The 115,343-nt window shown below is 36.7% G+C and carries 118 protein-coding genes, 1 other RNA gene, 1 pseudogene and 1 other annotated feature (2 of these 121 cut by a window edge); of the genes and pseudogenes, 110 read left to right on the forward strand and 10 right to left on the reverse strand.

Going from position 1 to position 115,343, the window contains the following annotated elements; all coding sequences use genetic code 11:
• Both aspS and JOC73_RS15075 read left to right on the forward strand, forming a co-directional pair.
• Positions 1-400, forward strand: the final stretch of a protein-coding gene (gene aspS, locus JOC73_RS02030; RefSeq protein WP_204400187.1) for an aspartate--tRNA ligase. 1,382 nt of this gene lie to the left of the window's left edge; only the last 400 of its 1,782 coding nucleotides appear in the window; the start codon falls outside the window, past its left edge; it ends in the stop codon at positions 398-400.
• A 214-nt stretch (positions 401-614) separates the two neighbouring features.
• Complete coding sequence (locus JOC73_RS15075; protein WP_279381018.1) at positions 615-713, forward strand: putative holin-like toxin; 99 nt, start codon at positions 615-617, stop codon at positions 711-713.
• A 137-nt stretch (positions 714-850) separates the two neighbouring features.
• Here JOC73_RS15075 and JOC73_RS02035 read toward each other — a convergent pair whose 3' ends face one another.
• Positions 851-1,645 (reverse strand): aminoglycoside adenylyltransferase domain-containing protein, encoded by a 795-nt coding sequence (locus tag JOC73_RS02035; protein ID WP_204400188.1) that lies wholly within the window; start codon positions 1,643-1,645, stop codon positions 851-853.
• Positions 1,646-1,855: 210 nt separating this feature from the next.
• Between JOC73_RS02035 and JOC73_RS02040 the strand changes: the two genes are divergently transcribed.
• The 4 genes from JOC73_RS02040 (at position 1,856) to JOC73_RS02055 (ending at position 3,898) form a co-directional block, all read left to right on the forward strand.
• Positions 1,856-2,164, forward strand: a complete 309-nt coding sequence (locus tag JOC73_RS02040) for a DUF2325 domain-containing protein (RefSeq protein WP_204400189.1) — start codon at positions 1,856-1,858, stop codon at positions 2,162-2,164.
• A 37-nt stretch (positions 2,165-2,201) separates the two neighbouring features.
• A non-coding RNA gene (gene ssrS, locus JOC73_RS02045) (6S RNA) lies at positions 2,202-2,380 on the forward strand.
• Positions 2,381-2,572: 192 nt separating this feature from the next.
• Positions 2,573-3,331: a tRNA threonylcarbamoyladenosine dehydratase gene (locus tag JOC73_RS02050; protein ID WP_204400190.1), complete on the forward strand. Its 759-nt coding sequence runs from the start codon at positions 2,573-2,575 to the stop codon at positions 3,329-3,331.
• 123 nt (positions 3,332-3,454) lie between these two features.
• Positions 3,455-3,898: a SoxR reducing system RseC family protein gene (locus JOC73_RS02055; RefSeq protein ID WP_204400191.1), complete on the forward strand. Its 444-nt coding sequence runs from the start codon at positions 3,455-3,457 to the stop codon at positions 3,896-3,898.
• A 67-nt stretch (positions 3,899-3,965) separates the two neighbouring features.
• Here JOC73_RS02055 and JOC73_RS02060 read toward each other — a convergent pair whose 3' ends face one another.
• Positions 3,966-4,421: a threonine/serine exporter family protein gene (locus tag JOC73_RS02060; protein ID WP_204400192.1), complete on the reverse strand. Its 456-nt coding sequence runs from the start codon at positions 4,419-4,421 to the stop codon at positions 3,966-3,968.
• Positions 4,418-5,209 carry a threonine/serine exporter family protein gene (locus tag JOC73_RS02065; RefSeq protein ID WP_204400193.1) on the reverse strand — a complete coding sequence of 264 codons (792 nt, stop codon included), beginning with the start codon at positions 5,207-5,209 and terminating at the stop codon, positions 4,418-4,420. The genes JOC73_RS02060 and JOC73_RS02065 overlap by 4 nt, the downstream gene beginning before the upstream one ends.
• A 428-nt stretch (positions 5,210-5,637) precedes the next feature.
• Between JOC73_RS02065 and JOC73_RS02070 the strand changes: the two genes are divergently transcribed.
• The 13 genes from JOC73_RS02070 (at position 5,638) to JOC73_RS02130 (ending at position 20,877) form a co-directional block, all read left to right on the forward strand.
• The gene (locus JOC73_RS02070) at positions 5,638-6,867 is read left to right on the forward strand and encodes a serine hydroxymethyltransferase (protein ID WP_204400194.1); all 1,230 of its coding nucleotides are present in this window, start codon (positions 5,638-5,640) and stop codon (positions 6,865-6,867) included.
• 232 nt (positions 6,868-7,099) lie between these two features.
• Complete coding sequence (locus tag JOC73_RS02075) at positions 7,100-7,969, forward strand: copper amine oxidase N-terminal domain-containing protein (protein ID WP_243427832.1); 870 nt, start codon at positions 7,100-7,102, stop codon at positions 7,967-7,969.
• 227 nt (positions 7,970-8,196) lie between these two features.
• A complete protein-coding gene (locus JOC73_RS02080) occupies positions 8,197-9,603 on the forward strand; it encodes a sigma-54 interaction domain-containing protein (protein ID WP_204400195.1) in 1,407 nt (468 codons plus the stop codon).
• 418 nt (positions 9,604-10,021) lie between these two features.
• Positions 10,022-11,068 carry a 2,4-diaminopentanoate dehydrogenase gene (gene ord, locus JOC73_RS02085; protein WP_204400196.1) on the forward strand — a complete coding sequence of 349 codons (1,047 nt, stop codon included), beginning with the start codon at positions 10,022-10,024 and terminating at the stop codon, positions 11,066-11,068.
• 20 nt (positions 11,069-11,088) lie between these two features.
• On the forward strand, positions 11,089-11,397 hold the full coding sequence (gene ortA / locus JOC73_RS02090; protein ID WP_204400197.1) for a 2-amino-4-oxopentanoate thiolase subunit OrtA: 309 nt from the start codon (positions 11,089-11,091) through the stop codon (positions 11,395-11,397).
• Positions 11,390-12,811, forward strand: coding sequence for a 2-amino-4-oxopentanoate thiolase subunit OrtB (ortB, locus tag JOC73_RS02095; protein ID WP_204400198.1), 1,422 nt, complete (start codon positions 11,390-11,392; stop codon positions 12,809-12,811). The genes ortA and ortB overlap by 8 nt, the downstream gene beginning before the upstream one ends.
• An 87-nt stretch (positions 12,812-12,898) precedes the next feature.
• Entirely contained in the window at positions 12,899-13,264 is a 366-nt protein-coding gene (locus JOC73_RS02100) for an ornithine aminomutase subunit alpha (RefSeq protein WP_204400199.1), read from the forward strand.
• On the forward strand, positions 13,264-15,474 hold the full coding sequence (oraE, locus tag JOC73_RS02105; protein WP_204400200.1) for a D-ornithine 4,5-aminomutase subunit OraE: 2,211 nt from the start codon (positions 13,264-13,266) through the stop codon (positions 15,472-15,474). Before JOC73_RS02100 ends, oraE begins: the two co-directional genes overlap by 1 nt.
• Positions 15,464-16,822: a GlmL-related ornithine degradation protein gene (locus tag JOC73_RS02110; protein WP_204400201.1), complete on the forward strand. Its 1,359-nt coding sequence runs from the start codon at positions 15,464-15,466 to the stop codon at positions 16,820-16,822. The genes oraE and JOC73_RS02110 overlap by 11 nt, the downstream gene beginning before the upstream one ends.
• Before the next feature lie 11 nt (positions 16,823-16,833).
• Positions 16,834-17,898 (forward strand): ornithine racemase Orr, encoded by a 1,065-nt coding sequence (gene orr / locus JOC73_RS02115; protein ID WP_204400202.1) that lies wholly within the window; start codon positions 16,834-16,836, stop codon positions 17,896-17,898.
• Between the two features lie 197 nt (positions 17,899-18,095).
• Positions 18,096-18,521, forward strand: coding sequence for a DinB family protein (locus JOC73_RS02120; protein ID WP_204400203.1), 426 nt, complete (start codon positions 18,096-18,098; stop codon positions 18,519-18,521).
• Between the two features lie 231 nt (positions 18,522-18,752).
• On the forward strand, positions 18,753-19,637 hold the full coding sequence (locus JOC73_RS02125; RefSeq protein WP_204400204.1) for an SPL family radical SAM protein: 885 nt from the start codon (positions 18,753-18,755) through the stop codon (positions 19,635-19,637).
• A gap of 106 nt (positions 19,638-19,743) precedes the next feature.
• A complete protein-coding gene (locus JOC73_RS02130; RefSeq protein ID WP_204400205.1) occupies positions 19,744-20,877 on the forward strand; it encodes a hypothetical protein in 1,134 nt (377 codons plus the stop codon).
• Between the two features lie 242 nt (positions 20,878-21,119).
• Here JOC73_RS02130 and JOC73_RS02135 read toward each other — a convergent pair whose 3' ends face one another.
• Both JOC73_RS02135 and JOC73_RS02140 read right to left on the reverse strand, forming a co-directional pair.
• The gene (locus JOC73_RS02135) at positions 21,120-21,608 is read right to left on the reverse strand and encodes a hypothetical protein (RefSeq protein WP_204400206.1); all 489 of its coding nucleotides are present in this window, start codon (positions 21,606-21,608) and stop codon (positions 21,120-21,122) included.
• Positions 21,580-22,644: a hypothetical protein gene (locus JOC73_RS02140; RefSeq protein ID WP_204400207.1), complete on the reverse strand. Its 1,065-nt coding sequence runs from the start codon at positions 22,642-22,644 to the stop codon at positions 21,580-21,582. Before JOC73_RS02140 ends, JOC73_RS02135 begins: the two co-directional genes overlap by 29 nt.
• A 149-nt stretch (positions 22,645-22,793) precedes the next feature.
• Here JOC73_RS02140 and JOC73_RS02145 point away from each other — a divergent pair, with 149 nt between their 5' ends.
• The 4 genes from JOC73_RS02145 to JOC73_RS02160 all read left to right on the forward strand — a co-directional run bounded on the left by JOC73_RS02145 (position 22,794) and on the right by JOC73_RS02160 (position 26,822).
• Positions 22,794-23,711, forward strand: coding sequence for a hypothetical protein (locus tag JOC73_RS02145; protein WP_204400208.1), 918 nt, complete (start codon positions 22,794-22,796; stop codon positions 23,709-23,711).
• 276 nt (positions 23,712-23,987) lie between these two features.
• Positions 23,988-25,031: a low-specificity L-threonine aldolase gene (gene ltaE / locus JOC73_RS02150; protein WP_204400209.1), complete on the forward strand. Its 1,044-nt coding sequence runs from the start codon at positions 23,988-23,990 to the stop codon at positions 25,029-25,031.
• A 10-nt stretch (positions 25,032-25,041) separates the two neighbouring features.
• Complete coding sequence (locus JOC73_RS02155) at positions 25,042-26,358, forward strand: replication-associated recombination protein A (RefSeq protein WP_204400210.1); 1,317 nt, start codon at positions 25,042-25,044, stop codon at positions 26,356-26,358.
• A gap of 191 nt (positions 26,359-26,549) precedes the next feature.
• Positions 26,550-26,822, forward strand: a complete 273-nt coding sequence (locus tag JOC73_RS02160; RefSeq protein ID WP_204400211.1) for a DUF3343 domain-containing protein — start codon at positions 26,550-26,552, stop codon at positions 26,820-26,822.
• On the opposite strand, the gene JOC73_RS02165 is transcribed toward JOC73_RS02160, so the two are convergent.
• On the reverse strand, positions 26,815-28,509 hold the full coding sequence (locus JOC73_RS02165) for a hypothetical protein (RefSeq protein ID WP_204400212.1): 1,695 nt from the start codon (positions 28,507-28,509) through the stop codon (positions 26,815-26,817). The two genes, JOC73_RS02160 and JOC73_RS02165, sit on opposite strands and share 8 nt — an antisense overlap.
• A 130-nt stretch (positions 28,510-28,639) precedes the next feature.
• On the opposite strand from JOC73_RS02165, the gene JOC73_RS02170 reads away from it, so the two are divergent.
• Positions 28,640-29,308, forward strand: a complete 669-nt coding sequence (locus JOC73_RS02170) for a hypothetical protein (protein ID WP_204400213.1) — start codon at positions 28,640-28,642, stop codon at positions 29,306-29,308.
• 125 nt (positions 29,309-29,433) lie between these two features.
• Entirely contained in the window at positions 29,434-30,099 is a 666-nt protein-coding gene (locus JOC73_RS02175) for a hypothetical protein (protein ID WP_204400214.1), read from the forward strand.
• Between the two features lie 78 nt (positions 30,100-30,177).
• On the opposite strand, the gene JOC73_RS02180 is transcribed toward JOC73_RS02175, so the two are convergent.
• Positions 30,178-30,726 carry a CAP domain-containing protein gene (locus tag JOC73_RS02180; RefSeq protein WP_243427833.1) on the reverse strand — a complete coding sequence of 183 codons (549 nt, stop codon included), beginning with the start codon at positions 30,724-30,726 and terminating at the stop codon, positions 30,178-30,180.
• Positions 30,727-31,074: 348 nt separating this feature from the next.
• Between JOC73_RS02180 and JOC73_RS02185 the strand changes: the two genes are divergently transcribed.
• The 11 genes and pseudogenes from JOC73_RS02185 (at position 31,075) to JOC73_RS02250 (ending at position 40,282) form a co-directional block, all read left to right on the forward strand.
• Positions 31,075-32,046 (forward strand): glycosyltransferase, encoded by a 972-nt coding sequence (locus JOC73_RS02185; RefSeq protein WP_204400216.1) that lies wholly within the window; start codon positions 31,075-31,077, stop codon positions 32,044-32,046.
• An 11-nt stretch (positions 32,047-32,057) separates the two neighbouring features.
• Positions 32,058-33,044, forward strand: coding sequence for a glycosyltransferase family 4 protein (locus tag JOC73_RS15360; RefSeq protein ID WP_204400217.1), 987 nt, complete (start codon positions 32,058-32,060; stop codon positions 33,042-33,044).
• A 200-nt stretch (positions 33,045-33,244) separates the two neighbouring features.
• Positions 33,245-34,185: pseudogene (locus tag JOC73_RS15085) on the forward strand (sugar phosphate nucleotidyltransferase).
• 67 nt (positions 34,186-34,252) lie between these two features.
• Complete coding sequence (locus tag JOC73_RS02215; protein WP_204400220.1) at positions 34,253-34,390, forward strand: hypothetical protein; 138 nt, start codon at positions 34,253-34,255, stop codon at positions 34,388-34,390.
• 264 nt (positions 34,391-34,654) lie between these two features.
• Positions 34,655-35,470: a dTDP-4-dehydrorhamnose reductase gene (rfbD, locus tag JOC73_RS02220; RefSeq protein ID WP_204400221.1), complete on the forward strand. Its 816-nt coding sequence runs from the start codon at positions 34,655-34,657 to the stop codon at positions 35,468-35,470.
• Between the two features lie 461 nt (positions 35,471-35,931).
• Positions 35,932-36,381, forward strand: coding sequence for an RrF2 family transcriptional regulator (locus tag JOC73_RS02225; protein WP_204400222.1), 450 nt, complete (start codon positions 35,932-35,934; stop codon positions 36,379-36,381).
• Positions 36,382-36,420: 39 nt separating this feature from the next.
• Positions 36,421-37,599, forward strand: a complete 1,179-nt coding sequence (nifS, locus tag JOC73_RS02230; protein WP_204400223.1) for a cysteine desulfurase NifS — start codon at positions 36,421-36,423, stop codon at positions 37,597-37,599.
• Position 37,600: 1 nt separating this feature from the next.
• The gene (nifU, locus tag JOC73_RS02235) at positions 37,601-38,050 is read left to right on the forward strand and encodes a Fe-S cluster assembly scaffold protein NifU (protein WP_204400224.1); all 450 of its coding nucleotides are present in this window, start codon (positions 37,601-37,603) and stop codon (positions 38,048-38,050) included.
• A 165-nt stretch (positions 38,051-38,215) separates the two neighbouring features.
• Complete coding sequence (locus tag JOC73_RS02240) at positions 38,216-38,776, forward strand: PRC-barrel domain-containing protein (protein WP_204400225.1); 561 nt, start codon at positions 38,216-38,218, stop codon at positions 38,774-38,776.
• 36 nt (positions 38,777-38,812) lie between these two features.
• Positions 38,813-38,983 (forward strand): hypothetical protein, encoded by a 171-nt coding sequence (locus JOC73_RS02245; protein ID WP_204400226.1) that lies wholly within the window; start codon positions 38,813-38,815, stop codon positions 38,981-38,983.
• Positions 38,984-39,043: 60 nt separating this feature from the next.
• Entirely contained in the window at positions 39,044-40,282 is a 1,239-nt protein-coding gene (locus tag JOC73_RS02250; RefSeq protein WP_207755034.1) for an AI-2E family transporter, read from the forward strand.
• A gap of 109 nt (positions 40,283-40,391) precedes the next feature.
• On the opposite strand, the gene JOC73_RS02255 is transcribed toward JOC73_RS02250, so the two are convergent.
• Entirely contained in the window at positions 40,392-40,694 is a 303-nt protein-coding gene (locus JOC73_RS02255; protein ID WP_204400227.1) for a hypothetical protein, read from the reverse strand.
• Between the two features lie 395 nt (positions 40,695-41,089).
• Here JOC73_RS02255 and JOC73_RS02260 point away from each other — a divergent pair, with 395 nt between their 5' ends.
• The 12 genes from JOC73_RS02260 (at position 41,090) to JOC73_RS02315 (ending at position 54,157) form a co-directional block, all read left to right on the forward strand.
• Positions 41,090-41,827, forward strand: coding sequence for a DUF975 family protein (locus JOC73_RS02260; protein WP_204400228.1), 738 nt, complete (start codon positions 41,090-41,092; stop codon positions 41,825-41,827).
• A 162-nt stretch (positions 41,828-41,989) separates the two neighbouring features.
• A complete protein-coding gene (locus JOC73_RS02265) occupies positions 41,990-43,348 on the forward strand; it encodes a DUF2927 domain-containing protein (RefSeq protein ID WP_204400229.1) in 1,359 nt (452 codons plus the stop codon).
• Positions 43,349-43,744: 396 nt separating this feature from the next.
• Positions 43,745-44,116, forward strand: coding sequence for a hypothetical protein (locus tag JOC73_RS02270; protein WP_204400230.1), 372 nt, complete (start codon positions 43,745-43,747; stop codon positions 44,114-44,116).
• A 37-nt stretch (positions 44,117-44,153) separates the two neighbouring features.
• Positions 44,154-44,804 carry an ATP-binding cassette domain-containing protein gene (locus JOC73_RS02275; protein WP_204400231.1) on the forward strand — a complete coding sequence of 217 codons (651 nt, stop codon included), beginning with the start codon at positions 44,154-44,156 and terminating at the stop codon, positions 44,802-44,804.
• Positions 44,805-44,849: 45 nt separating this feature from the next.
• Entirely contained in the window at positions 44,850-46,013 is a 1,164-nt protein-coding gene (locus JOC73_RS02280) for an FtsX-like permease family protein (RefSeq protein WP_204400232.1), read from the forward strand.
• A gap of 128 nt (positions 46,014-46,141) precedes the next feature.
• Positions 46,142-46,522 carry a hypothetical protein gene (locus JOC73_RS02285; RefSeq protein WP_204400233.1) on the forward strand — a complete coding sequence of 127 codons (381 nt, stop codon included), beginning with the start codon at positions 46,142-46,144 and terminating at the stop codon, positions 46,520-46,522.
• Between the two features lie 196 nt (positions 46,523-46,718).
• Positions 46,719-46,929 (forward strand) — a binding site (T-box leader).
• 162 nt (positions 46,930-47,091) lie between these two features.
• Positions 47,092-49,731, forward strand: coding sequence for an alanine--tRNA ligase (alaS, locus tag JOC73_RS02290; protein WP_204400234.1), 2,640 nt, complete (start codon positions 47,092-47,094; stop codon positions 49,729-49,731).
• 135 nt (positions 49,732-49,866) lie between these two features.
• The gene (locus JOC73_RS02295; protein WP_279381019.1) at positions 49,867-50,121 is read left to right on the forward strand and encodes an IreB family regulatory phosphoprotein; all 255 of its coding nucleotides are present in this window, start codon (positions 49,867-49,869) and stop codon (positions 50,119-50,121) included.
• Positions 50,122-50,137: 16 nt separating this feature from the next.
• The gene (locus tag JOC73_RS02300) at positions 50,138-52,345 is read left to right on the forward strand and encodes a hypothetical protein (RefSeq protein WP_204400235.1); all 2,208 of its coding nucleotides are present in this window, start codon (positions 50,138-50,140) and stop codon (positions 52,343-52,345) included.
• Positions 52,346-52,421: 76 nt separating this feature from the next.
• Positions 52,422-53,381 carry an aldo/keto reductase gene (locus JOC73_RS02305; protein ID WP_330613062.1) on the forward strand — a complete coding sequence of 320 codons (960 nt, stop codon included), beginning with the start codon at positions 52,422-52,424 and terminating at the stop codon, positions 53,379-53,381.
• Positions 53,382-53,392: 11 nt separating this feature from the next.
• Positions 53,393-53,812: a Holliday junction resolvase RuvX gene (ruvX, locus tag JOC73_RS02310; protein WP_204400237.1), complete on the forward strand. Its 420-nt coding sequence runs from the start codon at positions 53,393-53,395 to the stop codon at positions 53,810-53,812.
• A gap of 81 nt (positions 53,813-53,893) precedes the next feature.
• On the forward strand, positions 53,894-54,157 hold the full coding sequence (locus JOC73_RS02315; protein ID WP_204400238.1) for a DUF1292 domain-containing protein: 264 nt from the start codon (positions 53,894-53,896) through the stop codon (positions 54,155-54,157).
• A gap of 6 nt (positions 54,158-54,163) precedes the next feature.
• Here JOC73_RS02315 and JOC73_RS02320 read toward each other — a convergent pair whose 3' ends face one another.
• Entirely contained in the window at positions 54,164-54,604 is a 441-nt protein-coding gene (locus tag JOC73_RS02320; RefSeq protein ID WP_204400239.1) for a hypothetical protein, read from the reverse strand.
• Positions 54,605-54,682: 78 nt separating this feature from the next.
• Here JOC73_RS02320 and sfsA point away from each other — a divergent pair, with 78 nt between their 5' ends.
• The 59 genes from sfsA to spo0A all read left to right on the forward strand — a co-directional run bounded on the left by sfsA (position 54,683) and on the right by spo0A (position 112,107).
• Positions 54,683-55,384, forward strand: a complete 702-nt coding sequence (gene sfsA / locus JOC73_RS02325; RefSeq protein WP_204400240.1) for a DNA/RNA nuclease SfsA — start codon at positions 54,683-54,685, stop codon at positions 55,382-55,384.
• Between the two features lie 82 nt (positions 55,385-55,466).
• Positions 55,467-55,901, forward strand: coding sequence for a Fur family transcriptional regulator (locus tag JOC73_RS02330; protein WP_204400241.1), 435 nt, complete (start codon positions 55,467-55,469; stop codon positions 55,899-55,901).
• A 262-nt stretch (positions 55,902-56,163) separates the two neighbouring features.
• Positions 56,164-57,828 carry a ribonuclease J gene (locus tag JOC73_RS02335; RefSeq protein WP_204400242.1) on the forward strand — a complete coding sequence of 555 codons (1,665 nt, stop codon included), beginning with the start codon at positions 56,164-56,166 and terminating at the stop codon, positions 57,826-57,828.
• Positions 57,829-58,109: 281 nt separating this feature from the next.
• Positions 58,110-58,412: a LysO family transporter gene (locus tag JOC73_RS02340; protein ID WP_204400243.1), complete on the forward strand. Its 303-nt coding sequence runs from the start codon at positions 58,110-58,112 to the stop codon at positions 58,410-58,412.
• Positions 58,402-58,995 carry a lysine exporter LysO family protein gene (locus JOC73_RS02345; RefSeq protein WP_204400244.1) on the forward strand — a complete coding sequence of 198 codons (594 nt, stop codon included), beginning with the start codon at positions 58,402-58,404 and terminating at the stop codon, positions 58,993-58,995. Before JOC73_RS02340 ends, JOC73_RS02345 begins: the two co-directional genes overlap by 11 nt.
• A gap of 139 nt (positions 58,996-59,134) precedes the next feature.
• Positions 59,135-59,473, forward strand: a complete 339-nt coding sequence (locus tag JOC73_RS02350) for a YlbF family regulator (protein ID WP_204400245.1) — start codon at positions 59,135-59,137, stop codon at positions 59,471-59,473.
• Between the two features lie 239 nt (positions 59,474-59,712).
• Positions 59,713-60,366, forward strand: a complete 654-nt coding sequence (locus tag JOC73_RS02355) for an O-methyltransferase (protein ID WP_204400246.1) — start codon at positions 59,713-59,715, stop codon at positions 60,364-60,366.
• A 2-nt stretch (positions 60,367-60,368) separates the two neighbouring features.
• Positions 60,369-61,595, forward strand: coding sequence for a peptidase U32 family protein (locus JOC73_RS02360; RefSeq protein WP_204400247.1), 1,227 nt, complete (start codon positions 60,369-60,371; stop codon positions 61,593-61,595).
• Positions 61,596-61,657: 62 nt separating this feature from the next.
• Positions 61,658-63,382 carry a peptidoglycan D,D-transpeptidase FtsI family protein gene (locus JOC73_RS02365; RefSeq protein WP_204400248.1) on the forward strand — a complete coding sequence of 575 codons (1,725 nt, stop codon included), beginning with the start codon at positions 61,658-61,660 and terminating at the stop codon, positions 63,380-63,382.
• Positions 63,383-63,798: 416 nt separating this feature from the next.
• Entirely contained in the window at positions 63,799-64,506 is a 708-nt protein-coding gene (sigK, locus tag JOC73_RS02370; protein WP_204400249.1) for an RNA polymerase sporulation sigma factor SigK, read from the forward strand.
• Between the two features lie 119 nt (positions 64,507-64,625).
• A complete protein-coding gene (locus JOC73_RS02375; RefSeq protein WP_204400250.1) occupies positions 64,626-64,871 on the forward strand; it encodes a hypothetical protein in 246 nt (81 codons plus the stop codon).
• 738 nt (positions 64,872-65,609) lie between these two features.
• Positions 65,610-67,082 (forward strand): MASE3 domain-containing protein, encoded by a 1,473-nt coding sequence (locus JOC73_RS15365; protein WP_330613078.1) that lies wholly within the window; start codon positions 65,610-65,612, stop codon positions 67,080-67,082.
• A 393-nt stretch (positions 67,083-67,475) separates the two neighbouring features.
• Positions 67,476-69,032 (forward strand): ABC-F family ATP-binding cassette domain-containing protein, encoded by a 1,557-nt coding sequence (locus tag JOC73_RS02385; protein ID WP_204400252.1) that lies wholly within the window; start codon positions 67,476-67,478, stop codon positions 69,030-69,032.
• Positions 69,033-69,477: 445 nt separating this feature from the next.
• Entirely contained in the window at positions 69,478-70,797 is a 1,320-nt protein-coding gene (locus tag JOC73_RS02390; protein ID WP_204400253.1) for a tetratricopeptide repeat protein, read from the forward strand.
• A 528-nt stretch (positions 70,798-71,325) separates the two neighbouring features.
• The gene (locus JOC73_RS02395; protein ID WP_204400254.1) at positions 71,326-73,251 is read left to right on the forward strand and encodes a S8 family serine peptidase; all 1,926 of its coding nucleotides are present in this window, start codon (positions 71,326-71,328) and stop codon (positions 73,249-73,251) included.
• Positions 73,252-73,502: 251 nt separating this feature from the next.
• A complete protein-coding gene (locus tag JOC73_RS02400) occupies positions 73,503-73,940 on the forward strand; it encodes a GNAT family N-acetyltransferase (protein ID WP_204400255.1) in 438 nt (145 codons plus the stop codon).
• Positions 73,941-74,019: 79 nt separating this feature from the next.
• Positions 74,020-74,562, forward strand: a complete 543-nt coding sequence (locus JOC73_RS02405) for a GNAT family N-acetyltransferase (RefSeq protein ID WP_204400256.1) — start codon at positions 74,020-74,022, stop codon at positions 74,560-74,562.
• Between the two features lie 339 nt (positions 74,563-74,901).
• Positions 74,902-75,327, forward strand: coding sequence for a hypothetical protein (locus JOC73_RS02410; RefSeq protein WP_204400257.1), 426 nt, complete (start codon positions 74,902-74,904; stop codon positions 75,325-75,327).
• A 102-nt stretch (positions 75,328-75,429) separates the two neighbouring features.
• On the forward strand, positions 75,430-75,933 hold the full coding sequence (locus tag JOC73_RS02415; protein WP_204400258.1) for a YqeG family HAD IIIA-type phosphatase: 504 nt from the start codon (positions 75,430-75,432) through the stop codon (positions 75,931-75,933).
• Positions 75,934-76,304: 371 nt separating this feature from the next.
• Positions 76,305-77,984 carry a GspE/PulE family protein gene (locus JOC73_RS02420; RefSeq protein ID WP_204400259.1) on the forward strand — a complete coding sequence of 560 codons (1,680 nt, stop codon included), beginning with the start codon at positions 76,305-76,307 and terminating at the stop codon, positions 77,982-77,984.
• Between the two features lie 10 nt (positions 77,985-77,994).
• Entirely contained in the window at positions 77,995-79,044 is a 1,050-nt protein-coding gene (locus tag JOC73_RS02425) for a type IV pilus twitching motility protein PilT (protein ID WP_204400260.1), read from the forward strand.
• 46 nt (positions 79,045-79,090) lie between these two features.
• Complete coding sequence (locus JOC73_RS02430; RefSeq protein WP_204400261.1) at positions 79,091-80,296, forward strand: type II secretion system F family protein; 1,206 nt, start codon at positions 79,091-79,093, stop codon at positions 80,294-80,296.
• Between the two features lie 82 nt (positions 80,297-80,378).
• On the forward strand, positions 80,379-80,702 hold the full coding sequence (locus JOC73_RS15245; RefSeq protein ID WP_279381020.1) for a competence type IV pilus major pilin ComGC: 324 nt from the start codon (positions 80,379-80,381) through the stop codon (positions 80,700-80,702).
• Between the two features lie 237 nt (positions 80,703-80,939).
• Positions 80,940-82,268, forward strand: coding sequence for a hypothetical protein (locus JOC73_RS02440; protein WP_204400262.1), 1,329 nt, complete (start codon positions 80,940-80,942; stop codon positions 82,266-82,268).
• A gap of 3 nt (positions 82,269-82,271) precedes the next feature.
• The gene (locus JOC73_RS02445) at positions 82,272-82,736 is read left to right on the forward strand and encodes a type IV pilus modification PilV family protein (RefSeq protein ID WP_204400263.1); all 465 of its coding nucleotides are present in this window, start codon (positions 82,272-82,274) and stop codon (positions 82,734-82,736) included.
• 2 nt (positions 82,737-82,738) lie between these two features.
• Entirely contained in the window at positions 82,739-83,248 is a 510-nt protein-coding gene (locus tag JOC73_RS02450) for a PilW family protein (RefSeq protein ID WP_204400264.1), read from the forward strand.
• Positions 83,249-83,267: 19 nt separating this feature from the next.
• Positions 83,268-84,035, forward strand: coding sequence for a prepilin peptidase (locus JOC73_RS02455; RefSeq protein ID WP_204400265.1), 768 nt, complete (start codon positions 83,268-83,270; stop codon positions 84,033-84,035).
• Between the two features lie 103 nt (positions 84,036-84,138).
• Entirely contained in the window at positions 84,139-85,179 is a 1,041-nt protein-coding gene (gene pilM / locus JOC73_RS02460) for a type IV pilus assembly protein PilM (RefSeq protein WP_204400266.1), read from the forward strand.
• A 15-nt stretch (positions 85,180-85,194) separates the two neighbouring features.
• Positions 85,195-85,746, forward strand: a complete 552-nt coding sequence (locus JOC73_RS02465) for a PilN domain-containing protein (RefSeq protein WP_204400267.1) — start codon at positions 85,195-85,197, stop codon at positions 85,744-85,746.
• Entirely contained in the window at positions 85,743-87,056 is a 1,314-nt protein-coding gene (locus tag JOC73_RS02470; protein WP_204400268.1) for a hypothetical protein, read from the forward strand. The genes JOC73_RS02465 and JOC73_RS02470 overlap by 4 nt, the downstream gene beginning before the upstream one ends.
• A gap of 123 nt (positions 87,057-87,179) precedes the next feature.
• Positions 87,180-88,943, forward strand: coding sequence for an S-layer homology domain-containing protein (locus JOC73_RS02480; protein ID WP_204400270.1), 1,764 nt, complete (start codon positions 87,180-87,182; stop codon positions 88,941-88,943).
• An 84-nt stretch (positions 88,944-89,027) separates the two neighbouring features.
• Positions 89,028-89,291 (forward strand): late competence development ComFB family protein, encoded by a 264-nt coding sequence (locus JOC73_RS02485; RefSeq protein WP_204400271.1) that lies wholly within the window; start codon positions 89,028-89,030, stop codon positions 89,289-89,291.
• Positions 89,292-89,381: 90 nt separating this feature from the next.
• A complete protein-coding gene (gene aroQ / locus JOC73_RS02490) occupies positions 89,382-89,813 on the forward strand; it encodes a type II 3-dehydroquinate dehydratase (RefSeq protein ID WP_204400417.1) in 432 nt (143 codons plus the stop codon).
• A gap of 23 nt (positions 89,814-89,836) precedes the next feature.
• Positions 89,837-90,904, forward strand: coding sequence for a M24 family metallopeptidase (locus tag JOC73_RS02495; RefSeq protein ID WP_204400272.1), 1,068 nt, complete (start codon positions 89,837-89,839; stop codon positions 90,902-90,904).
• A 28-nt stretch (positions 90,905-90,932) separates the two neighbouring features.
• Positions 90,933-91,490: an elongation factor P gene (gene efp / locus JOC73_RS02500; RefSeq protein WP_204400273.1), complete on the forward strand. Its 558-nt coding sequence runs from the start codon at positions 90,933-90,935 to the stop codon at positions 91,488-91,490.
• Positions 91,491-91,549: 59 nt separating this feature from the next.
• Entirely contained in the window at positions 91,550-92,014 is a 465-nt protein-coding gene (locus JOC73_RS02505) for a CD1247 N-terminal domain-containing protein (RefSeq protein WP_204400274.1), read from the forward strand.
• Between the two features lie 124 nt (positions 92,015-92,138).
• Positions 92,139-93,182, forward strand: a complete 1,044-nt coding sequence (gene spoIIIAA, locus JOC73_RS02510) for a stage III sporulation protein AA (RefSeq protein ID WP_204400275.1) — start codon at positions 92,139-92,141, stop codon at positions 93,180-93,182.
• The gene (gene spoIIIAB, locus JOC73_RS02515; RefSeq protein WP_204400276.1) at positions 93,172-93,693 is read left to right on the forward strand and encodes a stage III sporulation protein SpoIIIAB; all 522 of its coding nucleotides are present in this window, start codon (positions 93,172-93,174) and stop codon (positions 93,691-93,693) included. The genes spoIIIAA and spoIIIAB overlap by 11 nt, the downstream gene beginning before the upstream one ends.
• 17 nt (positions 93,694-93,710) lie before the next feature.
• On the forward strand, positions 93,711-93,911 hold the full coding sequence (gene spoIIIAC / locus JOC73_RS02520; protein ID WP_330613065.1) for a stage III sporulation protein AC: 201 nt from the start codon (positions 93,711-93,713) through the stop codon (positions 93,909-93,911).
• Between the two features lie 15 nt (positions 93,912-93,926).
• On the forward strand, positions 93,927-94,313 hold the full coding sequence (gene spoIIIAD, locus JOC73_RS02525) for a stage III sporulation protein AD (protein WP_204400277.1): 387 nt from the start codon (positions 93,927-93,929) through the stop codon (positions 94,311-94,313).
• Between the two features lie 11 nt (positions 94,314-94,324).
• Positions 94,325-95,497 carry a stage III sporulation protein AE gene (gene spoIIIAE / locus JOC73_RS02530; RefSeq protein WP_204400278.1) on the forward strand — a complete coding sequence of 391 codons (1,173 nt, stop codon included), beginning with the start codon at positions 94,325-94,327 and terminating at the stop codon, positions 95,495-95,497.
• Between the two features lie 9 nt (positions 95,498-95,506).
• Entirely contained in the window at positions 95,507-96,157 is a 651-nt protein-coding gene (gene spoIIIAF, locus JOC73_RS02535) for a stage III sporulation protein AF (protein ID WP_243427844.1), read from the forward strand.
• 19 nt (positions 96,158-96,176) lie between these two features.
• A complete protein-coding gene (gene spoIIIAG / locus JOC73_RS02540; RefSeq protein ID WP_204400280.1) occupies positions 96,177-96,761 on the forward strand; it encodes a stage III sporulation protein AG in 585 nt (194 codons plus the stop codon).
• 78 nt (positions 96,762-96,839) lie between these two features.
• Positions 96,840-97,607, forward strand: coding sequence for a SpoIIIAH-like family protein (locus tag JOC73_RS02545; RefSeq protein ID WP_204400281.1), 768 nt, complete (start codon positions 96,840-96,842; stop codon positions 97,605-97,607).
• Positions 97,608-97,677: 70 nt separating this feature from the next.
• Complete coding sequence (locus JOC73_RS02550; protein WP_204400282.1) at positions 97,678-98,067, forward strand: Asp23/Gls24 family envelope stress response protein; 390 nt, start codon at positions 97,678-97,680, stop codon at positions 98,065-98,067.
• Positions 98,068-98,212: 145 nt separating this feature from the next.
• Complete coding sequence (gene nusB, locus JOC73_RS02555) at positions 98,213-98,635, forward strand: transcription antitermination factor NusB (RefSeq protein ID WP_204400283.1); 423 nt, start codon at positions 98,213-98,215, stop codon at positions 98,633-98,635.
• On the forward strand, positions 98,628-99,614 hold the full coding sequence (locus JOC73_RS02560; protein ID WP_207755036.1) for a Kae1-like domain-containing protein: 987 nt from the start codon (positions 98,628-98,630) through the stop codon (positions 99,612-99,614). The genes nusB and JOC73_RS02560 overlap by 8 nt, the downstream gene beginning before the upstream one ends.
• Positions 99,595-100,446, forward strand: coding sequence for a bifunctional methylenetetrahydrofolate dehydrogenase/methenyltetrahydrofolate cyclohydrolase FolD (folD, locus tag JOC73_RS02565; RefSeq protein WP_204400284.1), 852 nt, complete (start codon positions 99,595-99,597; stop codon positions 100,444-100,446). The genes JOC73_RS02560 and folD overlap by 20 nt, the downstream gene beginning before the upstream one ends.
• Entirely contained in the window at positions 100,437-101,669 is a 1,233-nt protein-coding gene (gene xseA, locus JOC73_RS02570; RefSeq protein ID WP_204400285.1) for an exodeoxyribonuclease VII large subunit, read from the forward strand. Before folD ends, xseA begins: the two co-directional genes overlap by 10 nt.
• Positions 101,650-101,877 (forward strand): exodeoxyribonuclease VII small subunit, encoded by a 228-nt coding sequence (gene xseB / locus JOC73_RS02575; RefSeq protein WP_204400286.1) that lies wholly within the window; start codon positions 101,650-101,652, stop codon positions 101,875-101,877. The genes xseA and xseB overlap by 20 nt, the downstream gene beginning before the upstream one ends.
• Before the next feature lie 2 nt (positions 101,878-101,879).
• Positions 101,880-102,767, forward strand: a complete 888-nt coding sequence (locus JOC73_RS02580) for a polyprenyl synthetase family protein (protein ID WP_204400287.1) — start codon at positions 101,880-101,882, stop codon at positions 102,765-102,767.
• A gap of 19 nt (positions 102,768-102,786) precedes the next feature.
• On the forward strand, positions 102,787-103,245 hold the full coding sequence (locus tag JOC73_RS02585; RefSeq protein WP_204400288.1) for a divergent PAP2 family protein: 459 nt from the start codon (positions 102,787-102,789) through the stop codon (positions 103,243-103,245).
• 855 nt (positions 103,246-104,100) lie between these two features.
• Positions 104,101-104,601: a hypothetical protein gene (locus JOC73_RS02590; protein WP_243427835.1), complete on the forward strand. Its 501-nt coding sequence runs from the start codon at positions 104,101-104,103 to the stop codon at positions 104,599-104,601.
• 18 nt (positions 104,602-104,619) lie between these two features.
• Complete coding sequence (gene dxs, locus JOC73_RS02595; RefSeq protein WP_204400289.1) at positions 104,620-106,521, forward strand: 1-deoxy-D-xylulose-5-phosphate synthase; 1,902 nt, start codon at positions 104,620-104,622, stop codon at positions 106,519-106,521.
• A gap of 23 nt (positions 106,522-106,544) precedes the next feature.
• Positions 106,545-107,351, forward strand: coding sequence for a TlyA family RNA methyltransferase (locus JOC73_RS02600; RefSeq protein WP_204400290.1), 807 nt, complete (start codon positions 106,545-106,547; stop codon positions 107,349-107,351).
• Between the two features lie 179 nt (positions 107,352-107,530).
• On the forward strand, positions 107,531-107,980 hold the full coding sequence (locus JOC73_RS02605) for an arginine repressor (RefSeq protein WP_204400291.1): 450 nt from the start codon (positions 107,531-107,533) through the stop codon (positions 107,978-107,980).
• Positions 107,981-107,992: 12 nt separating this feature from the next.
• A complete protein-coding gene (gene recN, locus JOC73_RS02610) occupies positions 107,993-109,702 on the forward strand; it encodes a DNA repair protein RecN (RefSeq protein ID WP_204400292.1) in 1,710 nt (569 codons plus the stop codon).
• A 147-nt stretch (positions 109,703-109,849) separates the two neighbouring features.
• A complete protein-coding gene (spoIVB, locus tag JOC73_RS02615) occupies positions 109,850-111,163 on the forward strand; it encodes a SpoIVB peptidase (protein ID WP_204400293.1) in 1,314 nt (437 codons plus the stop codon).
• Positions 111,164-111,267: 104 nt separating this feature from the next.
• Positions 111,268-112,107: a sporulation transcription factor Spo0A gene (gene spo0A / locus JOC73_RS02620; protein WP_207755038.1), complete on the forward strand. Its 840-nt coding sequence runs from the start codon at positions 111,268-111,270 to the stop codon at positions 112,105-112,107.
• Positions 112,108-112,279: 172 nt separating this feature from the next.
• On the opposite strand, the gene JOC73_RS02625 is transcribed toward spo0A, so the two are convergent.
• Positions 112,280-113,104 carry a RecX family transcriptional regulator gene (locus JOC73_RS02625; protein WP_204400295.1) on the reverse strand — a complete coding sequence of 275 codons (825 nt, stop codon included), beginning with the start codon at positions 113,102-113,104 and terminating at the stop codon, positions 112,280-112,282.
• Positions 113,105-113,239: 135 nt separating this feature from the next.
• On the opposite strand from JOC73_RS02625, the gene steA reads away from it, so the two are divergent.
• The 3 genes in view from steA to JOC73_RS02640 are tightly spaced (at most 36 nt apart) and all read left to right on the forward strand, a layout consistent with a single transcriptional unit that may run on beyond the window.
• On the forward strand, positions 113,240-114,361 hold the full coding sequence (steA, locus tag JOC73_RS02630) for a putative cytokinetic ring protein SteA (protein WP_204400296.1): 1,122 nt from the start codon (positions 113,240-113,242) through the stop codon (positions 114,359-114,361).
• A 14-nt stretch (positions 114,362-114,375) separates the two neighbouring features.
• Positions 114,376-115,242 (forward strand): copper transporter, encoded by an 867-nt coding sequence (locus JOC73_RS02635; protein ID WP_204400297.1) that lies wholly within the window; start codon positions 114,376-114,378, stop codon positions 115,240-115,242.
• Between the two features lie 36 nt (positions 115,243-115,278).
• Positions 115,279-115,343: the 5' portion of a glycosyltransferase family 2 protein gene (locus JOC73_RS02640; protein ID WP_204400298.1), read on the forward strand. The gene runs 622 nt beyond the window's last position; the window shows 65 of its 687 coding nt (coding positions 1-65); it begins with the start codon at positions 115,279-115,281; the stop codon falls past the right edge of the window.

Here is a 115,343-nt window from a genome sequence, read left to right on the forward strand (position 1 = left end):
AGATATTCCATTATTAGAGACAGAGCCCCACAAGGTAAGGGCAAGAGCCTACGATATGGTAATCAACGGATATGAAGTTGGTGGAGGTAGTATCAGAATCCATACTTCTGATATTCAAGAAAAGATGTTCAAGGCCCTTGGATTCTCAAAGGAAGAAGCATATGAGCAATTTGGTTTCTTATTAAATGCATTTAAATACGGTACACCTCCCCATGGTGGAATTGCCTTTGGTTTGGACCGTCTGATTATGCTTTTAACGAAGGAAGATAACATCCGAGAGGTAATTGCCTTCCCTAAAACTCAAAACGCTTCAGACCCATTAACAAATGCCCCAGCAGTGGCAGAGGAAAAGGCTTTAGAGGAATTAAGTATTAAGACTGCGGTTGTTGAGAAGGAGTAGTTTTTAAAAGTAAATAAATCTATCAATAATAAAAAGCACCCTAGGGTGCTTTTTTAGATGCTTAGAAATATCTATCACAATGAAATGCACTTAATGTGATAAAAAATGAATTATATTTATAATAGATACTCATTGTGATATACTTAATGTAGGTAATCGTAAGCAGGGTGTTGGTTGCCACCTCACTTTCACAAAAGAAAGGAGGTGGTGCGATATGAGTACATACGAAGCAATATCGTTAATGATAATGTTTGGAATGTTATTAATATCGCTGATCTCCTATACTGATAGGAATAACAGACCAAAAAAGTAATTCACCCTGCCAGCCCGCAGAGTGAATAAAGCTTAATCAGCATCTGTGGCAACCGCACCTTGCGGTACGATTACCTTTTTTTATATTATAACATAAAAAAGAAAAAATAATCCAGTGGGGATGAAAAATATTTATGGTTATTTTCTCGCTTCCTCCAACAACCCATTCCCATAATCTATCATATAGGTTAAGAACTCCACAGTCTTATCCCTTCTTTCACAAACATCCCCAATAACACTCAGGGGCTTTAAATCCCTTATAGCCAAAGCTTCCTTCATGATATCCCCATATTGAGGCAAATCCTTCAACACAAACTTACAGGCATCGGATTTCGATGTAAGCCTACTTTCCTTAAGGGTATAAACAATCCTTGATAAAGTCATAACTGCAAATTCCACCTCGATGTCTTCTTTAAAGTTTTCCGGATTATTTAATTTAGGAGCCCAATAATGATTCAAATTAAATGACATTGTATGGAGGACGCCATCCCAATTAATATGGGACAACTCTTTTCTTAAAGATGGAGAATCTACTGCCATATCATACTCCTTGAGACCCCACCATGTAACATAGTTAATATCAAAATACCCTTCCCGATGAAAATCAGAATGAGCTACATATGGGTAGGGCTTCATGTCACGATTGGTTTTACCAAGATCAGCAAATTGGATGTACATGCAATCTATTCGATCCCCATATTTGTATTCCATCTTCATTTTCTCATGTAATTCAGCCATTAGGTTTACTTCATTATCCGTCAATGGAGCGTTGATCACCACCATAAAATCCATATCGCTATATTTAGGTTCAAACTTACCCATGGCCACTGAGTTATATAGATACAGCCCATAAAATTTGTCCATTAGTAATGTTTCTAATTCACTTCGAAAATACGTTACTAATTCTCTAATCTCCTCATGTATACCAATCATTATAATCCTCCTCGCATAATAACTTATTTAAGCATTAATAAATAAAGCATACCATAATTTAACATAATTTAAAACAAAAACTAAATATTTAGAAAATTAAATACAATAAAAAATTTTTCGTAGAAAATAATTTCGACGTATTGACAAAGGATTAAATTCATAATATACTAATGATAATCATTATCAACAATTGATGCGGAGGGGAATAAAATGAATGCTTTACTAGTAGGAGCGGATAAATTAGGGAACATCCCAAGTACCTTGGAGAACCACGGTATTAGTAACTACATACACTGGACAGGTAGAAAAAAAGGTATGAGAAAACTGGATATCCCAGAAAAAATTGATATGATCATTGTATTTTACGACTTTATTGAGCATAATATTACTGAGATCATCAAGCAAAAGGCCAAGCAAAATAATATACCATGTGTATTTTCCAAGAGGGCCTGTAGTGATTTAAGTAAAAGACTGGAAAATTGTAAAGACTGTAAAATTTGCTTGATGACTAAAAACTAATATTTGAAATTTTCTAAAATATGTGGTATGATATTATTAAATCCTGCTGTGTGCGAGGAAACGATCTAGTTTTGAGGCAACATATTTACATTGGGAATCTGGAGTTTATTGGTGTAGAGAAAGCCCCCTCAGAGGGGACTCTTGAAAGCAATGACAGGGCACCCACCTGCTAGCGCAGGTTTCAAAACAATCGTAAAACGGCACAGCGGGAAAAAATAATATAATTGGATGATTAATAGCTTCTGACAGTAGGAGCTTTTTTTATTGCATTTTTGCAAGTTGAAAAATATCCTATAATAAAAAAACATTGTTTTTGGAAAGCTTTAGATAAGTGGTCATCAAAAGAATTGACATCATGATATATTTTAGATACTATTAAGTTCAGCGTAGAAAAAAAGGAGGATCAGAATGGCACTACATTCTTTTTCAAGGACAGAGTTACTTATAGGAACAGAAGGATTAAACAAACTAAAAGACAGTAAGGTGGCCATATTTGGTATTGGTGGGGTAGGAACATTTACTGTCGAAGCTTTAGCAAGGACAGGAATTGGTAAGTTTGTATTGGTGGATGATGATGATATTTGCTTAACTAATATTAATAGACAGCTTCACGCTACCCGTAGTACGGTAGGGAAATCTAAGGTAGAAACCATGAAGGGTCGTATTCTAGATATCAATCCAAAGGCAGAGGTAATTACCTACCAAGAACTTTATAATAGTGAAAGTGCCGAAAGATTATTAGCTACAGATTATGATTATGTAGTGGATGCCATTGATATGGTTTCGGCTAAATTAGATCTTATTGAGAGATGCAAAAAAATGGGTCTCCCTATTATTAGTAGCATGGGGGCTGGGAATAAATTAAATCCTACCCGTTTTGAGGTAACGGATATCTCTAAAACTTCTATTTGTCCATTGGCAAAGGTAATGCGAAAAGAGTTAAGAAAACGGGGAATTAAGGGAGTGAAGGTGGTCTACTCAAAAGAGGAGCCAATTACCCCATTAACAATAAATAGTGATTGTAAAACCGATTGTATTTGTACTAATAAGGCAAGAACCTGTACAGTGAAGCACCAGATACCTGGAAGTATTGCATTTGTACCATCGACTGTAGGTTTAATTATTGCCTCTGTTGTAGTGAGGGATTTATTGGGTAATAAATATTAAAGAGCTTAATTTGCAAAAAGCAATTTGGGAATGATAGGATTGAAATGGTATTAAATAGAAAGTTTAATGATAACTATATATGATAGCATTTATGATACAATATGTTTGAAGGGAGGATGAAAAATGAAGCAAATGGGTGTTGTAATATCCACAGAAGGGAACACTGCAAGGGTTTCTATTGAAAGACATTCCAGCTGCGGAAATTGTTCAGCTTGTAAGATGGGACAGGAGGATGCTAAAGTAGAAATTAACGCCGTAAATGGCGTTAAAGCAAAAGTGGGTCAATGGGTAACTGTAGACATGGAGGATCAAGATGTTTTAGCAGCGGCTTTTATGGCATATGTAGTACCTTTGTTTGCTCTATTAGCAGGAATTTTTATTGGTAACTCGATTTTCTCAGCACTTGGAGTGGAGAAATTTATAGATATCTATGCAGCACTATTTGGTTTTGCCACTATGGCGATGGCTTTTTTAAGACTAAGAATGAAAGAGAAGAATCTAAAGAGCAATAAAAGATTCCTTTCTCAAATCATAGAAATTGTAGATGTTGAAAAAATGTGTCATTAATATAAATCCCAGCAATACTTCGAATTGATTCGGAGGCTTGCTGGGATTTTTTTTTACGTGGTCAATACTAAATTTTGAGTCTGGATCTTCTTCTGAAAACCCGTTTTCTATAGGAATTGACAGAAAGGGCAATGGTAAGGGCACCAGCGATGGCTATGGCAATCATTACAGACTGGCTCCCATGCAATAAAGCTCCGTCATAGTCGTTTTCCAAGAGGGACAACATTGTATTGTACAAGCCAAAACCCGGCACGAGGGGAACAATACCTGGGATGATATAAACAGTGATTGGATTTTTATTAAGGATTGCAAACACTTCCCCCACAAGCCCAATACACAAAGAACCCATAAAAGTAGATAAAACCACCGAACCTGAGACTTGATTAACGACTATGTAAACAGCCCAACCAAAAGCACCTGCAAGGCCTGATCTTAGGAGGGCAGCCTTGGGGGTATTAAAAATGAATGCAAATCCTATGGTACTGATAAATGCATAGCCTAAATGCTTCAATAGATAAATCAATATAATCTCCCCCCCGTTATGTAAATCCAGGTTTTCAAAACAAATCCTACACCAAAGGCTATGGAGGTGGCAATTAATAGAGCCTCAGCTCCTCTAGCTAAACCTGAAACCAAATCACCAGAAATAGAATCCCGAACAGCATTGGTAATGGCAACTCCAGGTACCATTACCATGATGGCACCAATGATGACGGTATCAACATGAATGTTAGGGTGGGCATAGGAAAAAAGAATAGATAAAAAAGCAGCTATAAATCCTCCTGTCATATTGGTTAAAAATAGATTGAAGCCATTACTTGCAATCCTTTTAATTGAAAAGGTTAAGATAATACTAGTCAAAAGGGCCGCTGAAAAATCTAAATAATTTCCCCCAAACAGTAGGGTGGCGAAGGCACTGGCAATTCCTCCAAAGAGGGCCTGCATTAACAAGGAATAGGGAGCCAGCTGATCTATATCTTTTAACTGAGTCATTCCCTCTTCTACAGACAAATCTCCCTCAACAAATCTTCTGGAAAAAGCATTGACCTCTGCTACTTTATTGAGATTAATACTTCTACCTTGTATTCTTTTTACGTAAGTTATCATTTCGTTGATATCTTCTCCTTCTTGATCTACAGAGATAAAAATACCAGTAGGAGTAACATAAGCTTCAACAAAAGGAAAATTTCTTGATTTGCAGATTCTGATAATCGTATCTTCAACCCGATAGGTTTCAGCGCCATTTTTTAACATGATCTCCCCTGCAAAAAGTGCCATTACTAAGAGCTTTTTTTGATTCACTTCATTCATTGCACCACCACCTCCTGAATATATGTCTCCTTAATACTATATCAAATGTTTTCAATGAATATAAGGGCTAGTAAAAATAAGTTAGTAAAATTTACTTATATAGTAGCAATCTGGATATATACATTGTAGATATCCTAGATTATTGCCAAATTTAACATAAAACCCCCTTTGGAAATCTTAATAAAGTATACTAATTCAATCAAATCAAGAGTATGGCTTCTTCTGCCAATATTTATATTACATAATTTTGTATTATAAAAAAATAGCTTTTAGGGATACTAAAGTTGGGTAAAAACAAAGCAAGGGAAGAAGATATGAAAACATTGTAATAATTTCATATTTGTTGTGGTTAGAACTTGTAAAACTATTTTTAAAAATCTATAATTAAATTGTTAAGAATTTGGACGAGGTGAAGGGAGAAAAGACCAATGAACTTTGAACAATTAAAAAAAGCGGACCCAGAGATTTATTCAGTAATTGAAAAGGAGACGGCAAGACAAAGGAGAAATATCGAATTGATTGCATCAGAAAACTTTGTCTCTGTGGCAGTAATGGAGGCAATGGGTAGTCAATTGACTAATAAATATGCTGAAGGATATCCTGAAAAAAGGTATTATGGTGGCTGTGAAGAAGTAGATGTGGCAGAAAATATTGCTAGGGACAGATTAAAGAAATTATTTAATGCTGAGCATGCCAACGTACAACCCCATTCGGGTTCCAATGCTAATTTAGGTGTATATTTTGCTATATTGGAGCCAGGAGATACTGTTCTAGGAATGAATTTATCCCACGGGGGTCATTTGACCCACGGAAGTCCAGTAAACCTATCAGGAACATATTATAACTTCTCAGAATATGGTGTAGACCCAGACACTCAGCAAATTGATTATGATGAGGTTAAAAGAATCGCCCATGAGGTGAAGCCAAAGCTTATCGTTGCTGGTGCCAGTGCCTATCCTCGTAGTATAGACTTTAAAAAATTTAGAGAAATTGCAGATGAAGTAGGAGCTTACTTAATGGTTGATATGGCCCATATTGCAGGGTTAGTCGCAGCAGGTTTACATCCTAATCCTTGTGAATATGCCGACTTTGTAACTACCACAACCCATAAAACATTAAGGGGACCAAGGGGTGGAGCAATACTATGTAAAGAAAAGTTTGCAAAACAAATTGATAAAGCCATTTTTCCAGGAATCCAAGGTGGACCGCTAATGCATGTCATTGCAGCGAAGGCTGTAGCCTTTAAAGAAGCGCTTTCTCCTGAGTTTAAAGGATATCAGCAACAGATTATAAAGAATGCTAAGAGATTAGGTGAAGAACTAACTAAGAGGGGTTTCAACCTTGTTTCTGGTGGAACTGACAATCATCTATTGTTGTTAGACTTAAGAAATAAAAACATTACTGGTAAAGATGCAGAAAAATTATTGGATGAAGTCGGTATCACAGTAAATAAGAATACCATTCCATTTGATCCTGAAAGTCCATTTGTAACCAGTGGTATTAGAATAGGAACGCCAGCAGTGACAACTAGAGGAATGAAGGAAGAAGATATGGCTACTATAGCCGAAATAATGGGAATAATCATTGATAACCCAAATAAAATCAATGAAGCCAGTGAAAAAGTGAGTCAACTTTGCCAAAAATATAAGTTATATTAATCTATAAGGCCCAGTGCATCCCCATAATGCTATTAATTATGGGAGCTGGGTTTTCTTATTGGATGATTTGATGCATAATAAATTTGTATAATTAACAAACTTTGGAAATTTTATGAATAATTTATGTTTTTTAGAGGGAAAATCAATTCTAATGTCGAACTAATTTAATTGTATATTTTTAGAAATTATCTAATATATTTTCTAGGTAGTATATTTGAGGAGGAATGAAGGGATGAAAAGACAGTATAGAAGGTTACTATGTGTTTTATTAATAGGAATGATGTTTTTTGCCATTGCACCTAAAATGGAAACATACGCTGCTGAAGATATTAAAGTTACCATCAATGGAGATCTACTTATAATGGATCAGCCACCAATCACTGAGAATGGCAGAATTTTGGTTCCTTTAAGAGCAATATTTGAGGGGTTAGGAGCTACTGTACAGTGGGATTCTAAAACTCAATCAATAACAGGCATTAAGGGTAACACAATGATAACACTGATGATTGGTAGTACATCTGCAAATGTAGGCAACAAAAGAGTAGTATTGGATGTTCCAGCTCAAATTGTTAATGGAAGAACCCTTGTACCAGTGAGATTCGTTGCTGAGAGTTTAGGGGCAGTGGTGAATTGGGATGGAACTAAGAAGACTGTAGCAATTACAGCACAGGTGATGACACCAGAGCTGGCTAAAGCAACTGCTGAAGAATACATAACACAATTTATATTAGTTGACACTCTTTTAGAAGAAAGTATTAAAACATATGGAGCCGCATTGCTTACACTCGAAGAGGGGATTGATATTCTTAGTACAATTCAAGAGTTAAATCAAAAGCATAAGATAGTTTATGACGAATTTGATGGAACAGGTGGGACTAATTCTTTCACTCAATCTAAATTTTTTATGACCAGTGTTTTATTTAATTATGGATTGGTATTGGATAAAACTGAAAATCTGGTTAAAGCATTTAATGAAGGAAATAATACTCAAGTAGAAAAGCTAAAAGGAGAAATAGATTTATTCTTAGGCAGAATGGAAACTGACTGGGAAAACGCTATAGATTTCTTTAATAAAGAAAGAGAAGCTTTCAAAAAACAGTAATTAACAATAGGCTAATATTACAAATCTTGATTCAGTAGATAAAATCTTAGGGTTGTTGTAAGTTATTAAAGATATATTTTATGGCATGAAACCTAATTTTAAGGGTCATGCCTTTTTATTTTAAAATAGTTTTTGTGTTGAATCATTGATTATATTAACTCGTCTTTAACCCACCCATAAAAACTGTTATACTTAAACTAATGGAACTAATGTTGGAGGAAAATCTTATGACATCTAAAAAAATGTTAACAATCATACTGCAAAAAATTTTGCAGTCCATAGATGAAGGTATACATGTAGTGGATAACGAGGGCCACACAATCCTATATAACAATAGTATGGCAGAGCTGGAGGGAATGGAAATAGAGGATGTAATGGGAAAAACCCTATTAGATGTCTTTCCCAGTCTAAACCACGACACCAGTACTTTACTAAAGGTACTGGATACCCAAGAGGCCATCGTCAATCAGAGTCAAACATATTTGAATAACAAGGGAAATAAAATTACAACTATTAATACCACAATCCCCCTATATTTTCGTGATAAAAAAATTGGGGCATTGGAGATAGCAAAGAATATTACAAAAATTAAGAACTTATCGGAGGAGATTGTTAGACTTCAACAACAGTTAAATACTCCTGTGGTCTCCGATAAAAAAGAAAAGAGGAACTATACATTTGACTCCTTAAAGGGAAAGGGAGATACTTTTGTTAAAGCTATAAACACTGCTAGAAAAGCTGCGGCAACCTCATCTAGTGTGCTTCTCTTTGGAGAAACAGGTACTGGCAAGGAGTTATTTGCCCAAAGTATTCACTATCACAGTCAAAGGAAGGATAAGCCCTTTATTGCTCAAAATTGCGCAGCCCTCCCTGAGAGCCTATTGGAGGGAATCTTGTTTGGAACCACAAAGGGAAGCTTTACAGGGGCGATCGACCGACCAGGGCTCTTTGAACAAGCTAACCAAGGGACTCTTTTGTTGGATGAAATTAACTCTATGGGAATGCAATTACAGGCAAAGCTACTACGGGTATTGCAGGAAGGATATGTGAGAAGGATTGGGGGCTTGAAGGATATTCCTGTGGATGTTAGAATCATTGCCACCACAAACGAAGATCCTATGGAGGCTATTGAAAACGCCAAAATAAGAAAGGATTTGTATTATCGTCTAAGTGTAGTTAATATCACCGTCCCAAGTCTAAGGGATAGAAAAGAAGATATTTTACCCTTAACGGAACATTTTATTAATTACTTCAACGGAAAGCTAGGCAAAGAAGTATGGATGATTTCTTCTGAAATGAGGGAGCATTTCATGCACTATCACTGGCCAGGCAATGTGAGGGAGTTAGAAAATGTCATTGAAGGGGCAATGAATATGATACAGGATGAACATATATTAAAGGATGAGCATTTTCCGGAATACCTGCTAAGAAATGAAAGAAAGCATTGTGAATCCCTTGTGAGTCACTTAATTCAAGAGAAAACAGGGTTGAAGGAAGTCTTGGAAGAGATTGAAAAAGAGTATATTACTAGAACGATGGAGAAACATAATGGGAATATCTCAAGAGCCGCAGAAGAATTAAGTTTAAAAAGACAGACATTACAGCATAAGTTGAAAAAATTAAACATCAATTAAAGGTACGGGCCATGGCTTATACTTCTTATTGTCATTAAGTAAAGGGCTTTGAAGTCGAAAGAAAAACATAAAATGCCAATATATTTGCTCTAATGCAAAGATATTGGCATTTTTAAGTTGGAAAACTAAGGTGTTAAAAACTCAGGGTAATATCGTCGTTAACCATAAAAATAATAATTAATCAAAATATTGAATAACTATACGTTTTTATTTCATAAAGGATTGAATTATGTTTCCTAATAAAGGCGACTATGGTCACAATGTAGTCCCCACAAGAAGTGAGTAAAAATCAAATAAAATAGAATATTCAATGAATAAATCAAATAGCCGAAATAAAAAATATTCTTTAAGACGTTTGGCAAGGTTTTTGCAATAAAGAATAGTGTGAAAAATCATACTATAAACGGAGGGGTTTTATATGGAAAACATTAGAGTAGTCATTTGGGGCTTTGGTGCTATGGGAAGTGGTATGGCAAAGATGCTACTTCAAAAAAAGGGTGTAGAAATCGTAGGAGTATGTGACAGACATGAAACAAGAGTTGGAAAAGATATGTATGAGGTATTAGGAGTAGAACGTGGAGATAGAAAGCCCGTAATAATCAATTCAAATATTGAAGAAGTATTAACAGAAGGAAGTTGTGATGTTTGTTTAACTGCAACAGATTCATTTACAAAGGCAGCTTTTCCAAGACTAAAATACTGTTTAGAGCAAAAAGTTAATGTTGTTTCAACTGCTGAAGAAATGGCTTATCCACAGGCCCAAAATCCTGAATTAGCAGCAGAACTTGATAGAATAGCAAAAGAGAATGGGGTAACAATTTTAGGTACAGGCATTAATCCTGGATTAATCATGGATCTACTGGTTGTTTGTTTAACAGGTTGTATGACTGATGTAGAGCATATTCAAGCAAAAAGAGTTAATAGCTTATCACCATTCGGACACACAGTTATGGAAGAACAAGGTGTTGGAATGAAAGTAGATGAGTTTAATAGACGTTGTGAAGAAGGCACAATGGCAGGTCATGTTGGATTTGCTGAGTCTATACAAATGATCGCAGATGCTATTGGATGGAGGGTAGATAAGTTTGAACAACAAATGAAGCCTATCGTTACTACTGTAGATCGAAAGTCACCCCATGGATTTGCTGCTGCTGGAGATGTTGCTGGTGTAAATATGACAGGGCAGGGATATGTTGACGGTGAAGTTAAGATTGATATGATTCACCCACAACAAATCGAGCCAGAAATGGAAGGAACATTTACAGGAGATTATATCAATATAAAAGGAACTCCAGAGGTAAATATGTCCATTTCGCCTGAGGTAGAAGGTGGACTTGGTACGATAGCAATGTGTGTAAACATGATTCCTCATGTAATCAATGCTAAAGCAGGATTAAAGACTATGTTAGATTTACCAGTACCAAGAGCAATTATGGGGGACATGAGGGATTTAATAGAGAAATAATAAAAAGGTAGGTTATTAAAATGCAAATAGAAAAGGGTTCATGGGTAAGGATACACGATATTGTATTGAGTCCCCAAGACCGATCTCCGAATCTGCCAGAGGATACTAAAAAGGTACCTTTGGAAATGTGGGTAAAGGGATTTCTATTGGAGGATGGAAACATCGGTGAAAGAGTGGAAATAGAAACCATCACTGGTAGAAGAGTGGCGGGGACCCTATTAGAAGCTAACCCCCACTATGATCATGACTTTGGAAAGTTTGTTCCAGAGATACTAGAAATCGGGCTTCAATTAAAGAAAGTCCTATGGGCAGGTGAGAACCATGACTAAAGAAATGACTTATGAAGCATTGATGGCCCGTCGTGGGGAAATCATGAAGCAGGCAGTAGGCATTGATTATAGTGTCTTTGAATATGGCAAGATTGCATTTGATTATGAAAGAATGATGAGGGAGACTGGTTATTCTCTTCAAGAAATGCAAGTGATTCAAGGGGAGTCAGGAGTAGGGAATACCCCCCTACTGGAGCTAAAAAACCTGACTGCTTTAGCTAGAAAAATAGCACCAGAAGGCAAGGGAGCAAGAATTTTTGTTAAAGACGAAGCCTCAAATCCCTCTGGAAGCTTCAAGGCTAGAAGAGCTGCCAATGCTGTATATCATGCAAAAAAATTAGGCTACAAGGGTGTCATTGCTGCCACCAGTGGAAACTATGGTGCAGCGGTTGCCAGTCAAGCAGCTATGCATGGGTTAAAGTGTATCATCATTCAAGAATGTTATGATAGTACCCATAAAGGTCAACCAGAAATCATTGAAAAGGCAAGAAAATGTGAAGCCTACGGAGCCGAGGTTGTTCAATTAACTGTAGGTCCAGAGCTGTTCTATACCTTTTTAAAGACATTAGAAGAAACCGGCTACTTCAATGCTTCCCTATATACTCCCTTTGGCATTGCAGGGGTAGAAACCCTAGGCTATGAATTAGCGATGCAGTTTAGGGAAAGAGTAGGCAAAGACCCTGATGTAGTGGTATGTACCAACGCAGGTGGGGGTAACCTAACGGGGACGGCTAGAGGATTAATCAAGGCTGGAGCAAATGAAGTGAAGATTGTTGGAGCAAGTGTAAACCTTAAGGGACTACATATGGCCAGTGATGTTGATTTTAATAAAAAGTCCTTCACTACAGGGCATACAGGCTTTGGTATTCCATTTTCAACTTGGCCAGATCGTTCAGACGTTCCTCGTTCAGCTGCAAGACCATTAAGATACATAGACCGCTATGTATTGGTAAATCAAGGGGAAGTGTTTTATATGACAGAAGCCCTAGCACAGTTGGAGGGACTTGAAAGAGGTCCTGCTGGTAATACCTCCCTAGCGGCTGCCTTCTACATAGCCCAAGAAATGGAGCAAGATCAAATTATCGTCGTACAGGAAACAGAATACACAGGTGCAGGAAAGCACATTCAACCTCAATTATCCTTTGCTAAGGAAAATGGTATCGAATTGAAGTTCGGAAATCCTGAGGATGAAATTCAAGGAGAGAACATCATTCTACCTTCCCATCCGTCCTTGTTAAGAGCCAGGGACATTGATGTGAATAAGCTGAAGGCTTCATATATTAAAAATTGTGTCAACCAAAATCAACTTGAAGAATTGTCAGAAGAAGATCTGGCGTTCTTAATGAAGGATTGTAATGCGCCAAAGGACTTTGTATTAAATGTCCTAGAGGAGTTAAAGGTAAGAATTAGCTAAAACCACAATTAAGAATGAAGAAACAGAGGAAGTAATGAATAATGAATAATGAATAATGAATAATGAATAATCACATGGGGGTGCCAAATGAAAAGAGCAGATGATTTTCAAGAGAGAAGACAACATCTCAAAGATTTAACAGATGAGCAATTGGAAGCAAAGTTTTGGCAATTGGCTGAGCAAATCGTAGAGCCTATGGTGGACATGGCAAAGAAGCATACTTCACCATCCATCGAGCGTTCAGTATTACTACGTATGGGATTCTCTAGTATGGAGGCTAGAGCCATCGTTGAGGGCGTGATGGACAGGGGATTAATGGGTAAAGGTGCAGGCAATGTTGTATATAAATTAGCGATCAAAAAAGGAATGACCACCCGTGAAGCTGGTCTTCAACTGGCAGAAGGAAACCTTTGGGACGAAGCAATGGAGACTTTTCAAGGGGGTGCTAAGTAATGGAATTAAAACCAAATGAGAAATTAGACATTAAAAATCTACTTGAAGGCTTAGAAAACTATACGCCAAAGAGAAGAGGTTGGACTTGGAGAAAGAAGGAAGAAAACCAACAAATAGGGCCCTTCACCTTCAATGATTGCTCAACTCCATTAAAGAATAGTGTTCCACTACCATCGGCAAAATATTTTAATGATATCGACCCACAGCCAGCATCTGTTATCACAACAGAGGTTGCTTCTGGAAGATTTGAAGACGATATCCGTAGAATGAGAATGGCTGCTTGGCACGGAGCTGACCACATCATGGTTATCCGTACAGCAGGACAAAGTCACTTCGACGGATTAATCGAAGGTACTCCTCAAGGTATTGGTGGTATTCCAATTACAAGAAAGCAAGTTAGAGCTCAAAGAAAAGCTTTAGACTTAATCGAAGAAGAAGTAGGAAGACCAATCAATTACCATTCATATATCTCTGGAGTTGCAGGTCCAGAAATCGCAGTTATGTTTGCTGAGGAAGGGGTAAATGGAGCCCATCAAGACCCTCAGTACAACGTATTATACAGAAATATCAACATGATCCGTTCCTTCGTAGATGCGGCTGAGGCTAAAAAGGCGATGGTTTGGGCAGACATTGCACAAATCGACGGAGCCCACAATGCCAATGCTACAGCTAGAGAAGCTTGGAAGGTAATGCCAGAATTAATGGTACAACATGCCCTAAACTCTACTTATTCTGTTAAAGTTGGAATGAAGAAGGAAAATATCTGTCTTTCTACAGTACCTCCAACAGCACCACCAGCTCCTTGTATGGCTTTAGACTTACCTTATGCAGTTGCATTAAGAGATGTATTTAAAGAGTACAGAATGAGAGCTCAAATGAATACAAAGTATATGGAGTCCTCTACTAGAGAAGCGACTGTTACCCACGTATTAAATCTATTAATTTCAAAATTAACAAGAGCAGACATTCAATCCACCATCACTCCTGATGAGGGAAGAAACGTGCCATGGCATATCTACAACATGGAAGCCATTGATACTGCTAAGCAAGCCCTTGTGGGTATGGATAGCTTAATGGAAATGATTCAGTTAAAGGATGAAGGTGCTTTAAGAGATAAGGCCCGTGAATTAAAGGAAAGAGCAGTATTGTTCATGGAGGAAGTTCTTGAGGTTGGCGGATACTTTAATGCTGTTGAAGAAGGATTCTTCGTAGACTCTGGATACTACCCAGAAAGAAATGGTGACGGAATCGCAAGAAAGATGGACCAAGGGATCGGAGTAGGAACTGTATTCGAAAGAGATGAAGATTACATGGCTCCTGTTACAGCCCACTTTGGATACAACAACGTTGCTCAATATGATGAATCAGCAGTAAATGAACCTGCTAAATTAATCGGTGGTTCAACTTTAGAAAATCCAGAAAAAATCATCTACATTGATGAGTTAGATGAAACTGATAACGTAAATGTAAGAATGGAAGAAACTAAAGAACTGAGAGAAACTTCTCTAATGAAGCCAGAGGTTGAGTGGATGGGAGACGGTTATGTCATGCTTAACCTATTCTTACCAGCTTCTAAAAGGGTTGCTGAGTTCGCAGCAATTGAATTAGGGAAGAAAATGGGCTTAGAGGATGTGGAAGTAATCCACAAGGAAATCATGCATCCATCGGAAGGTACTAGAATTGAGTTAAAGGGTAGAGTTGCCTTTACTATCGATACAGCTGCTCTAGTGATTCCTCCAGAGCCAGAAGTAATGACAGAAGACGAAGTAAGAGCAGAAATCGAAAAGCAACCAATGAAGATTGTTGCTGGTACTGTGGGGGAAGATGAGCACTCTGTAGGTCTAAGGGAAATCATCGACATCAAGCATGGTGGGATCGAGAAGTACGGAATCGAGTGTCACTATCTTGGAACTTCAGTCCAATTAGAAAAATTAGTAGATGCTGCCATTGAGTTAAATGCAGATGCAATCTTAGCTTCTACAATCATCAGCCATGATGATATCCACTACAAAAACATGAAGAAGATTCATGAACTTTGTATCGAAAAGGGTGTTCGTGACAAGTTGATGATCGCTTGTGGAGGTACTCAAGTAACTCCAGAAATCGCTGTTCAGCAGGGAGTAGACGCTGGATTTGGTAGAGGAACGAAGGGAATCCACGTAGCTACTTTCTTGGTTAAGAGAAGAAGTGAAATGCAAAATGAAAATTAATGTTCTAGTGGCGGAAATAGGCAGTACAACAACTGTTGTCAATGCCTTTAATGAAATCCATAGCCCTTGTCCCAAATTCATCGGACAGGGGCAATCCCCCACCACTGTTTTAGAGGGGGATGTAAACATTGGTTTGAGGGGAGCAGTAGAAGACCTAAGAAAAAACCTTGGTTTGGATACACTGGAATACGATGAAATGCTTGCCACCAGTAGTGCTGCTGGGGGACTGAAAATGACTGTTCATGGTCTAGTCTATGATATGACCGTAAGAGCAGCCAAAGAGGCGGCCCTAGGAGCAGGAGCAATCATTCATCAAGTAACTGCTGGAAAATTAAAAAGAACAGATATAAAGAAAATCAAAGAAGTAAACCCCAATATCATTTTAATTGCTGGGGGGGTTGACTATGGGGAGCGGGATACTGCCATCTACAATGCAGAGAAAATTGCAGAATTAGGCTTAAATGTCCCCATCATCTATGCAGGAAATATTGAAAATCAAGAGGAAATCAAGGAGATTTTCAGTGAAACAGATAGCAAGCTTTATCTTGTGGAAAACGTCTATCCTAAGATAGATCAATTGAATATTGAACCTACTCGAAGGGTTATTCAAGATGTTTTTGAGGAGCACATTATCCATGCACCAGGAATGCAACAGGTGAGGGATATGATCAACGGGCCAATTATCCCAACGCCAGGGGCAGTAATGGAGGCATCAAAAGTACTGAAGGCAGAGATTGGGGACTTGATCACTTTTGATGTTGGAGGAGCTACGACAGACCTTCACTCGGTGACGGAGGGTAGTGAGGAAATCAATCGGATTCTTTTAAGTCCAGAACCTACGGCAAAGAGAACTGTTGAGGGGGATCTTGGCGTATTTGTCAACATGGGGAACATCATTGAACGAATAGGCAAGGAGAAACTACAAGCAGAGTTATCCTTGAATATTGATCAAATGATGGAGGAATATCGAGCGATTCCAAAAACGTCAGACCAAATAAAGTTTGTTGAAAGGTTGACCCAAGAGGCGGTATTTAATGCCCTTGAAAGACACGCAGGGAAAATCCGACATCTTTATGGACCAGGGGGAAAACAAACTGTAGCGGAGGGTAAAGACCTTTCCAATGTGAAATACATCATTGGAACAGGTGGAGCTTTAACTAGACTCCCAGAAGGAAAAGAAATTTTGAAGCGTATTTTAACTAATAGTCGCCAAAATGTTCTTTATCCAACAATGGAGGCTACTATTTTAACAGACAGCAATTATATCATGGCTTCTCTAGGGGTTCTGGCAAAAAGATATCCTGAGGCAGCGGTGGCTTTAATGAAGGAAAGTCTTGGGATGAAATAGGAGTGTTGAAAATGAATCCAAAAATGAATATCTATCTAGATAAGCTAAAGCACAATACTGAGGTACTGGTGGAACAATGCAAAAAGGCAGGAATTGACGTAGCTGCCGTGACGAAAGTCTTTTGTGGGATACCAGAAGTTACCGAAGCCATTGTTGCTGGTGGAGTGAAATATATAGCTGATTCCCGTACGGAGAATTTGGCGAAGGTGAAACATCTACCACTAGAAAAAATATTGCTTAGATTACCTATGATTAGTCGAGCAAAGGAAACAGTAGAATTCGCCGATATCAGCTTGAATTCAGAGCTAGAGACGATTGTAGCCCTAAACATTGCTGCTGAAGAACTTGGCAAAATCCATAAGGTCATCTTAATGGTGGACTTAGGGGATTTAAGGGAAGGAATCTTCGATGCTCAGGAGCTAAGCTCTGTAATAGAAGAAATCAAGGGACTAAAAAATATCAAAGTTTGTGGTATTGGAACGAACTTAACCTGCTATGGTGGAATCATTCCTAATGATGAAAACCTAGGTAAACTAGTGGAGACGGCAAAGAGCTTTGAAATGGCACTGGGATACCCATTGGAGATCATCAGTGGAGGAAACTCCAGTAGCATTTACCTACTTGAGAAGGATGGTGTACCAAAGGGGATCAACCATTTAAGACTAGGTGAATCTATTGTGTTGGGTTATGAGACTGCCTATGGTGAGAGGATTCCAAATACCTATGATGATGCCTTTCTATTGGTGGCTGAGGTGATCGAGATTAAAGAAAAGCCTTCCATACCTATTGGAAACATAGGTAGAGATGCCTTTGGTAATGTTCCGGAGTTTGTTGATAAGGGAATGCAAAGAAGAGCTATTTTAGCAGTGGGTAAGCAGGATATCGGTACCCATACAGTAATCCCAGTTGATAGTGAAATCGAGATTTTAGGTGGTAGTAGTGATCACTTGATCCTTGATGTGACCAACTGTCATAGGGAATACAAAGTAGGGGATGAGATTACTTTTAACTTGACTTATGGTTCCTTGTTGGCCTTGTCTACTAGTGGGTATATTTATAAGAATTTTGTGGAGTAAAAAGAGTTTTTTGGGTGTTAATGGCAGACTTCGTAGGTGACTATAGGGTCTGCCATTTTATTATAATGAATATGAGTAAGTAGTATTGTTAAAAAACTTCTATTAGGACAAGAAGGTCAATAAATGATATAATATTGTCAAAAGTTTTGTCATTTTTATAAATTATAGAATGTTTAGAGTATAAAGGAGAAAAATTTATGGAAAGTATAAAAAATCATTTACATAAAGCTTTTAATCTTACCCGTGACTTAGTGAGGGATTTACCTACAGATGCTTTGAAATTAAAGCTGAAGGATCTGCCTTCAAACACCATTGGTGAACAACTTTGGTGCATCATTGGAGCTAGAGAAAGTTATCTAAAGGCAATTATGAATGAAGGTTGGGTGGGTTTTAATTGTTCCCTTAAAGATACGTCATCAAAGGATGAAATTTTACTATGTCTTGATCAAACTGGTGGTGAAAGTTTGGATTATCTGAATAGCCACCGACTGAATGAGGTACAGGTGGACCTTTTATTAGCTTTGCTAGAACATGAAATTCAACATCATGGTCAATTAATTCGTTATGTGTATGGAAATAAACTTAGTTTTCCGAAAAGCTGGAAGCAAAGATATACTGTTTAATGGTATGTTTTGAAATGAAAAAATAACATATAAGTAGTTTAATCTAATCCCAACCAGTAGCCCAATGATTGCACCATTAACTGTAGTGGCATTATTCGCTTCAACCTTATGATACAATCAGGAGATCTTGCCAATACATTTACTTATCTAGAGGAGTTATTTGAAACAGAATAGTTAAAGTCTCTTGAATAAATGAAGAGATTGAATTACATATACAAAGGTGGGTGAAATATGGAGTTTATAGAAGCAAAGCAACTTTTATCTGCGTGGTCCGATGGAAAGAGCTGGTTCGGCACTAATTATAACTTAAATATCTACAAGGGCTGTAGTCACGGATGCATCTACTGCGATTCAAGAAGTCAGTGCTATCAAGTGGATGACTTTGATCGGGTTCGGGGAAAAGAAAATGCCCTAGAGATACTGGAAAGAGAACTGATGTCAAAGCGAAAAAAAGGAGTTGTAGGAACGGGAGCCATGAGCGATCCATACAACCCATTAGAGAAGAAATATCAGCTAACAAAGGGAAGTCTGAAACTATTAGGGAAGTATAGTTTTGGAGCTAGCTTGACTACAAAATCAGACTTAGTAGTACGGGATATTGAACTACTACAGCAGATAAGTCAATATGCTCCTGCCGCAGTCCATATGACCATCACCACCTTTGATGATGATTTATGCAAGAAAGTAGAGCAACGGGTCAGTGTCTCATCTGAACGGTTTAAGGCTTTAAAAACCCTATCTGAAGCTGGAATTTTTACAGGGGTACGCCTATGGCCTATTCTCCCCTTTATAAATGATACAGAGGAGAATATCAAGTCTATTGTAAGAGCCAGTGCTGAGGCTGGGGTAAAGTATGTTGCACCCTGTTGGGGAGTTACCCTCCGACAAAATCAACAGCTCTATTTTTATCAACAACTAGACAAGTTATTTCCTGGGGTTAAAGAGGAATATATCAAAACCTATGGAAATAGTTATGAATGTAAATCATTACGGGTAAACGAGTTGAAAAAAGTCTTTGTGTCATCATGTAAAGCTAATGGGATTTTGTACAAGATGCCTGATATAGTGTCTGCGATGAATAGGCCATATGAGGTGGAGCAGTTGTCGTTTTTGTAAATCAACATCGTGAACTTGTTATAAGAAGGGTTAGAGTAAATATACTACAAATGTCAGTACTAAAACCCTCCCTCTCTCAATATGATGTAGGGAAGGAGGGGTAAGTATGGGAAAAAAGATTGAAATTGAACTAAATAATCAGTTGTTTGAAAAAATCAACCAGTTGGCAGAGGCAAAGTCTATGAAGCTGGAGGATTATTTAATATCGTTAATTAAAGGTAATGAAGGGTTGCAAAATCAGAAATTAAAGGATTACCAAGGATATGTGATAAAGGAGCTGGAGGCTTTACTTGATAAGGTAAAGGGTAGAGATGGTAATGGTAATAGTCAACAGCAAAAGAGTAAGGTCTTGATCTATTCATACAAGACCTATCGTAATGAATTGCAAAAGGAAATTAAAGATATTGTGGAATTCTATAAAAGAAAAGGTTGGTTTAATGAGGACTTCTTTTATCTAATTCAAGACCGAAGGGGAATCGTTGGCTATATGGGCCTCAATCCCCAGAGAGAGGAATTACCCTATGGGGGCTATATGTTCTTATATAGTCTTCATGTAGCCAAATCCCACCAAGGGCAACAAAATTTTAAATACATATCAGGGTTTATCCATGCAGTAGCTAAAAAAGAAAAATATTACAGTGTCGATATTTCCAGTGTATCCACAAATATTGAAGAAAAAGATTTATTGAGCGTGGGTTTCAAGAAATTTGATACCGCCACCCTACTGAGGGGGAAAGTTGAATTGGTAGACAATGAAAAGATAGAAGACGAAAAGATAGTCAATGAACTTGTTGATAAAAGAAAACAATATGAAGTATTCAAGCTGGAAACAAAGAAAATCAAGTTATCAGATGTAATAGAAAAAGGCTATTTATCCAGTGGTCGGATGCTACCCCTTGGTTTTTTATTTGCTGAATGGCAAAAGAAGGAGCAAAAGCTAGAGATTAGACAATTAAAGATTAAGGTACAGCAGAAGGAGATTGAATTGATCCTTGTGGAAGAAGGAGTGGAGCAAGGTCAAGATGAGATATTTCAATATACCCTATTGGTGGAGCCCAATATCCTCTTTGATGAAGAAATCCTTCGGCATCTATATATCGAAATCATTGGTGATCTAGTCAATCAAAAATCAGGGAAGAAGATACAACTAATGGTTCCAGAAGGCTTAGCTGAGGATATAAAATTCATAGAAAAAGAAGGTAAGAAGAAGGTCCTATGGTATAGGATGATGGTAATTTAGAAGCGTGGACATGTAAAAAATAATCAAATATAAATGGGATAACAATTAATAAGAAACAGTATAAGTTTAGAGAGAAGGTTAGGACTTTAGATGATTTTATGGCAGAAAAATAACCCCTAGTTTTAGCGAAAAATCGTTAGAACTGGGGTTTTTTATTGTCGTTTTTTAAATTGCAAATCCTTATATGCAGCTGAGTTAGATTTCAAATCTTAGCTATAGGGGTATCAGTTTGCTGTAAATCCCTAAAGGATCGCCAAAATCAACAGTATTAAATAAAGCATCTGTACATGATCCTTCTGTTGCTTCAACTGTTGTTTAAGTTCTTCATTTTCATTTGAGAGCCGCGAAAGATTGATATTGAGGGACGTTACTTGATCAAGATCATCTCGGTAGGCTTCATAGCTGTTTAGTTGGTCCTTTAGGGCAGTGATTTTATTATTGGATTCATGTAATCGCATTTGTAATGCAGAGACCTGGTCTTCTGAATAATTCAACTGTTCTTTTAAGTGCTCAATTTGGTTATTCAGTATTATTTTTTCTTCTAAAGTAAAGACTTCCCGTCTGGGGTGCAGCACCTCTTTTTGCTTTCTAGTATCTTTCGCAGGTAAGTCTTCGACCGAAGTTTCTAGTTCCATTTCAACTTCTTCGACAGGCATAGCATTTACTAAATCTCTATCAAGTCTCTCATCCTTAGGTATAAAATTAAGATTCACTGGCTGATATTTCATCATAATTATCACCTCCAAAACCTAAAAACTGAATACTGGGATAATGGGTACCATACAAGAATTCACATTGAATATTAAATTGACTCTTTGATTGATTGCTACCGTACCGATAACGCTTAAAATTGTTAATTTTAGAATCGTCCACTATTGATGGAGGCATCCAGTTACTTCCCATGTCGTTACTTTTAGAAACAGCTAAGTGACCGTATTCCACCCACATACAATAGAGTTGCTGATTCATGAGGATCAATTGAGGAAAAGAGCAATTAAGTCTTTTCGAAAGGGAAGAAATTTTTTGATCCTTCAAGTCTACATTTTTAAGATCTGTCTTTAAATACTGTACCATGAGTCCATCCTGTTCTTTATATTGGCACCAAGTGATATGTAGATTGCCCTCTTGATCCATCAAGGCATCCATATACAGCTTTTGGTCAGTGGTGTTTGTCAGCTGTTGTGGCTTACTCCATTGGTCATTATGGGGGTAGTATTCGATTAAGCATATTTCATCGTTGTTATTGATAATAGATATGTAGAGAAGCAGAATACGTTTCTTATAGGTGAGGACCTTGTAGGGAGTAACAAAGCGGTTGAATCTAAGGGTACAGATATTATTTTTAACCCATGTCATGGCTTTTTCATCATAGGTATAATGGAATAGAGTACAACGATCCCTCTGGGTTGATTGCTGTAAATCGTAGAAAACATGAATGTTTGAGCCTAAAATACACGCCTTAGGATAAAAAATTCTCTCACTCTTCGATAGACTTGTTAGCTGTATACTCTTCCATTCATTATTTTTTCTATAGTGATAATAAAAATCTCCGTCGTAATGATAGCTCACAATATGGAATCGATCGCTACCATCAAGAACAATATCCAGACTACTGCAACGTTTTGGAAAAACATCATCTTTGCTTACCCACTGATGCTTGGTATTGGAAGAAATGCATTGGATTTCCTCCTTTTCATCCAGAAAGAAATTAAAGGTTTTGCCCTTTGAATCTTGAAAAATAAATTCATTCTTACCATTTAAAGGCATATCATCACATCCTAGTAGATTTTAGTAAAATATATGCAATTTATAAATAAAAATTACTGATAACTAGCACCGATTGGGGAGTAATTACATATTTTACAGTAAGTGAAGGTTATTATTAGTCTCACAATCAATAAAAAGGAGTTGAGTTTATGAATAAACAACCAGTTGATGTAGCACCACAGGCCATTGATGACAGATGCTGTATAGCTAATACTGGATGCTTCTTTGATGGGTGCTTAGATAAAATAGTTGGAGAATGTATATTTGTTGATAAGGTATATGATTCAGTAACCTTCAACTTATCAGGAATACAACCAGCATCTCAAGTACCTTTTGGAACACTACCAGTAGCTAAATGTGGACCAAAGTCAAGAATTATCAGAGTACTAGACATAAGAAGTAAGAAATATTTTAACCCTTGTAACATAAACGACTGCAAAAACCTTACGGTTACACCTAAGACCAATCTGTCTGGAGCACAATTTGTAACAGATGAAAGAGGAAACCCTGTAGTTGTTCCAGGACCTGCTGGATTATTACAATATTTGATTTACACAGATACTTCTGAGTGTGACGAAGTATGCTTAGGGACACCAATATTTGGATCTCAAGAAATTGTAGTTAGTGGATCTATCGTTGTAGAAATTGACGTTGAGTTCCTAGATGCAAGAGGAGATATCCAATTCGCAACATTAAGAGGAAGAGTACCAATTAACCAAGTTCTAACAAACTTCTTCGAATTATGTATGCCATCTGTATTTGATTCTGCCTTCTTACCACAGTTTACTGAGTTCTGTAACGTTGCTTTTACATCTAGATTAGCAACACAAAGTATATCTAGAGACATTACTTTCAACCCAGTAACTGGAGAAATTCAAGTAAATCTAATCGTAGCATTATGCTTAACCTGCGAAAAGAAAATCAAGGTTCCAGTTCAGCTTTGCGTATTAAGTACAGGATTCTGTCAGCAAGAGGCTAGAGAAAGACCTATCTGTGGAGATAATTTCCCACCATTATTCCCACCACAGGTAAATGAACCCTTTGTCAGCATGAGGGATCAAATATAATAGAATATCGGATCAATAGAAGAAAGACCGATGTGAAAGCATCGGTTTTTCTTTTAGACTAAGGATGGGCTTTACTTGGAAAAAATACTTAGATGATTTATAATTAGACATAGATGATTTTATAGAGCCAGTATATAAGAAAGAGAATATCATATTTAGAATCAATCAAATGAATACTCCAAAATGATTACATCTATTATAGAACTAAGCGTACAATTTGACTTAAGTGTAAAGACTAAAGTTTAATCTAAAAAGTAAATATAGGAGGCTAACACAATGGAAAATCAAAATCAAATCTATGACTTTAGAAGTGATACAGTAACAAAACCCACAGAGGCAATGCTAGAAGAAATCCTAAAGGCTAAAGTGGGGGATGATGTCTATGGAGATGATGAGACTGTCAACCAACTGGAGGTCATGACAGCAGATAAGCTTGGTAAAGAGGCAGCCCTATATGTTCCATCGGGAACAATGGGAAATCTAATCGCAGTAATGGCCCATACCAGCCCAGGACAAGAAGTCATCCTAGAAGAAAGCTGTCATATCTACCTATATGAAGTAGGCGGAATCGCAAGACTAGCAGGGGTACAGGCTAAGACTTTAAAGGGAGTCAATGGCATGATGAAGGTTGAGGAAATAGAAGCTGCTATCCGTCAAGAAAACATCCATTTTCCAGAGTCAGGTCTAATCTGCCTTGAAAACACCCACAACATGTCAGGGGGGATGGTATTACCTTTAGAAGAAATGAAAAAAGTGTACAAATTAGCCCAAATCAAGCAAATTCCTCTACATATAGATGGTGCAAGAATATTTAATGCAGCTAATTATCTAAAGGTGGATGTAAAAGAAATAGCTCAATACGCTGACTCAGTAATGTTCTGCCTATCAAAGGGCATGAGTGCTCCTATTGGTAGTATGCTGGTGGGAACAAAAGAGTTTATCGCAAAAGCTAGAAAGCTCCGTAAGATGCTGGGTGGGGGAATGAGACAGGTTGGAATTATTGCTGCTGCTGGTATTGTAGCTCTGAGGGATCATGGAGGGTGGTTGGACCTAGACCATCAAAATGCCAGTACATTAGCTGAGGGATTAAATGCTATAGAGGGAATTAAAGTAGATACGGAAAAGGTTCATACCAACATATTAATGGCAGACGTATCTGCCACAGGAATAAAGGTACCAGAGCTAGTAGAAAAAATGAAGGAAAAGGGATTGTTAGTAAACCCAAGAAATGAAAGTCTAATCCGCTTCGTTACCCATAGGGGAGTAAACAGTAATGATGTGGAAGCTGCAATAAAGATTGTAAAAGAAATCTTAGCATAAGGGTGATAATATGGATTTATTTGATTTGGCAAAGGAAAGTACCTTGGCCCAAAGAGCACCACTTGCTGATCGGATGCGTCCCCAACGATTGAAGGAAATCGTAGGACAAGAGCATATTTTAGGGGACAACAAGTTTTTGACCCGTTGTATCAAGGCAAAGCGAATCCCTTCTATTATATTGTTTGGACCTCCAGGAACAGGAAAAACCACCATAGCAAGGGTAATTTCTAAAGAGTTAGATATTAAATTCTTTCAATTAAATGCTGTTACCTCTGGAGTAAAGGAAATCCGAGAGGTGGTGGAGGAGGCCAATCAATTACTGGGAATGTATCAAAAGTCCAGTATATTATTTATAGACGAAATTCATCGCTTCTCCAAAAATCAACAGGATGCCCTGCTGCCCCATGTGGAAAATGGACTATTTATTCTAATCGGAGCCACGACAGAAAACCCATACTTTCAAGTAAATGGAGCCCTCCTGTCTAGAACAACAGTACTACAACTTAATCTGATGGAGAAGGAAGACCTTATAGAAGTTATGAAGAGGGCATTGGGGGATAAAAAACAAGGCCTTGGAAATTATGATGTTGAGATTAGTGAAGAAGCCCTTGAGCATATGGCTAATGTGGCAAATGGAGACGTAAGAAGGGCATTGAATGCATTAGAAATAGCGGTACTTAGCACGCCCCTAAATAGAGATTTAAAGGTTAAAATAGATTTAGAGGTGGCACAGGAGTCTATTCAAAAAAGGGCTATTCAGTATGATAAAAATGGTGACCAACATTATGATGTCACCTCAGCCTTTATCAAGAGTATTCGAGGAAGTGACCCCAATGCGGCCCTCCATTATCTAGCTAAAATGCTTTACGGTGGAGAGGACCCAGAGTTCATCAGTAGGAGGTTGATTATTTCAGCCTCCGAAGATATAGGAAACGCGGATCCTATGGCTCTACAGGTGGCTATGGCGGCCCATGATGCTGTTAGGGTGATTGGATTACCAGAAGGAAGGATTATTCTAGCGCAAGCCACTACATATTTGGCTACAGCTCCAAAAAGTAATGCCTCTTATATGGGAATAGGACAAGCCCTAAGGGATGTGGAAAAACACAAAACCACAGTACCCCTACATTTAAGGGATGCCCACTATGGAGGTGCTAAGAAGTTAGGTCATGGAAAGGGATATTTATATGCCCATGACTATGAAAACAATTATGTAGAGCAGCAGTATCTTCCCGATGAGTTGGAGGGGAAGCAGTACTATAATATTACTGAAAATGGTTATGAGAAGAAAATCAAAGAGCATATGGATTTTATTAAAGGAAGATAGAATGCAAATTACACATGTTTATAATATAAAAAGGATGACTTAAAGAGAAGTCATCCTTTTTATACTTAAATTTAATTGAAGTAGTTTTACATAGTCACAATAAAAAATCCCCTTCATATAGTAATATATACAATTTTTTATCAGTTTTTGTAAGAAGATTTATAAAAAACTTCTAAAGGGGGAAAGAATGAATGGAAAAAATTTATTATCTAGCTGTATTTGATTCGAAAAACCATGCCATTTATCTTAGTCAGTACCTCAAAAGAAAACAACTTGATGGATTTGAACTAGTTTCTACCCCCTGCAAAATAAAGTCAGGTTGTAGTTATTCCATCAAATTTACAAACTACGAACTTCACAAGGTCCTACTGGAGGAGGTCCAGGCCATCAATAAAACAATAGCAGGTTTTTATGAAGTAAATCGTTCCTATGGTAGACGTATCATTAAAAAGTTATCTATTTAAAAATACTTTTAAAACGATTGACTAAGCTTGATTGGAGGGAGGGAAATTTCATCACCTTATCCTCCATTTCAAGCAGTTGTTTTTTAAACTGAATCATCCGATCTTCAATAGCATAAATTTTCTTTTGAAACTGATCTAATTCTTTTTGGAGTTCAAATTCCTCTGCTTCAATAGAGGTCAATTGACTATTTAGGTTAATAAGGTTACTTTGGAACTGCTGAAATGTTTGTGAATTACTAAAATCTTTTGGAGGTTGAGATGCTTTATCTTGTAAGACTTTTTTTGACTCTTCTATTTTTTCAACCTCGATTACCATTCTATTGATGTAATTTTGAACCTCCTGTACCAAAGACTTAAGATTTTCATCCATTTGGATTCCTTGGGGTAATTCTACAATAGCATCTTGAACTGTGTCTTTTATAGAATCTTTATCTGATTCTTTAGTAGGTTCATTGGGTGTCTTTGAAATCGTGTCTCCAAATGGATTTTGTGGCTCATGAATAGCTTCGTTTGATATGACCCTGGGAATTTCATTAGATACTTCCTCCTTGATCTGTTTTGGAAGTTCTTTATCTTCATTTTTTCTCTTCAGTAGCTCTTCTTGATGATTGTTTAACTGAGATTGAGGCTGGGGTGGAGGAGTAGAAACTGCAAATAAATTAGTACCAATAATGGAAATGTAATCTCCTATTTCCCCGTATATCTTAGAGATAGAGGTATTGATTTTTTCTAAATCACTATTGGTTCCATACTTTATTAAAGTAAGTTCTTGACCATTGAAGCGTTGAGATTGAAAAGAGTTTATCCAATTTTCTCCAAAGTCCTCTGAGATGACTTCGTTAAAGCGATCATTTTGTCTATTTAGAACCTTTAGTACAGAGCCTTCGTGGATTAGTAGCGGTGAATAATTATTTGCATTTTTATCTGAAAGACTTTTTTGAGGGGACCATTTGGACTTTAAAGACGAAATTTTCATTTTGCGCTTATATTTTAAAGTGAAGTTATTGTCTTCAATGGTACACCATACTAGATGAAGATTATCCTGTTTGTCTATCAACATATGGGGATGGCTATGGTCTTCCTGTAGGCTGGAGATGATTTCACCATTATTCCATTTTTTATTAAAAATGCTATAAAAACTGTAGTAGAGCTGATTGTTTTTATGATGAAGCACTTTGTAGATCAAGTGGAGATTACCCACACTATCGATGTCTACCTGAAAGGGATTGGAATATTTCCCTGGGAGATAGGTGGTAACAGTTACCTTTTTCATACCCTTATTATTCCAGTACATATGTTCAATGGAGGTAATGGCAGGGTTTGTAAAGTTAGTCTTGTTGCATAGGATATGGGTATCCTTATTCTTAATCATTAAGACTAGATTTCGATAAACATTAGATTTTATGTCCACTTTTGAAATTTGCCGATGATTCCATTGACTATTGGAACGAATGTAGTAGGAAAGTACGCCTTCACTTGTAATGCAGATTAGATGAAGATAATCATTCCGGTCTATAGTCACCGAAAAGTCCAATACTGGTTGAGATACGACAACTTCTTCCTCTAGAAACCGGTTTTTGTCATCATAGGATTTAACAGCGATAGACCTGTCTTTTTTTAGGTGAAAGTAAAAAGCAAAGTTAGTCTTTGTCTTCATCAAATAATGCTGAGGAGAAGGTAATTGCATTGAATCACTTCCTTTTATTAAAATTTATTTTAAAAATTATTCACCAAAGTTAACTTACTCCATATTATGTTATTAATAGCATATTTATTATTGTTTTATTAAGCCAAGTATTAAATAAAGGGGGTAAATTATGGCGATGAATCTAAATCCAAACCCAGAGGACCAAATATCATTAGAAAAGGACCTTTACTGCCCAGATTTTAAAGCAGAATGTGTAATAGTCGACAAGGTATATTTCAGCTGTCAGCAAAGAGAATGCTTCGATGAAGTGTTTGCACCTCTTCCTTGTGGCGGAGAATATGAATTTGTAGACATTACGTTTAACCCAGGAGAAATTATCGAAGATACTCTAGTGATCACACCTATACCAAACAGACCAAATTTTAGTAGAGTTCGTTTTAGAGTGAGAATTACTTATACTTTACAGGTGCGAGATAAGTGTGATCCCAAAAATATTCTAAGCATAGCAGGAGAACTTCCTGAGATACAAAAGGATATCATTATGTTTATCCCAGAGGCTAGAGATGAGTTCACCTTCCAAATCGTTATTGAGACAGCATCTCAGCTTTTAACAGAACCAGTACAAGAAGATGGCTTCTTTGTCTTTGCAGTAGGAGTATTTATCATTGCTAAGATTGTAGGAAGAGTACAATTGTTAATACCAGCATTTGGATTCTGCCCGGAACCACCAGATTGTGAGGAGTTCTTCCCAGAAGACATTTGCATTGATTTTGACGAAGTACCATTCCCAGAGTTCTTCCCACCTCAGCTTGAGGATATTGACAGCAGCTTCTTATAGGAAGAACTAAAACAAAAAATAGGAAGCTACCATTTGGTAGCTTTCCTTTAGTAACACAATTATGATACAAACATATAGTAGTATTGTATAGAAGTGAATTTTTTAATAAGTAAGGGGGTAACGAAATGTCATTAAATCAAGAACTGAATCAAGGGGACAGAATTACTTTGCAAAAAGACCCATATTGCCCAGATTTTAAACCAGAGTGTATCATCGTTGACAAAGTGTATTTCAGTTGTCAGCAAAGAGAATGCTTTGAAAGAGTTTTCGTTCCAATTCCTTGTGGTGATGATTATGAATTTGTAGACATCACCTTTAATCCAGGAGAAATTGTTCCAAACACTTTAGTTATTACGCCTATTCCAAATCGTCCTAACTTTAGTAGAGTTCGTTTTAGATTAAGTATTACTTTTACATTAAAGATAAGAATAAAAGATAGCAAAAAAGTAATCTGCATTGAGGGTGAATTACCAGAAATTCAAAAAGACATCATCATGTTTATCCCAGAGGCTAGAGATGAGTTTACTTTCCAAATCGTATTGGAAACAGCATCTCAATTATTAAATGAACCAATTAAAGAAGATGGTTTCTTAGTATTTGCAGTAGGAGTATTCGTAATCGTTAAGGTAGTAGGAAGGGTACAGTTGTTGATACCAGCTTTTGGATTCTGCCCAGAACCACCAGAGTGTGAAGAATTCTTCCCTGAGGATATATGTATAGACTTTGATGGAGCACCATTCCCAGAGTTTTTCCCACCACAATTGGAAGACATTGAAAAAAACATGTTCTAGAACTAAAAAAAAGACCCACTAGGTATGAAAGCCTAGTGGGTCGATATTGTTTAGGGCGATTACTTACAACATATATTGTTACTTGCTGATGAACATCTGAGTGTAGTAACCGTTGTAAATACCAATTCCGATATGGGTAAGGTTAGGATTTAAGATGTTACGTCTATGTCCTTCTGAATTCATTAACCCTGTATGGGCTGATTGTAAACTATAACTTTTTGCAATATTTTCTGCCGCACCTCTGTAGCTGATACCAAACGAACGCATCATATCAAATGGTGATCCATAGGTTGGTGATGTGTGGGAGAAATAGTTGTTGTCATGCATGTCTTTAGACTTAACTCTAGCAACATAAGCTAGGTTTACATCCACTTCTAATGGCTTAACACCTGCTTTTGCTCTTTCTTCATTTACCATTTGGATCATTTGAATCTCAGTGGCGCTTAAAGTATGTTTTTCATTATTTGTATCAGTTGGTGGTTGAACCACTGGAGTTGGTGTTGGCTCAGGAGCTGGAGTTGGTGTTGGAGCGGGAGCCGGTGCTGGTGTTGGTGCTGGAGCAGGTGCTGGTGCCGGTGTTGGAGTCGGTTTTGGCTCTGGAGCTGGCGTCGGAGTTGGTGCTGGCATAACAGGAGCAGGGGTTGGAGCCGGAACCGGTGTTGACGGGTTACGATAACTATACCGATAGCTTGTTCTATTGAAAGAATAAGTGTTTGTTGGTGTATAATTTCTAGTTACATTATATACGAAACGAGTATTATTTGAACTTCTATAGAACGTATAAGCGTTAGCAGGCATAGACGTACCCACAAGCATTAATCCAACAAGAACAGGAACTAGTACTTTTTTTGATAGTCTGTTGATTAACATAATATCTCCTCCTTTGGGTTTGACTTAATAATACAGTAATATGTAAGCGTTTTCAACGCATAAAATATGGTAGTCGGGTGAAATAAAGGTAAAGGAGTTTATATAATGAAAAGAATTATATGTCTTTCTTCAGTGGATTTTGACTGGATGTTTCAGCGCCCTCAACAATTAATGATGGAGTTTGCCAGAAGGGGCTGGGAGGTAGTCTATTGTAATAAAACCCAGAGAAAAGATCAATTTATAGAAGATCGTGGAGGCGGTCTATACATTTGTCATGACCTTGAAGGATTATGTAAGGAAGGGGTCGGTGCCGATGTGGTATGGGTGGTGAATCCTCAATTTCATGGTTTCAAGGGACGATTTAAGGAAAGATTATTTATTTATGATTGCGTTGATGATTTTCCACATCTAATCCTACATCATCATCGGATGATGAAGGTGGCGGATTTGATCTTTGCAACTTCTACCCCCTTGTACAATAGCATTCGAAGATATAGAAGAGATGTTTGTTTAGTCCCAAATGGATGTGACTATCACTTTTTTAATAAACACAAGGAAAATGGTGTAAAGATAGACAAAGACCCAAATACCAAAATCATCGGTTATATTGGAGCCATCGCCCCTTGGGTAGATGTAGACTTAATAACCGCCACAGCAGAGGCTTTTCCAAAAGAAGAAATATTTTTAATAGGGGCTACCCTCAGCGGGATGAGCCTACCCAAAAGGAATAATATCAACTATCTGGGGCATGTAAGTTATGAAAAGATACCCAGTTATTTAAATCAAATGGATATAACAATGATTCCCTTTAAGAAAAACCAGATTACGAAGGCCACCAATCCCATCAAGCTATATGAATACTTGTCATTGGGAAAACCAGTGGTCAGTACATCATTACCAGAGTTAGTACCCTTTAAGAAATACGTCTACATAAATGATACGGGAAAAGAATTTATTAAATCTGTTGAGATGGCAATGGAGGAAAAAAATGAAATGCTGGTGGAGGAACGGAAAGAGGTGGCAAAACAAAACTCATGGATTGAGCGGGTTAATCGAATTATTCAGATCATTAACTAGGAGGTGGTGAAGTGAAGGTGCTTTTCTATACTCGAGGTGATTATCAAAAGAACATGGCAGGGGATACCATTCAATTTCTCAAGACAAAGGAATATCTTGAAAAACTGGGGGTGGAGATCAGCGTATCCCATAATCCCCATGAAGACCTAAGTCCCTATGATTTGATCCATCTATTTAATACGATACGGGTACAGGAGACCTATAGCTTCTTTAAAAATGCCTGTTATTATAATAAGAAAATATTTTTATCACCAATTTTCTGGAATTATATTGACTATATCCCCAAGAGGCAAAAGGGGGCTATGGAGGAAATCTATTGGGATGAATCGGATCGCCTAAGGAGGGAGATCTTTCAAGGTGTGGATGTGATTCTTCCAAGTTCTATAATGGAAATGAGAGAAATTGGAAATAGGTTTCACACAAACAAACATTACGAGATCATCCCCAATGGGGTAGACCCGTTATTTGCGAAGGGGAGGGCAGAGGACTTTATTAGTCAATATAAAATCAAAGACTTTCTTTTATGTGTGGGAAGGGTCTGTAAACATAAAAATCAACTGGCCCTTGCTCAGGTGGCAAAGGAGTTGGATATTCCATTTGTCATGGTGGGGCCTGTAAATCATTTAGACTATTATCATCGTTGTCTTAGGGTCAATCCAGATTTAATTTATATGCCAAATGTAGACCATCAGCAGTTGCCCTCCATTTATAAAGCTGCAAAAGTACATGCTCTAGTGAGCTGGTACGAGATACCGGGGTTGGTAAGCCTAGAGGCAGGTTTGGCAGGCTGCAACATCGTCACCACCCAAGAGGGTAGTACAAAGGAATATTTTAAAGACTATGCAGACTATGTAGATCCCCATAATATTCAGGATATTAAAGAAAAGGTTAGTCAAGGAATGATGAGGGAAAAAAATGATGCCTTGAAAAATTATATTTCACAACATTATTTATGGAATTATGTAGCGGAAAGAATATTTCAAGCATATCAACAATAAATATTAAATTAAACCAAATATATAGTAAGCCCTTCAAGCTGAACCATACCTTCTATGACTTCTATAAAAATATTATCAAAATCGGAAGTCCTGCATATCTTATAGCAGATTAATAGAAGGAGGGGAAGAAATGAAGGGTCTTATATTAAGTGGCGGCAGGAACGAGAATGATGCCATTGACGAGCAATTGTCCAAAGCAGTTGTTACCAATTTTAAATAAACCCATCCTCATCAATATAGTAGAAATGTTCCAGCAGGCTGGAATTTTGATATAGTCATAGTCGTTGGAGACACCTATGAGCAGGTGCAGAAATACCTAGGAAATGGTGAGAAATGGGGAGTTAATATTGTCTATCTACATCAAACCTCCCCCTTGGGTTTGGCTCATGCAGTTAAAATATCAAAAAAACAATTGGGAAATGAAGATTTCGTCATGGTTTTAGGGGATAATTTTTTCGCTGTAGACCTCAAGGACATGATTGATCATCATAAGAAAAATTCAAATAGAGTAACGGTTGCCCTAAAGGAAGTGGAGGACCCTCAATGATATGGCATTGCCTATCTTGAGGATGGGAAAGTAGTGAAAGTTGTAGAAAAACCTAAAAATCCCACCAGCAATCTTGCTATTCTGGGGCTTTATATATTTAACAACTAGGAAATCTTCAAAGCAATTAGTAAAATCAAACCATCATGGATAAATGAATTGGAAATCACTGATGCAATACAGGAGGTACTAATAGAAGGGTACCAGATAGGCTACTTTATGATGGAGGAACATTGGCTGGATGTAGGGACCCCAGAGGATTTACTTTATGCCAACAAAAAACAGCTAACTACTATAACACCCAGGATTGAAGGAGGAGTGGATGAAAAGACAATAGTCAAAGGAAATATCATAATCGAAAAGGGGGCTCGAGTCGTTAATAGTGTATTGGAAGGGCCTGTTTATATAGGAAAAGATACCATTATTCAAGACAGTATCATTAAAGAAAATACCTGTATTAGAAATGAGTGTCGCATCATCGGCAGTAAAATTATTGATAGTCTGATTATATCGGAGGTTAATATGTATCATCTTAAAGAGTTTTTAAGTAATTGTAATTTGGGGAACAACAGTGTTGTTAAGATTAAAAGTAAATAGATTTTAAAGGCTTAAAAATAGAAAGAATATTTTAAAAACTTACTATTCGTTTAAGGAGGGGCATATAATGAAGTTAATCGAAGGTGTAAAAATAAAGAATCTAAAATATCATTGTGATGTAAGAGGTCTCCTCACAGAGATTCTACGGAAGGACGAGGAACTATTAAATGGCTTAGGTGGCAGGAGCAGGAATGGATTTATGTAAAGGATTTATGCAGTGCAATAGAGACAGTTCTATTAGTGGGAAAAAAAGGAGAAATATTAAATGCAATTTATTCTATCCTCACTTGGGAGGAAGGTGGCTTAATCTCCAGTGTATAGGATCGGCTAGGTCATGATCTGCGATATGCAGTTAATCATAGTAAGATAACAAAGGAGTTAGGCTGGATGCCTAAACTTAGTTTTGATAGGGGCATAGGGGAAACGATAGCGTGGTATATTATCAACAAAAAATGGTGGGAGTGATAAAATGAAGATATGTATACTAGGTGGCACAGGACAATTAGGAAATGAGCTCAACAAAGTACTACAACATCAAGAGATTTATAGCTTTGGGAAAAAGGATTTTGATATTACTAACCTCGAGGAATCCTACAAAAGGTTACGGGTTATCGACCCAGAGGTGATTATCCATGCAGCAGCCTATACCAATGTAGACGGGTGTGAAAAAAAACAGGATGTTGCTCAGCAGGTAAATGTAGAGGGGACTGAAAATATAGCAAAAATATCAGAAAGAATCGGGAGTAGACTCATTTATATTAGTAGTGATTATGTTTTTGATGGGGAAAAAGAGACTCCCTATGATGAGGGAGATCAACCTAACCCTATAAATGTCTATGGAAAGACTAAATATGCTGGAGAACTAGAAGTGATGAAAAATACGGATAAACATTTCATTGTACGTACGGCTTGGTTGTATGGACATAAGGGAAAGAATTTTATTCAGACAGTGTTAAATTTAGCCACCAGTAAGACTCTATTAAATGTAGTGGATGATCAAAGGGGTTGTCCCACCTATGCATTGGACCTAGCGGCTGCCCTTGGTGAACTGACGAAGTTAGATGACTACGGCATATATCATTTGGTCAATGAGGGGAATTGCACCTGGTATGAGTTGGCAGACACCATTTGTAGATGCAAAAAACTCAGTGCAAAGGTAAATCCCATCAAGACAACAGAATTGAATCAGAAGGCACCCCGTCCAAAGAATTCTAGCTTATCAAATAATTCAAGTATCAAAATGAGGGATTGGCAGGAGGCAGTTGAATCATTCTTAAAAAGTTAATCCATCAGTGTAACAACAAATAGTCAGCACCTTTACATATTTATGTGTACATTCGGTGGCTGGCTTTTTTGATTCTTGAATTTATATGTTTCTTCGGAAAGTTGAGTTTGCTTTTATATTAATCAATAGTTGAGGGAAAAAAAAGCGATTGTTTATAGATATAATTTTATTCCTACATAAATGGTAGGTTTTAAATCAAAGAATTTAGGGTATTATTTAAAAAGACAGACGTAAAAGATCTAACAAAAAATAAATTGAAAGCTATCAAATAATTGAAATCTACTGTGAAGAATCTTTAGAATGTCTAATATTTTTGAAAATTAAAACAATTATAGGGATAGAAATACTGAATACTAAGAAAAAAATTTTTCCAATTGTAATGTTGACAACAATACTAGGGTATAATATACTAAATAAGAATTCCAATCAAATCACTTGGGATTAAAGGAGGGCTGAGAAAAGTGAAACTTTCTACAAAAGGAAGATACGGGTTAAAGGCTATGTACGACTTAGCCATTCATTTTGGAGATGGTCCTATTGCTTTGAAAAATATTGCAGAAAGACAAAGGATTTCAGACCACTACCTAGAGCAACTGGTGGCAAATTTACGGAAGGCTGGCTTGGTAAAGAGTGTTAGGGGAGCCCAGGGGGGGTACATGTTGGCCCAGGCCCCAGAGAAGATCACAGTAGGGGATATTATTCGTACTTTAGAAGGCCCCTTAGGTCCATCGGATTGTGTCCTAGAAGAGGATGCTACCTCCTGTGACAATGCGGAATGTTGTGTAACAAGAGTAGTCTGGGAGAAAATACGTATTAGTATTAGTGAAGTCATTGATTCCATCACCCTACAGGACATGGTGGATGATCATAATAAATTAAAAAATAAAGAGCATTATATGTTTTATATATAAAATCCTACTGATGAGGAACTTATTTAAGGAGAGGATCACATGAAGAAGAGAGTATACTTAGATTATTCAGCTACAACTCCTATGAAAAAGGAAGTTTTAGATGAAATGTTACCATTTTTTAATGTGCAATTTGGAAACCCATCCAGTATCCATTGCTTTGGACGGGAAAACAAGTCAGCTGTAGATAAAGCTAGATCAACAATAGCAAAGACTCTAAATGCAGGAGTAGATGAAATATTCTTCACAGGAGGCGGTTCTGAAGCTGATAACTGGGGGATCAAAGGTGTTGCGAATGCCCTAAAGGATAAAGGAAAGCATGTTATTACAACTAAAGTAGAACATCACGCAGTACTTCATACCTGTCAATACCTTGAAAAAGATGGATTTGATGTTACGTATCTAGATGTAGACCAATACGGCATGATCAAGATCGATGAGTTAAAGGCTGCCATTAGACCTGATACAATTTTAATAACCATCATGTTTGCCAACAATGAAATCGGAACAATCCAACCAATCAAAGAAATTGGTAAAATTGCAAAGGATTACAAGATTACCTTCCATACAGATGCTGTGCAGGCCTATGGAAATGTTAAAATAGATGTTAAAGATTTAGGGATTGATTTAATGTCCCTTTCTGCCCATAAAATCTATGGACCTAAAGGAATTGGATTACTATATATTAAAAAAGGCACGAAGATTCACCCAATTATCCATGGGGGAGCTCAAGAAAGAAGAAGAAGAGCAGGTACAGAAAATGTACCAGCTATAGTTGGTTTTGGTAAAGCAGCAGAATTAGCTTATGAAAACATTGATGAGCATGTTAATCAATTAGTTACTTTAAGGAATCGATTAATTAACGGATTACAGGAAAAAATCCCATACATCCATCTAAATGGCCATCCTACCAAAAGATTACCTGGAAATTGTAATATTTCCATTGAATTTATTGAAGGTGAAGCGTTATTATTAATGTTAGATATGGTGGGGATTGCTGGTTCTAGTGGATCTGCCTGCACATCTGGCTCCCTTGATCCATCCCATGTGTTGATGGCAATTGGATTAACCCATGAAGTAGCCCATGGCTCTCTAAGATTAACCATTGGTGATTACACAACAGAAGAAGATGTAGATTACGTGATTGAGCAACTACCACCTATCGTGGAGAGATTAAGACAAATGTCACCTTTATATGAGAAGGTAAAAGGAGGAAGATAAAATGTATAGTGAAAAAGTAATGGACCATTTCAGCAACCCAAGAAATGTTGGAGAAATAGAAAATGCTGATGCAGTGGGACAAGTAGGTAATGCTAAGTGTGGAGACATCATGAAGATGTATCTTAAAATAGAAGGAGATACGATTGTAGATGTTAAGTTTAAGACATTCGGTTGTGGTTCAGCTATTGCTACTTCCAGTATGGCAACTGAAATGATTAAGGGTAAAACCATAAAAGAAGCCTTAAATCTTACTAACAGAGCAGTGGCAGAGGCTTTAGATGGATTACCACCTGTTAAAATGCATTGTTCAGTATTGGCAGAGCAGGCAGTAAAGGCAGCAATCTATAACTATGCTAAAGAAAAAGGATTACACTTTGAAGAGTTAGAAGGTTTCAATCCTGACGAAGAACATGACCATCACGACCATGGGCATGATGAAGAAGATCATTAGAATTTAATCACCTAAGTTTAAATATATAATTTTTATGAATAAATTTCATTTTATAAGAGAAATTAAATATAGTTGAAAATACTAGAGATAAATGCAGGGATTCCCTGCATTTTTTTTTATTATTCTTCAAAAAATACTTATATCCACGGGAAAAGAGGGATATAAATGAAAAAAGGAAGTGAATTTATTGGTAGTCCCATAATTAAAGCAAATAATGAGTTGTTAGATTTCTATGTCCAAGAACCAATCTATTGTACTAGCAAATCAAGGGTATTGGGTCTTTTAGTCCAACAGCATTTGAAAAGCAAGGAAAAATTTGTAATTCAGTACAAGAAAATAAAGGACTTTAATAGTAATGGAATCGTAATTCAGCATGAAAGTGAGATTTTAAGCCCCCACCAAGTACCAGAAATAGAAGCAGCATTAAATAGAACCACTGCTATTATTGGTTTTGAAATCTATGGTGTCAGTGGCGACTTAGTTGGAGTTGTGAAGGATACTTTAATAGATTTGAAAAGTGGTAAAATCGTTGATTTAATCATCAGTGAGGGAGTTCTTACAGATTTGATGCAGGGCTACAGTATCTTTCCTTTGTCCAATAGTATTGATTTTAATCAAAACAATATTATTGTGGATTATAACCAATTTCAAAACGGAATATTATATCATCAGGGCGGTTTGAAAAAAATGCTTGGTATAGAACAACATAATAAACAAAAACTATAGATGATAACTATAAATGAATAAACAAGGAGTGATTGTATGAATAAGACAATGATGGGTTTAATCACTGGAAGTTTATTGGGAGCCACAGTCGGAATCTACGCGGTGTCTAATATGAGTCCTAGGGAAAGAAAAAAGACCTTAAGACGAACTAAAAAGATGTTGAAGGCTTCAATCCAAATGATGGGGATGGGGAATATTTTAGGGTAATTTAAAAGCAGCTAAAAAGCTGCTTTTAAAATCATTAATTTTACTGGTAAAGAAGGGGTGATGAAGGTGAATTCTCCAACAATGGAAGCAATATCCAGAAGCATACGACAGATAACTGAAGGTGATTTTTTTCAAGACTTTATGACTTTTATTACCCAAATATTAGTGCTGTTTTTGATTGTTTTTGCCATCTACTATCTAATACATATAGGCAACAATCATGTAGATCCTAAAAAACGCATTAATCTACAAAGAAAGCAAATACTGAACTTTATTTTATTGTTTATATTTCTTTCTTTTTTACTAGTTGTATTGAAGTTAAGATTTATCCTGTTTGAAATTTTAGCACCCTTTATGGGAGCCATTGTTCTAGCGTATGTTTTGAATCCTTTTGTTAAATTTTTAAACAAAAAAGGAATCAGCAGATTGTGGGGAGTGCTATTGATTTATCTAGCCTTCTCATTGGTGATTCTAGTGCTATCTCTAACGTTAATTCCAAAAATGACAACTGAAGTAAAGGGATTGATGGAGGTACTACCAGAGTATAGTAATGGTGCCTATGAGTATTTACATAGTACTTACTTAAAGTTTAATCAAAACCTAGAAAGTCTTCCACCAGAGTTTGATGGGGTGAGAAGTTTACTACAGAACAATATTGAGCGGATTCAAGAGTTGGTGGTGGGGTTAATTACAGTTGTTACTAATTCCCTGTTGGCAATCTTCTCACGGATTTTTAGTATTATATTAATTCCCATTCTATCTTTCTATTTCTTAAAGGACGCAGAGGAATTTAAGAAAGCCCTTATTCTCTTTATTCCCAGTAGTGTAAGGAAAAAATCATTGGAAATGGCGAAGGATTTTGATACGGTGCTGGGAGGATTTATACGGGGGCAAATGATTGTAGCCTCCTTTGTGGGGATTTTGACCACTATAGCTCTGTTGATTATGAGGGTGGACTTTGCAGTACTGGTGGGATTAATAGCAGGTGTAGCCAATGTCATCCCCTATTTTGGTCCAGTAATCGGTATTATACCAGGTGCTTTTTTTGCCCTGATGGATAGTCCGATCAAAGCAGTATATGTGGTGATTACCTTTGTAGTTATTCAACAGTTTGAAAGTGGTATCCTGTCTCCCAAGATTGTTGGAAAAAGTGTTGGGATTCATCCTGTATGGGTGATTTTTGCACTAGTGATTGGTGGGAAATTTTTTGGTTTGATAGGGCTTTTAATCGCTGTTCCTGCGGCGGGGATTATTAAGGTGATTGGAAAGCATCTGGTTGATTATATAGTGAGATTGTAGTTAAAAGATACTATCGGAAAAAGAGAGACATCAAAGTATTAATGACTGTATTTAAAAATCAAAGGAGCTTATAAATAGAAAAGACTGGTGAAAAGATTTTTACTTTTCATCAGTCTTTTCTATTGAAATATCTAATAAAATAGTAAAGTCCAAAGGGGATTTGTAGGGTTGATAATCCTAATATCGGCAAACCAAAGACAAGGAAATTCAGTATAGTGTGGACGAAGGTATTTCCATCAAAAAACTCAGCTAAACGGGGAAAGGCATAAATAGATCCAAGGAAAAGTATCAAACAAATTAAACCACGAAGCATAATCAACAAACCAGCTTTTCTATTATGATTACTCTTTTTACCGTGGAGGTCTACATCATATCCGCCTTTGTTGGTAAAGTGCTGTCCTATTGACCACATGATCATACCTCCCTTTTATTGAATACGCTTACTTAATCCCATTATATGTTAATGTGGCAAATACAGCAACTAATATACTAAAATAAATAACTCCAAAATATTACAAAAAAGGAGGGGTTAGGCTTAATGAGTAGAATCTTATCTTGGTATATGGAATTATATAGAAAATAGAAAAATAAAGAAGGTGAAATAATAAAGAAAGTTTTGTTAGGTCTAATCGTCGTTTGCCTATTACTCTATATCACCAATCCTACAAAAGGAGTAAAATTTTAACGGAGTTAACTTGGTTACACAGATAAAAATTTAACAACTTTCAATTAAATAATGATATAATACATGTAGAAGTAATTATATAAATAAAATTACTATTAAAAACTTCAACAGGGGGTTTGTTTATGTGGACGAGGGCGGAACTTAAATCAAGGGCATGGGAAGTTTTAAGAAGTGTTTACTGGAAGGCAGTATTGGTAAGTTTGATCATTGGAGTATCAAGTTTTCAGTTTGCAAATAAAAGTGATCATAATCAGAATAGTAGATGGAACAGAGGAGTTAATATTAGTCCTAGTGATATAAAGGAATGGTTCTTTCCGGCTCTAGCTATAATGATTGTTATTGGAATTATTATTGTAGCAAGTATCCTAATGAGAATTTTATTAGGGTATCACCTAGAGGTTGGTGGAAGAAGATTCTTCATCAAGGCAGCAGAGGAAAAAGAGGGGAGATTTGAGACTTTAGGGTATACTTTTAAGGGTGATAGATATGCTAACGTAACTAAAACAATGTTAATTAGAGGGGTGTCAATACTTCTCTGGACTTTGCTATTAATCTTTCCTGGAATCATCAAATACTATGCCTATAGGATGGTTCCATATATCTTAGCAGAGAATCCTCAGTTGTGTCATGAAAGAGCTTTGGAAATAAGTGACAACATGACTATGGGACAGAAATTTAATATGTTTGTATTAGATTTATCTTTTATAGGTTGGTATATATTAGGCGCGTTGACCTTTGGTATAGGCAGTATCTTCATCATGCCATATGTAAATGCTACTTTTGCAGAGTTGTATCTGACCTTAAAGGCACAGGCTATTGATTCGGGTCTATGTGGAGCTGATGAGTTAAAGGAATGTTAAGAATAAAGGGATGCTTGCGTTAATAGAGAAGGGGGTGACTCCTTCTTTTTCGTTTTAAGACTATTGTTTTTAAAGATTGGGATAATTGGGTAAAATAAATAAAATGGAGTTTTGTTTTTAGAGCTACTTCAATAAATCGAAAGATAAAAATGAGGTGAGGCATTGGAAATTAAATCGTTTAAATTCATTAGTATCGGGATCATTATTCTAATCATAAGTGTCGGGGTTGTAATCTACAATAGTTTTTTCACTGGCAGGATTGACCAACAGTTATTCTTCAACGAACCCAATTGGGATTTACCGATGGAGAAGGCAATAGATGAAGAAGGATTCCTTAAAAAAGAGGGGAAATCTAATGATTATTATATTTTGATAAAAGAGTTTGGTATGTTTCAACGGGATGGCAACTATGAATACCTATACAATAAAACGACTAAAAAACTAGAACAGCTACGTCTAAAGATAAAGTTTAAAAGAGTAAATCTGTTAGACAAAGCCTTTGCTGATATGGTACATGAGTTGGAAGAAAAGTATGGTACTTCAGATGTAAGGGTAGTCAGTAGGGATGATTCCAGTAAAATCAAAAACCTGGGATGGAAATTAGATAACCATACTTTAATCGTTGAAAATCATCCAGAAGAAAAATATATCAGAATCATTTTTGATAGAACACCGCCAGAAGCCCCCGTCATTATAGGAGTAGAGGAAAATAAGACCTATATATTAGAATCAGTTACAATCCAAGTAGATAACATAGATGCGTATACCAGCTATGAAGCCAGTATTGATGGTAAGCCGTATGTATTGGGAACTGAATATAAAGTGGAAGGAAAGCATGAAATAAAGGTAGTTGCTAGAAAGAATGGCATGACCAAAGAAACTAAAGTACCCTTTGAAATAGATCTGACCACCTATTCAAAAAAGGAAGTAGAATATTTTACTGAGATTGCATTGGGTTCAGAATTCGGTGGAGCAAGCAAGGTGGTTCGAAAATGGACTGAAGATGTGAAAATCAAACTACATGGAAACCCCAGTAAAGAGAGTCTTGAAACATTAAATCAAGTCGTTGAGGACTTAAATGAAATTATAGAGACAATCGAAATCAGTGTTTTAGATAAGGATACAGAGGAAGAAGGTAATATAGATATGTACTTTATCCCCCATGAGGATTATAAAGACTACACATATAATAAAACCCTTCAACGTCAAGTGGCTTTCTTCCAATATTACTCAAACCATGAAAAAGCCATATATGGTGCTAGAATATTCTTACCCACCACCCGTTTTAATCAAATGAATAGAAATCATCTCATCAGAGAGGAACTTACCCAAGCCCTAGGAATGGGAAATGATTCGTGGTTGTATGATGATAGTGTATTTTATCAGGGGAGAAATTTTCCCGACAAATATACTGAATATGATGAAAAGGTGATTGAAATACTTTATAGGGAGGATATTGAGTTGGGGATGAATCAAGATGAAGTGATGGAGGTGTTGAGGGGGAGAATTGTTGGAAATTGAGATAACTATCAAAAACCTATGAGGAGCTTGTTGACAAAGTCAACAAGCTTCATCTTCTTCAAAATACCTTTAGATCCGCGGAAGAAAAAAACAGGTGACTAGACCGAATAAAACAACAAATAATTTCGCATATTTTATTGATTTTTTGAGTTATAGAATAATATTACATATAAAATTTCGATATTTATAAAAAAAATAAAAAAAGGTGAAATGAAAAAGTAACTTCCACTTTGTACAAGTAAAGTCCATCGGAACAAATGTTTCTAAGATTTTTTAAGCAGGAAACAGTTTATTTCTAGATAATAAAAGATAAATTTGGTATAATTATGGGTAAATTAGGCAAAACTATTTATGTTTTGGGAATTTTTCATTCATGACCAATCTGATAGAATAGCGTTGTTTAACAATGTTTATAAGCACCACAAACTTGGAGGCGTATTTGTTTTCAACTATTTAGATCAACCACATAATATATTGACAGAGGGGGATAAAATACCTGTTTATTTATTTAATATGAAGCAAAAATCTTTAATTATGTTAACTGAAAGAATTGTATTTAAAGATAACCTGAGTATTATTAATGCTTATTATGAAAAGACAGAAAGTGATAGAAAGACAACTAGATACATAGCTGCATTGACGAAGTCGATTTTAAATAAACAACTGATTCACGATATAACCGATAATACTCAATTTCAAAAAGAATCTGAAAATATGGTCATGACGGTAGAAGGGTTACTACGGTTTGAGGTATTAACTAAAAAATAAGAATAACGACATTCATAAAAGGGGGAAATGAGATCTTATGGATTTAAGAGTTAAAAATTTGTGTAAAGATTATATCAAGAATAAAAGAAAAATTAATGTAATAAAAAATTTTAACTACCACTTTAAATCAGGAAAAATATACCTTGTAAAAGGAGAATCAGGAAAAGGAAAGACGACGTTACTGACCCTATTGGCATTACTCCAAAATGAAACGAGTGGAAGTATTTACTTTGATGACAAACAAGTCAATGCATTGAACAATGAGGTAAAATGCCAGATAAGAAGAGAGAAAATTGGTGTTATTTATCAGGATTTTAACTTGTTAGATCGATTAACTGTTCTTGAAAATATTATTCTACTTGATGTATGTGAGAAAAGGAAATCTAAACAAGAGGCTATTTCAGATGCAGAGAAGATCCTTGAAATGTTAAACTTAAGTCATAGAGCAAATCATTATCCTTTTGAATTATCAGGGGGAGAACAACAACGTGTTGGGGTAGCTAGGGCTGTGGTAAAGAATCCATCAATATTAATTGGGGATGAACCAGTATCAAATTTAGATGCTGAAAACTCCAAAAAAATAGTCGATTTTATCAAACATTATTGTCGTGATAACAATAAACTATGTATTGTAACAAGCCACGATGAGTCCTTTGACCAGTACGCTGATGAGATCATATACCTGTAAAGGCTGTGTTTTTAAAATTTAAGGATTTGGAAAGGATGATGCTTTATGTTTCAAAAGGTTTTTATAAATATATTTTTTGAAAAGAGAAGAACTCTGGTAGCTTTCATGAGTATTATCATTATTTTACTTATGTATATAGGGGTTCAGACAGTATTTTACATCAAAGAGTCCAATAATTTAAATGTTCCCGATGTTACGATGAGTGGTAGAGGGGATGAAGATGGTGAGATAAGGTTTAAACTATATAAGGAAGTTTTAGGGTTAAGTAAAGAATTAGACGAACTTCTTGAAGAAAAATCGACAGTCTACAGTATAACAGCAAGAAATATTCTAACTGTAGATGGTATACAGGAAGTAGAAAAAATAAATTATTGGATTTATGGGGTTAGTGATTCTTTTTTTGAGCAAGAGTTAAAAGACTCATTGAAAGAGGGAGCTTTACCTCAAAAAGGGATGAAGGAAATTATAATAGGTAGTTATACAGCAAGGAAATACAATGCTAAAGTTGGAGAATTAATTGATTTACCAATTACGTTAAAAGAACAAGTAAATCAAAACGATCTTTCACAGTATAAAGTTGTAGGAATACTGAATGATAATATTAGCTACTTCAGAGGAGCATTATTTATTTCTAAAGAAACCTTTAAAAAGCATAACCCCGATTGGGCTGAAGCTGAGAATATGGTATTTGCATATTTTAACAATTCCAGCAATGAAGTCTACGAAGAAATGCTTGATAACAATCCTTTGATTAGTAAGTATAATATTGGTAGTATATCAAATAATTATATTCAAAAACAGAATAGCATGACTAATATTCTAATCAACGCACTAATGACCTTTGGTATATCATGTATTATTTTGTTTCTACTTATTTCTTATATCATGAAAGGTATATCAAAAAAAATTGGATTGTTAAAAGCATTAGGTATTTCGGATAAATACATAAATAAGGTTTTTATTGGAGGTATGGGATTATTCATGCTTTTATCCTTACTAACATCGTTAGCTGGAGTTTTTGCTATTAATAAATATCTAAATTACAGTTTTAGTAAATTCCTTGGATATAAGGTCGTGTTTTATATATTTAATATGAATGTTGTCGGTGTTTTGTCTGGCGTAGTGCTATTGCTTTTTATCATAACTTTCTTTACTACAAGATTAACAAGTTCAAGAATATCACCTAGAGATGCTATGCTAAAAGTATAGAGATGCTTTATGAGAAGAAATAATAGGTAAAGGAGGAAGTATAATTATTTAAAAATTTCATCTAAAATAATTATGCAAACATTATGAAACAAGAAAAAAGTAAGCATCTTAAAATAGGAGTTATATTATTGGCTATAATGACAGGAATTATTTGTGGAGATGTTGTGTATAGATCTATCTCGCAAACAAATAATGCTGAGGCAAGTAATGGTCAAAGCAACCATGTAATTAATGAAAATGTTGAGTTTGGAAGGTATGATGCTGATAGGACTTTAACTTTTATGATCCAAGAACAGAAAAAAATAAACGTTACAATCAATGCGCAACTGGGAGCTGGTGCAATTACTTTCTATATAATGTCTCCTGATAAAGAAGTTCTTTATGAAAAGGGTGGACAAAAGATTGAGGATCATATACAGCTAGATGTATATGAGGGTACGTGGTATTGGAGAATCGTCTGCGAAGAGGGTGAAGATGGTACTTATAGTATTAGTGGTATAGCTGAGTAGGCTTTCAATAAAATGATTGTGATGATAAAGAAGGGGTACACCCCTTCTTTTGATCTTTAGTGAAGAAGTTAATGAAAAATTTATATTAATTAGTAAATCAGCAAATACTATTCAAAGGACACAACCACCAAAAAATTTTCCAACAATCATTGACAAAACCAAACTATCATAATATAATTTCAATAACTCAATATTCCAAAAAGCTATGAAGAGAAGGAGTAGTATGGATGGATTCTTTCAGAGAGGAGGTTCTTGGCTGTAAAACCTCTAGATACACCATATGAAGCAGTCTCAGAGCTATCATCTTGAAACAGTAGTAGAGATGATCGGTAATTCCGTTAAATTATTAAACCAAAGCGACCTTTTAGGTAATTAGGGTGGTACCGCGGGTAATCCTCGTCCCTATATATTATCTATTTGGGTGGCTTTTTATTTTTGTCTTTATGTTTTATCTTAAAAAAACCATATATAAGGAAACTACACTTCATTCAATACCAGCAAGGGAAGGTTCTTTTGCATAGATACATAGGATGTGTATTTTCCTTCCATAAATCGAAGGAGGAAATAACATGGAAAAAATGGGTTTAAATGAAATCAGAAAAATGTTTTTAGAATTCTTTGAATCAAAGGGTCACCTAGCAGTACCTAGTGCTTCATTGGTACCCCACAACGACAACAGTGTACTATTAATTATTGCAGGGATGGCTCCCCTAAAGCCCTACTTTGCAGGGACAGAAGTACCACCAAAAAATAGAATGGCATCATGTCAAAAGTGTATCCGTACAGATGATATTGAAAACGTAGGAAAGACTTCAAGACATGCGACATTCTTTGAAATGTTAGGAAACTTCTCATTTGGAGACTACTTCAAAAAAGAGTCTATCCAATGGGGATGGGAGTTCGTTACCGACTACCTAAAGCTACCTTTAGACAAGGTATGGGTATCGGTTTACGAAGAAGATGACGAAGCCTATGAAATCTGGAACAAACAAGTGGGCGTACCAGCCGACAAAATTGTTCGTCTGGGAAAAGCAGATAACTTCTGGGAAATCGGAGTAGGTCCTTGTGGTCCTTGTTCAGAAATCTATTTCGACAGAGGAGAAAAATACGGCTGTGGTCATGAAGCTTGTAAGCCAGGCTGTGACTGTGATAGATTTGTTGAGTTCTGGAACCACGTATTTACTCAATTTGATAGAGATGAAGCAGGTAACTACAATCCTCTACCAAATCCAAACATAGATACAGGAATGGGTCTAGAGAGAATCGCTTGCATCATGCAGGGAGTAGACTCAATATTTGACGTAGATACAATGAAATATATATTAGAGCAGGTATGCGAAAAAACATCTGCTCAATACAACCAAGATACAAAGACAAATACATCTATACGAATCATTACAGACCATATCCGTTCAGTTACATTCATGGTAAGTGACGGAATCATTCCAAGTAATGAAGGTAGAGGATATGTATTAAGAAAACTACTGAGAAGAGCTGCTAGACATGGTAAGCTATTAGGCAGAACAACTACCTTCTTATATGAGCTAGTAGATGCAGTCATCAAAATGTATGGAGAGACATATACAGAGCTACAAGAAAAGCGAGAATATATCCAAAGAGTGATTAAAGTAGAGGAAGAAAGATTCCAAGAGACAATCCACCAAGGAATTGATATCCTTAACGAATACATTGAAACAATGGAAAAAGAAGGGATAAAGCAACTTTCTGGAGAGGCTGCCTTCAAGCTATATGATACCTTTGGTTTCCCACTGGATTTAACAAAAGAAATCTTAGAGGAAAAGGGGCTAGAGGTTGACGAAGCCAGCTTCCAAGAGGAAATGGAAAAGCAAAGAAATAGAGCAAGAAAAGCTAGAAGTGGGGAAGATCACGAAGGCTGGAAGGAAGATATCTTTGCAACTTTAGACAGAGACATCCAAACAACCTTCAAGGGCTATGGCAACCTAGAGGGGGAAGGAAAAGTATTATCCATTATCCATGAAAATGCCACAGTTAAAGAAATCAATGCAGGAGAAGAAGCCACCATCATCCTAGACGAGACACCCTTCTACGGTGAAGGTGGAGGTCAAGTTGGGGACCAAGGTAGAATCTTCAACGACAACTTTATTGCTACAGTAGTTGATACAAAGAAGGGCATAAACAACAGAATACACCTAATGGTACAGGTGCAAGAGGGTAAATTAGCATTAGGAGATAACATCAAAGGAGAAGTAAACGAATCTACTAGAAAGAATACTGAAAGAAACCATACAGCTACCCACCTTTTACACAAGGCATTAAAGGAAATAGTGGGAAATCATGTGCAACAGGCAGGTTCTTTAGTAACTCCAGAAAGATTACGTTTTGACTTCACCCATTTTGAAGGATTAACTGAGGAACAAATCAAATCCATTGAAGAAATTTTGAACACAAAAATCCTTGCTGCCCTAGCGGTGGAAGCATTTGAAACCTCCATCAAGGAAGCAAAGGAAATGGGAGCAGAAGCCCTATTCGGGGAAAAATATGGAGAAACAGTTCGAGTAGTCAAGGCAGGGGATTTCAGTACAGAGCTTTGCGGTGGAACCCATGTGAAAAACACCAGCGAAATAGGTACTTTCCTAATCCTGAGTGAAGCTGGGGTTGCGGCAGGTACGAGAAGAATCGAGGCTTTAACAGGTTCAGAAGCCTATAAATATATCAATCAACAAAGAAACACAGTAGCAAGGGCAGCAGAGGTTGTAAAGACCCAAGAAGCTCTTTTAATCAATCGTTTAGAGGCGATTATGGCAGAGTTAAAGGAAAAGGATCGTGAGATTGACAGATTAAAGAGTCAATTGGCATCTGGAGCAACAGATCAAATCCTAGCTGATGCAACGATGGTCAATGATGCAAAGGTAATTGTACACCATATGGGAGAAACCAATATGGATGATTTAAGAAAAGTTGCAGACGTGTTAAAAGAGAAGGTAACAACAGGTGTGATTGTTCTTGCAGGTGAAAATGATGGGAAAGCAAACTTTGTAACAGTGGTGACAAAGGACTTAACCAAGAAGGGAATCCACGCAGGAAACCTTGTAAAAGAAGCGGCTAAAGTAACTGGCGGCGGTGGCGGTGGAAGACCTGACATGGCTCAAGCCGGTGGAAAAGATGCTACAAAAATAAATGAGGCATTAGAAACTGTAAAAAGTTTACTTATGCCACAACTTGGATAGAATACAAATAGTAGCAGAAGGAAAAGGACATGGATGACCATGTCCTTTTCTAAAACTAAATTTTTTTGTTGGATTGAGGTATAGGGATAAAATATGGTAAAATAATAATAACTGAAGACGAAGGGAGAGAAAAATATGACTGAAAAAATGGATTTTACAGCGAAATTCAATTTGGATAAAGAAAAAGGGAAGAAGGCCCACGAGATTATTACGTCCGTGTACAAATCTTTAGAGGAAAAAGGGTACAACCCCATCAATCAATTTATTGGATACATACTATCAGGAGACCCTACATACATCACGAGTCATAATGATGCTAGAAGTGTAATCCGTCAACTAGAGAGGGACGAACTGCTAGAAGAACTATTGAAATCCTATTTAGAGAAATAAACGGGAGCGAACTGTTTTGAAAATTGCCAGATTAATCCTATTAAAGCTTTTAATAATAGCCACCATAGTTACCCTACCTTTATCTGTAAATGCCATTGAAAACCAACAGGAAGAAGATAAGAAGGTGGTGATGGTGGTTATTAACCATGCCAACCTAAAGGATTTAAAAAGCATGGAGGAAATCCATCGATTGATGGAGGAAGGTTCTATTGGATTAATGAACATTCGGGCGGCAGGGAGATATAGTCAGTACAAATCCTATGCCACCATTGGATGGGGTACAAGGGCAGAGGCTAGTAGTGATCATCAGGAGTTTGTGAAGATTAATGAAGAATCTGCCGCCATCTACCAACGGAGGACAGGACGTTCTCCTGCCTTAGGAGGAATCATTAACCTATCAATCAATCAATTGAAGGATCAAAATGCAAAAGGGGAATACAAAGCCTTCCCAGGTACGCTGGGGGAGGTGCTGAAGGTCAATGGATTAAAGACGGTTGTATTGGGAAATAGCGATACAGATGAAAATAAAATTTCTTCAGTAGCCCTTATTCCTATGGACAAAACAGGTCATATTGATTACGGAGATGTTGGGGAGGACATGATTATGAAAAATCCCCAAAGACCCTACGGTATCCAAACCAACTATAATGTTCTATTTAATCGCTTTACGAGTTTATACAGTTCTGGAGACTTCATTGTGATTGAAACAGGAGATTTATCTAGGCTGGAAAGCTACAGAAACTATCTCCACAATGGAACGTATCAACGTCATAGGGAAAATATATTGCAGGAAATTAATACGTTTACTGAACAATTGACTGGATACATAAAGGATGACAATACCCTCTTGATGGTGGTGGTGCCTTATCCTTCAAATGATGTCTTTGAAACAGGAGAAAGAATTACTCCTGTTGTGTTTTATAGTAAAGAAATAAATGAAGGTCTTTTGACCTCCGATACCACCAGAAGAGAAGGGATCATTGCTAATATAGACATAGCTCCTACTATTCTAAAGTATTTTGGTCTGACTACTGAAGAAATGACAGGGAGAGAAATCCAAACCCTTCCGTGGGAAAGTAATATTACATATCTACAACAACTGAAAAATAAAGTACTCAAAACCTCTCAACAACGTTATAGAGTCCTTTATACTTTTGCAGTTTTTGAAATGTTGGCATCTGTATTGACGTTGTTATTAATCGTCTATAAAAAAAGAGTACCTGAGGGATGGAAAAAGCCTATTGCCAGTGTACTACTGGCAACCATAGTAGCCCCCTTTATGATTTTAATTTTACCATTACTGGGGAGTTACAATATTTTCATAACCTATATTCTTTTGGTTCTTGGCACCTGCATCATTGTTTTTTTGCTGGAGCGGGTTTTCAAAAAAGACCCTGTAGGCATGTTGATTGCCACGACTGGGCTAGTTGTATTGGGGCTGGTAGTGGATATCGTGACGGGTCAAAATTTAATTAAAAACTCCATACTGGGCTATGATCCTATTATAGGAGCAAGATATTATGGTATCGGTAATGAATTTGCAGGGGTTTTCGTTGGAGCCTCTTTAGTATTCACCACCGCTATCGTGGAGAAAAACAACAAACTGAGAGGGCTTATTCCCTTCTTTTATTTGTTTTTGATAATGGTAATGGGCTTTCCCAAATGGGGTGCTAATGTTGGAGGAACCATTACAGCCATGGTTGCTTTTTTATTCACTACCTTTAGATTAATGGGCCTACGGATGAATCTAAAAAAATGGGCAATGATTGGGCTGATGGTGTTCATGGGTGTAGCTGCCTTTGCAGTGGTGGATTTGTTTATTCTAGAAAGTAAATCCCATTTGGCAGGGGCTATCCAACAAATTATCCGAGGTGGCCCTTGGGTGATCCTTCAAATTATTACTAGGAAAATCGCTATGAATATACGGGTGATGGGAGTTACTATATGGAGTCGTGTTCTATTAATGGCAATACTTGTACTTGGAGTATTGCTGTACAAACCCATCGGTGTATTAAAGAAAATTGCAAATGCTTATCCTCAACTGGCCATCGGGTGGACAGGGATATTAGTTGCCTGTGGTGTGGGATTTGCCTTCAATGATTCAGGGGTAGTAACTGCAGCATTGGCAGCGATTTTTCTATCAACATCCATTCTGTATCTAGTACTGAAGGATTTTGGTCAGAGAGTCTCTAATACCTTAGATTTAGATGATGAAGTAAAATAATAGTAAGTTAAAAGATTAATAGTAAGATAAGATTTAAGATTTTTTAAGAATCAATTAGAAAATGGAGAATTGGATTGTGGTAAAACTTGCAAAAAATCAATTAGGAACAACAGGATTGGAGGTATCAAGGCTTTGCTTTGGAGGCCTGACCATGGGACCCCTCCAGTCCAATATGTCCCCCAAGGATGGTGGGGCTTTAATTATTCATGGTTTTGAAAAGGGAATCAACTTTATAGACACCGCCGAGCTTTATGAGACTTATCACCACATCAGAGAGGCACTGAAGGTCATTCCTAGGGATGAATTTGTCATTGCCACTAAATCCTATGCCTACTCTAAGGAAACAGCAGAGGAAAGCTTGAAGAAGGCAATGGAGGAAATGGCGGTGGATATGATAGATGTATTTCTTCTCCACGAGCAGGAGAATGAGCATACCCTTAGGGGACACTATGAAGCTTTAGAATATTTTATTAAAATGAAGGAAAAGGGGTATATAAAAGCTGTAGGGTTGTCGACCCACCACATTGCTGCTGTAAAAGCCTCTTTAAAGATGCCTGAAATAGAAGTACTTCACCCTATAGTTAATATCAATGGGCTAGGAATACAGGATGGCAACATTACAGAAATGCTGGAGCATCTAAAAACCGCCCACCACATGGGTAAGGGTATTTATGCCATGAAGCCCCTAGGGGGAGGAAATCTTCTAAGAAATTTTCAAGCCTCCTTTGACTTTGTGTTGAATTTACCCAACATAGATTCCATTGCTGTAGGAATGCAGAACACCAATGAAATAGATATCAATGTAGGGATCTTTCAAGGACAACCTATCGATGGGGAATTAATGAAAAGGGTTAAAATTGAGGATAAAAAGCTCAATATAGCCCATTGGTGTGAGGTCTGTGGTAAATGCTTGGAGGGTTGTAGTCATCAGGCTCTAAAAATAGTAGATAACAAGCTACAGGTGGATCATAGTAAATGCGTCCTTTGTGGTTATTGTTCAAAACATTGTCCACAATTTTGTATTAAGGTGGTGTAGGAGGTAAATTTATGGCAAGAGTGATGGGATTAGACGTAGGAGATAAAACCATTGGAGTAGCCGCCAGCGATTTGATGGGGTGGACTGCTCAAGGTATTGAGACGATTCAAAGAATAGGTATCAAAAAAGATCTAAGAAGATTAGAAGAATTGGTGGAGGAATACGAAGTACACAAATTTGTAGTTGGGCTCCCAAAGAATATGAATGGTACTGTTGGACCCCAAGGGGAGAAAACGCTAGAATTTGTGGAGCGACTAAAAAAGAGATTCCCTAAAGTAGAGGTAGTGATGTGGGATGAACGATTAACCACTGTAGCCGCTGAAAGAGCCTTGATTCAAGCGGATGTCAGCAGAAAAAAGCGAAAGGAAGTTATTGATAAAATGGCTGCGGTATATATTTTACAGGGATATTTAGACAGCATCAGTAAATAATATTAAAAGTAGTATTTTTTTCTAGCAATATAGTATATAATACTAGAGTGGCTAAGACCAAATGGAAAGGAGAATTTTAAAATGGAAGAAAGAGAAAACTTTATAACATTAGTAGACGAGCAAGGTAAAGAAGAGGAATTTGAGATTTTAATGACTCTTGAAGTAGAAGAAAACGAATATGCAATCCTTGCGCCAGTAGAAGGCGATGAAGATGAAGATGCTTACATATTCAAAATTGTTAGTGAAAGTGAAGAAGAATATACTTTAATAGCAATTGAAGATGATGAAGAATATGAAAATGTAGTTGCTGCTTATGAAGCAATTGTAGATGCAGAAGAAGAATAAGATGGACTACCAAGTCCATCTTTTTCTTTTATTTATGGAAAAACTCGATATAAGGGCCGCTACCGCCGATAGAGTAAGGAAAATACTTAATATATAAGTACTTAATTGAGTATCCATTTGACTTAAGCCAAAACCTGTTTTAAATAGTACTGGTGGTAAAGTTAAGGCACGATCGTATCCCAAAATAATAAGCAATGCTGTTAGGGAAAGGATTGGTATGATAATGGTTCCTACTGTAGAGAATATAGGAAACAGGAATCTACCGTGATGATTATAGCCCTTAATAAAACCAATTATTGCCCCAATGGCAGCTAGACTTGGGATGATATATGCTGGATGAAAGTAAGCCTCAACGTCAGGCACATATTCATTGACTACTACTGCTAGGGTCATGCCGAGGACAAACCCTAGGAATAATCCATGAATCATATTAAAAAATGTTTTCAAGTGGATTAACCCCCCTCATAGAATACTTTATTCGACATATTTATCTTAGATTTAGTATAACATAAGTAGGTGAAAAATATGAGAGTAAATATTGAAGGTAATAAGATAACTGGCATTTTTCAAAAAAGAATCAATCGATTTGTAGCAGAGGTATTGATAGATGGAGAAGTCTGTATCACCCATGTGCCTAATACTGGCAGAATGAAAGAGTTGTTAATACCAGGTGAAAAGGTTATATTAAGGAGAGTAGATGAGCCCCACAGAAAAACCTGTTACGATTTATTATTTGCATATAGGGATGACATATTGGTGGCTTTGGATTCGAAACTCCCCAATACAATATTAGAAAAATATTTTAAAGAAGGATTGATTCCTTATTTTAGTGGGTATAATCAGGTAAGGAGAGAGGTTTTTTATGGCAAAAGTAAGTTTGACTTTTCCTTAGATGACCAAAATGGGAATCATGCCCTTATAGAAGCTAAGTGTGGTACGTTAGTAAGGGAGTCTGGATTAGCCACCTTCCCCGACGCCCCCACAGACAGAGGAAGGAAGCATGTATTAGAGCTAATTAATGCAGTGGAGGAAGGTATTCGTGGAGCAGTATTTTTTATCATCCAAAGAAGTGATGGGGATCTTTTTACACCAAATTTTCATATGGATGAAAAGATCTATCAAGCAGTGGCAATGGCAAAGGAAAAAGGTGTAGAATTCTATGCCTACAACTGTCATGTGACCCCTGATTATATTCAGTTGGCAGATGAAATAAGTATTATTATTTGAAAATAATGGATTGACAAAACACCCTTAAAAGTATATACTTTTATTTGAAAAGTGTTATTATTTGAGAAATGTAGGTGAGATAATGGAAAACCTAATGGAAGAATTAAAGGACAGGTTAAAGGAGAAAGGATTAAAACTGACTCCCCAAAGAAGAGCTACCCTAGAGGTACTATTTACTAATCAAGGAGAACATCTAAATACTGAGGAAATCTATGACATAGTAAAGGAAAAATGTCCAGAAATTGGATTGGCTACAGTTTATAGAACACTACAGTTGTTAGATGAAATGGGACTGATTTCAAAGCTGAACCTAGATGATGGTTGTAGTCGATATGAGTACAACAATCACGATGATGATCATCAGCATCACCATCTAATTTGTCAAATCTGTGGTGGTGTAACAGAGGTAGAAATTGACTTGCTAGAGCAGTTAGAAGACGCAATAGAAAATGAGTACAAGTTTAAAATAAAAGATCATAAGGTGAAGTTTTTCGGGATTTGTTCAAAATGTGAATAGTCTTGCGAGTACTTGCAAGGCTTTTTTTTATCTTATAAATTTACTAAAATACTTCTTTTCTCATTTAAAATTTTAATTTTAGGATAGAATATATTATATAAGGATAAATTAGAAACAGTAGATTAGGCAAAATATTATTTAATATAGATGATATCTATGGTAGAATATTCTTTAGGTGTGTAAGAACGGATTAATCATTTATATTTGTAGAAAATATAGAAATACAAATGGGCGGATTATAGAGAAAAAGGAGTGACAAGTATTGGGAAGAAAACCAACAAAACTAAAAATAATCCCTCTTGGAGGTCTCAATGAGATAGGGAAAAATATGACTGCAATAGAATTTAAAGATGAAATCATCATCATAGATTGTGGTTTGAGCTTTCCAGAGGATGAGATGCTGGGTATAGACATGGTTATACCTGATATATCCTACTTATTAAAGAACAAAGATAAGGTAAAGGGCATATTTTTAACCCATGGTCATGAAGACCATATTGGAGCATTGCCGTATGTTTTAAAGAAAATTAATCTACCTGTATATGGTACTAGATTAACCCTTGGATTAGTAGAAATCAAGCTTAAGGAACACAAGTTGTCTAACGTACATCTACAAAGAGTCACTCCTGGAGACAGTATTAAGATGGGGAGCTTTGCAGTAGAGTTTATTAGATCCAGCCATAGTATTCCAGATGCTTGCTGTATTGCCATCCATACACCTCTAGGAGTTGTATTCCACACTGGTGACTTTAAGGTAGATTATACACCAATCGCTGGGGAAATGATTGATCTTCATAAAATAGCAGAACTAGGACAAAAAGGTGTCTTGGTAATGTTGGCCGATAGTACTAATGCAGAAAGACGCGGAGCCACCATGTCAGAAAAAAAAGTAGAGGCCACTTTTCAAAATATCTTTAGAAATACAAAACAAAGAATTATCGTTGCCACCTTTGCATCTAACGTTCACAGGGTACAACAGGTTATGGATGCCGCCCAACAACATAACAGAAAAGTTGTTGTCTCTGGAAGAAGTATGGTTAATGTCGTAGGGGTTGCAGAAGAGTTAGGAATCTTAACCTTACCAGAAAACTTACTTATTGATATAGATGAAATGGATCAGTATCAAGACCACGAGCTGGTAATTATCACCACAGGAAGTCAAGGGGAACCAATGGCAGCCTTATCAAGAATGGCAAGCTCAGAGCATAAAAAGCTAGAAATCCAAAAAGGAGATTTGGTCGTATTTTCATCAACACCCATTCCAGGAAATGAAAAACTAGTAAGCCGTGTAGTAAACCAGTTGTTTGAAAAGGGTGCAGATGTTATATATGAAAGTTTGGCAGAAGTCCACGTTTCAGGTCATGCTTGCCAAGAAGAACTCAAGCTCATGCATCGACTTGTAAAACCTAAATATTTCATCCCTGCCCATGGTGAGTTCCGGCACTTAATGAAACATGCCCAATTGGCAGAGGACTTAGGAATGGATAAAGAAAATATATTCATCGCACAAAATGGTAGTATAATTGAATTTACTAAAGACTCAGCTAAGATTAATGGTAGTGTACCAGCAGGTAGAGTTCTAGTAGATGGGCTAGGTGTAGGTGATGTTGGAAATATCGTCCTAAGAGACAGAAAACACCTGGCTGAAGATGGATTAATGGTGGTGGTAGTTACCATTACTAAAGAGAGTGGTAAGATTGTAGCTGGTCCAGACATTATCTCTAGAGGCTTCGTCTATGTAAGGGAGTCGGAGGTACTAATGGTGGAGGCTAAAGATGTGGTTAAGAAGGCACTAGAATTATGTGAGCAGCAAAATCAAAGAGAATGGGCTATCCTAAAAAATGCCATCAGAGATGGATTAAAGGATTTCCTATGGGAGAAAACAAAGCGTCGCCCAATGATTCTGCCCGTTATTATGGAAGTTTAAGAACACGCTGATTAAAAATTACACACTTAAGGAAGATTATATATAATGAAAAATCACTCAAGAAATTGGGTGATTTTTTTATGGAAAATGGGAAGAAATCAGGAGAAAAGAGATTTTATAAAGCATGATAGGATTAGTGCAGTCTTTTTTAACAAAAATATTGAAGAAGCGGAAGGGCAAAGGTAGGTTTGTGGCGAATACTCATAATGTTAGTTTATTGTGTTGATAAAACAAAGTGAATGTAGCAACAAGGATGTCATTCTAATCATGGAGGAAAGTTAATGGACATATTAATCTATTTACTCATATTGTTAGCAGGGGCTTTTCTAGGTTCCAAAGATCAATTAAAGCTACCTTTAATGAACAGGACAAGTGAAGCCCAAACCTTTGCCCTACTGTTTCTACTGTTTATTATGGGGGTTAAAATTGGCATAGACAAAGAAATTATTTATTCCTTTAGTAGAATAGGATTGCAGGGATTTTTATTGGCCTTATCCTCTGTGATTTTCAGTGTTTTAGGAGTCAAAATGATCTCCAATAGAGTATTACGGGTGAAGGAGGGACAGGTGGAGGATGACAATTAGAATATTATTAGCAGTTGTATTAGGTATAGCAGTGGGCTTTTTCGCCTTTCCAGCTTTTTTAGTACCCCATATGGGATTAATGATCAATATTGGGCTATGGCTTTTACTATTCTTTGTGGGGATTGATATCGGAAGACAGAAGGATATCCTTGAAAAAATAAAAAAAATGGGAGTAAAGGTTTTGTTGGTGCCTATGATGATCGGAGTTGGCAGTATAGTAGGTACAATGCTGATGGGGCTTATCATAAAGATGCCCCTAAAGGAGGCAGGCGCCATCGGAGCAGGTTTTGGATGGTATACCCTGTCGGCCATAGAGTTATCTAAGCATAGTGCCGAGTTGGGAACATTGGCATTTGTTACTAATGTTAGTCGAGAAGTCATTGCCCTAGTCACGATACCTCTAATCGCCAAGTATATCGGGAAAGTGGAGAGTATTGCACCAGCAGGGGCCACTGCTATGGATACAACCCTGCCAATCATTTCAAGAGCCACCGATGGCACAGTTGCTATCATTTCTTTTATAACTGGAGTTGCGCTATCTACTATGGTTCCTATACTTGTGCCTTTAATTATGTCCCTGTAGGGGATTGATTTTTAGGGGATTTTAATGTACAATAGAACAATATATGCGAGTTATTATGTAAACTATTCTTCCTTCTAGGTCATTAAAACTTTCTATATAACTTATTACACTATTCAGAACGTAAAAGGGGGCTTAATAAATGAATGTCTACGATAAAGCACATCAGTTGGCAAAGGCACTAAAGGAAAGTATCGAATATAAGTCATTCAAAGAGCTTCAAAAGAAACTTGAAGAAAACCCTGAAATTAAAGAAATGATGGAGGATTTTAAAAAACATCGTTTTGAAGTCCAAAGTGCTCAAATGAGGGGGCAACAAGTTGAGGCTGACAAATTAACAAAGCTAGAGGAACTTCAAAGACATATTATGGAGGAAGCTATTGTAGCTGAGTATATAGAGGCAGAATATCGATTTACTCAAATGGTGACAGACATCTACAAGATCATAGGGGAATCAATAGAGGTGGATATTAAAGGGTAAGAAAAAGAATAATAAACATAACAACTATCTACAGTTTGTTCAACTATCTCTGGCAGTCTTAGGACTGCCTTTACTTATTCTTTACGTCCAGTTAGTATTAAGCCAAAGAATAAATCATAACAGTGATTGTTTTTTTTTCGAGTAAATAATATAATAAGACGTGAAAATAGAGGTAATAATTTCTATAGAGGCTTTTTTTCTATAGAAATTTTTTATTGTTAATCAAAGGAGTGTTACTGGTGAGTAATATTACAAATGAATTTGTAGAAAGCTATATAAGAGAGCTTTTACCAGAAGAAGAAGGATTGTTCAGGGATATGGAAATCTACGCAGAGGAACATCATGTCCCAATTGTCCATAAAGAAGTAGCGGCTTTACTTCACGTCCTCACAAAATCCGTTGGCGCAAAAAAAGTATTAGAGGTAGGGACTGCCATTGCCTACTCTTCTTTACTTTTTTGTAGAGCTATGGGTCATGATGGGCACATTACCACTATTGAGAGAAATGAAGACATGATTCATCAAGCCAAGTTAAATATTAAAAAAGCTAGTGCAGAAGAACAAGTAAGACTGCTTCAAGGGGATGCAGAAGAAATATTACGCTTCCTACAGGGGAGCTATGACGTGATCTTCCTAGATGGAGCAAAGGGTCAATATAATGACTTTTTAAGCGATTGTCTCCATTTATTAAAGCCAGGGGGACTTCTAATTTCCGACAACATTCTTTACAAAGGAATGATTGCCACCGATGATTTAGTGGTAAGAAGAAAAAGAACCATCGTCAATCGCATGAGGAGTTATCTTGAAACAATTTGCGACCATCCCCAATTGGAGACAAGTATTATTCCCATCGGTGATGGATTAGCCCTAAGTTATAAAAGGCAGGAGGAGTAGGTATGAGGAATATAGAACTATTGGCACCAGCTGGAGATTTAGAGAGATTAAAGATTGCAGTCCTTTATGGTGCTGACGCGGTATATGTAGGGGGACAAATCTTTGGATTGAGGGCTGCTGCAAAAAATTTCTCAATAGAAGAATTAGCAGAAGGGGTGAAATTTGCCCATGAAAGGGGAGCCAAGATATTTGTCACCGCCAATATCATACCCCACAATGATGATTTATCGGAGTTACCAGAGTACTTAATAAGGTTATACGAAATTGGAGTAGACGCAGTAATCGTCTCTGACCCAGGAACCTTTTCTATTGTAAAGGAGATTGTACCGGAAATGGAGATTCATATTAGTACCCAAGCCAATAATGTGAACTATAGAACAGTAAAGTTCTGGTACGACCAAGGGGCTGCAAGGGTAGTATTGGCTAGGGAGCTGAACTTTGATGAAATAAATGAAATTCGTAGTCAGATTCCAGATGATCTAGAACTGGAAGCCTTTGTTCATGGGGCTATGTGTATCTCCTATTCAGGTCGCTGTCTTCTAAGCAACTATATGGCAAATCGTGATGCCAATAGAGGAGAATGTGCTCAACCCTGTCGTTGGAAGTATCATATTGTAGAGGAAAAAAGACCAGGGGAATATATGCCTGTCTATGAGGACGAGCATGGAACATATATCATGAATTCAAAGGATTTATGTATGATAGAATTCATACCAAAAATTATTGAATCGGGAATTAATAGTTTAAAAATAGAGGGGCGAATGAAGACAACCTTTTATGTGGCCACAGTGGTAAGAGCATATCGCCTGGCAATTGACAGCTATCTAAAGGACCCAGAAAATTGGGAGTGTCGTGAAGAATGGCTAGAGGAAATAAGAACAGCCAGCCATAGAGACTTTACTACGGGTTTCTATCATGAAAAACCAGATAAAAATGAACATTTATATACAGAAAAATCCTATGTTAGAAATTATGACTTCATAGGAATGGTATTGGATTTTGATGCTATTGAAGGTATTGCAACAATAGAACAAAGAAATCGTTTCTTCAGTGGGGATGCTATTGAAATCATTGGACCCCATAAGGAAGTAATGAAGTCAGTTATTGAAAAAATGTGGGATGAAAACGGTAATGAAATTGAAGTAGCTCCCCATCCAAAGCAGATTGTAAAAATAAAGATTGATCAGGTGGTTGAACCTTATCACCTTCTGCGAAAAAAGTTAGAATAAGAATAAAAGTTTACTCCCCTATGTTTTTGGCGATAATACAGAAAAAACATAGGGGGTTTTTTATGCCAAGATCAAGGAAAGACCACACTAAAAGAGACAGTGAAGAAGGGGCAATAGTCAATCGTAAAAGATTAATCATCATGGGGATGGTGGCCTCAATTATGATTGTAGCCTTAATGGGTCGGCTCTTTTATATTCAAATCATGAAAAATGATCTCTACACTACAGAGGTCAACAAGCAAAGAAATATCTCCATTCCCCTTTCCAGTGGTAGGGGTATCATATATGATCGAAACCTAATCCCTTTGACGGATAGAACTGAGGAAACAATAGGGGTAATCTTTCCACAGCTATTTCAAAGCAATAGAGAGAACTTATCCTTCCTCAGTAGTTTGACGGGAGTTTCTACTATTGAATTGAATAGCAGAATAAAGCGGGCAAAACATATAATGGAAATTCCGATGAAGCAGGAGCTGGACTGGAATGATCGGCGTTTGGTGAATACCAGAGGGTTTTTTGTTATTGAAAAAAGAAGTCGATATGATACCAAAAATCTACTCAGCCATGTGATAGGATATATCGGCCTAGTGGATAAAAGAGGTATGTCAGGGCTTGAAAGATCCATGGAGGATGTCTTGGCTGGACAAGGTACAAAGTCTATTGCAGCAGTGCTAGATGGACGTAAGAGGCTCCTGCCTGGGGAAGGCTATACTGTTGTCAATACCAACAAAGATGAAAAACATATCAAACTGACGGTTGATTATCACATTCAAGCAATTGTGGAGGCGGCTCTAGACAAGCAAGAAAGTAGAGGGGCTGTAGTGGTCAGTGATGTGGAGACAGGGGAAATACTTGCTATGGCAAGTCGACCAAATTTTAATCCCTATAACATAAGTAAGCACCTCAATAGTAAAGGAGATGAATTATTTAACAAAGGGATTCAAATGACCTTCCCCCCTGGCTCAATATTTAAAATAGTGGTGGCTGCTGCAGCCCTAGAGGAAGGACTTGTGGATCTAGATGAAGTATTCTTTTGTGATGGAGTAGAAGAGGTAGGGAATGTAGCCATCCGCTGTAATTCCCATAGCCAAGGGGGCAATGGAGAAATTACCTTTCAGGAGGCCTTTGCAAACTCCTGTAACTCCACCTTTATTCAAGTAGGGCAGAGGATTGGGGCAGAAAAAATTATGGAAATGGCCGAGCATTTAGGCTTTAATCATAAATTAAATATTGGTTTAATAGAGGAAGAAAAGGGAAATCTTCCAACGGGAGATTATTTAAAAGGACCTGCCATAGGCAATATATCCATAGGACAAGGGCAAATAGAAGCCACCCCCCTACAAATTAATCAACTAACGCAAATCATTGCCAATGGTGGTAGAAGAAGGACACTCTATCTAATTGATGAAGTAGTGAATAACCTTCAGGAGAAAGTAGAGATGGCATTATTAGAAGAAGTAAAGGTACAGGCACGACAGTTTGAAAAAGAACCATTGAAAAAAGAAACGATTAAAAAACTACAATATATGATGGGCTTAGTCATGCAAAAGGGAACTGGCAAGGGAATCGGTGAAGAATTAGCAAAATCATCAGCTGGAAAGACGGGGACAGCCCAATCTACAGAAAAGGGTCAATCGGTGCTCCACGCATGGTTTACAGGCTACTATCCTACAGACAAACCAAAGTACGCCGTTACAGTTTTTCTCCAAAATGGAAGGTCTGGTGGAGGAAATGCAGTACCTGTTTTTCGAGAGATTGTGGTGAAGATGAAGGAGTTGGGGTATTGATATTCTCAAAACAAGCATATGACAACCCCTAAAGTTGAATCACCAAATACAAAAGTAAAAGTTCTAGTGCTCCCAATGAATTGGGGGCTTTTTTTGCCGTTACGCTATATCTATTTGTGATAATGTTATAATGACATAAATCTGATGACGACTGGATAAATCGACAAAAAAACAACAGTATTTACCAAATAAAGAGAAAATAATATTTTATGGATTTGATGATAGTCATGAATATTTCCATAGAATAGTGATGAAATTGTAATTATTTGCAGCAAAAAATCAAAAAAGAAAATAAGCTTTAAAAAAAGACCAATGCTGACAAACCTAAAATTTTCAGTACATGCACATTTGTAGATAATGAATCATAATATTTAAAGTGACCTATCATATAGGTTGTTCAAGGAGGTGTTATCTACATGTGGGCTTTAATGACTGGAATGGTTCCTTTAGTGTTTAAACCTTTAATGTTGGCAGTATCTTATATTTGCAGCAGTACATCCTTCCCTCAACCTCTGACCCCAGAAGAGGAAGCCATTTACTTAGAAAAATATGAGGCTGGAGATGAAGAAGCTAGAAATGTTCTCGTGGAGAGAAATCTAAGGCTAGTCGCTCACATAGTGAAAAAGTATTCCAATATTGGCGTTGATTCTGATGATCTGATTTCTATTGGTACAATTGGATTAATAAAAGGAATCACAACCTTTAATCGGAACAAAGGTACACGATTAGCCACCTATGCAGCTAGATGCATAGAAAACGAGATACTGATGACTATAAGATCCAGCAAAAAAATCAAAACAGAAGTATCACTACAGGAACCAATAGGAATGGATAAGGAGGGCAATGAAATATCTCTTCTTGATCTACTCGGGACAGAAGCGGATAAAGTACTAGAGGAAGTAGAACTAAAAATGCAAATTAAACGATTGTATAACAAGATGGCTTCCGTCTTGAAGAAAAGAGAACGGATTGTGATAGAACTTAGATACGGCATTTGTAATGGAGGCTGTATGACCCAGAAGGAAATAGCAAAGATGCTGGGAATTTCAAGATCATATGTCTCTAGAATTGAAAAGCGAGCAGTAAAAAAATTATACAAATCCTTCCAAAATAGAGATAATTAAAGGGGAAAAGGATGATACTGATAAAGCAGCTATGCTGCTTTAAATTTTTTTGCCAAATAACATTTACACAGAACATGTGTTCTGATACAATGAGATATAATAAGATAAGAGGTGAGAATATGGTTGATTTCCTATTAAATTATTCCTTGGTAAATAAGACTCCTATAACCATCATGTATCAAAAGGGAATGGAAATTACTCAAAGGAACATAAGGGTCATTAAAATCACTGAGAATTTGATACAGGGGTATTGTTATACAAGGAAGACAACCCGAAATTTTACGAAAGACAATATATTAGCAGCTATGAATACCCACTTGGCTTCTTCGGCATTAGCAGATGAAGTAAGGAAATTGAATTGTTAACTAAAGAAGTATTATATAAATTGATAAAAAATAAATGAGGTTACGTTGACCTTCGGCATTAAAGGGGGACTAAAACACCTGAATCAAGCATAACCTCATCTATTAAAAGTATCGCCAGATGATTGTGTTCTATACACATATCCGAAAAAATAACTAATTGATTAGGGAAAATAGAAGTGTTGATTTTGTGAAGAGTTACTAAGTCTATGAAAATGAGCAAAGATCTATTGGTAGCAATGGAAGAGAAAGATGCACCAAAACAATAAAATAGACTTACTTATTAATACTATTATATTAGTATGAGGAGAGAATTATCATTTGTTTTTGGGAAAACAGTCATAGAATGTATAAGGGAAAATTCATAGTTAACTACCGATACATAAAATTTATCTTATTTAGTCGAAATTAGTAAAATATTAATATAATAGAAGGAAAAGTGCACTTCTATGAAGAAAAATAAAGTAAGGGATGAGTCACTAAGCAACTAAAGGTAGTTTGAGAATTCCGCTAAGTCATAAAATGAGGGGTGATTAATTTGCAGACTATTAGTAAAGAGAAAAGTACTGTTAAAGTTAATGTAGAATTAGTTAAACTAGGATTATTATGGGCTACTATTATAGGCATCTTTACCCTCGTTGAAATGTTTGAATCAAAGATATATTGGGTTTTTGACTCAGTGCCTTTTCTGCATCTTCATTCTTTGTTAGAATTTATAACAATCATTATTTATTTTGTCTTATTTACAGTCACTATTATACCTACACTAAAACACATAGGACAAGATTATTGGTATTTTCCATGACTTTTTTTATGATGGGATGGTTGGATTTTTTTCATATCATGACCTACAACGGAATGGAGGGGCTATTTGTAGAGGCATCTACACCACGGGCCACTACATATTGGATAATTTCTAGAACAATTCAGTCTGTTGGAATTTTGCTAGCAACAATGATTTCCTATAGACACAAGTCTATGCATAATCAAAGCAATTATTTAATAGCCACCAGCATGATTACATTTCTAGTGTTTTATTTAGTTAGTTTCCAAATCCAAATTTTCCCTCCACTGTTTATTGAGGGGAAAGGACTTACTCCGCTTAAAATATATTTAGAATATGGGATTATCATCACTTTTCTGTTATCTGCCATTCTTATGTGGAGAGATTTCCGGAGAACCCAAAATAAATATTTCATGATTTTTATCGTAGGATTAGTTTATGCTATTTTTACAGAAGTAGCTTTTACCCTGTATCGTAGTGTTTATGATACCTACAATGTTATTGGGCATATTTACAAGATTATCAGTGGATACTATCTTTTTAAGGGAATTTTCCTCTACAATCTAGAAAATCACTTTAGGCAACTGGCCGATGCTAAGGAAACAATTAAACTTCATGCTGAAAATTTAGAAAAGATTATTGCAGAAAGAACGATGGAGGTCCGTCGTAATAATGAAAAAATGATAGTGGACTTAGAATATGCAAAATTAGTACAGCAATCGCTACTGCCTCCAGAGTCTGTAATCATCAATGACGTGAAATTTGTGTCCTGTAATTATCCCTGTGAAAAGCTCAGTGGTGATTTCTATTATATCCATAAGATTGATGAAGAAAATATTGGATTGGTGATCGCTGATGTTTCAGGCCATGGGGTATCCGCAGCCATGATGACGGTGTTTACAGAAAGGGTGATTCGACACAACTATTATCGTAAAAGGGATGGAGGATACATTACTTCTGGTGAAACACTACAGCATTTGTATAATCAATTCAATCAAGCTCAATTCCCTGATGAAATGCATATTGTTCTGTTTAATGCCATCTACAATACCACGACAATGGAAATATCCTACTGTTCAGGAGGGATGAATACCATACCAATCCTATTCAGGAAATCAGGAGAAATAGAGTATTTAAAAAATAGTGAGGGTTTCCCAATCTGTAAAATGGGGGAATTCTTTCAACCAAACTATAAGGACGCAAAAGTGCTTTTAAATAAAGGAGATCGAATCATATTTTTCACCGATGGTCTTACGGAATCCATTAAATCTGAAAATCTCATCTCCAAGCAACGGTTAATAGAAATAATGAAAAGCAATAATCAAGAAGATTTAAGTGTGTTGAAAAGTAAAATAGACCAAGAAATCAGTGATGTGACCATTACAAATGAAAATGATGATGATATAACATATTTTATAATGGAAGCCTAAGATGCCTGTTGAAAAGGCATTATCTTCTGTGTCACTGCAAAGCCTCAGCACCCTTGCGTATTATGATACGCGGCGTTCGCTGAAGCTTTTTGTTCCTTGAATCTAACGCCATTTGAACAGGCATCTGTGTTAGTTGAAAAGACATTATCTTCTGTGTCACTGCAAAGCCTCAGCACCCTTGCGTATTATGATACGCGGCGTTCGCTGAAGCTTTTTTTTCCTTGAATCTAGCGCCTTTTGAACAGGCATCTGTGTTAGTTGAAAAGACATTATCTTCTGCTTTAAGTTTAAATTATAAATGCCTTTTTCTAATAAAAGTAATTGAGAATATACAGCATATCTAGTACAATGGTAAGGTAGAAAACGATACTAAAGATAGAAAAGGGGAAAGATATGAGCGTTTTAACTGTTACTGAAATGAGTCATGGTTTTGGGGCCAGAAAGATATTTCAAGATGTATCCTTCCGATTATTAAAGGGGGAGCATGTAGGGTTAGTTGGTGCTAACGGTGAGGGTAAATCAACCTTTTTAGATATTATCACTGGGAAGTTAATGCCCGATGCAGGTAATGTTGAATGGTCTAACCGTGTAACTGTAGGATATTTAGATCAGCATACGGTTTTAACAAAGGGAAAAACCATCAGAGAAGCCTTGAGGGAGGCTTTTCAAGGAATGTTTGACCTAGAAGCAGAAATGCTTAAAATTTATGAAGATATGGCGGAGGCATCTGAAGAAGAGTTAGTCAAAATGATGGAGGATGTAGGAGAAATCCAAAGTATATTAGAAAGCAATAGTTTTTATATGATTGATGCTAAAATAGAAGAAATAGCTAACGGACTTGGACTAAGAGAAATAGGATTAGATAAAGACGTGGCGGACTTAAGTGGTGGACAAAGAACAAAGGTGTTATTAACTAAATTGTTATTACAGAATCCTACTATTTTAATCCTAGATGAGCCCACAAACTATTTAGATGTTGAGCACATTGAGTGGTTAAAAAGATATCTGAAGGACTATGAAAATGCCTTTATCTTAGTTTCCCACGACGTACCTTTTATGAATGATGTGGTGAATGTAATCTATCATGTGGTAAATGCAACCCTTACCCGATACACTGGCGATTACGATTCATTTATGAAACTTTATGAAATCAAAAAACAACAACAGCAACAGGCCTATGAAAGGCAGCAACAGGAAGTTGAGAGATTAGAAGATTTTATAGCCCGTAATAAGGCCCGTATATCTACTACTGGTAGAGCTAAGAGTAGACAAAAACAACTTGATAAAATGGAACGACTAGAAAGACCGAGGGAAAAAGTTAAGCCTACATTCCAATTCATGGAGGCTAGAACACCTGGTAAATTAATTTTCCAGGCTACGGATTTAGTCATTGGGTATGATGAACCACTTACCAAACCTCTAAATGTTACCCTAGAAAGAGGTAAAAAGGTAGCAATTCGAGGGGTTAATGGTCTGGGTAAATCAACGTTGTTAAGAACCCTATTAGGAATATTAAAGCCTGTAGCAGGTAGAGTAGAAATGGGAGACTATTTGTTCCCAGGTTATTTTGAGCAGGAAAGCGGTCGTGACAATAATAACACAGCTATTGAAGAAATCTGGGAAGAATATCCTGGTCTTACAAATTTTGAAGTAAGGCAAGCGTTGGCAAAGTGTGGCTTAACAAATGAACACATAACCAGTCAAATGATGGTCTTGAGTGGTGGTGAGAATGCAAAAGTTAGACTGTGTAAACTTATGTTAAGAGAAATTAATTGGTTGATACTGGATGAGCCCACAAACCACCTTGATGTTGACGCAAAAGAAGAACTAAAACGAGCATTAAAAGAGTTTAAAGGAACGGTTTTATTAGTTTCCCATGAGCCAGATTTTTATGAAGACTGGGTAACTGATGTATGGAATGTAGAGGATTGGACCACTAAAATAGTATAATTATGATATGCAAAAATAGGATCTGCTAAAGTGTAGGTCCTATTTTTTTCACATAAATTTAGCGTATTATAAAAAAATTAAATGTTATTGGTGTGACAAAATTTAGCCCCCTCAAATTTATCAAAAATTTCAAATTAGATTTATCTATTGAGATAGATTATTGAAATTAGAGGATTGAATAAATATACAGTTTACATTTAACGAAATTTAATAAATTTTATTTGTAAAATCTTTAGACAAGCGAGAATATATTTGTTAATATAAATAAATAGGGGACATTGTATGAAACAAATTCAAATAAAGAATAATTACTAATTTTCTAGGTGATAATATTTTGTATATCTATTTAATAAATAATAGGGGTCTGATTATTATTTTTTCTTTAAAATAAGTTTTATATACTACAACGAACACCACTTTTAAAAAAATGAGAGGAGGGATTTTGATGGAGATTTTAAGTCCGGGAAAAAAAATTAAGATTTTAAGAAAGAAACTAGGTCTTAGACAGGATCAACTTACAGATGAAAGAATTACTAGAAGTTTGATTAGCATGATTGAAAATGGTAAGAGAAGATTAAATCGTAAAACTGCAACAATCATCGCTATAAAATTAAACGGCTTCTATAAAAATTTAGGACAAGAAATTACTCCTGAATACTTGCTGGAATCTGAAGAACAACAGGCTAGTAATATTGTAGATGAAAACATGGATAGCCTAAAGCCGATTTTAAAGAATAAAAAAGAAGCAGATCAACAGCATGTATTCGAAAGTTTTGAAAGGATGATAGAATTAGCAAACCAGTGGGAGCTACAGGAGAAGGAAGCAGAAATATTCATTATCCGTGGTAAGTACTATTTTGACAAAGGAGAGTACAACTTAACGCTGGCAGACTACTTTAATTCATTAGAGTATTATATAGCTGCTAGAAAAGTGGAGTATATTGCTATACTTTATATCAGGATATCTAAATGCTATATTAAAATGTCTTTATTTGAACAGGCGGCCTTCTATGGCGATAAAGCCTATTTATTAGCCGATAGTACTAAATTACCCAATAGCAATGAGATTAAAGCTAAATCATTGTTTAATAAAATTGTCTGTTATGGGAAAACTGCAAAATTTGATTTAACACTACAAGAAATCGAAAAATTTAAGAACCTAAAGTATGCAAATGATTCACTACACGATGAGGTAACATTAATTGAAGCTGAAACATTCTTCTATTTAAAGAATTATGAAAAGGCTAAAAAAATTTATGAGAGATTACTACATAGGGAAAGCAAAATTGATATTGATACTTTAATAAGGATTTTTGAAAATGCTTCCATGCTCTATAATAAGATTGGGGAACCAAGTAATGCTCGGGGAGCACTGAAAAAGGCTGTCTCTTATAAAGAGCAAATAGAAGAACAACGGGTTGGTATATTCTTATTAAACATAGCCCATTCCTACTATAAAATTAATGACTTTGATGGTGCAATCCACTTGCTAGATGAAATAATGTTGATTTCCAAAGAGAAAAATCTTAGCGAAATTTTATTAACAGATGCATACATACTTTCCTCGGAGATATACAAAGCTAGGCAGTCGTTTTTACAGGCTGAAGAATATTTATTGAAGTCCGAATATTATCTTGAGAAAAATAACTGTAGAAGTAAATTAAATGTGGTTTATAGTTTGTTAGGAGAACTTTACTGTGATATGGGCAATATCAATGCAAGTAAAGTGTATTTTCAAAAAATTAGAAACAATCAAAGGGCATAAGACTTACATAAGCACCAGAGGGAAAAGGTTTTCCTGATGGTGTTTTTTACGTAAAAAAAATAATAAAATCACACTTATAAAAATAAATGAGTGAATCGGAGCGATGGTGAGATATTAGGAGATAGGATGTAAAAATTAGTAATAATTAACTGTAAATAAAATATTTGGAACTTGTCAAAAAATTCAGAATACTATAAATTGGTATTGTAGGGTAATAGTATGCCAAAATTTTAATAGACACAACACGCCCTGCTGAGCAAGTGTGAACTCATATCTTTGTGTAGAGGGGGTGAAAAGTTGTTAGGAGGGGCCATAAAAAAAAGCTTGGTCCACCATGTTTAGATTGCCGACCAGAGCAATACTTTTATTAGGGGGACAAGCTTTTTTACATTTTAACACAAATAACCATATTATGAAACCTGAATTTTTAGAACAAGCTGTGAAATTTGTCGAGGGATTGTAATAAAGCAGCTACCTAATAAGAGGGCACTACAGTTTCTTATTTAAAAAAATTAAGGAGGTCATTGTATGATTAAGAAATCGTTTAGTCTTTTGAGCGTACTATTAGTCGTAGTACTTTTGGTAGGTAGTTTTTCTTTTGCTAACCAAGCAGTTGAAGGCGCTGAATTGGAATTCGTGGGGTTAGGAGCTGCTAATAGTCTAAAATCGGTAAGTTCTTCAGGAGCCAGTTTAGTATATGAAGATGAAATGAATAATATTCCAAAAGGAATAAGAAAAAAGTTTGAAGTTCATGATGGAAAAACTTATATTCTTGAGTTTAATGGACCAATCACGGAAGATCAAAAGAAGGAATTAACTGCAATGAAGGTTGTAATCGGAGATTATATTCCTCAATACAGCTTCATCGTCCAAGCTGATGCTTCTGTTGCAGAGGAGGTTCTTCAATTAGACTTTATTAAAGGAATTAAACCCTTCTTAGCAATCTACAAGATTGATCCTAAGTTATTTGAAAAGGGTATGTCTGCATTAGCTAAAGCAAATATTGAGTACTTTACTGCTAATGGTAAAGCTGAAAATAGACATCAATCAGTTAAAAAGAAGATGGATTCGATATTGGACTTAGCTTTATCTCACGAAGTTGTATCAATTACAGCTGAAGAAGAGTTCCAAGTATTCAACCAAGAAGCTGATAAGATCATCAAGTCGGATGTTTTAAGAAACAGCACTGGACTAAATGGTACAGGACAAATCGTGGCTGTTTGTGATACTGGTCTTTCAAGAGGTAAGAATGACAGTTCAATGCACTTAGACTTCCAAGGTAGAATTAAGGCAATCTATGCTTTAGGAAGATCCACAGCAGATGACCCCCATGGTCATGGCACCCACGTTGCTGGTTCTGTTTTAGGATCTGGCGCAAGATCTAGTGGTGCCCATAAGGGGATAGCTCCAGGGGCTACTTTAGTATTTCAATCTGTACTTGATAGTGCTGGCGGATTAGGTGGATTACCGTCTAACCTAAATGACTTATTTGCACAAGCTTGGAATCAAGGGGCTAGAATCCACACGAATTCTTGGGGATCTGACGTAGCTGGTGCTTATACAACTAGCTCTAGACAAGTTGACGAGTATGTTTGGAACAATGATATGACGATACTTATTGCAAATGGTAATGCTGGTCCAAGCACTAAAACAGTAGGAAGTCCTGCAACTGCTAAAAATGCAATCTCAGTTGGAGCTTCTGAGAATTACAGACCATCCTTTGGTTCTCTTGCTGACAATATTAATCAAATGGCTTCCTTCTCCTCTAGAGGGTATACAAAAGATGGTAGAGTAAAGCCAGATGTAGTCGCTCCAGGGACCTATATTTTATCTACAAGATCTGAGCTGGCTGGAGATAGCTCCTTTTGGGCAAATTATAATAGCTACTACGCATATATGGGGGGGACTTCTATGGCAACTCCTGTAACTGCAGGTGCGGTAGCCTTATTAAGGGAAAACTTTATCAGTGTTAGGGGAATTACTCCTAAGCCATCTTTAATCAAAGCTGCGTTAATCGCAAGTGCAACTGATATGGGAATGGGCTACCCAAGCCCTCACCAAGGATGGGGTAGAGTAAACATTGACAAGGCCACAAGAGTAGCTTATGTAAATGAAGGTACTGGATTAGCAACAGGTCAAAGTGCTAACTATACTTTCAATGCAACTGCTGGGAAACCACTTAAGTTCACTTTAGTATGGACTGACTATCCAGGTAGTACAACAGCTACTAATGCATTAGTTAACGATATCGACTTAATCATCACTGCACCAGATGGAACTCAATATGTTGGTAATGACTTCTCTTCTCCATACAACAACAACTGGGATTACAAAAACAACGTTGAGAATGTGTTTATCAATAGCCCTCAAAGTGGTACTTACCAAATTGAGATAAACGCATATAACGTACCTCAAGGACCACAAAAGTTCTCTTTAGCGGTAATCAACGAGTAAAAAAACATTTGAAAACTCTCCTGGTATAATTACAGGGGAGTTTTCTTATGGCATAAGTAATTAAGATAAAAAAATATTTATTTGAATATTTTGAAGATGTGGTTTATTATGGAATAAATAACTATTGAGTATACTAAATTTAAGGTTTTTAGAAATAGCTGAATAATTAATTTTTAATACGATGTAAAGTAATATTAAGCACAACTATAATTAGAGAACTAAGTAAAATAAGAAATTCAAGGGGGATAATAATGACGGGAATATATAAAATGGACAAAGAGGATTTAATGAAATATGCCGAGTTGTATGTAGAGCTTTTTAATGCTGAACCATGGAACGATAGATGGACGGTAGCAACAGCTTATAAAAGACTGGAGAATATCTATAATACTCCCCATTTTGTAGGAATGAAATATCTAGAAAGTGGAGAAATAAAAGGAGCTATTTTTGGTAATTGTCAACAATGGTATTTGGGGATGCATTACAATTTAATGGAGATGTTTGTAGTAGCTGATTCACAGGGGAAGGGAATCGGAGCTAGTCTTATGATGACATTAGAAACTGAGTTAAAGCTCCTAGGAGTGAATACAATTATCTTGTTTACCTCCAAGGATGAAACTGATGTCTTTTATAAAAAACAGGGATTTAAAGAATTAGGTTTTATGTGTATGATGGAAAAAGGAATATAAGTATATACACAAATAAAAAGATGTAATGCCAAAGTAGAAAAATGATATAAACAAAGTGAGTATCAGGGGAGGATTGTAAATGATGGAAAAGCAAAAGATCAATTTAAAGAATGGGAAAATTTTAACCATTAGGGAAGCAAATAAATCTGATGCTGGAAAAATTATTACATATATCAACACAATAGCTGGAGAATCGGATTTTTTAACATTTGGAATAGGTGAATTTCATATGACAGTAGAAATGGAAGAGGAGATGATAGATAAAATCTCAAAGCAAAGGAATGCTCTCTTTATTGTGGCAGAAGTGGAAGGTGAAATAGTTGGAAATTTAAGTTTTTCTGGAGGAGCTAGACCACGGGTAGAGCATACAGGGGAGTTTGGTGTGAGTGTCTTAAAAGAATATTGGGGAATGGGAATTGGGAAAAATTTAGTAGAATGTTTGATTCAATGGAGTAAAGAAACGTCTATTATAAGAAAAATTAATTTAAGAGTAAGGGAAGACCATATTAGAGGTATAAATCTTTACCAATGGTTAGGTTTTGTAGTTGAAGGTAGAAAAACAAGAGAGTTTTATGTGGATGGGAAGTTCTATGATGCTATATTGATGGGCTTGCAAATCTAGTCTAGTCTGTTGAAGGGTCATGATTTTCTGCGTCACTGCAACAATCAGGTATCCTTGCGTATTATTTATACGTGGCGGTGCCTTATTATTTTGTTCCATAAAAACTTATTATCAATCAAAAGGACTGTAGAAATCAGGACTATACTCCTAGGGACTGAAGCTGAAAAAATTATAGAAAAAGCCCGCTATACAAGGAGAAATGTTGAAAAATGCTTATTTCCTAGGAAATCTATTGCTGAGGAAATAAAATAAACCGATACTGGTAAATATGTTATAATATTTATATAATATTAGATGCAATTTAGTGTCCTATTTAAAATTCTTAAAGGATGTGGGGCTATGAAGAGCAATAGGATAAAAGTAAAAACCTGTAGAAAATGTAAAACACCAATCCATGAAAATTCATTGCAGGATTATTGCTCCACCTGCTTTAAAATTGTAGAGGAGATATTTGATAAAATTAGAGAATATTTGAGAGAATATCCAGGTTCTACCGCATTTGAGATAGAACAAAGATTAGGGATCCCGGTTCATGTGGTGAATAATTTTGTCAGGGATGGACGATTGGTTGAGATTACTAACTTAAACTTAAATCTTCAATGCTTGAGATGTGATGGCTTACTTTTATCGGCCCATCATAAGTATTGTCCAGGATGCGAGGAGGAAATGATGAGGAGTTTTCAAGATGCAAAGGATTCTTTGACAAAACCACAAGATAAAAGGCTTGATGGAGGAAAAATGAGGTTTAAAACCTATTGGGATTAGGGCACAACTGGGTTTTCCCAGTACATATATTCTTGATTAATTAATTTATTAAAATTGGTAATAATAAAACTAATATATATAAAAGGATAATGGGGTGAAAAAGTGAAACTATTAACGCCAGATTTATACGTGGAATCTGTATTTCATTTAAATCTAAATCAATTAAAACAAAGAAATATCAAGGGGCTTATTATTGATATTGACAATACCTTAGTAGCATGGGATAAGAAATTTGCCAGTGAAGAAACAAAGCAATGGCTTCTTAAACTTGAAAAAGAAGGATTTAAAGTGTGCTTGGTATCAAATAATACTGAGGATCGTGTAGTTAAATTTAATGAAGAATTAAAACTTCAAGCGATTCATCGGGCAGTAAAACCTCGTCTTGGGGCTTTTAAAAGGGCAATGTCTATGATGAATACAAGTGTTAATAACACAGCGATTATTGGAGATCAGCTTTTTACTGATGTTTTAGGTGGAAATCGAATGGGAATTTATACAGTTTTAGTTATACCCATTGTAAGTAAAGAGTTTTGGTGGACAGAGTTTGTAAGAAAAATAGAAAAACATATTTTAAAGATGGTAGTCCCCCAAAGAAAAGGGGATTAATATATTTTGCTTGTAAAACCGTGGTGAAATTAGTTGCCTCGGTTTTTATTTTGTTTAATATTGTTGAATGAAATATATGTTTAATTAAATCTTATGGATAAAAAGAAGGATTATGAATAAAATTGTAGAATTAAATATACATAGAGGTGGGTATTTATTAGAAAGAGCGTTGCATGAAAATTAATAATAAAAAAAGATACAAATGATGTGCAGATATATGTGGACGCCTTATGCTGTACTGATGTAGTGGCGTAACCGGCTAACAATATATACCTAATATAGTGTTAGTTTTTTATTTTTTATCTAGCATTAATATTACGGTGGAAGGTTTCTTAGACAGTTTAACTGAATGTTATAAAAGAGGGATGCATATGGCAGCTAAAAATAAAAGACTAGGGGATTTGCTGATTGATGCGGGTCTAATTACCCAAGAGCAATTGCAAAAGGTATTACAGTTACAAAAGGCCACTGGCAAAAAAATTGGTGAAGCATTGATAGACGAAGGGTACGTACAGGAGACTCAGATCATCGAAGTTCTGGAGTTCCAATTGGGCATACCCCATTTAGATTTAAAGAAATATCTTATTCAGTCGGATGTTCCGAGGTTGATTAGTGAACGTTTAGCCAAGAGACACAAATTAATTCCAGTGAAAAAAGATGGAGATAAGCTGATGGTCGCCATGGCGGACCCTTTGAATATTTTTGCAATTGACGATGTCAAAATAGCTACAGGTTTGGAGATTGTTCCTGCCATTACTACTAAGAAGAATGTAGAGGATGCTATTGCCCGTTACTATGGTAGAGAAAGTGCAGAGGAAGCCATCAGGGACTTTAGAAAGGAATATGAAATAGATGGAGTTGAGGAACTAGAAAACAACTCTTTAAACGAAGTCAGTAATGCTCCGATGGTAAGACTGGTGAATTCTTTTATCAAACAAGCAGTAAAGTTAAAGGCCAGTGACATCCACATTGAACCATCTGAAAATAACTTGAGGATTCGTTATAGAATAGATGGGGATTTGCAAGAGATTATGACTGTGGCAAAATCTGCCCATTTGGCTATTGTTTCTAGGATCAAGATTCTTGGGAAAATGGATATAGCTGAAAAAAGACTACCTCAAGATGGTAGGATTGAAATGATGGTGGAGGATCGAGAAGTGGATATGCGGATTTCAGTACTACCTACTGTGTTTGGAGAAAAGGTAGTGATTAGAATATTGGATAGAAGTAGCTTTGTACTTTCAAAGACTCAACTGGGGTTTACAGAATCCAACATGAAAAGCTTTGAACGGATTATAAAAAAACCCTATGGTATTATATTAGTCACTGGGCCTACTGGTAGTGGGAAAACCACAACTTTATACGCAGCATTGAAGGAGTTAAATCAAATTAACAGAAATATTGTAACGGTAGAGGATCCTGTGGAATATCGTCTATCGGGTATCAATCAAGTACAGGTAAACAATAAAGCAGGACTTGACTTTGCCAGTGGATTGCGGTCTATTTTAAGACAAGACCCTGATGTAATTATGATTGGGGAAATACGGGATGCTGAGACAGCTCAAATAGCTGTAAGGGCATCTATTACAGGACATTTAGTATTGAGTACAATGCACACAAATGATACTACCTCTACTGTGACGAGATTGGTGGATATGGGAATCGAGCCTTATCTTGTTTCTTCTTCTGTGGTGGGAATTATTGCCCAAAGGCTTATTAAAAAAATCTGTGGATCATGTAAATACACTTACATGTCAAACCCTTCAGAAATGGCATTGTTGGGATTAACTGAAGAGATTTTGTTGCAGAAGGGTAAAGGGTGCAATGAGTGCAATTATACAGGGTATAGGGGGCGACAGGCTGTACAGGAAATCTTGCCTGTTAATGAAGCTATTAGAAGATTAATTGATGAAAGGGCTAGTTTAGATAATATTCGGAAAACAGCCTTTCTGCAGGGGATGACATCCTTGAGGGAAAATTGCAAGGATTTAGTTTTAGAAGGGGTAACCACTACTGACGAACTAATTCGAGTTGCCTATGGATTAGACTAGGAGGAATAGGATGGACATAACTACACTGTTGAAGGAAACGATAGATTCAAAAGCATCAGATTTACATATAACTGTTGCAGTTCCCCCTATCATTAGGGTCAATGGGGAACTGAATAGGATAGGTAATGACATTGTTTCTATAGAAAACGCCACCAAAATGGTAAAGGAGCTTCTTTCGGAGGAGGAATTTTTACAGTTGGAAAAACAGGGGGAGATTGATTTAACCTACTCTTGCCCTGGGCTGGGACGATTTAGAGTAAACGCCTACAAACAGAGGGGCGCTTTTAGTATGGCCTTAAGGGTTGTACCTCCAACCGTACCAACAATAGAGAGTTTGGGGTTATCTCCAGTAATTAAAGATTTAGCAGTAAAGAAAAGGGGACTTGTACTAGTTACAGGACCAACTGGTAGTGGGAAATCCACTACTTTAGCTTCCATGATTGACTTTATCAATCGAGATCGAAATTGTCATATTTTAACCCTTGAGGACCCAATAGAATACATGCATAGCCATAATCGGTCTATTGTTAATCAAAGGGAAATCGGACATGATTCTAAAAACTTTGCCAATGCCTTAAGGGCAGCTTTACGTCAGGACCCTGATGTGATTTTAGTGGGGGAAATGAGGGATATCGAGACAATAAGTATTGCCATCACAGCAGCTGAGACAGGGCATTTGGTTTTGTCTACCCTTCATACATTAGGTGCACCAAAGACCATAGACCGTATTATAGATGTTTTCCCACCCCATCAACAACAACAGATCCGGGTACAATTGGCTAGTGTCTTAGAGGGTGTTATCTCACAGCAATTAGTACCTAAAGCAGACCAATCGGGGCGGGTAGCAGCTTTGGAGGTAATGGTGGCTACCAATGCCATTAGAAGCTTAATCAGGGAGGGTAAGACCCATCAAATCCAAACTTCTATTCAAACTGGTGCGAAATATGGAATGCAAACTATGGAGGTAGCCTTAGCAGAGTTACAGCAGAAGGGTTTAATTACTAAAGAGGATGCTTTATCCAATTCGTTTAACCAAGATATGATTTCTCGATATATTTAGTTTAATAGATTTAAATAGACAAGAGACTCTAAAAAGGGGTGATGCCATGCCCATTTATCAATACAAGGCAATAACAAAGCAAGGAGAAAAAATACAAGGAACATTTCAAGCAAATAATAAAGGTGAAGTCATCTCCATGCTAAGACAAAACGAGTATTATCCTCTGGAGATTAATATCAACAGAAATGATGGAAATTTATTAAGATATTCTTTCTTGAAAAGGATTAGCAGTAGGGACTTAGCGATTTTCTGTAGGCAGTTTTACACAATGCTACATGCGGGAGTTCCTATTGTCAATAGTCTAGACGTTTTGAAGCAACAGACGGAAAACAAAACCCTTAAGAGAGTACTAGATGATGTATTTGGAAATATCCAAAGGGGGATTACATTTTCAGATGCCCTCCGTAGCCATCGGAGGGTTGTGCCAGAGCTATTAATTAATATGATTGAGGCTGGGGAAATGAGTGGAAACCTAGACGGAATTTTTGAGCGAATGGCAAAGCACTATGAAAAGGAAACTAAAATCGGTAATAAAATACGGGGAGCTATGGTGTATCCAGCTATCCTAACGGTTGTATCAATTTTAGTCATTATTTTTCTACTTACATTTGTAATGCCGACTTTTATCAGTATGTTTGAAGGTAGCGATACAGTATTACCCTTACCTACAAGGGTTTTATTGACAATTAGCCATACAATGACCCATTACTGGTATTTTTATTTAATATCTTTTCTACTATTAGGATACGGGTTTCATAAATTGATGGAGCAGGAAATGATAAGAAAAAAGGTAGATGGCTGGAAGCTTAAAATCCCTGTCGTTAGGAAAACTGTCCAAAAGGTGGTGACATCCAGATTTACTAGAACCCTATCTACACTGCTTTATAGTGGAATCCCATTGATTCAAGCGTTGGAGAGTGCTTCAAGGGTAGTGGGGAATAAAGTGGTGGAGGAAGGTATTAAAGTTGCCATAGACGATATTTCAAAAGGTGCCAGTTTAGCCCATCCAGTTAAACGAATGGGGGTTTTTCCACCAATGTTGATTTCTATGATTCAGGTTGGGGAAGAGTCGGGAGCTCTAGACGAAATATTGGACAAGACTGCAGATTTCTATGATGATGAGACTGAAACAGCCCTACAAAAGATGACGACATTGTTGGAACCCCTGATGATTGTTGTGATGGCGCTAGTGATTGGATTTATTGTGGTTTCTATGATACTACCTATGTTTGATATGCTGAAAACAGTGTAATAGATAAATATGGAATGTAATTAAGTTTTAAATTTGGTGAACCACCAAAATAACATATATATAAAAAGGGAGGAAATTTAAAATGATGAAGATCTTTAGAAAAAGATTAAACAACAGAAAAGGATTCACTTTAATTGAGCTTATTGTGGTTATTGCAATTTTAGGTATTTTGGCGGCGATTGCCGTGCCGAGACTAGGGGGATTTAGAGATACGGCTCAAACCCAAGCTGAGGCAACTAATGTAAAAGTTATTGAAAGTGCGGTGGCAATATATCATGCTGCTAATGGATCATATCCTGCAAATGTAGCTGCCTTAACTCAATACTTAGAAGCTGATATTATTAATCAATATACAAATTATGTTATTGATCAAAATACTGGCAAGGTTACACCTCCAGCTAGCTAAGTCGTATAAAGTCGAAAGAGAGTCAAAGGAGGAGGAGTCAAAGGGGACGGTTCCTTTTGACTCCATTAATAGGTATTAGGGTCAGTGGAGAATTCTACTGGCCCTTTTGTTTTCCAAATTATTGAAATTGCAGGATTTCTCTCAATAAAAGAAGGATACAAAGAAAATATATCGAATACTCTAAGTAGCAATTATTATGTCGTTTTCTAAGAGTTTTAATCGAAAGAGGTGTTGGATATGAATATAAGGGAAGAAAAGGGTGGTGGACTCATTTTGGTAATTGTAGTCATGGCAGTGTTGATGATACTAGCCACTTCATTTCTGTTTCTTACCACCTCTGAAGGAAAACTAACAGCTCGATATCATTATAAAATTCAGGCTTATCACTATGCCATGTCAGGGATAGAGTTTGCCTTTGAAGTCCTCAATGATAATTTTTTAAATGGTAGTCTTGAGGAAGGGTTTCCAGAGGAAAGTTTCCCTGTCTACTTTAATGGTAGTTTGGAGACTGGATTAGAAGTAGGACAGTTAAATACCAGTGAAATTTCTGTAGAGATTTTAGCTGATGAGACAGGATTATTAATTAAATCGACGGGGCGTATGGGAGACTTAGATGAAATGCTATCTGTAAGAATACCTAAAATTATTGGTGACGAAGGTGGGGGTAGCGGTGGAGAAAGACCCAACATACCTCCAAACCAAGGGGTGATTATTACCAATGACATTAGCCTTAAGGGTAGTGCTAAGATTATTGGAAATGCAACCTTAGGAGGAAGTGTACATACTACAGGGGCTGCTACGATCACAGGTGGAATAACAGTTGGAACCAACCTAAATTTCCCTATGCCAACCTATCCTCCATATCCTGAGGAGCTTCCTTCGCCATTGAATGTTCCACCTGTAAGTAATGGAAATTTAGTGGTGGGGCAATATCCCCATCAGCAATATACCATCAATGGGGATGGTGAGTATAACAAGTTACAGATTGTTAGTAATGGAACTCTGAAAATTGATGTTGGGGAAGGAACCAGAATACTTCGGGTAAAGCAACTGGATATACAACAGGGGCATATCCTGCTTCAGGGCAGTGGAAGATTAATTCTCTATCTAGAGAACTCTTTTAATCTAAATGGAACCATTAATAACATGGGGAATAGTAATAACCTATTGGGTGATCCTCAACAACTAACGCTTTTTTATGGAGGGAATACCCTTCTAGAATTGAATGGCAGTGATGTTTTTGTAGGGGATTTGTTTTGTAAAACTGCTAATATAAAAATCACTGGTGGTTCCTCAATGTTGGGTAACGCCGTCGTAGGAGGAAGTACTGTTGATATTCAGGGTGGTACTGATGTAAAAATGCCCTTGCTTTATGCTCCAAATGCCCATGTAGAAGTCATTGGAGGCAGTCGCGTTGAAGGTGTGGTTGTAGCAAAGTCTCTAGAAGGTGCTGGAAACGGTAGAATTATAGGCAATGATACAGAAGTTTTATTTCCAGAATCAATTTGGGGAAATACCAATGGGGGTAGTGGAGACTCCTTTGGATCACCCGTCTGGGGGAATTAGAAAATGAAGGAATATATGCATGTTAAAAGGACAGAAAGGATTAGAAATACAGAGGGCTTAACCCTAATGGAGGTCATCATCTCCCTTGCTATTTTAGGAATTATTACGGTCTCCATCATTACCATATTTAGCAATAGCTACAGCAATATTTTCTCTTTGGGAAATAGAAGTAAAGCCTTGGCAGAGGCATCACGCAGGATTGAAATTCTTTATACAATACCGGTTGAAGCGAGAAATGTTGCAACCCTGAAGGATGCCCTAGTGGATGCAACGACAATTTATGTGGAGGATGAAGCTGCACTTTACCACACAACCTCTGAAAATATAACTAGATTCATGATCAACCCCAAAACCCTCCTTCTAAATCATATTGAGGAAAATACAGGATTTAAGGTGACGATCGTTGTTTTCTATCAAGATGGTGGGCGTTGGGTAACGCTGGATACCTTTTTGAGGGGAGGGATTTAAGGATGAGGTATGTTATAAATCGGAGAGGATTCACTTTGGTGGAGGTTTTGATTGTGGTGGCCTTTGTAGGAGTTTTGGCTACTTTAGCGTATTCTCTTCAGTTTTTTGGTCTAAAGAGCTTTGTAGCAGGGGGAAATCAAGCTAATATACAGCAAAATGTTAGGCTTGCATCAACTGTCCTTAGGCGGGACTTAAAAAATGCCACCAGTGTAGGGCTGGTGGAAAATAGTCAACCTCTAGAAGTAGATAGTGAAGCATATCGGTTGGTAGATGATCATTTGATTAAAGTAAATACTAACTTTTCTACTGAGGCAGTTATTGAAGATATTAGTATTACCCTAGAGGGGATCAATGGAAGCGTTATGCTAATCTATGAAATAACGGGGAAGAATGGTTTTAGTTTAAAGAACCAAATTCTTTTAAACAACCTAATCCTTGAAGAAATAGGAGGGCAGATTGTATTGGATAATGTATATAGCTTAAGGAATTATAGATTGATTTTTACTCAATAGGAAATGGAGCATAGTGTCTATGACTTTAATGATATTTTTATATGGAATGATAATCGGATCTTTTTTAAATGTATGTATATGGCGGGTGCCAAGAGGGGAATCTATCATATTTCCACCTTCCCACTGCCCTAATTGCAATACAAGACTAAAATTATATGACCTTGTTCCAGTGCTAAGTTATATATCAACAGGGGGGAAATGTCGCTACTGTTTTAATCAAATTTCTACTCAATATCCTTTAGTGGAGGTAGCAAATGGTTTGCTATATCTTCTCATTTTTCATAAGTACGGTTTCTCCATAGATTCATTAATATATTGCTTATTGGGTAGTTTACTATTGGTAATTGGAATCGTAGATTATTATAGTCAGATTATTCCCAATGAATTCATCATTACAGGCTTTGGGATTCTATTAATACTCAACATAAAAAGTTATACCACTGAACCCAGTCTTTTGCTTTCAGGGGTTGTTGGGCTAATAATAGCGGGAGGCTTTTTCTTATTTATAGCCATCATCACTGCTGGTGGAATGGGGGGAGGAGATATTAAACTCATGGCCATGCTAGGTTTATGGTTGGGTTGGAAATTAGTTCTCCTGGTAATGCTGTTGTCTTTTGTACTGGGGGCATTGGGTTCTTTAATCTTAATATCACTAAAAATTAAGGGGAGAAAGGACTATATTCCCTTTGGACCCTTTATCGGGATTGCTACATTACTGACAGTACTCTATGGAGATGATATAATTAATCTGTATATAGATTTTGCTCTAAAAGGATTTCTAAGTTAAGGTCCATTTAATCAAAAATTAAAGAACAGAAGCTGTCATAAATGATTTAGTTGAGAATTAATTTAAATAATTTCTTTGTAGTGAAATAGAAGGGGGTTATGGCTTGTTCGATCGAGAGGTTCTTTCAATAGATATTGGAAGCCACCAAATAAAGGTGGTAGTTGGTAAGTATCACAATAGTGAAATCATAATCTCCCATGCCTTTATGACGCCAACGCCAGAAGGTGCCTACCAAGATGGGCAGATTATAGATATACATAAAATAACATATGACATCGACAAAGCATTGGAACAGCATAGGATAAAAGCTAAAAAGGTGGTATTCTCCCTTCAGAGTACAAATGTGATCACCCGTGAGGTGGATTTGCCCTCCGTTGCGGAAGAACAATTGGCTAGTATGCTGGAATATGAAATACAACAATTTTTTCCTACTTCACTGGAGGATTATGTGATTCAGTATAAGAAGCTAAAGACTTTTAATGAAGATGACAGAAAAACTCGTCTTTTGGTGGCTGCTATACCGAAGTCAATTGTGCAAAGTTATTGGGAGTTAAGCAAAGAACTTAACCTAAAACCATTAGCATTGGATATCCATTCTAATAGTATTTCGAAGCTTTTTATGAAGGGTTTAAAGTTAGATGGATTAGATTATAGAGAACATACTTTAGCAGTAGTAGACCTAGGGTACGAAGGGATAAATATTAACATTATTAAAGATGGTACCTTAGAGTTTAGTAGACTGCTACCAATAGGTGGGAAAGAGATAGATATCATGATTTCAAAGGTATTTGAAATTCCGAAAGAGCAAGCGGAAGAACTGAAAAAAACCCCCAAGCGGGACATTTTAGAGGAGGCGCGTTTTGATAATCTTGTTAACTCCTGTATTCAAGGGTGGGGAGAGGAAATTCAGAGAATATTTAAATATCATACCAGTAGAGAATTAGGCAATCGAATAGATCAGATTTACTTAATGGGTGGGCATGCCAATTTAAAGAAAATACCAGAAGGTATGAAGGGATACTTTAATATTCCTACAAATGTATTATCCTATTTAAGCAATATTAAGCTAAATGTTTCTAAAGGTAATGAAGAGATAGACTTGAAATACTATTTGAATGCTATTGGAGCTATTATAAGAAAGTAAGTAGGTGGTAATAACATGAGGGATTTTAACTTTTTTGAACCTTATTTAAATAAAAACACCAATTTTAGTGGTAAAACTGGGAAATATCTGGTGGTAGTCGGAGCTATGACCCTATTAGCTCTATATCCACTATATAATGGGATACAGATTTATAAGGCAAATAGTGAGGTGGCTACTGTTGGTGGACTTGTCCAATCCTCTAGTATACAAGAGGGAAAGCAATTGATGGAGAAGTTGACCAATCAGCGAAAGGCGCTAGTAGAACGAAAAGAAAAACTAGTCGGGGTGGAGGAAATCTTTAGGGGGAAAGATGTGATTAATGACCTGCTGATTTTTACCATTAATGACCATATTCCAGAGGATGTATTTTTAGAGTCGGTGAAGATTAGTGCTGGACAGATATTGATTCAAGGGGTTTCCAAGGATCAAAAATCCATTGCCCTATTGGATCGTAATCTCAGAAGAAATGAAGCTTTTAAGGATGTTTTTATATCCAGTATAATAGGAGATTTAGGTAGCTATACCTTTACTGTAAGTTTTTCTATTAAAGGTGGGGATGAAGAATGAAGCTAACTAAGAGAGATCGAAAATTACTACAGGTCCTTTGTGGAACACTTATTTTGCTTGGATATTTTCACTTAATCCTAGACCCCCAATGGCAAAAGTTAAAGGAGCTAAAGGAAGTAAAGGAAGCCTACAATAAATCAATTGAAGCTGTGGAGTTTTCCATGGAGTCAAAGGATTTCGTGGAAACTGAAATTGTAGAAATAGTGGAAGAAGTTGAAGCCTTACAGAAACTTTATTTTGATTCTATTGACCAAGGTAACATTATTTTATTAATGGATCAATGGATTGAAGCTTCGGGGCTCGGTGTGCCAGCCCTGACTTTTTCTGAGTATCGAGTAGAGATTTTAGCTGAGGAGGAACTGGAGACAATCGCTTTAACTGTCCCTTTTGAAGGGGAATATGGAGAACTCCAAGAACTGTTAAGAAAAATAAGAAATCATGAAAACCGGGTACTTATTAGCCAGTTAAACATCCAGAATAACCTTGATGGCAGTATTAAAGGAAGAATGTTGTTGGATTTTTATAAACTTAAAGATAATGGAGCTAAAGGTGAAGAACCTTTTATAGCAGAGGATATCAAATCGGTGACCAAAAATAATCCCTTTAGTCCTTACCAAGGATTTTTTAGAGGGGTAACTGGTGTAGAAGAGATTGTGGAGGAGATGGAGGGCTACTTACCTACTCAAGAGGCTTTAGGGGAGTATGGAGAAGATAACATAACTGGAGGGGGTAAACAAGGACCCAAGGAGTCAAACATTGTCCTAGGACTAAATGACTTTGAAGTCATGGATACATTTTTTGTAGGGGAGCCAAGGGACATGGTTGGGGATTTGGTGTTGGATGGTAACGCTCAATCAGGTAAATATTCACTGCTGGTGGACTATGATTTTATAAGACCTAGGCAAAGATCGGTGGCCAATGTGGTATTTGAGGGGGAACCAATGATGATTGAATACGCCCCAGAATTGTTACAGCTTTCAATCTATTCCTACGGGGAAGCTAATCATGGTGTATCTCTTATTCTAAAGGATTCCAAGGGGCAAGAGTATACAGTAAGTTTGGCTCAACAAATAGACTGGAGGGGGTGGGAGAAGCTAAAAGCTACACTACCGAAGGAAATTTCTTATCCTGCCCGTCTTCAAAGAATAACAATAGAGGCTAGAGATTTTGACCCGGTCACAAATGGAATCCTTCTATTGGATAAATTAGAGGCAGCATATCAAACGGGTGCTGTACTGTTAAGGGAAGGCAAAACGTCTAATGGGAAAGAAAATGAAGGAATATATGAAGTACCTAATAATGGAATATAACGGGATTTCGGATGAAAACCATGTGAAGGTTGGACAAACATTATTAATTCCGAAACGATAATAGTTTTAACGGGATTGATTAATAATTTATTTTTATCAACCTATGGAGAATAGGAGGTTACTATGGGAAAAAAGCAAGTACTTTCTTTAGTTATGATATGGATATGTTTGATGAGTATTAGTAATATTAGTTTTGCAAATGCCCAAAATCAACACCTAAATGAAGAAAATGGGAAGGAAATCGGTCTTATTGCTGGAGAGTTGGCAGCTCAAAGGGACTATATAAATGATCACCCAAAGGATTGGCTAAAGGCTTATGCAGAGGAGGAAGTTAGGACAATCTCCCTCTATGAATTAGATGACCAGTCCTATCTGACAAAATATTACTTCCTAAGGGGGTTTAGAAAGGGTTTTGAAGAGGGATATGAAAACGGCTATAGGGTTTTAGAGAATCAGGAAACCACTGTAACAGAAACCAACCAAAAATATCGGTACGCAGTCTCCCATGGTGAGTTTTTCGGGAGTCTATTAGGGGGACAAAATGGCATTAAGGAATATCATGGGGGCAAAACCAATGATTGGAGAAGGTCTGTTCCCTCTAATACCCAACTGATTAGAGAGTATTCGCTTAATCGGGACACAGAACATTATTCAAATGAATTTATTCTTAGTTTTAAGAAGGCTTATCAAGCTGCTTATACTGAGGCATTCCGACATGCAAATGCTGAAAATCATAGGGTTACAAAAGAGATGGGCTACATCCATGGTGAAGAGGCAGGCGAAGAACAAGGGAAGGTTAGTGGAAGGATAGATTTTGTAGATGGAAGAAACAGCAGTTGGAGAGCTGCACTTCCAACAGATACGGAAATTATCATCCAAGGAAATTTAATGAGGGGAAATTCACAGTATAGGGAGGGTTTTATAGCTGGGTACAAGGAGGGCTTTAAATCTGGTTATACTGAGTTTTTTCAAGAAAATAATCTCTCCGCCATTTTAGATAATATCAAGGTAACTGAGGTTTCAATGTTGGGTGAAACAATTAGCAGCACCGATGAAGTTTTAACTGTAGAGATTATGCCTGGAGCCTTCTATTGGGAAACCTTCTTTTCAGTTGAAAAAGATACCCTACCCATCTACTACTTAAACACCAAGCGACTAGAGGCTGCTACTAGAAAATATTCGCTGGAGGTAGAAAATCACCTAGGGGCGATTGAGCTTAGGGAGCCAGTTACTTTGAGCTTTACTTATTATGGGACTGAAAGAGCTGGTATATATCAAATGATCAATGGAGAATGGCGATACTTATTTAGTCGTATTGATGGAAATACAATTACGACATTAATCCCCAAAGGTGTTTTTTCGGGTGGGGAATATGCAGTGTTGATAGACCAACAATATCCTGAGCTTCGGGACATCTATACCCATTGGGCCAGTGATGAGATATATACTTTTGTTAGACGTTTTTATGTGGCTGGGTATCCTGACAGGACCTTTAAACCTTTAGAAAATGTATCTAGAGGAGAATTCGTCACCCTATTGGGGCGGGTTTTAAATTGGGCTCCTGCTTCTAAAAAAGTTAAGGAGTTTAAAGATGTACATGAGTTTGGCGTTTTTAAAAGTGCAATTCTTTCTGCCGTTGATGAAGGGTATATAAAGGGTTATCCAGATGAAACCTTCAAACCCAAGAATCCCATCACCTATCAAGAAATTGAGTGGATTATACAGAGGGTCCCTGGTAATAATGAATTTAGCTGGAAAGAAATCCAGGACAGTATGATGTACGAAAAATATACTCGATCCGATAGCCGATTAAGTATGAAGAAGAATATTACTAGAGGAGAAATTATCTATATGCTCTATCTACTACAGGAGGCAGGTAAGTTATAATTTTTTATAAAATAAATATAAACAAATATATTTAGGGTATATATTAAATAAGCTAATAGAAATCATAAGAAGGAGAGGTTGGTTATGAAGGTGAAAAATAATATGGAGGACGTTATTGAGCATTTGCTACCACAAGTCTTGAAAAGCTACCCAGAGGTTTGTAAATGTGAAAGATGTGTTAGTGATATTAAAGCACTTGCACTAAATATTTTACCTCCAAAATATGTGGCAACCCCCTTGGGGGAAGTCTATTCAAGGGTTAATGAACTATCTACTCAATTCGAGGCTAATGCAGTAAAAGCAATAATTGTAGCCATTGAAAAAGTATTAAAGCATCCAAGACATTGATAAATATTATGCTAATTTATGAAAATCTATTCAAATCCTTAAAAATGTGATATTATTAAATAGGATTTCGAGAGGAAGGGTTTGACAATAGTGGAAAAATACTTAGTCATACACGGTCCCAATTTAAATCTATTGGGTACAAGGGAACCAGAAGTCTATGGTACAGTTTCCCTACAGGAAATAAATGAAAAATTGCGATTGTCGGCTGATAAATATGGTGTAAAATTGGTAATACTACAAAGTAATAGTGAAGGGGAGATTATAGACATTCTTCACCAACATAGGGACGCCAAGGGAATCATCATTAATCCTGCTGCCTACAGCCACTATAGTATTGCCATACATGATGCAATTAAAGCAATTAACGTTCCAACGGTTGAAGTTCATTTAAGCAATATTTATGGTCGGGAGGAGTTTCGTCGACATTCAGTGGTTTCACCGGCATGTATTGGACAGATTTCTGGGTTTGGATATTTAAGCTATCTACTGGCATTGGAAGCTCTGATGTCAAGTGACAAATAAATAAGATCTTAGGGGGAGAAATTATGGAAATGAGAGTAAATAAAGTTCGCAACCTATTGGATGAAAAAAATTTAGATGCTATACTATTGTACAAGCCAGAGAATAGAAGGTATATAGCAGGTTTTACGGGGAGTAATGGTTATATCCTGATCACTAAGGAAAAGGCAATTTTCATCACTGACTTCAGGTATACTATTCAAGCAAGTGAGCAATGTCAAGGTTTTGAAATTGTTGAAATGAACAATCATAACCCATTATCAGATGTGCTAAAGAGCTATTCCCTAAAAAGACTAGGAATCGAAGAAGAACATGTTTCCTATGGTCAATTTTTAGAATTCAGTGAAAAGCTACCAGAGGTTGAATTTGTTCCTTTAAAGGGAACACTTACTACAATCCGTTCAATCAAAACAGAAGATGAAATTGAGTTAATTGCTAAAGCGGCTGAAATTACTGACGAAGCCTTTGAGCATATTATGAAATACATAAAGCCTGGGATGAAGGAAACGGAAGTAGCGCTAGAGTTGGAAGTATTCATGAAGAAGAAGGGTGCCAGTGCCCTTAGTTTTGAATCGATCGTAGCATCTGGAGTAAGATCTTCTCTACCCCATGGAAAAGCTTCAGATAAGGTGATTGAGAAGGGTGACATGATTACACTTGATTTTGGATGTGTATATAAGGGTTATTGTTCTGATATGACTAGAAGTTTTGTAATGGGAGAAGCTACTGATAAGCAAAAGGAAATCTACTACGGGGTATTAGAAGCTCAAGAAGCATCTCTAAAGGCTGTTAGACCAGGTATTACTGGAATAGAATTAGATAAAATTGCAAGAGACATTATTACTGAAAAAGGTTATGGTGAAAACTTTAGACATGGTTTAGGGCATGGTGTTGGTATTGAAGTCCATGAGCTTCCCCATGTAAATGCCCGTGGAACAGTGGCAATGGAGCCAGGTGCCGTCATCACTATAGAGCCAGGAATTTACGTTCCACATTATGGTGGCGTAAGAATTGAGGACTTAGTTGTCGTAACAGAAGATGGTTATCGAGTTCTATCAAAATCTACCAAGGAACTGATTGAACTTAAATTATAACATTAACATTTAACTATGGAGGGATAGAATGATTTCAGCAGGTGATTTTAGAAAAGGTGTTACTTTTGAAATGAATGGAGAGCCATATGTAGTTTTGGATTTCCAACATGTTAAGCCAGGTAAAGGAGCAGCTTTTGTTAGAACGAAGCACAAAAACTTAAAGACTGGTTCCATCAGAGAGGAGACTTTCAACCCATCTGATCGTTATCCAAGAGCACATATCGAAACAAAAGAAATGCAATACTTATATAGTGATGGTGAATTATACCATTTTATGGATAATGAAACTTATGAGCAAATCCCATTGTCTTATGATCAAGTAGAGGATGCAATTAAGTTCTTAAAGGAAAATGATTCAGCCACTATAAAATTCTACCAAGGAAAGCCTTTCCAAGTAGACCCACCAAACTTTGTTGAGTTAGTCATTACAGAAACAGAGCCTGGCATCAAAGGTGATACTGCTTCTAACGTTACAAAGTCTGCTACAGTTGAGACGGGAGCTGTAATCCATGTTCCTCTTTTCATCAACGAAGGTGATAAGGTAAGAATTGACACTCGTACTGGAGAATATATGTCAAGAGCATAAAATCCATATATTCTAGGTAATAATATTAAAGTATTATGCTAGAAAAGGAGGTAATAGGAATGAGTTATTTGTTTGAAAAAGTTTCTTATTTAAGAGGGTTAGCGGATGGTCTAGACATCAAAAAATCATCTAAAGAAGGTAAGTTGTTAATCAGCATCATCGACACTTTAGAGGAATTTGCAGATGCCATTGCAGAGGTTAGTGAAGATCAAGAGGAACTAGCTGAGTACGTAGAGGCATTAGACGAAGACCTAATGGAGGTTGAAGATGAGTTATTCGACCTTGACGAAGACGAATATGATGATGATTATGACGATTATGATGACGACGATTATGATGATGACGATATCGATTTCGCAGAAGTAGAATGTCCTTACTGTGACGAAGAAATCTATGTAGACGAAGATTTACTAGATGAAGAAGAAATCGAAGTACAATGTCCTCAATGCCACCGTCCTATTACAATAATGGACGAAGATGAGTATGCAGAGTACGAAGAAATCCATAACGACGACGAAGAATAATAACTAAATTACCTAACCATTGAAAATCCAATGTGAAGAACATTGGATTTTCTTTTTTTTGTTTTCAGTCATATTTAGTGGGCAAGTACAATATTTATTATATATAAAGGGGGGACATGTTCTGATGAATCCTATGGAAAGTAACTTTATAAAAAAAGCATCAAATATGGATACACATTTACAGTTGGAACAGTACCTCTGTCCTGAACTAAGGAAAATAGTCGGTAAGATACCAGAAACATTTAAAACAACCATGGAAGAAATTAGACTAAGGATGAATCAACCACTAATGGTGTATGGAAACAACCAAGACTATTTTGTCAGTCCCACTGGGGAGCTGGTGAAGGACAGGGAACGAGGATTTCCAGTAGGTAGGATAAATATTGAAAATACCCTACAGTTTATTTCAAACTATTCCATTTATGCAGTTGAAGAAGAATTAAAAAGAGGATACATCACAATCACTGGAGGACATCGGGTAGGCATTGTCGGTAGAGTCGTCACCGATGATAAAGGAATTAAGACAATGAGGGATTTTAGTGGTTTAAATATTAGAGTATCAAGAGAAAAGAAGGGCGTGGCCAATTCGGTTATGAAATATCTCATTAATGAACGGGGGGATTTTTATAACACACTAATTGTATCACCACCCCAATGTGGTAAGACAACCCTATTGCGGGATATTATACGGCATATCAGCAATGGAATGCCAGCGTTAGGGCTAAGGGGCTTGAAAATAGGTGTAGTGGATGAAAGGTCAGAAATAGGAGGAAGCTTTCAAGGGGTTCCTCAAAATGATTTGGGAGTAAGGACAGATCTATTGGATGGATGTCCAAAGGCTGCAGGGATGATGATGCTAATCCGTGCCATGTCTCCAGAGGTAATCGCCACTGATGAAGTGGGAAAGCAGGAGGATAATATGGCTATTGAAGAAGCACTAATGGCAGGTATTAGGCTAATCACCACTGTCCATGGCAATTCGGTAGAAGACCTTTACCACAAGAAGATAATATGTAATCTGGTAAAGGATAAGATATTTCAAAGAATAATTGTTTTATCCAATAAAGGAGATGTGGGGACAATCGAGGGAATTTACGATGGGAACACCATGAAGAATCTGATCATGAGCCCGATAAGAAACAGGGTGGTGAGATCAAATGATCATTAAAATTATTTTTTCTATCGTTATTGTATTTGTAAGTACAATTATAGGAGAAATATATGCCAATGGCTACCGCCAACGAACGAAAATGATTAGCCAACTAATTTCTACCCTTCAAATGCTGGAGACTGAAATTGTTTATGCATCTACACCATTACCTTTTTTAATGCAAAAGGTATCAAGGAGAAGCCCACCAGAAATTGCAAATTTACTGGAGACTACATCGGAAATCTTGCTGAGGAAAGAAGGCTATACCTTCTCAGAGGCATGGCAAAAGGGAATTGAATTATCCCATAAAAATAGTGCGTTATATAAGGAAGATCTAGCGTTATTAATCAATCTAGGAAACAACCTAGGAAATTCAGATCGAGATAATCAGATGAAGCATATACAATTGGCTATGGAGGAACTTAGACGGAATTATGACGAGGCAATCCATCTTCAAAACAAAAATGTTAAGCTGTATAAAAGCATGGGACTACTGGGAGGCCTAGCAATTGTAATAATCTTATTTTAATAGGGGAGGAAAACTTAATGATGATGGATGTAGATTTGATATTTAAGATAGCGGCTGTTGGGATTATTGTAGCAGTGTTGTATAGGGTGCTAAAGGCAGCAGACAGAGACGAGCAGGCTATGATGGTGACCCTAGCAGGTGTTGTAATCGTGTTAATGATGGTGATTAATTTAATTAGTCAGCTTTTCGATACAGTTAAAACGATGTTTCGTTTGTAATAAGGATGTGATGAAATGGAAATCTATCAAATTGTAGCCGTGGGAGTAGTTGCAACTGTACTGGCAGTTACCGTGAAGAATCAGAATCAAGAAATCGGGATGTTTGTCAGTATCGTGACAGGTTTTGTAATCTTTATTTTTATTGTAGCCAAGCTTCAGTCGGTAATTGAAATACTGCACCAAATGGCCAATAAAATCAATATTGATGATATCTATCTTTCTACCATATTAAAAATTGTTGGAATAGCCTATATTGCGGAATTTGGTGCCCAGATTTGTAAGGATGCGGGGGAGGGAGTAATTGCCTCCAAGATTGAGTTTGGGGGAAAGGTGTTAATCATGGTGATGGCAGTGCCGATTCTAGTTTCCTTGATGGATTTAATTATAAATATGGTACCTTAGGATGTGAAAATATGAAAAAACTACTGATAATAACCTTATTAGTTTACCTATTGATGACGCCCTTTGTACTGGGGGCAGAATCAAAATTGACACCTGAGAACATTATCATGGAGCAAATAGATCGATTGGATACCGGTGATTTGCAAATGATTATGGAAAGTATCAATCGAGATTTAGGAGAACATATGCCAAGGCTGGAGTTAAAGGGCCTCATTCTGAAACTCTTAAAGGGAGAAGGGGTTATATCATTAAAGGAATTGGTGCAGGTGGGGCTGCAGGTTCTTTTCAAGGAAGTGGTGGCAAACTGGGTATTGTTGACGCAGATTATCGTACTCTCTTCTATTTATGCGATATTGAGCAATCTTCAAAATGCTTTTGAAAATGACATAGTCGGAAAATTAGCCTATAGTGTTTGCTATTTAGTCATTATCACTCTGACGATCAAAAGCTTTTTAATAGCCCTTACCATTGGAAGGGAGGCTATTGATTTGATGGTAACCTTTATGCACGCTCTATTACCGGTATTATTAGCGATTCTGTTGGCAATGGGAGGAATCACTTCTTCGGCTTTTTTTCATCCAGTATTGTTGGGGGCAGTTGGGTTTGTGGGTACGGTGGTAAAGACACTGGTATTGCCTTTAATTTTTTTCTCCACTGTTTTATCCATTGTTAACAATTTTTCTTCAAAAATACAGATTACAAAATTAGCAGGATTATTAAGACAATTGGCTGTCATGATTTTAGGGTCCATACTTACCGCCTTTATAGGAGTAATCTCAATTCAGGGAATTACAGCTGCCTCAGTGGACGGAGTTACCATGAGGACGGCAAAGTTCGCAGTGGATAAGTTTATTCCCATAGTGGGAGGATTTTTGTCGGATGCAATGGATACAGTTGTGGGATGTTCGTTATTATTAAAAAATGCTATTGGGGCGATTGGACTGATTACAGTATTTCTAATTTGTCTAATTCCAATGATCAAAATCATTGCATTAATTGTCATTTACAAACTCTGTGCAGCAGTCATAGAGCCCATTGCACAAAAACAACTGGTGGACTGTCTGAATCAAATGAGCAATGCATTAGTTCTTTTGTTTGCTACAGTTTCTTCTGTAGCCATAATGTTTTTTATAACCATAACCATAATTGTAGGTACAGGTAACATTACACTGATGATGAGGTAGGTGAAAAAAATGATGGAGGGTTTAAGGGAATGGATTGTAACCATTCTTTCAATCATAATATTTATTACTTTTGTGGAATTTTTACTCCCCAACAACAATCATAAACGTTATATCAATGTAATTATAGGATTGATGATTATGCTGGTAATTTTAAGACCCTTGATGGGGCTTCTATCGGGAGGGACCACCTTGGGGGATAATATTCTTCAAGCATCCAACCAGATGGAGGTCATGACGATGCAAAATCGAATGGACACTATAGATTTGGCAAACAATGAGACGGTGACAAGGCTTTACAAAGATAACTTGAAGGAGCAGATGAAGCATAGGCTGGAAAAACAACTGGGCTACCGAGTCCATGATCTGGAGATTGAAATAGAAGAAGTAGATAAAAAAAATTTTGGAATGATTAAAGGAATCACCATTGTCCTGTTGGAGGAAAAACAGCAGGAGTCTCCACCAGAGAAAAATGCAAAAAGGATAAAAGATGTGGAGGTTAGTGTCAATGTTCATGTAAGCTTGTCGGAAAAAAATAATAATAATGTTCAGGCCAGCAGCATAATGATAGATAGTGAAGGAAAGGTCATTAAGGATGACTTTAGCTCCTTTTATCAAGTCGACAAGGATAAAATCAATATTTCTGTACTGAAGAATAAGTAAAACGGGAGGAGAACAAACGATGGAAAAATGGAATGAAGAGCTAAAAAAGTTGTTGTCCAAAAAGTATGTGGCAAACCTATTAGTGATTCTAGCTGTAGCGGTGATGGCTTTAATTGTTTCAGGAGATTTTTTTGCAAAGGATTCGTCAACAAACCGATTAGAAAGGAATCCGATGGGGGATACCCTCGTAATGCAGCAGGTGGAAACCAAGTCAGAGGAAGAATTAGTTGAAAATAGATTAAAGAAGATATTGGAGGAAATGAGGGGAGCTGGTGAGGTAGAGGTAATGGTCACCTTTGAAATGGGGGCTGAAATTGTACCTGCCATCAATACAGTTGAATCAAAAGATACTACTGAAGAAAAGGATTCAAATGGAGGGACTCGAACAGTCAACTCCGAAAATATTACAACAAGTACCGTTATAACCAACGACAATGCTGGAAATAGACCTTTAGTACTGAAGGAAATCAAGCCACAGGTAAAGGGTGTCATCGTAGTGGCGGAGGGGGCTGATGACCCACAGGTAAAGGCCAGACTATATGAAGCTGTAAAGACAGTACTTCAGATCCCTGGACATCAAGTTCAAGTATATCCACGGAACTAATAGGGGTGTGGTTGTGAAAGATGGATAATACAAAATTACAGTTGAAGTATTCACGAATTAAATAGGAGGGAATCGAATATGAAATTTAGAGATTTTAATGTATTGAAGAGAAAGAACTTTGTAATTTTTTCCTTAGTAATGATGTTGGGACTTATTGGGTATATTAATTATAATTTAAATAAACAGTCTTTGCTTCAGACCTCCAGTGAATTAGAGAAATATGAAATGAAGCTGATGGAGGAAAGTGGTGTACTTAATAAAATATTAGACGATGAAGAATTGGTGCTAGAAGATACACAACAGCAATACGAAAAAGATGCTGAAGGTGAAGAAGCAGGTGAGGAAGCTGACCAAGCGACCGTAACAACTGCCAATACTGAGGAAGAAATGGATAATGCAATAGTAGTTGACAGTCTTGAAAATAATGTTGAAGATACAGCAAAGGCAACGAGTGCAGAAATTACGAAAATAATTACCAGTAAAGAAGTGATGCAAAGTAATGCTTATTTTATAGAAAGTAAGATGCAAAGAGACAAGAAACGTAGTGAAATGATGTCGTACCTAAATAGTATCGTAGACAATGCCTACACTGCTGAGGATGTAAGAGAGCAAGCTCAAACTATGAAAATGCAGTTGGTAACCAATACTGACAAAGAGCTTATGATTGAGAACATGATTACTGCGAAGGGATTTAATGATGCGATTGTCTACTTAACTGATCAGACAATTAATATTGTTGTTCAGAGTCCAGGACTAAACGGAAAAGAAGTAGCTCAAATAGTGGATATCGTTAGAAGAGAAACGGAAATTGTTATGGATAACATAATTATTATGAATAAAAAATAGAACTGTTTGTCAATAGCAAAGGAATTTGGTATAATAATCCTAGGTAATTGACACTCAGGGGGTGAAATAGATGGATGCTATTCAAAATTTAGAGTATGGTGAAATACGTATTGCTGAAGATGTAATCGCAACGATAGCAGGCCTATCAGCTATTGAAGTTAATGGTGTAGCTGGCATGAGTGGCGGATTAGTAGGTGGTATTGCTGAAATACTAGGCAGAAAGAGCCTATCTAAGGGAGTCAAGGTTGATATTAATGAAAAAGGTGGTTTTATTGACCTTTACTTAATTGTTGATTATGGTACAAAAATACCCGAGGTAGCTTGGGAAATTCAAGATAAAGTAAAGAGGGCTATTGAAGTGATGACTAACCTAGAGGTAATTGAGGTTAATATTCATGTTCAAGGTGTGAATTTTCTTAAGGCAACAGCTGAGGAAGGAAAGCCCCAAGGAACAAAATAAATGTTAAAAAATAACCCTCTGGTTTCAGAGGGTTTGTTTTGCGTAGGAGTAATTTAAAATTATTGTATCTGGTGGTTTAAAATACTTCAGTATATAGAACAATACATAATATAAACAAAAGTGAAAGTAAATGAGGAGGAAGAAGATGAACAGGAAGCTTGCCAGAGAATTTTGTATGAAGATGTTATTTGAGATGGGTATACATAACAATTTTGATGTAAACCTCATTAAGGGACGTTTAGAAGAGGAAAATGAGAGCATAGAAGTACAACAGATGGAGTATATTCAAGACCTTTTAAAGGCTGTGATTGAGAATAAAGCGACACTAGACGAAATTATTGTTGCATTTTCAAAGGGTTGGAAACTAGACCGTATTGCAAAGGTGGATCTTGCTATTTTAAGAATAGGGCTTGCTGAATTATTGTATATGGATAATATTCCTTTTGCAGTTTCCATCAATGAAGCAATAGAATTGGCAAAGAAGTACAGCACAAATGAGTCGGCCTCTTTTATCAACGGGATTCTAGGACGATATGTTGAGGAAAAAGGCATTAATAAAAATGATTAAAAAGAATCTGATCTTAGGACTGGACACCAGCAACTATACCACTTCCATGGCCCTATTAAGAACCGATGGAACGCTAATACGGGAAGCCCGTAGATTATTGCCAGTAAAGGAGGGTACCATTGGACTGAGACAATCGGATGCCTTGTTTCATCATGTGAAAAACCTTCCAGATTTATTTGAAGGCCTAATGGCTGATGTCTCCGTGGAAGAGATTGCCGCCATCAGTAGCGCAACAAAGCCTCGACCAGTTGAAAAGTCCTATATGCCTGTTTTTTTAGCGTCCGAATCCTACGGTAGGAGTTTGGCAGCTGTATTAAAGGTACCTTTTTATAAATTTAGCCATCAAGAGGGACATATTGCCGCAGGATTGTGGTCAAAGGAGATTAGACTTAAGAAACCCTTTATAGCGCTACATTTGTCAGGGGGAACAACAGAAGCCCTAGAGGTAACACCAGAAGATTATGGTTACTCCATCAATATCGTTGGAGGTTCTGGGGATTTAAGCGCTGGTCAATTTATAGATCGAATCGGCGTAAAACTAGGATTACCTTTTCCTGCAGGCCCCCATTTAGAGAAATTAGCCCAAGGTTGGCAGGGGGAGGTAATTAACGTTCCTATCTCTGTTAAAGGGACTAATATTAGCTTTTCTGGGCCAGAGACCTTTGTTCGGCGGGAAATAGAAAAAAATCCAAACAAAGATCAGATTGCTCATTCAGTTTTTGAAGGTGTAGGGGCAACACTGGTGGGTTTAATCAAAAAACTCATGAAGCTGTACCCCCACAAGGAAGTTTTACTGGTGGGGGGAGTGGCCTCCAATCAGCAAATTAAAGGAAAATTAGTTAGTTCTTTTAGAGACAAGGGTATTAACTTAATATATGCTGATCCCATGTTTTGTTCTGATAATGCAGTGGGTATTGGTGTGTTGGGTGTAAAAAAATACTTGGGGGAGGTAGATTTTTATGACAGCAAAGATCATTGATGGTAAAGGAATGGCAAAAGCTATTCGTAAAAATATTGCTAAAGAAGTGGAAGTATTGAAGGAACAATATAATGTCATACCTGGTTTGGCAGTGGTGATTGTGGGGGATGATCCGGCCTCCCATACCTATGTGAATATGAAGGAGAAAACCTGCAGAAAATCAGGGATGTACTCAGAGGTCCATAGACTTCCTGAGGAGACGACTCAAGAAGCATTATTAAAATTAATCCAAAGTTTAAACGAAAATCAGAAAATCCATGGAATTTTAGTACAGGTTCCGCTACCCCATGGCATCAATGAAAGTGTCGTTAATTCCCATATCAAACCAGAAAAAGATGTAGATGGATTTCATGCCATCAACTCAGGCAATCTATTTTTAGGGGAAGAAACCATTGTTCAATGCACGCCAAAGGGAATTATTGAATTAATTAAATCCACTGGTGAAGAGATTAGTGGAAAGGAAGCCGTGGTGGTGGGAAGAAGTAATATACTTGGTAAACCTGCTGCGATATTATTATTACAGGAGAATGCGACTGTCACCATCTGTCATTCCCGTACCAAGAATCTAAGACAGCATATTGAGAAGGCAGACATTCTGGTGGCTGCGGTTGGAAGACCTGAGTTGATCAAGGGAGATATGATTAAGGAGGGGGCCATCGTAATAGATGCTGGTACATCAGTTGTTGATGGTAAACTAGTGGGAGATGTGGAGTTCGAAAAGGCGAAGGAAGTAGCTTCTTATATTACTCCTGTTCCTGGTGGTGTAGGTCCTATGACGATTGCCATGTTGCTTCAAAATACCCTAGAGGCGGCTAAAAAGACATGCAAATAAAGATTTTATCAGTTTCGGAAGTAACTTCATATATAAAAAGAATACTATTCAATGACCCGATCCTTCATAATATTAGGGTAAAGGGGGAAATTTCCAACTATAAGCTCCATAGTAGTGGACACATGTACTTTACCCTTAAGGACCAACAGAGTCGCATAAACTGTGTCATGTTTAAGACCAACGCTGAGAAACTAAAGTTTGTATTAGAAGAGGGGCTAAAGGTCACAATTAAGGGTTATATTTCTGTCTATGAAAGGGATGGACAATATCAGCTATATGTTAATGACATTGAGCCAGTGGGTATGGGGTCATTGTATCTTGCCTACCAGCAAATGAAGGAGAAATTGGAAAAGGAGGGGCTATTCGATTCTGTAAAGAAAAAGCCAATACCTTTTATGCCAGAGAAGATTGCACTGATTACTTCTCCAACAGGGGCGGCCATCCGTGATATGATTTCTGTCATTCGGCGGCGATATAAACGGGTAGAACTTGTGATTTTCCCTGTTTTGGTACAGGGAGAAAGTGCGGCAGAATCCATTGCCTGTGCTATCGAAATGGCCAATAGAATAGAAGACTTCGACTTAATTATTACTGGTAGAGGGGGAGGATCTATAGAAGAATTGTGGGCCTTCAATGAAGAAAGGGTGGCCAGGGCAATATTCCAAAGTAATATCCCAATTATTTCTGCAGTGGGTCATGAAACTGATTTTACCATAGCTGATTTCGTTGCCGATTTACGGGCACCTACGCCATCGGTGGCGGCAGAGCTGGCGGTACCTTCGCTTCGCGAATTAAAGGAGAATCTAGTCAGTCAACATAGAAGATTAGTTTTTACTATGAATACTAGAATCAAAGCTTTACATAGTCGATTGGATCGGGTAAAGAATAGCTATCCATTTAAATATCCTCTGAATACTGTCTATGATCATCGTCAAGTGGTGGATGGGCTGATGGAGGATTTAGTGAAGGAAATCAGAGTTTTACATAGAAATAAAAGAATAAAGCTACATAGTATTGGACAAAGGTTGAATGGTCTTAGCCCATTATCAATTTTAAAACGGGGTTATTGTTATGCCCAACAGCAAAATCAAAAAGTAATTAGGAGCGTTGATGATGTCAAAATAGAAGATGTCGTCAATATTCGATTGATGGATGGGAAGGTCCAATGTAGGGTGATAAATGTTTTGAAGGAGGAGAATACCCTTGAGAAAAAAGAAATTTGAAGATGCCATTAAAAAACTAGAGGAGATTCTTCATCAGCTGGAGGATCAGGATATGGAACTGGAGGAGTCTCTTAAAATTTTTCAAGAGGGTGTTGAACTATACCAGTTCTGTCATCAGAAGCTAGACGATGCAGAAGAGAAAATATCAATGATAATCGATGAAAATGGGGTTCTTAAGCAAGTGCCCTTTCCAGAAGGGGAGGAATAAAAATGGAATGGAAAAATCAAATGAAGAACTATATTGAGACTGTAAATGAGGAATTGGATAAGTATTTTACCCTTCCCAAGGATAAAAATCAACAGGTTATTGAAGCTATGAAATATAGTGTTTTTGCGGGTGGTAAGAGACTGAGACCTATTTTGGCCCTTGCCTCTTATCAAATATTTGCAAAGAATTTTGAAGAAGTACTACCCTATGCCTGCGGTCTGGAAATGATCCATACCTATTCGTTAATCCATGATGATTTGCCTGCCATGGATAATGATGACTATAGAAGGGGAAAGCTAACAAATCATAAGGTCTATGGAGAGGGGCTGGCTATTTTAGCTGGAGACGGTTTATTAAATTATTCCTTTGAAGTAATGTTGGGGGATGCTATCAAACGAGATAACCCCAAACCTTTTCTTAGAAGTATTCACGAGATTGCTAAAGCAGCAGGGATCCATGGAATGATTGGAGGTCAGACAGTGGACCTGCAAAGCGAAGGACAGGCTATTGATGCAGATACCTTGGACTATATTCATCACAATAAGACGGCTGCCCTGATCACTGCTCCATTAAAGATTGGAGCAATTATTGGAAATGCATCGGAAGAAGATATTAAGAATATGGAGTTTGTAGGTAGACAATTGGGACTAGCCTTCCAAATTAAAGATGATATACTAGATATTGTAGGGGATCAAGAAAAACTAGGAAAACCTATAGGAAGTGATGAGGATAACAATAAATCCACTTACCCTTCCATATATGGATTGGAGTATTCAATTCAAAAAGTACAAGAGCTAACGGATAGTATCAATGATGTTCTAGGTCGATACGGGGAAGCTTCAAACTTTTTATATGAGCTTAGCCAATACTTAGTCAATAGGGAATCTTAGATTTTAAGGAGGAAATGCTGTGGGTTTTTTTGATACGATAGGTAATAATAGGGTGTTGTGGATTTCTCTTTTGTCATGGTTTATTGCTCAGACAATAAAAGTAGTTCATACCCTTATTGTGGACAGAAGGTTTAATGCATGGCGATTCGTTGGATCTGGTGGTATGCCCAGCTCCCATTCATCCTTTGTAATGGGATTATCCACCTCTGTTGGATTAATTCATGGTTGGGATTCCTCAATATTTGCTATTGCTATCGTCTTTTCTTTTATTGTTATGTACGACGCTGCTGGCGTTCGTAGAGCTGTGGGTAGACAGGCGATTATTATTAATAAAATGATTGCTGATCTACACAATAAACAGGGTAAGAAGGAGAAAAAACTAACAGAACAAAGATTAAAGGAGCTAGTAGGGCATACACCTGTTGAGGTATTTGCAGGAGCGATTTTAGGGATTGTAGTGGCCTATATGATGATTTGATAATGATTTTTGAATATGTTATAATTCCATATAGAATAGGTATTGCAAATTAAATACTTTATAATAATTGTAGTGGTGCAGTATTCTAGTCAATTTAACCAACTTGGAAGGCGGGGCTAAAAATCCGTCAAAGGGCACATCGATGAAGTTCTTAGCTTCGGCTGCCGACGCCCAGTCGGGGGTCGATTCTGGGAGTAAGGAGATGGGGGCGATCTGCAATGGCATGCGGGCGATGACCCTCACTTCGTGGAGACCGATGTTAATCTACGGATTAGCGTGGGGAGAAACCTACAGGGGATGTACAGTAATATAGTACATACTGTAGAGTAGCCTGCCTTGAGTGGGATAGGTGGATAAGTAGATCAGTTTCTGGAGGATAGGGCCCATCTGAAGGATTCATTGCTACTTGAAACCTATACTGCAAAAGGGGCTAAGAGTTGGAAAAATTGTCGAGGAAATCTCCTAGACTGTTGGTTTGACCAAGTACATTAAGGATTACAGTGCGGACTAAGTGGTAATTCAGTCCTATCTTTGGCGACGAGATAGAGTTTGGTTTAAAGGGAAACCGCTGCCATGGCGACAGGCAGTACCGAACTGGGAAATCCAACTGGACCTAAGCCGTAAAATTTACTTAGTGTATTGCCACTAAATCTTAGCTGATAGTCTAGGCTATCAGCTTTATCTATATATTTCATATTTAAGTGGTTTGGTAGTTAATGATCTTATTATGGGGGGATTTTTTTGTCGTGTGGCAGTAAAAAAACCAAAAATGGGAATACTGATAAAAACAGTATATGGAAAAAGTACAATCTCAAATGGGTTGTTGTGGTCTCTATTTGGACTTTTTTTCTATCTATGGTGATTAGTGTATTATCGGAATCCGTTTTGGACAATACTGATGTAGTATCTGCTTTTATGATTTTATTATTAATTATTTTTATAGGAGTCGTTAGTGATATGATTGGAATCGCTGTAGCAGCAGCAGAGGAAAGACCCTTTCATGCAATGGCGGCTGATAAGGTGGATGGTGCAAAGTTCGCCATTAAACTATTGAAAAATGCTGGTGCCGTATCGAGCTTTTGTAATGACGTAATTGGTGATATTTGCGGGATTGTCAGTGGAGTAGCAGGAGCAACGATTATTTTAAAATTGCCGAGTACATTTATTTCTACAGCGATCTTAACCATTGTCCTTACGGGCTTTGTTGCTTCTTTGACGGTGGGAGGAAAGGCTTTAGGAAAAAGTGTTGCTATATATCAGTCACAATTAATTGTATATAAGACTGCTAAGGTCTTGGATTTTATTAATAAAAAATTTGGGCTAGACTTGATTCCTAACACAAATGGCAAAAAATAAGAAAGAGGATGAGAGAGCATGTATAAATATTTGAACCAGATTAACTCTCCCCATGATTTAAGAAGGTTAAAAGAAACTGAAATAGAGGTTTTATCTAAAGAAATAAGAAGATTTTTAATTAATTCAGTTTCCAAAACCGGAGGACATCTAGCATCTAACCTAGGTGTAGTAGAGTTAACTTTAGCAATGCACACAATATTTGATAGTCTTCGAGACAAGTTTATTTGGGACGTGGGGCATCAAAGCTATGTCCACAAGATGATTACTGGAAGAAGAGAAGATTTTACAACTCTACGACAATATAAGGGGTTAAGTGGTTTCCCAAAGAGAAAAGAAAGCTTTCACGATCATTTTGATACTGGTCATAGTAGCACCTCTATTTCTGCTGCCCTTGGAATGGCTTCTGTAAGGGATTTAAAGAGAGAAGACCATTCTATCGTGGCAGTCATAGGAGATGGCGCTTTAACAGGAGGAATGGCCTTTGAGGCCTTAAACCATGCAGGGCAAAATAAAAGCAACCTATTGGTAATCCTGAATGATAATGAAATGTCCATTTCGCAAAATGTTGGTGGTATGTCTAACTATTTAAGTAAATTAAGGACAACTCCTATGTATTCTAAAGTAAAGGGAGATGTGGAAAATCTAATTAGTCAGATTCCAGCCATTGGTAAAACGATGGTTAAAACAGCAGAAAAGGCTAAGGATGCAATAAAATACTTTGTTGTTCCTGGCGTATTTTTTGAGGAACTTGGGTTTACATACATAGGTCCTATCGATGGACATAATTATAATGCCCTCTGTAAGGCACTGAAGCAGAGCAAAAATATCTCTGGTCCTGTTCTACTTCATGTGTTAACAAAAAAGGGTAAGGGATATTCTTTGGCGGAGGCTTCTCCCCATGATTTTCATGGAGTTAGTCCATTTAAAGTGGATTCAGGAAAACCCCTATCTAATAAGGATAAAGTAACTTATTCGGATGTAGCAGGAAAATCTCTGATAGAACTAGCGGAGGAAGATCAGAGGGTTGTAAGCATTACGGCTGCTATGCCGGCCGGAACTGGGATGACGGGCTTTTCCCAGAGGTACCCCCATCGTTTCTTTGATGTTGGGATTGCTGAACAGCACGCAGTTACCTTTGCAGCAGGAATGGCTGCGGAAGGGTACAAACCCTTTGTTCCAATTTATTCGACTTTTTTACAAAGGGGATTCGACCAAGTTGTTCATGATGTTTGTATACAAAACCTGCCAGTAACCCTATTGGTGGATCGGGCAGGACTTGTAGGAAATGATGGTGAGACCCATCACGGCTCCTTTGATATTTCCTTCTTATCCTGTATACCAAACCTTACTTTTATGTCTCCGAAGGATGGAAAAGAACTTAGGGCAATGATTAAGTACGCTGGTAAAGTAAATGGACCGGTTGCCATCAGATATCCAAGGGGCTCTGCAGGAGAAGTAGCATCGGAGTTAGGAGAGGAAATTATAACAGGCAAAGGTGAGATTGTATATGAGGGCGGTAAAGATGTGGTAATATTTGCACTAGGACATATGAATGATGTAGGTCTTAAAGTCTGTAGGAGTCTTCAAGAACAGGGGATAAAAGCAACGCTGGTCAACCCCCGTTTCATCAAGCCTCTAGATGAATATCTAATATTACAACAGGCCCATAGGTGTAAACGTATCTATACGATAGAGGATCATATAAAAATAGGTGGATTTGGAACGCAGGTATTAACGCTATTAAATGATAATCAAATAAATAAACAAGTGAAAATATTTGCTTTGCCCGACATGTTCGTAGAGCATGGTAATGTAGAAATATTACATGATTTTTATGGGTTGAGTGGTGAAAAGATCACAGAGTCAATAATAGCGGATTTTGTCAGCAATGCAAGTGAAAAAATGATGATGTCTAGATAATTATTGAGTTTAGGAGATGGGTAATGGCACAAAAGATAAGAATAGATCAATTATTATTCCAAGATGGATATTTTGATAGTAGAGAAAAGGCTAGAAGAGCCATAATGGCAGGTTTAGTATTAGTGGACCAACAAAGGATTGACAAGCCGGGTACAAAGGTCAATGAAGATGCCAATATTGTTGTGAAGGGTGGAGGTTTACCCTATGTAAGTCGTGGAGGGCTAAAGCTAGAAAAGGCAATAAAGGAATTTGATATTGAACTGACGGAAAAGGTATGTCTTGATGTAGGTTCCTCTACAGGGGGTTTTACCGATTGTATGCTACAAAATGGTGCAAGAAAAGTCTTTGCTATTGATGTAGGGTATGGACAGTTGGATTGGAAGCTTCGACAGGATGAACGGGTTGTCTGTATGGAGCGTACAAATATTAGGTATGTTAAGGTGGAGGATTTAGGTGAACAGGGGGACTTCGCTTCCATTGATGTGGCCTTTATATCTTTAAAGTTGGTTCTCCCTGTAGTAAAAGAACTAATTCGTCAAGGGGGAGAAATCGTTGCTTTGGTAAAGCCGCAATTTGAAGCTGGAAAAGAAAATGTGGGGAAAAAGGGTGTTGTTAAGGACATTAAGATTCATCAACAGGTAGTTTTTGACATCGTTAACTTTAGTTCAGCCTTAGGTCTACAGATTAAAGATTTCTCTTTTTCACCTATAAAGGGACCAGAAGGAAATATTGAATATTTATTACATTTATGCAACATTTCAGATGCTGAATCTCAAATCTCTGTGGATTATATTGAAAACAGAATTGTGGAGTCCCACCAAACACTGTAATTTTAAAAGCAAAATAAAAAGTCAGCGAAGCTGACTTTTTGTTTTGTAAAAAAAAAATAATATGATAAAATTTTTTGGAAATAATTTGTTTAAATGAAGGAATTTGTAGATTAATAGAGAATAATAAAAATACATAGAGTTGAATAAATCATTCTATTCCTAGTTGAAGGAGGATTGTCATGAAATACACAAGACACGCAAAAATTTTAGAACTGATAGAAGCTCATGAAATTGAAACTCAAGAAGAACTCTCTGAAGAACTAAAAAAGAACGGCTTTAAAGTTACTCAAGCCACTGTATCTAGAGATATCAAGGAATTGAGACTAATTAAAGTATTAGCTAAGAGTGGAAAGTATAAGTATGCTACCCTAAAAAGTCAAGACTCGATTTTATCTGATAGATTGATTAGACTATTTAAGGACTCAATTCTTTCAATAGATCACGCGGGAAATATGTTGGTTTTAAAAACAATTCCTGCAGCAGCTCAAGCAGCAGCATCTGCCATCGATGCAGCTGGAATAGATGGGATTGTTGGATCTGTAGCAGGAGATGATACTATTTTTGTACTAATAAGGGATCATGACAAGATGGAAGAAGCTAAGGAGAAATTTAAAAAATTAATGAAATAGAGGAGGGCCTGTATGCTGTTGGAGCTGGAGGTTAAAAACTTTGCTTTAATTGACGAACTTTATCTTCAATTTGAAAAGGGATTAAATATTTTAACTGGGGAGACAGGAGCAGGTAAGTCTATCATAATAGATGCGGTAAATATGGCTATAGGAGAGAGGGCCGATAGAGAATTTGTCCGTTCAGGTACAAACAAATGTACTGTACAAGCCTTGTTTGGCACTGAAGGAACTGTTGGATTGGAAAGTGTTCTGGAGGAATATGGCATTGAAAACAACCAGGAGCAGACTTTAGTGGTGACAAGAGAAATATATGCAAATGGAAGAAGTGTTTGTCGTGTAAATGGTACAATTGTTACTCAAGGAATATTAAAGAACATTACTCAAAAGCTCATCGATATTCATGGACAACATCAGCATCAATCCTTGTTAAATCCTCAAGCCCATGTGGACCTATTAGATGCATACGGGGGACAAGCAGTAAGTCAATTACTCGGAGATATTTCTGAAGGATATAAAACCCTTTTAGCACTGAGAGGGCAACTAAATTCTATTTGTTCAAACGAAATAGAAAGGGAGAGAAAAATTGACCTATTGAAATTTCAAATCCAAGAAGTCAGAGCTGCTGAACTAAAAAGTGGAGAAGAAGAGGAACTGAATCAGCGGAAAGACTTTTTGGCCAATGGTGAGAAAATATTTAAGACCGTCGCTGAAGCATATGGTACCTTATATGAAGGAGATGAATTTTCGCCGTTATTGGACCAACTTTCAAAGACTGTGACACAACTCCACCAAATATCTTCTTTTGACCATCAATTGACTTATTTTTATCAAAGCTTAGAGGATATCCAATATAAAATACAGGACATAACAAGAGATATGAGGGATTATAGAGACCAGATAGATTTTGATCCTGAATCCTTAAATGAAGTAGAAAAGCGTTTAGACATAATTAACAATCTTAAGAGAAAATATGGTAAATCAGTTGAGGAAGTACTGGGATATTATCATAAAATCGAGAAGGAATTGGAATTATACGAAAATAGCGAAGCTGAAATTCTACGATTAAAGAAGTCAATTGAAAAGAAGCAACTTGAAATAGAAGAGAAAGCCCTGATTCTTAGCGGGATAAGAAAAACAATAGCGACTAACTTTCAACAGGAATTGACTAAAATACTTGAGAATTTGAATATGGGGAAGGTATCATTCGATGTTTCCTTCAGTTATACATATGATTCAAATCAACAGTATAAGCTATCAGAAAAAGGGATAGACACAGTTGAATTTATGATATCCACCAATCTAGGTGAACCCCTAAAACCCTTGGCCAAAATTGCATCTGGGGGTGAAATGTCAAGGATTATGTTGGCCCTTAAAACCATATTAGCAAATGTGGATCATATTCCGACATTAATTTTTGATGAAATTGATACGGGAATCAGTGGAAGAACCGCACAAGTGGTGGGACAAAATTTATATGATTTATCCCGTAACTATCAAATTATTTGCATTACCCATCTTCCACAGATCGCATCTTTAGCCGACCGACACTTTTTTATAGAAAAGAAAGAATCTGGAGGCACCACAAAAACAGAGGTGAATCCAATGAATATTGAGGAGCGAATTCGTGAAGTAGGTCGTCTTTTAGGGGGAGAGTTAACTGAAATTACCCTTACACATGCAAAAGAATTATTAAATAAAAAAAGTCCTAAAAGAAAATCTTAATTTTCTTTTAGGACTTTAATTTTTTTTCCTTTAGATCATGAGAAAAAAATATGACAAAATTTATATATAATAATCACTGTCCCAAAAAGCCAAATTAATAACAGTAAGTAAATCTGGAGCAATCAAATATGCTGGGAGAGTGATCAAATGAAACATAAGAAAAGGCTAGTTTTTTTGAGCAACATTATTTTATGTGCTTTCTCCATAATCATCCTTTATTTAATTGTTTTAGATTTTACGGGTGAGATACCTTCTGAGTATAATATTCAAATTGGAGATGATCATATAATCAACAGTAAGTTTCCCTTTTCATTTTCACTTGATTCTAAATTTGATAAGATAATTGAGGTAAACCCTTTAGATGACATGCCTAATTCAGCTTTACATTTAAGTAGTGGTGGTGTTGAATTAAAGACTAGAGGAAAAGGGAGTGCAGATCTGCACTACAAAGTATTTGGGTTTATACCCTATAAGACTGTTAAGGTAAATGTTGTACCTAGAGTAAAAGTAATTCCCGGTGGTCATTCCATAGGAGTGAAGCTTAATACAGACGGAGTATTAGTAGTAGGGATTGCAAAGATTACTGATGAGGAAGGACAAGAACATAACTTAGCTGAAAAAAATGGAATACGTATTGGAGATTCTTTGTTGAGAATTAATGGACGTAAAGTGGAAAATTCTCTACATGTTGCAGATTTAGTACAACGATCAATAGGAGATGAAATACAGCTTACCATGAAACGGGAAGATAAGGAGTTTGATACAACAGTCATACCTGTGAAGTCCAGTCAAGATGGAGAATACAAGTTAGGATTATGGGTAAGGGATAAAACTGCTGGTGTTGGCACCCTTACTTTTTATCATAAAGCTTCAAAAAAGTTTGGTGCATTAGGTCACGGAATAGCCGATATTGATACGGGAGCGCTAATGTCGGTAAAAGACGGTGATATTATGAATTCTAAAGTCATTGACATTGAAAAAGGAAAAAAAGGGAGACCTGGGGAAATAAGGGGGATGTTTCATGATGTGAATAACCCAATAGGAAGTCTTGAAAAGAATACAGCCCATGGAATCTATGGAGAAATTGAAAAACTAGAGGGTGGAAGATATAATGAGTCAATGGAAATTGCATACCAGCATGAGATTAAAGAAGGAGCTGCTTACATTTTAACAACCCTCGATGATAATACTATAGAAAAATACGATATAGAAATTTTGAGGACGATCAGTCAATCTAGACCTGATGGCAAAAGCATGGTAATCAGAGTAACTGATTCTAAGCTTTTAAATAAAACAGGCGGTATCGTTCAGGGAATGAGTGGTAGCCCAATTATCCAAAACAATCGTGTTATTGGAGCTGTTACCCATGTATTAGTAAATGATCCTACAAAGGGATATGGAATCTATATTGAATGGATGCTTGAGGAATCGGGAGCTTCCGACGCTATCCGACAACAGTGATGTTGAAAAAACTTATTTTAAGGAGAACGATTCATATAAAGAAATTTTTAATTTTGGGAGGATAACATTTTCATTTGTCGAAATTGTAATTAGCAGAAAAGAAAATGTTAAATCAGGGGGCGTTACTAGTGAATAATGAAAAAATTAATGTATTAATTGCAGACGACAATGAAGATTTTTGTGATATTTTAAGTGAGTATCTTCAGAGACAGCAGGATATAGAGGTAGTAGGGGTTGCAAAAGATGGCGTAGAAGCGGTAGAATTAATTTCAAAAAAATCACCAGATGTAGTGGTTTTAGATATAATTATGCCACATCTTGATGGTTTGGGGGTTTTAGAGAAACTAAATGCTATTAATTTAGATAAGTTTCCTAAAATTATCATCTTATCCGCAGTAGGGCAAGATAAAATTACCCAAAGAGCAATTAGTTTGGGGGCAGATTACTATGTGATCAAACCTTTTGACTTCGAAGTATTTATTGAAAGAATTCGTCAAACTATGGGGAGTGCTACTACAAATACAGACAGGAAAAGACCTTTTGTATCTACAGCATCAGTACCACAAAGGACATTGGTTAATAACAGCGGACGTAACTTGGAGGCTAGTATTACGAATATTATCCACGAGGTTGGGGTTCCAGCCCATATTAAAGGATATGTGTATTTAAGAGAAGCGATAACAATGGTAGTTTCCAATATGGAGCTTTTAAGTGCTGTTACGAAGGAGCTCTATCCTTCAATCGCAAAGAAATATAACACAACCGCCAGCAGGGTAGAGAGAGCTATTCGACATGCAATAGAGGTTGCTTGGAGTAGAGGAAAAGTAGATACCATTAATACATTATTTGGATATACCATCAATAATGATAAAGGAAAACCAACTAATTCTGAGTTTATTGCAATGGTGGCAGATAAATTGAGATTAGAGCAGCAGGCAGGATAGAAAGTGTACAATGTTATGTAGATAACTATATCAACACCTTATATTTAGTATTGATAATAGATATAAGGTGTTGGTGTTTTTTGTAAATGGTTAACTTTAAAGAAAAATAAAAAAACTTGTTAATATGATCATGTTAAAATACCCTTCTTGTCACTCAGGAAGGCGTTTATTATTAAGGAGTTATTTCATCTAAAACCCTATAGATGGTATCCTGTTGGTACCCTTTTTGATATAAATATGCCCCCATTTTCATCTTTAGAATATGGGGATTTTTTTCTTTTTTTGAGTGTTTATCATAGTATTTCATAGCTAACTTTTTTGCTTCATCAAAATGTAGATCTTGCCTGTCATCCATCAGCTCCTGTATTGCCATGTCCCCCTCTAAGTATTGAAAACACTGGCTAATAATCTCCCATGAATATCCCTTACCCATTAATTTATTGGATAGTTTTTGTTTAATTTGATTAAGAGGAAGATTTTTTTTACTTATGAAATATTGTTTACCTATCTTCAGAGCATTTTCAAGCTCTTCCTCAGGAGAATAGTTAGTTAAGCCCATCTCTATTATTTCTTCATCTACGCCTTTTTTCGATAATTCCTTTTGAATTAATCTTTTGCCCTTTAATTGACTTTGGCTTCGATTTTTAACAAAATTATGGGTATATCCTTCATCATCTATAAATTGATAACTCTTTAATCTCTCAATTGCAGTATCTATGGCGTAGGTATCATAACCTTTTTCTGTTAGATAATTTATGATCTCCTGTTGGGTACGGGATCGTGGGGTAAGATAGTTTAAGGCCTTATTGAAGGCTTCCTTTCGATTATCCTCTTGAATAATAGTGAGGAGTTCCTTCACATCGATAGATTTGCCTTTTTTTAGTTTAAGAGTAACTACAAGTTCTTCATTACAGGAGAAGGTGTATTCATCATCAAGATAAATGTTGTATCTTTGCTTATTTTTCTTTTGCTTTTCAATTGCAGTAATCAGCTTCATTTTATCATTCCTTTGGGGCTATTTTTTGAAATAAAGTTTTCTAGGTAAGGGAGTTTTAAGATAGAATTCTGTCCTTTAAGAATTATTCTAATAATATTACAAATACTATTTAAAAGATTATATGGAGGTTTTACGATGTTAAAGCCAGCACCTGTAAAACTAGATTACAAAACTAAAAATCTAACAACACGATTAGAAGTAGGAGATATCGCTGTTATTAAGCATAAAGATATTGATGAAATAGCTGCTAAATCCTTAGCTTCAAAAAAGGTGGCGGCAGTAATTAATTGTAGTCAGTCCATCAGTGGAGGATATCCCAATCTGGGCCCAACGGTCTTTATTAATCATAACATACCTCTCTATGAGTTAGAAGATGGAGATTTATTTAGGGATTTAAAAGAAGGGGATATTGTAGAAATTAGGGATGATGGATTGTATCGTGATGAAAGTAAGATGGCAACCCTTAAAAGTTTAAATACTGATATGTTGCTTCAATTGTTAGAGCAGGCAGAGAAGAATATTAAAGTGAAATTAGAGGAATTTGTAGACAATACATTAACCTACGCGTCAATGGAAAAGTCACTGATTTTGGAGGAACAAAAGCTTCCGGATACAGGGATATCCTTTCAGGGCAGACATGTATTAGTGGTAGTTCGTGGAAAAACTTATAAAGAAGACTTGAAGGCGATTTTGTCCTATATTAAAGATGAGAAGCCGATTCTGATAGCAGTTGATGGAGGTGGGGATGCACTGTTGGAGTTTGGATTTACTCCTGATATTGTGGTGGGGGATATGGATAGTATAAGTGATGAATGTCTTAAGAAGGCAAGGGAAGTCATTGTCCATGCCTATCCTGACGGTAGAGCTCCTGGATTAGAACGAACTAAAGGATTGAAGCTTTCAGCAAAGGTTTTCCCTGCCTACGGAACAAGTGAAGATATAGCAATGTTATTTGCCTATGAAAAAGGGGCGGAGCTAATTGTAGCAGTGGGGACCCACACAAATATGATAGATTTTTTAGAAAAGGGTCGAAAGGGTATGGGGAGTACATTCCTTGTAAGGATGAAGATTGGAACAAAGCTTGTGGACGCAAAGGGTGTGAGTCAGCTGTACGGGACAGATGTGGATCTTAAGCATGTTTTGTGGCTGGGGGCTGCTTCCTTAATCCCTATTTTGGTCTTAGTTGCTTTGTCTCAACCTATTCAATATTTAGTGAAATTACTTCATATGAGGTTAAGACTATATCTTGGATATTAATAGGAGGGATGAAAATGATTAATATGCGATACTATGTAATAACCATTGCTTCCATATTTATAGCCTTAGGAATAGGGATTGTTATCGGGTTTAACATTAATAGTGATGGGCTATACATTAGTCAGCAGGAAATCATAGTGGAGGCATTAGAGGAAAAATTTAGTGAATTGAATAAAGAAAAGGTATACTTTACTCAAGAAATAGACAAGTTAGTGAAGGAAAAAGAAAAGAATATTGCTTTTATAGATCATGTTTATCAGGAGATGACCAGTGAGAAGCTCAGAGGGCTTAATATTGGTATTATTATTACCTCTGAGGATTATTATTATAAAGATATACGTTCAACCCTAGAAAAGTCTGGTGCTAACGTACCGATTGAGATACAATACGCCAACAAGGTTTTTGCACTAACAGATAAAGAAATCAACGAAATAAATAATAGATTTCATTTAACTGTTGCGGACAGCAAAGAACTAATTTCCGCCATCAATCAAGAGGTGGTAAATTTATTAACTTTTGGTGAAATTAGTCAGCTACTCAGCTATTTTATGGGTGAGGATTTTGTCCATTTGACTGGGAATCTAGTAGAGCTAAAAGAAAATCCAATTCAAAATGTTGTACTGGCTGGAGGTGGTATTGCACCGGACCAAAGAGTCGAGACAGTGGATTTGGATATTATTAGAAAATGTTTGAAGAACTTAATTACTGTTGTAGGTGTTGAGCGGGGAGATGTAGGATACTCATACTTACCCCACTACAAGCGAATGGATATATCGGCAGTAGATCATATCAATACGCCAATGGGACAAATATCCCTCATATTGGAGCTGAAGAAGATAGAAAATATACAGGCAAGTGAAGAATCTTGGGAATTAGAATAGTAGTGTACATAGTCAAAGTGATTAGGAGATGAAATTTTGAAGCCAATAGTTTCTGTTATAATACCTGTCTATAATGAAGGGGAAAGAATAGGGAATACGAT

This window comes from Alkaliphilus hydrothermalis (assembly GCF_016908555.1).
GTDB classification, from domain to species: Bacteria; Bacillota; Clostridia; order Peptostreptococcales; family Natronincolaceae; genus Alkaliphilus; species Alkaliphilus hydrothermalis.

Bases quoted from the DNA above. Each gene is read 5' to 3' on its own strand.
- JOC73_RS02110 (WP_204400201.1), top strand. From the start codon at position 15,464: ATGAAAATTAATGTTCTAGTGGCGGAAATAGGCAGTACAACAACTGTT.
- efp (WP_204400273.1), top strand. From the start codon at position 90,933: ATGATTTCAGCAGGTGATTTTAGAAAAGGTGTTACTTTTGAAATGAAT.
- JOC73_RS02545 (WP_204400281.1), top strand. From the start codon at position 96,840: ATGAAATTTAGAGATTTTAATGTATTGAAGAGAAAGAACTTTGTAATT.
- JOC73_RS02485 (WP_204400271.1), top strand. From the start codon at position 89,028: ATGAAGGTGAAAAATAATATGGAGGACGTTATTGAGCATTTGCTACCA.
- JOC73_RS15245 (WP_279381020.1), top strand. From the start codon at position 80,379: ATGATGAAGATCTTTAGAAAAAGATTAAACAACAGAAAAGGATTCACT.
- JOC73_RS02050 (WP_204400190.1), top strand. From the start codon at position 2,573: ATGGCACTACATTCTTTTTCAAGGACAGAGTTACTTATAGGAACAGAA.
- nifS (WP_204400223.1), top strand. From the start codon at position 36,421: ATGAAGAAGAGAGTATACTTAGATTATTCAGCTACAACTCCTATGAAA.
- JOC73_RS02125 (WP_204400204.1), top strand. From the start codon at position 18,753: ATGGAGTTTATAGAAGCAAAGCAACTTTTATCTGCGTGGTCCGATGGA.
- JOC73_RS02495 (WP_204400272.1), top strand. From the start codon at position 89,837: ATGGAAATGAGAGTAAATAAAGTTCGCAACCTATTGGATGAAAAAAAT.
- JOC73_RS02390 (WP_204400253.1), top strand. From the start codon at position 69,478: ATGGAGATTTTAAGTCCGGGAAAAAAAATTAAGATTTTAAGAAAGAAA.
- JOC73_RS02240 (WP_204400225.1), top strand. From the start codon at position 38,216: ATGAAAAAAGGAAGTGAATTTATTGGTAGTCCCATAATTAAAGCAAAT.
- JOC73_RS02440 (WP_204400262.1), top strand. From the start codon at position 80,940: ATGAATATAAGGGAAGAAAAGGGTGGTGGACTCATTTTGGTAATTGTA.
- JOC73_RS02580 (WP_204400287.1), top strand. From the start codon at position 101,880: ATGGAATGGAAAAATCAAATGAAGAACTATATTGAGACTGTAAATGAG.
- JOC73_RS02350 (WP_204400245.1), top strand. From the start codon at position 59,135: ATGAATGTCTACGATAAAGCACATCAGTTGGCAAAGGCACTAAAGGAA.
- spoIIIAC (WP_330613065.1), top strand. From the start codon at position 93,711: ATGATGATGGATGTAGATTTGATATTTAAGATAGCGGCTGTTGGGATT.
- JOC73_RS02625 (WP_204400295.1), bottom strand. From the start codon at position 113,104: ATGAAGCTGATTACTGCAATTGAAAAGCAAAAGAAAAATAAGCAAAGA.
- spoIVB (WP_204400293.1), top strand. From the start codon at position 109,850: ATGAAACATAAGAAAAGGCTAGTTTTTTTGAGCAACATTATTTTATGT.
- alaS (WP_204400234.1), top strand. From the start codon at position 47,092: ATGGAAAAAATGGGTTTAAATGAAATCAGAAAAATGTTTTTAGAATTC.
- ltaE (WP_204400209.1), top strand. From the start codon at position 23,988: ATGGAAAATCAAAATCAAATCTATGACTTTAGAAGTGATACAGTAACA.
- spo0A (WP_207755038.1), top strand. From the start codon at position 111,268: ATGTTAAATCAGGGGGCGTTACTAGTGAATAATGAAAAAATTAATGTA.
- JOC73_RS02410 (WP_204400257.1), top strand. From the start codon at position 74,902: ATGAAGAGCAATAGGATAAAAGTAAAAACCTGTAGAAAATGTAAAACA.
- spoIIIAF (WP_243427844.1), top strand. From the start codon at position 95,507: ATGATGGAGGGTTTAAGGGAATGGATTGTAACCATTCTTTCAATCATA.
- ortA (WP_204400197.1), top strand. From the start codon at position 11,089: ATGCAAATAGAAAAGGGTTCATGGGTAAGGATACACGATATTGTATTG.
- JOC73_RS02450 (WP_204400264.1), top strand. From the start codon at position 82,739: ATGAGGTATGTTATAAATCGGAGAGGATTCACTTTGGTGGAGGTTTTG.
- JOC73_RS02035 (WP_204400188.1), bottom strand. From the start codon at position 1,645: ATGATTGGTATACATGAGGAGATTAGAGAATTAGTAACGTATTTTCGA.
- JOC73_RS02245 (WP_204400226.1), top strand. From the start codon at position 38,813: ATGAATAAGACAATGATGGGTTTAATCACTGGAAGTTTATTGGGAGCC.
- JOC73_RS02080 (WP_204400195.1), top strand. From the start codon at position 8,197: ATGACATCTAAAAAAATGTTAACAATCATACTGCAAAAAATTTTGCAG.
- JOC73_RS02295 (WP_279381019.1), top strand. From the start codon at position 49,867: ATGACTGAAAAAATGGATTTTACAGCGAAATTCAATTTGGATAAAGAA.
- JOC73_RS02360 (WP_204400247.1), top strand. From the start codon at position 60,369: ATGAGGAATATAGAACTATTGGCACCAGCTGGAGATTTAGAGAGATTA.
- JOC73_RS02040 (WP_204400189.1), top strand. From the start codon at position 1,856: ATGAATGCTTTACTAGTAGGAGCGGATAAATTAGGGAACATCCCAAGT.
- JOC73_RS02075 (WP_243427832.1), top strand. From the start codon at position 7,100: ATGAAAAGACAGTATAGAAGGTTACTATGTGTTTTATTAATAGGAATG.
- JOC73_RS02635 (WP_204400297.1), top strand. From the start codon at position 114,376: ATGATTAATATGCGATACTATGTAATAACCATTGCTTCCATATTTATA.
- JOC73_RS02135 (WP_204400206.1), bottom strand. From the start codon at position 21,608: ATGATGAAATATCAGCCAGTGAATCTTAATTTTATACCTAAGGATGAG.
- sfsA (WP_204400240.1), top strand. From the start codon at position 54,683: ATGAGAGTAAATATTGAAGGTAATAAGATAACTGGCATTTTTCAAAAA.
- spoIIIAA (WP_204400275.1), top strand. From the start codon at position 92,139: ATGAATCCTATGGAAAGTAACTTTATAAAAAAAGCATCAAATATGGAT.
- JOC73_RS02215 (WP_204400220.1), top strand. From the start codon at position 34,253: ATGAAGTTAATCGAAGGTGTAAAAATAAAGAATCTAAAATATCATTGT.
- recN (WP_204400292.1), top strand. From the start codon at position 107,993: ATGCTGTTGGAGCTGGAGGTTAAAAACTTTGCTTTAATTGACGAACTT.
- JOC73_RS02165 (WP_204400212.1), bottom strand. From the start codon at position 28,509: ATGCAATTACCTTCTCCTCAGCATTATTTGATGAAGACAAAGACTAAC.
- folD (WP_204400284.1), top strand. From the start codon at position 99,595: ATGACAGCAAAGATCATTGATGGTAAAGGAATGGCAAAAGCTATTCGT.
- JOC73_RS02315 (WP_204400238.1), top strand. From the start codon at position 53,894: ATGGAAGAAAGAGAAAACTTTATAACATTAGTAGACGAGCAAGGTAAA.
- JOC73_RS02605 (WP_204400291.1), top strand. From the start codon at position 107,531: ATGAAATACACAAGACACGCAAAAATTTTAGAACTGATAGAAGCTCAT.
- JOC73_RS02445 (WP_204400263.1), top strand. From the start codon at position 82,272: ATGAAGGAATATATGCATGTTAAAAGGACAGAAAGGATTAGAAATACA.
- JOC73_RS02465 (WP_204400267.1), top strand. From the start codon at position 85,195: ATGAGGGATTTTAACTTTTTTGAACCTTATTTAAATAAAAACACCAAT.
- JOC73_RS02330 (WP_204400241.1), top strand. From the start codon at position 55,467: ATGGAAAACCTAATGGAAGAATTAAAGGACAGGTTAAAGGAGAAAGGA.
- JOC73_RS02560 (WP_207755036.1), top strand. From the start codon at position 98,628: ATGATTAAAAAGAATCTGATCTTAGGACTGGACACCAGCAACTATACC.
- JOC73_RS02160 (WP_204400211.1), top strand. From the start codon at position 26,550: ATGGAAAAAATTTATTATCTAGCTGTATTTGATTCGAAAAACCATGCC.
- JOC73_RS02385 (WP_204400252.1), top strand. From the start codon at position 67,476: ATGAGCGTTTTAACTGTTACTGAAATGAGTCATGGTTTTGGGGCCAGA.
- JOC73_RS02400 (WP_204400255.1), top strand. From the start codon at position 73,503: ATGACGGGAATATATAAAATGGACAAAGAGGATTTAATGAAATATGCC.
- JOC73_RS02425 (WP_204400260.1), top strand. From the start codon at position 77,995: ATGGACATAACTACACTGTTGAAGGAAACGATAGATTCAAAAGCATCA.
- nifU (WP_204400224.1), top strand. From the start codon at position 37,601: ATGTATAGTGAAAAAGTAATGGACCATTTCAGCAACCCAAGAAATGTT.
- JOC73_RS02250 (WP_207755034.1), top strand. From the start codon at position 39,044: ATGAAGGTGAATTCTCCAACAATGGAAGCAATATCCAGAAGCATACGA.
- JOC73_RS02340 (WP_204400243.1), top strand. From the start codon at position 58,110: ATGGACATATTAATCTATTTACTCATATTGTTAGCAGGGGCTTTTCTA.
- JOC73_RS02100 (WP_204400199.1), top strand. From the start codon at position 12,899: ATGAAAAGAGCAGATGATTTTCAAGAGAGAAGACAACATCTCAAAGAT.
- JOC73_RS02375 (WP_204400250.1), top strand. From the start codon at position 64,626: ATGGTTGATTTCCTATTAAATTATTCCTTGGTAAATAAGACTCCTATA.
- JOC73_RS02255 (WP_204400227.1), bottom strand. From the start codon at position 40,694: ATGTGGTCAATAGGACAGCACTTTACCAACAAAGGCGGATATGATGTA.
- JOC73_RS02055 (WP_204400191.1), top strand. From the start codon at position 3,455: ATGAAGCAAATGGGTGTTGTAATATCCACAGAAGGGAACACTGCAAGG.
- JOC73_RS02590 (WP_243427835.1), top strand. From the start codon at position 104,101: ATGGTGATTAGTGTATTATCGGAATCCGTTTTGGACAATACTGATGTA.
- sigK (WP_204400249.1), top strand. From the start codon at position 63,799: ATGTGGGCTTTAATGACTGGAATGGTTCCTTTAGTGTTTAAACCTTTA.
- JOC73_RS02600 (WP_204400290.1), top strand. From the start codon at position 106,545: ATGGCACAAAAGATAAGAATAGATCAATTATTATTCCAAGATGGATAT.
- JOC73_RS02140 (WP_204400207.1), bottom strand. From the start codon at position 22,644: ATGCCTTTAAATGGTAAGAATGAATTTATTTTTCAAGATTCAAAGGGC.
- ruvX (WP_204400237.1), top strand. From the start codon at position 53,393: ATGGCAAGAGTGATGGGATTAGACGTAGGAGATAAAACCATTGGAGTA.
- JOC73_RS02070 (WP_204400194.1), top strand. From the start codon at position 5,638: ATGAACTTTGAACAATTAAAAAAAGCGGACCCAGAGATTTATTCAGTA.
- JOC73_RS02345 (WP_204400244.1), top strand. From the start codon at position 58,402: ATGACAATTAGAATATTATTAGCAGTTGTATTAGGTATAGCAGTGGGC.
- JOC73_RS02130 (WP_204400205.1), top strand. From the start codon at position 19,744: ATGGGAAAAAAGATTGAAATTGAACTAAATAATCAGTTGTTTGAAAAA.
- JOC73_RS02145 (WP_204400208.1), top strand. From the start codon at position 22,794: ATGAATAAACAACCAGTTGATGTAGCACCACAGGCCATTGATGACAGA.
- orr (WP_204400202.1), top strand. From the start codon at position 16,834: ATGAATCCAAAAATGAATATCTATCTAGATAAGCTAAAGCACAATACT.
- JOC73_RS02280 (WP_204400232.1), top strand. From the start codon at position 44,850: ATGTTTCAAAAGGTTTTTATAAATATATTTTTTGAAAAGAGAAGAACT.
- rfbD (WP_204400221.1), top strand. From the start codon at position 34,655: ATGAAGATATGTATACTAGGTGGCACAGGACAATTAGGAAATGAGCTC.
- JOC73_RS02395 (WP_204400254.1), top strand. From the start codon at position 71,326: ATGATTAAGAAATCGTTTAGTCTTTTGAGCGTACTATTAGTCGTAGTA.
- JOC73_RS02065 (WP_204400193.1), bottom strand. From the start codon at position 5,209: ATGAATGAAGTGAATCAAAAAAAGCTCTTAGTAATGGCACTTTTTGCA.
- JOC73_RS02550 (WP_204400282.1), top strand. From the start codon at position 97,678: ATGGATGCTATTCAAAATTTAGAGTATGGTGAAATACGTATTGCTGAA.
- JOC73_RS02175 (WP_204400214.1), top strand. From the start codon at position 29,434: ATGTCATTAAATCAAGAACTGAATCAAGGGGACAGAATTACTTTGCAA.
- spoIIIAG (WP_204400280.1), top strand. From the start codon at position 96,177: ATGGAAAAATGGAATGAAGAGCTAAAAAAGTTGTTGTCCAAAAAGTAT.
- oraE (WP_204400200.1), top strand. From the start codon at position 13,264: ATGGAATTAAAACCAAATGAGAAATTAGACATTAAAAATCTACTTGAA.
- JOC73_RS02185 (WP_204400216.1), top strand. From the start codon at position 31,075: ATGAAAAGAATTATATGTCTTTCTTCAGTGGATTTTGACTGGATGTTT.
- JOC73_RS02260 (WP_204400228.1), top strand. From the start codon at position 41,090: ATGTGGACGAGGGCGGAACTTAAATCAAGGGCATGGGAAGTTTTAAGA.
- JOC73_RS02120 (WP_204400203.1), top strand. From the start codon at position 18,096: ATGGAAAGTATAAAAAATCATTTACATAAAGCTTTTAATCTTACCCGT.
- spoIIIAD (WP_204400277.1), top strand. From the start codon at position 93,927: ATGGAAATCTATCAAATTGTAGCCGTGGGAGTAGTTGCAACTGTACTG.
- xseA (WP_204400285.1), top strand. From the start codon at position 100,437: ATGCAAATAAAGATTTTATCAGTTTCGGAAGTAACTTCATATATAAAA.
- JOC73_RS02155 (WP_204400210.1), top strand. From the start codon at position 25,042: ATGGATTTATTTGATTTGGCAAAGGAAAGTACCTTGGCCCAAAGAGCA.
- JOC73_RS02470 (WP_204400268.1), top strand. From the start codon at position 85,743: ATGAAGCTAACTAAGAGAGATCGAAAATTACTACAGGTCCTTTGTGGA.
- JOC73_RS02405 (WP_204400256.1), top strand. From the start codon at position 74,020: ATGATGGAAAAGCAAAAGATCAATTTAAAGAATGGGAAAATTTTAACC.
- JOC73_RS02420 (WP_204400259.1), top strand. From the start codon at position 76,305: ATGGCAGCTAAAAATAAAAGACTAGGGGATTTGCTGATTGATGCGGGT.
- JOC73_RS02505 (WP_204400274.1), top strand. From the start codon at position 91,550: ATGAGTTATTTGTTTGAAAAAGTTTCTTATTTAAGAGGGTTAGCGGAT.
- JOC73_RS02180 (WP_243427833.1), bottom strand. From the start codon at position 30,726: ATGCCAGCACCAACTCCGACGCCAGCTCCAGAGCCAAAACCGACTCCA.
- JOC73_RS02430 (WP_204400261.1), top strand. From the start codon at position 79,091: ATGCCCATTTATCAATACAAGGCAATAACAAAGCAAGGAGAAAAAATA.
- ord (WP_204400196.1), top strand. From the start codon at position 10,022: ATGGAAAACATTAGAGTAGTCATTTGGGGCTTTGGTGCTATGGGAAGT.
- spoIIIAE (WP_204400278.1), top strand. From the start codon at position 94,325: ATGAAAAAACTACTGATAATAACCTTATTAGTTTACCTATTGATGACG.
- steA (WP_204400296.1), top strand. From the start codon at position 113,240: ATGTTAAAGCCAGCACCTGTAAAACTAGATTACAAAACTAAAAATCTA.
- nusB (WP_204400283.1), top strand. From the start codon at position 98,213: ATGAACAGGAAGCTTGCCAGAGAATTTTGTATGAAGATGTTATTTGAG.
- ortB (WP_204400198.1), top strand. From the start codon at position 11,390: ATGACTAAAGAAATGACTTATGAAGCATTGATGGCCCGTCGTGGGGAA.
- dxs (WP_204400289.1), top strand. From the start codon at position 104,620: ATGTATAAATATTTGAACCAGATTAACTCTCCCCATGATTTAAGAAGG.
- JOC73_RS02275 (WP_204400231.1), top strand. From the start codon at position 44,154: ATGGATTTAAGAGTTAAAAATTTGTGTAAAGATTATATCAAGAATAAA.
- JOC73_RS15075 (WP_279381018.1), top strand. From the start codon at position 615: ATGAGTACATACGAAGCAATATCGTTAATGATAATGTTTGGAATGTTA.
- JOC73_RS02365 (WP_204400248.1), top strand. From the start codon at position 61,658: ATGCCAAGATCAAGGAAAGACCACACTAAAAGAGACAGTGAAGAAGGG.
- spoIIIAB (WP_204400276.1), top strand. From the start codon at position 93,172: ATGATCATTAAAATTATTTTTTCTATCGTTATTGTATTTGTAAGTACA.
- JOC73_RS02455 (WP_204400265.1), top strand. From the start codon at position 83,268: ATGACTTTAATGATATTTTTATATGGAATGATAATCGGATCTTTTTTA.
- JOC73_RS02170 (WP_204400213.1), top strand. From the start codon at position 28,640: ATGGCGATGAATCTAAATCCAAACCCAGAGGACCAAATATCATTAGAA.
- JOC73_RS02480 (WP_204400270.1), top strand. From the start codon at position 87,180: ATGGGAAAAAAGCAAGTACTTTCTTTAGTTATGATATGGATATGTTTG.